74 protein-coding genes, 3 pseudogenes and 1 CRISPR repeat array are annotated in these 90,849 nt (G+C 37.5%); of the genes and pseudogenes, 39 read left to right on the top strand and 38 right to left on the bottom strand.

Going from position 1 to position 90,849, the window contains the following annotated elements:
* The 3 genes from CA730_RS24815 to CA730_RS03370 all read right to left on the bottom strand — a co-directional run.
* Positions 1–1,016: hypothetical protein (locus tag CA730_RS24815; RefSeq protein ID WP_172891153.1), on the bottom strand; the 1,016-nt coding region annotated here is incomplete at its 3' end.
* Positions 1,017–1,471: 455 nt separating this feature from the next.
* Positions 1,472–1,879 carry a type II toxin-antitoxin system VapC family toxin gene (locus tag CA730_RS03375; RefSeq protein WP_096663977.1) on the bottom strand — a complete coding sequence of 136 codons (408 nt, stop codon included), beginning with the start codon at positions 1,877–1,879 and terminating at the stop codon, positions 1,472–1,474.
* Entirely contained in the window at positions 1,869–2,084 is a 216-nt protein-coding gene (locus CA730_RS03370) for a hypothetical protein (protein ID WP_096663974.1), read from the bottom strand. The genes CA730_RS03375 and CA730_RS03370 overlap by 11 nt, the downstream gene beginning before the upstream one ends.
* Before the next feature lie 150 nt (positions 2,085–2,234).
* Here CA730_RS03370 and acnB point away from each other — a divergent pair, with 150 nt between their 5' ends.
* The 8 genes from acnB to CA730_RS03330 all read left to right on the top strand — a co-directional run bounded on the left by acnB (position 2,235) and on the right by CA730_RS03330 (position 8,552).
* Entirely contained in the window at positions 2,235–4,865 is a 2,631-nt protein-coding gene (acnB, locus tag CA730_RS03365; protein WP_096663971.1) for a bifunctional aconitate hydratase 2/2-methylisocitrate dehydratase, read from the top strand.
* A gap of 175 nt (positions 4,866–5,040) precedes the next feature.
* Positions 5,041–5,472, top strand: coding sequence for a XisH family protein (locus CA730_RS03360; RefSeq protein ID WP_096663968.1), 432 nt, complete (start codon positions 5,041–5,043; stop codon positions 5,470–5,472).
* Entirely contained in the window at positions 5,442–5,783 is a 342-nt protein-coding gene (locus CA730_RS03355) for a XisI protein (RefSeq protein ID WP_096663965.1), read from the top strand. Before CA730_RS03360 ends, CA730_RS03355 begins: the two co-directional genes overlap by 31 nt.
* An 87-nt stretch (positions 5,784–5,870) precedes the next feature.
* The gene (locus tag CA730_RS03350) at positions 5,871–6,089 is read left to right on the top strand and encodes a hypothetical protein (RefSeq protein WP_231939962.1); all 219 of its coding nucleotides are present in this window, start codon (positions 5,871–5,873) and stop codon (positions 6,087–6,089) included.
* A gap of 438 nt (positions 6,090–6,527) precedes the next feature.
* Positions 6,528–6,884, top strand: coding sequence for a type II toxin-antitoxin system prevent-host-death family antitoxin (locus tag CA730_RS03345; protein WP_096663959.1), 357 nt, complete (start codon positions 6,528–6,530; stop codon positions 6,882–6,884).
* Positions 6,885–6,993: 109 nt separating this feature from the next.
* Positions 6,994–7,233 carry a hypothetical protein gene (locus CA730_RS03340; RefSeq protein ID WP_096663956.1) on the top strand — a complete coding sequence of 80 codons (240 nt, stop codon included), beginning with the start codon at positions 6,994–6,996 and terminating at the stop codon, positions 7,231–7,233.
* Positions 7,234–7,235: 2 nt separating this feature from the next.
* Positions 7,236–7,490, top strand: coding sequence for a hypothetical protein (locus CA730_RS25080; RefSeq protein WP_197705496.1), 255 nt, complete (start codon positions 7,236–7,238; stop codon positions 7,488–7,490).
* A 768-nt stretch (positions 7,491–8,258) separates the two neighbouring features.
* Positions 8,259–8,552, top strand: a complete 294-nt coding sequence (locus tag CA730_RS03330) for a hypothetical protein (RefSeq protein ID WP_096663953.1) — start codon at positions 8,259–8,261, stop codon at positions 8,550–8,552.
* 49 nt (positions 8,553–8,601) lie between these two features.
* Here the strand turns inward: CA730_RS03330 and acs are convergent, their stop codons facing one another.
* On the bottom strand, positions 8,602–10,572 hold the full coding sequence (acs, locus tag CA730_RS03325; protein WP_096663950.1) for an acetate--CoA ligase: 1,971 nt from the start codon (positions 10,570–10,572) through the stop codon (positions 8,602–8,604).
* A gap of 270 nt (positions 10,573–10,842) precedes the next feature.
* Here acs and CA730_RS03320 point away from each other — a divergent pair.
* Positions 10,843–11,535, top strand: a pseudogene (locus CA730_RS03320) (hypothetical protein).
* A 66-nt stretch (positions 11,536–11,601) separates the two neighbouring features.
* The gene (locus CA730_RS03315) at positions 11,602–12,054 is read left to right on the top strand and encodes a hypothetical protein (RefSeq protein WP_096663947.1); all 453 of its coding nucleotides are present in this window, start codon (positions 11,602–11,604) and stop codon (positions 12,052–12,054) included.
* Positions 12,055–12,107: 53 nt separating this feature from the next.
* On the opposite strand, the gene CA730_RS03310 is transcribed toward CA730_RS03315, so the two are convergent.
* Complete coding sequence (locus CA730_RS03310) at positions 12,108–16,970, bottom strand: DEAD/DEAH box helicase (RefSeq protein ID WP_096663944.1); 4,863 nt, start codon at positions 16,968–16,970, stop codon at positions 12,108–12,110.
* A 465-nt stretch (positions 16,971–17,435) separates the two neighbouring features.
* Positions 17,436–18,086, bottom strand: a complete 651-nt coding sequence (gene hisIE, locus CA730_RS03305) for a bifunctional phosphoribosyl-AMP cyclohydrolase/phosphoribosyl-ATP diphosphatase HisIE (RefSeq protein WP_096663941.1) — start codon at positions 18,084–18,086, stop codon at positions 17,436–17,438.
* Positions 18,087–18,223: 137 nt separating this feature from the next.
* On the opposite strand from hisIE, the gene hemL reads away from it, so the two are divergent.
* Entirely contained in the window at positions 18,224–19,522 is a 1,299-nt protein-coding gene (gene hemL / locus CA730_RS03300; protein WP_096663939.1) for a glutamate-1-semialdehyde 2,1-aminomutase, read from the top strand.
* 472 nt (positions 19,523–19,994) lie between these two features.
* Here the strand turns inward: hemL and CA730_RS03295 are convergent, their stop codons facing one another.
* Entirely contained in the window at positions 19,995–20,969 is a 975-nt protein-coding gene (locus CA730_RS03295) for a cysteine synthase A (protein WP_096663936.1), read from the bottom strand.
* Between the two features lie 49 nt (positions 20,970–21,018).
* On the opposite strand from CA730_RS03295, the gene CA730_RS03290 reads away from it, so the two are divergent.
* Positions 21,019–21,294, top strand: coding sequence for a hypothetical protein (locus tag CA730_RS03290; protein ID WP_197705495.1), 276 nt, complete (start codon positions 21,019–21,021; stop codon positions 21,292–21,294).
* A 232-nt stretch (positions 21,295–21,526) separates the two neighbouring features.
* Here CA730_RS03290 and CA730_RS03285 read toward each other — a convergent pair whose 3' ends face one another.
* The 4 genes from CA730_RS03285 to psb34 all read right to left on the bottom strand — a co-directional run bounded on the left by CA730_RS03285 (position 21,527) and on the right by psb34 (position 26,640).
* A complete protein-coding gene (locus CA730_RS03285; RefSeq protein WP_096663933.1) occupies positions 21,527–22,114 on the bottom strand; it encodes a Crp/Fnr family transcriptional regulator in 588 nt (195 codons plus the stop codon).
* Positions 22,115–22,207: 93 nt separating this feature from the next.
* Positions 22,208–24,064 (bottom strand): ABC transporter ATP-binding protein, encoded by a 1,857-nt coding sequence (locus CA730_RS03280; RefSeq protein ID WP_096671253.1) that lies wholly within the window; start codon positions 24,062–24,064, stop codon positions 22,208–22,210.
* Between the two features lie 16 nt (positions 24,065–24,080).
* Complete coding sequence (locus CA730_RS03275; RefSeq protein ID WP_096663931.1) at positions 24,081–26,243, bottom strand: tetratricopeptide repeat protein; 2,163 nt, start codon at positions 26,241–26,243, stop codon at positions 24,081–24,083.
* Positions 26,244–26,460: 217 nt separating this feature from the next.
* Positions 26,461–26,640: a photosystem II assembly protein Psb34 gene (psb34, locus tag CA730_RS03270; RefSeq protein WP_096663929.1), complete on the bottom strand. Its 180-nt coding sequence runs from the start codon at positions 26,638–26,640 to the stop codon at positions 26,461–26,463.
* 301 nt (positions 26,641–26,941) lie between these two features.
* Between psb34 and CA730_RS03265 the strand changes: the two genes are divergently transcribed.
* Positions 26,942–27,682 (top strand): AAA family ATPase, encoded by a 741-nt coding sequence (locus CA730_RS03265; RefSeq protein WP_231939961.1) that lies wholly within the window; start codon positions 26,942–26,944, stop codon positions 27,680–27,682.
* 168 nt (positions 27,683–27,850) lie between these two features.
* Positions 27,851–28,213: a hypothetical protein gene (locus CA730_RS03260; RefSeq protein ID WP_197705494.1), complete on the top strand. Its 363-nt coding sequence runs from the start codon at positions 27,851–27,853 to the stop codon at positions 28,211–28,213.
* On the opposite strand, the pseudogene CA730_RS03255 reads toward CA730_RS03260, so the two are convergent.
* From CA730_RS03255 to CA730_RS03245, 3 genes and pseudogenes are all read right to left on the bottom strand, one after another.
* Positions 28,197–28,475, bottom strand: a pseudogene (locus tag CA730_RS03255) (Coq4 family protein); the annotation flags it as partial. The gene CA730_RS03260 and the pseudogene CA730_RS03255 sit on opposite strands and share 17 nt — an antisense overlap.
* A gap of 284 nt (positions 28,476–28,759) precedes the next feature.
* Positions 28,760–30,718, bottom strand: a complete 1,959-nt coding sequence (gene thiO / locus CA730_RS03250) for a glycine oxidase ThiO (protein ID WP_096663927.1) — start codon at positions 30,716–30,718, stop codon at positions 28,760–28,762.
* Positions 30,719–31,046: 328 nt separating this feature from the next.
* The gene (locus CA730_RS03245) at positions 31,047–31,478 is read right to left on the bottom strand and encodes a hypothetical protein (RefSeq protein ID WP_096663925.1); all 432 of its coding nucleotides are present in this window, start codon (positions 31,476–31,478) and stop codon (positions 31,047–31,049) included.
* Between the two features lie 753 nt (positions 31,479–32,231).
* Here CA730_RS03245 and cimA point away from each other — a divergent pair.
* Positions 32,232–33,917 (top strand): citramalate synthase, encoded by a 1,686-nt coding sequence (gene cimA, locus CA730_RS03240; RefSeq protein ID WP_096663922.1) that lies wholly within the window; start codon positions 32,232–32,234, stop codon positions 33,915–33,917.
* 267 nt (positions 33,918–34,184) lie between these two features.
* Positions 34,185–34,424 carry a hypothetical protein gene (locus tag CA730_RS03235; protein ID WP_197705493.1) on the top strand — a complete coding sequence of 80 codons (240 nt, stop codon included), beginning with the start codon at positions 34,185–34,187 and terminating at the stop codon, positions 34,422–34,424.
* Positions 34,425–34,457: 33 nt separating this feature from the next.
* Here the strand turns inward: CA730_RS03235 and CA730_RS03230 are convergent, their stop codons facing one another.
* The 3 genes from CA730_RS03230 to CA730_RS03220 form a co-directional block, all read right to left on the bottom strand.
* On the bottom strand, positions 34,458–35,414 hold the full coding sequence (locus tag CA730_RS03230; protein ID WP_096663919.1) for an MDR/zinc-dependent alcohol dehydrogenase-like family protein: 957 nt from the start codon (positions 35,412–35,414) through the stop codon (positions 34,458–34,460).
* Between the two features lie 42 nt (positions 35,415–35,456).
* Positions 35,457–36,263, bottom strand: a complete 807-nt coding sequence (locus tag CA730_RS03225; protein WP_096663917.1) for an inositol monophosphatase family protein — start codon at positions 36,261–36,263, stop codon at positions 35,457–35,459.
* A 92-nt stretch (positions 36,264–36,355) separates the two neighbouring features.
* The gene (locus tag CA730_RS03220; protein WP_096663914.1) at positions 36,356–37,303 is read right to left on the bottom strand and encodes a WYL domain-containing transcriptional regulator; all 948 of its coding nucleotides are present in this window, start codon (positions 37,301–37,303) and stop codon (positions 36,356–36,358) included.
* Positions 37,304–37,873: 570 nt separating this feature from the next.
* Here CA730_RS03220 and cas3 point away from each other — a divergent pair.
* The 8 genes from cas3 to cas2 all read left to right on the top strand — a co-directional run bounded on the left by cas3 (position 37,874) and on the right by cas2 (position 47,661).
* A complete protein-coding gene (gene cas3 / locus CA730_RS03215; RefSeq protein ID WP_096663910.1) occupies positions 37,874–39,997 on the top strand; it encodes a type I-D CRISPR-associated helicase Cas3' in 2,124 nt (707 codons plus the stop codon).
* 86 nt (positions 39,998–40,083) lie between these two features.
* Positions 40,084–43,029 (top strand): type I-D CRISPR-associated protein Cas10d/Csc3, encoded by a 2,946-nt coding sequence (gene cas10d / locus CA730_RS03210; RefSeq protein WP_096663907.1) that lies wholly within the window; start codon positions 40,084–40,086, stop codon positions 43,027–43,029.
* Between the two features lie 12 nt (positions 43,030–43,041).
* Entirely contained in the window at positions 43,042–44,031 is a 990-nt protein-coding gene (gene cas7d, locus CA730_RS03205; RefSeq protein WP_096663904.1) for a type I-D CRISPR-associated protein Cas7/Csc2, read from the top strand.
* Positions 44,032–44,165: 134 nt separating this feature from the next.
* The gene (gene cas5d / locus CA730_RS03200; RefSeq protein WP_096663901.1) at positions 44,166–44,882 is read left to right on the top strand and encodes a type I-D CRISPR-associated protein Cas5/Csc1; all 717 of its coding nucleotides are present in this window, start codon (positions 44,166–44,168) and stop codon (positions 44,880–44,882) included.
* 14 nt (positions 44,883–44,896) lie between these two features.
* Positions 44,897–45,667, top strand: a complete 771-nt coding sequence (cas6, locus tag CA730_RS03195) for a CRISPR-associated endoribonuclease Cas6 (RefSeq protein ID WP_096663898.1) — start codon at positions 44,897–44,899, stop codon at positions 45,665–45,667.
* A gap of 138 nt (positions 45,668–45,805) precedes the next feature.
* Complete coding sequence (cas4, locus tag CA730_RS03190) at positions 45,806–46,390, top strand: CRISPR-associated protein Cas4 (protein ID WP_096663895.1); 585 nt, start codon at positions 45,806–45,808, stop codon at positions 46,388–46,390.
* A 3-nt stretch (positions 46,391–46,393) separates the two neighbouring features.
* On the top strand, positions 46,394–47,371 hold the full coding sequence (gene cas1d / locus CA730_RS03185) for a type I-D CRISPR-associated endonuclease Cas1d (protein WP_096663892.1): 978 nt from the start codon (positions 46,394–46,396) through the stop codon (positions 47,369–47,371).
* Positions 47,368–47,661, top strand: coding sequence for a CRISPR-associated endonuclease Cas2 (gene cas2, locus CA730_RS03180; RefSeq protein WP_096663889.1), 294 nt, complete (start codon positions 47,368–47,370; stop codon positions 47,659–47,661). The genes cas1d and cas2 overlap by 4 nt, the downstream gene beginning before the upstream one ends.
* Before the next feature lie 209 nt (positions 47,662–47,870).
* A CRISPR array of direct repeats spans positions 47,871–50,449; the repeat unit is 37 nt; unit sequence GTTTCAATTTGCATAATCCCCGCAAGGGGACTGAAAC.
* A 199-nt stretch (positions 50,450–50,648) separates the two neighbouring features.
* On the opposite strand, the gene CA730_RS03175 is transcribed toward cas2, so the two are convergent.
* The 5 genes from CA730_RS03175 to CA730_RS03155 all read right to left on the bottom strand — a co-directional run bounded on the left by CA730_RS03175 (position 50,649) and on the right by CA730_RS03155 (position 57,001).
* Entirely contained in the window at positions 50,649–51,278 is a 630-nt protein-coding gene (locus CA730_RS03175) for a ribonuclease D (RefSeq protein WP_096663884.1), read from the bottom strand.
* Positions 51,279–51,369: 91 nt separating this feature from the next.
* Entirely contained in the window at positions 51,370–51,921 is a 552-nt protein-coding gene (locus CA730_RS03170; RefSeq protein ID WP_096663881.1) for a CAP domain-containing protein, read from the bottom strand.
* 570 nt (positions 51,922–52,491) lie between these two features.
* On the bottom strand, positions 52,492–53,730 hold the full coding sequence (trpB, locus tag CA730_RS03165; RefSeq protein WP_096671249.1) for a tryptophan synthase subunit beta: 1,239 nt from the start codon (positions 53,728–53,730) through the stop codon (positions 52,492–52,494).
* Between the two features lie 604 nt (positions 53,731–54,334).
* Positions 54,335–56,041, bottom strand: coding sequence for a serine/threonine-protein kinase (locus CA730_RS03160; protein WP_096671247.1), 1,707 nt, complete (start codon positions 56,039–56,041; stop codon positions 54,335–54,337).
* 123 nt (positions 56,042–56,164) lie between these two features.
* Entirely contained in the window at positions 56,165–57,001 is an 837-nt protein-coding gene (locus CA730_RS03155; RefSeq protein ID WP_096663878.1) for an alpha/beta fold hydrolase, read from the bottom strand.
* 279 nt (positions 57,002–57,280) lie between these two features.
* Between CA730_RS03155 and CA730_RS03150 the strand changes: the two genes are divergently transcribed.
* Positions 57,281–58,813 carry a SagB/ThcOx family dehydrogenase gene (locus tag CA730_RS03150; RefSeq protein WP_096663875.1) on the top strand — a complete coding sequence of 511 codons (1,533 nt, stop codon included), beginning with the start codon at positions 57,281–57,283 and terminating at the stop codon, positions 58,811–58,813.
* A gap of 76 nt (positions 58,814–58,889) precedes the next feature.
* Here CA730_RS03150 and CA730_RS03145 read toward each other — a convergent pair whose 3' ends face one another.
* The 8 genes from CA730_RS03145 to CA730_RS24100 all read right to left on the bottom strand — a co-directional run bounded on the left by CA730_RS03145 (position 58,890) and on the right by CA730_RS24100 (position 67,577).
* Positions 58,890–59,630, bottom strand: a complete 741-nt coding sequence (locus CA730_RS03145) for a Uma2 family endonuclease (RefSeq protein ID WP_407919797.1) — start codon at positions 59,628–59,630, stop codon at positions 58,890–58,892.
* A gap of 291 nt (positions 59,631–59,921) precedes the next feature.
* On the bottom strand, positions 59,922–62,276 hold the full coding sequence (locus CA730_RS03140) for a DUF3769 domain-containing protein (protein WP_096663872.1): 2,355 nt from the start codon (positions 62,274–62,276) through the stop codon (positions 59,922–59,924).
* 106 nt (positions 62,277–62,382) lie between these two features.
* Positions 62,383–62,499, bottom strand: a complete 117-nt coding sequence (locus CA730_RS03135) for a photosystem II reaction center protein I (protein WP_071604835.1) — start codon at positions 62,497–62,499, stop codon at positions 62,383–62,385.
* A 761-nt stretch (positions 62,500–63,260) separates the two neighbouring features.
* The gene (locus tag CA730_RS03130; RefSeq protein ID WP_157749910.1) at positions 63,261–63,887 is read right to left on the bottom strand and encodes a PEP-CTERM sorting domain-containing protein; all 627 of its coding nucleotides are present in this window, start codon (positions 63,885–63,887) and stop codon (positions 63,261–63,263) included.
* Positions 63,888–64,312: 425 nt separating this feature from the next.
* Positions 64,313–65,236, bottom strand: coding sequence for a DUF4351 domain-containing protein (locus tag CA730_RS03125; protein ID WP_096663866.1), 924 nt, complete (start codon positions 65,234–65,236; stop codon positions 64,313–64,315).
* Positions 65,237–65,489: 253 nt separating this feature from the next.
* Positions 65,490–66,179, bottom strand: a complete 690-nt coding sequence (locus CA730_RS26220) for an acyltransferase (RefSeq protein ID WP_096663863.1) — start codon at positions 66,177–66,179, stop codon at positions 65,490–65,492.
* A 708-nt stretch (positions 66,180–66,887) separates the two neighbouring features.
* Positions 66,888–67,016, bottom strand: a complete 129-nt coding sequence (locus tag CA730_RS25935; RefSeq protein ID WP_255540000.1) for a hypothetical protein — start codon at positions 67,014–67,016, stop codon at positions 66,888–66,890.
* 312 nt (positions 67,017–67,328) lie between these two features.
* Positions 67,329–67,577 carry a hypothetical protein gene (locus CA730_RS24100; RefSeq protein WP_157749909.1) on the bottom strand — a complete coding sequence of 83 codons (249 nt, stop codon included), beginning with the start codon at positions 67,575–67,577 and terminating at the stop codon, positions 67,329–67,331.
* 414 nt (positions 67,578–67,991) lie between these two features.
* Here CA730_RS24100 and glgP point away from each other — a divergent pair, with 414 nt between their 5' ends.
* Complete coding sequence (gene glgP / locus CA730_RS03110) at positions 67,992–70,556, top strand: alpha-glucan family phosphorylase (RefSeq protein WP_096663857.1); 2,565 nt, start codon at positions 67,992–67,994, stop codon at positions 70,554–70,556.
* Positions 70,557–70,792: 236 nt separating this feature from the next.
* Here the strand turns inward: glgP and CA730_RS26215 are convergent, their stop codons facing one another.
* From CA730_RS26215 to CA730_RS03095, 4 genes are all read right to left on the bottom strand, one after another.
* Entirely contained in the window at positions 70,793–71,020 is a 228-nt protein-coding gene (locus CA730_RS26215) for a hypothetical protein (RefSeq protein WP_330221281.1), read from the bottom strand.
* A 19-nt stretch (positions 71,021–71,039) separates the two neighbouring features.
* The gene (locus CA730_RS26210) at positions 71,040–71,444 is read right to left on the bottom strand and encodes a hypothetical protein (RefSeq protein WP_330221280.1); all 405 of its coding nucleotides are present in this window, start codon (positions 71,442–71,444) and stop codon (positions 71,040–71,042) included.
* A gap of 82 nt (positions 71,445–71,526) precedes the next feature.
* Positions 71,527–71,688: a YqaE/Pmp3 family membrane protein gene (locus tag CA730_RS03100; RefSeq protein WP_035082904.1), complete on the bottom strand. Its 162-nt coding sequence runs from the start codon at positions 71,686–71,688 to the stop codon at positions 71,527–71,529.
* 94 nt (positions 71,689–71,782) lie between these two features.
* Entirely contained in the window at positions 71,783–72,133 is a 351-nt protein-coding gene (locus CA730_RS03095; RefSeq protein ID WP_096663854.1) for a translation initiation factor, read from the bottom strand.
* A 108-nt stretch (positions 72,134–72,241) separates the two neighbouring features.
* Between CA730_RS03095 and CA730_RS03090 the strand changes: the two are divergent.
* The 3 genes and pseudogenes from CA730_RS03090 to CA730_RS03080 all read left to right on the top strand — a co-directional run bounded on the left by CA730_RS03090 (position 72,242) and on the right by CA730_RS03080 (position 73,822).
* Positions 72,242–72,684 (top strand): annotated as a pseudogene (locus CA730_RS03090) (GxxExxY protein).
* Between the two features lie 151 nt (positions 72,685–72,835).
* A complete protein-coding gene (locus CA730_RS03085; protein WP_231939960.1) occupies positions 72,836–73,006 on the top strand; it encodes a hypothetical protein in 171 nt (56 codons plus the stop codon).
* A gap of 51 nt (positions 73,007–73,057) precedes the next feature.
* A complete protein-coding gene (locus CA730_RS03080) occupies positions 73,058–73,822 on the top strand; it encodes an RNA methyltransferase (RefSeq protein WP_096663848.1) in 765 nt (254 codons plus the stop codon).
* Positions 73,823–73,917: 95 nt separating this feature from the next.
* On the opposite strand, the gene obgE is transcribed toward CA730_RS03080, so the two are convergent.
* Together obgE and CA730_RS03070 are read right to left on the bottom strand one after the other, a co-directional pair.
* Positions 73,918–74,958, bottom strand: coding sequence for a GTPase ObgE (gene obgE, locus CA730_RS03075; RefSeq protein WP_096663845.1), 1,041 nt, complete (start codon positions 74,956–74,958; stop codon positions 73,918–73,920).
* 77 nt (positions 74,959–75,035) lie between these two features.
* The gene (locus CA730_RS03070) at positions 75,036–75,710 is read right to left on the bottom strand and encodes a Mo-dependent nitrogenase C-terminal domain-containing protein (RefSeq protein ID WP_096663842.1); all 675 of its coding nucleotides are present in this window, start codon (positions 75,708–75,710) and stop codon (positions 75,036–75,038) included.
* A gap of 270 nt (positions 75,711–75,980) precedes the next feature.
* Between CA730_RS03070 and CA730_RS03065 the strand changes: the two genes are divergently transcribed.
* Complete coding sequence (locus CA730_RS03065) at positions 75,981–77,090, top strand: glutamate--cysteine ligase (RefSeq protein WP_096663839.1); 1,110 nt, start codon at positions 75,981–75,983, stop codon at positions 77,088–77,090.
* A 36-nt stretch (positions 77,091–77,126) separates the two neighbouring features.
* Here the strand turns inward: CA730_RS03065 and CA730_RS03060 are convergent, their stop codons facing one another.
* Complete coding sequence (locus CA730_RS03060) at positions 77,127–78,959, bottom strand: peptidoglycan D,D-transpeptidase FtsI family protein (protein WP_096663836.1); 1,833 nt, start codon at positions 78,957–78,959, stop codon at positions 77,127–77,129.
* Between the two features lie 53 nt (positions 78,960–79,012).
* The gene (locus CA730_RS03055) at positions 79,013–79,678 is read right to left on the bottom strand and encodes a hypothetical protein (protein WP_096663833.1); all 666 of its coding nucleotides are present in this window, start codon (positions 79,676–79,678) and stop codon (positions 79,013–79,015) included.
* 227 nt (positions 79,679–79,905) lie between these two features.
* Between CA730_RS03055 and CA730_RS03050 the strand changes: the two genes are divergently transcribed.
* From CA730_RS03050 to CA730_RS03010, 9 genes are all read left to right on the top strand, one after another.
* Positions 79,906–80,226 carry a hypothetical protein gene (locus CA730_RS03050; protein ID WP_157749908.1) on the top strand — a complete coding sequence of 107 codons (321 nt, stop codon included), beginning with the start codon at positions 79,906–79,908 and terminating at the stop codon, positions 80,224–80,226.
* 243 nt (positions 80,227–80,469) lie between these two features.
* Positions 80,470–81,177, top strand: a complete 708-nt coding sequence (locus tag CA730_RS03045; protein ID WP_096663830.1) for a glutathione S-transferase — start codon at positions 80,470–80,472, stop codon at positions 81,175–81,177.
* Position 81,178: 1 nt separating this feature from the next.
* Complete coding sequence (locus tag CA730_RS03040) at positions 81,179–81,493, top strand: hypothetical protein (protein WP_096663827.1); 315 nt, start codon at positions 81,179–81,181, stop codon at positions 81,491–81,493.
* 210 nt (positions 81,494–81,703) lie between these two features.
* A complete protein-coding gene (gene glgB, locus CA730_RS03035) occupies positions 81,704–83,995 on the top strand; it encodes a 1,4-alpha-glucan branching enzyme (RefSeq protein WP_096663824.1) in 2,292 nt (763 codons plus the stop codon).
* 162 nt (positions 83,996–84,157) lie between these two features.
* A complete protein-coding gene (locus CA730_RS03030) occupies positions 84,158–85,222 on the top strand; it encodes an NAD-dependent epimerase/dehydratase family protein (protein ID WP_096663821.1) in 1,065 nt (354 codons plus the stop codon).
* A 48-nt stretch (positions 85,223–85,270) separates the two neighbouring features.
* On the top strand, positions 85,271–85,948 hold the full coding sequence (locus tag CA730_RS03025) for a class I SAM-dependent methyltransferase (protein ID WP_096663818.1): 678 nt from the start codon (positions 85,271–85,273) through the stop codon (positions 85,946–85,948).
* Positions 85,949–85,990: 42 nt separating this feature from the next.
* A complete protein-coding gene (locus CA730_RS03020) occupies positions 85,991–87,298 on the top strand; it encodes a glycosyltransferase (RefSeq protein ID WP_096663815.1) in 1,308 nt (435 codons plus the stop codon).
* A 14-nt stretch (positions 87,299–87,312) separates the two neighbouring features.
* Entirely contained in the window at positions 87,313–89,472 is a 2,160-nt protein-coding gene (locus CA730_RS03015) for a hypothetical protein (RefSeq protein WP_096663812.1), read from the top strand.
* A gap of 19 nt (positions 89,473–89,491) precedes the next feature.
* Complete coding sequence (locus CA730_RS03010; RefSeq protein ID WP_096663809.1) at positions 89,492–90,559, top strand: NAD-dependent epimerase/dehydratase family protein; 1,068 nt, start codon at positions 89,492–89,494, stop codon at positions 90,557–90,559.
* Positions 90,560–90,849: the final 290 nt, after the last annotated feature.

The following is a 90,849-nucleotide window of genomic DNA, read 5'->3' as shown; positions in this document are numbered from 1 at the left end:
AGTTGCGTAAGTCCTGCTGTTAATGAAACAAAACCAAAATAACCATAAGAATCTGTAATACGCTCTTTTTCTTCTGGTGTAATCATATCCCAACAAACTATAAAGTTAGTAACAATAAAAGGATGATTATATTCATCTGTTGGTGAAAAAGTATATTTATATTCTAATCCTCTATGGACTTTATCTTTTAAACTATTTTCCTCCAAAGGTACTGCGATACTATCAAGACCAACTCCAGAAAATGTACGTGGACGCATCCATAAATTAGAATGAGGTAAATCCAAAGTTACTAAATGAGCAAACATTGTATATAAAGCACCTACCCAATGCTCTTCACCTATTTCTGGTTGGATTATCCACTTATCTTTTAATTGTTCTATATTAGTTACTCTAAATCTGCACCTTTTCTGAACACTACTTTTTAATTTATCTAGTTTCTTTTGATATGCTTCTAATTTCTCTTCCTGATTTTCTTGAGTTAATCTTTCGATAAATTCTTTAAATATAGGAATTTTCGTTTTTGCTTGATCTAGGAAGTCTTTTACTTTTGCGATAAATAATTCATCTTTTAATATTTGTCTTGAGCTATCAGTGAGTGAGTTTCTATTAGTTACAACATCAAAGCTCCCATTTATAATTAATAAGTAATGTGATTGAGCTTTACTATCAGCTAATAAATTATAATCTTGCAAATAACTACTTTCAAAAATCTCATTATAAACACAGATTCTCACGCCTTCTGAGGAAATAAATACTCCTCGTTGATCTGATAGTTTAATACCTGATCTTGTACTGCCTTTTCTATCTAATTCCTGATATTTCTTTAAAGCTCTTCTATTACCATCTATTGCTAAAACTATACAGTATGTTGTTTCTTCATAGGAAAAAGTCGAACAATAACGAGCATAAAAATTCCCATCATTAAGTCTTGATATTTGGGATAGAGTTTTAATTTTACTTTCTTCAGAACTATCTGGTTTTTCAAGATAAGGATATCCAGTGTCTACTTCTTGCAAACTATATTTTATTCTTTTTTTCGACCAAAGATATAATTTGCAGTCATCATTATATCCTATTGTTTTACTAAATGAATTAGCTTTGCTATGATGAAAACCTGTAACATCTGGATATGATCGGATATTTTGGCTGTTTTTTGTTATCTGGCATAATTTCGCTCTCTACTAATGAATTTATTCAATGTGCAAACTATATTAGGATTTTATGCATAAGCATATTCATTGTCAATGATACTTAATAAAAATTAAATACGTACACCTAAACGAAATCTCATGAATCTTCAGTTTTATCATTATAAATATCCTCTTCTGGATTATTCTACTCGGTAAATCCTGTTTTTGCTAGTTTCATAAACTCTTTCATTTCCAGATATTTTCTAAGTTTCTTCAATTAATTCATTAATTTCTTCTTGTTTGACATTCATTCATTAATTACATTCCGGAATCAAGAATTTCTATTGTTTCATTAATGCTTGAAAACCTGCTTGAATAAAATGCCTATCAAAAGTTAATGCTTGGGTAATTTCATGTCTTTTCATCACCACAAAAGAAATACAATCGACTAAACCCCAAGATTTATCTTGATGTTTTTTGTATAAACTCAATGCTTCATCAAATAAATCAGTATTTAAACGAATAACTTCAACATCATCAGATTCTAGAAAACTTTCAATTAATTCAACTGCTTCATTTTTATAATTATTTGATAAAGCATTACCAACTTCTAAAAAAACTGCATCAGTTGTAATCAAAGGATAACTTTCGTATTCTTCAGATAATTCTAAGGCTTTTTGATGATATTGATCTCGTTTATTAATTAAAGCAACAAAAAACCAAGTATCTACGAAAATTTTAGTCCTCACTTACATCTCTCCCAAAACTAATTGCAAGTTTAACCGAAAAATCTTCAGGAGCATCAATAGATATTTGTCTTAATTTAGACATTATACTAGGCTTTTTAACAGTATTTTCTGCACTACCTAATTGTTCAATTAATCCATAAACTTGATTAAGTTCTTCTTGAGTTAAATTTTCTAATTTTTCTTGAATTATTTGTTTTGTAACCATAGTAAATTACCTAGAATAAAGATTCTATTCAAAATTATAATCTATAAATTGTTTGTTTTTGACAAATTCGTTTACCAGTAACTCCTGTAACAATTCCCTTACAATAAAATAATAATGAAAGCAAGACATTACAGGATCACAATCTAAACCATGCTACAAGAATATCGTCAACAGGTTGCCGAGCGCGCCCAACTGGGTATTCCTCCCTTATCGTTAGATGCAGTACAAACATCAGCATTGTGTGAATTACTGAAAAATCCACCCACAGGCGAAGAAGAATTATTGTTAAATTTATTACGCGATCGCATTCCCCCTGGAGTAGATCAAGCTGCTTATGTAAAAGCTGGATTTCTGACTGCGATCGCTAAAGAAGAAATTACCAGTCCCTTAGTTTCACCAGTTGACGCAGTAGAATTACTGGGAACAATGATTGGTGGTTACAATGTCCAATCCTTAATTGATTTACTCCAAGTTTCCAGCACCTCTGTATCAACAGCTTCAGAAACACCCTTGGTAATGGGAGGAGAAGGAAGAGAACAAATCGCCGCTTATGCAGCCAACGCCCTCAGCAAAATTATGCTGGTGTATGATGCGTACCATGATGTTTTGGAATTGTCGAAAACCAACCCCTACGCCAAACAAGTGGTAAACTCTTGGGCGGAAGCTGAATGGTTTACTTCCCGTCCTACATTGCCAGAATTTATCACCGTTACCGTTTTCAAAGTTCCCGGAGAAACCAACACCGACGACCTATCACCGGCAACCCACGCTACAACCAGACCAGACATTCCATTACACGCATTGGCGATGTTAGAAACTCGTCAACCGGGAAGTTTAGAAACCATTGCAGAGTTAAAGAAAAAAGGACATCCTGTTGCTTACGTCGGTGATGTTGTTGGTACAGGTTCTTCGCGCAAGTCTGCAATCAATTCTGTATTATGGCATTTGGGCAATGATATTCCCTTTGTACCAAACAAACGGGCTGGGGGTTATATTTTAGGAAGTGCGATCGCACCTATCTTTTTTAACACAGCCGAAGATGCTGGTGCATTACCCATTCAATGCGATGTCAGCAAAATGGAAACCGGTGACGTAATTACCATTTATCCCTACAAAGGAACTGTTCTCAATGCCGCAGGAGAAGTAATTTCCACCTTCAGCCTCAAACCTGACACCATTTTAGACGAAGTTCGCGCCGGTGGACGTATCCCCCTGCTAATTGGACGGACTCTCACCGACAAAACCCGTCAAGCATTAGGTTTAAAACCCAGCGATTTATTTATCCGTCCCCAATCCCCCACCGACACCGGCAAAGGCTTCACATTGGCTCAGAAAATGGTCGGTAAAGCCGCTGGTTTGCCAGGAGTACGTCCGGGGACATCTTGCGAACCAATCATGACTACAGTGGGTTCTCAGGACACTACAGGACCAATGACCAGAGATGAATTAAAAGAACTGGCTTGTTTAGGTTTCAGTGCAGACTTAGTAATGCAAAGTTTCTGTCACACCGCAGCCTATCCCAAACCTGTGGATATTAAAACCCATCAGGAATTACCTGACTTCATGTCCTCTCGTGGTGGCGTGGCTTTGCGTCCCGGTGATGGTATCATTCACTCCTGGTTAAACCGGATGTTATTACCCGACACAGTGGGTACAGGTGGAGACTCCCATACCCGCTTCCCATTAGGAATATCCTTCCCTGCGGGTTCTGGTTTAGTGGCCTTTGCTGGTGCATTAGGTGTAATGCCTTTAGATATGCCAGAATCAGTTTTAGTCAGATTTACAGGAGAATTGCAACCAGGAATTACATTGAGAGATATTGTGAATGCAATTCCTTATGTGGCTATGCAAAAAGGTTTGTTAACTGTCGAAAAGCAGAACAAGAAAAATGTTTTTTCTGGCAAGATTTTGGAAATTGAAGGTTTACCAAATTTGAAAGTTGAACAAGCTTTTGAATTAACCGACGCTTCCGCAGAACGTTCTTGTGCTGGTTGCACAATTAAGTTAAGTGAAGAAACAATTGCGGAATATTTACGTTCCAATATTGCTCTGTTAAAAAATATGGTAGCACGGGGTTATAGTGATGCCAGAACTATCATGCGTCGCGTGGCAAAAATGGAGGCATGGTTAGCCAATCCTGTATTATTATCAGCAGATGCAGATGCTGAATATGCAGAAGTAATTGAGATTGATTTAAGCCAAATCACAGAACCAATTGTAGCTGCTCCTAATGACCCAGATAATGTTAAGTTATTATCGGCAGTTGCCAATGATCCTGTACAAGAAGTTTTTGTGGGTTCTTGTATGACAAATATCGGACATTATCGAGCAACTGCGAAGGTTTTAGAAGGTGCTGGTGAGGTGAAAGCGCGGTTATGGATTGCACCACCTACAAGAATGGATGAACATCAATTAAAAGTAGAAGGTGTGTATGATGTTTTTGTAGGTGCGAATGCGAGAACTGAGATTCCCGGATGCAGTTTATGTATGGGAAATCAGGCGCGAGTTGATGATAATACAACTGTGTTTTCTACTTCGACTCGTAATTTCAATAATCGCATGGGTAAAGGCGCTCAAGTGTATTTAGGTTCGGCGGAATTAGCAGCGGTTTGTGCGTTGTTGGGAAGGCTTCCTAATGTGCAGGAATATTTGGAGATTGTGGCGGAGAGAATTCATCCTTTTGCTGATGATTTGTATCGCTATTTGAACTTTGATCAAATTGCTGGTTTTCAAGATGAGGGTAGGGTGATTAGTAAGGAGGAACAGGCGGCTTTGGTATAATTTAGGTTAGGGTGAGTCTGGATGGACTCACCTGAATATGTTATAATTTACATTTTATGGGGAAGAGTCATTTTAAGAAAGCAATATCATCTTTAGAAAGATCGTGTTTCTGTATATTTAGCCGATGTCAAAAAAATGTTACTATAATATCAATGAACTTAAACTAAGGAGGAAAATGGCAAAGGATATCTACCATAATGCGGTTAAAAATGCTTTAATTAAAGATGGCTGGAGGATTTTAGCTGATTCTTATTTTTTACAATACGAAGATGCCCAACTTTACGCTGATCTACTTGCTGAAAAAACGTTATTAGCTCAACAAAATAATCGTACCATTGTTGTGGAGATAAAAAGTTTTATTAATCCTTCTCCGATGAGGGATTTTGAATTGGCATTAGGACAATATATTGTATATCGTGATATTTTAGATTTATCTGAAAAACATTATGCCATTTATTTAGCTGTTAAAGACACTGTATTTGAGAGCTTTTTTCAAAGAAAATCAGTTAAATCTATTGTTAAACGTCATCAGGTAGAGTTTATTGTTTTTAATAACGAACAGGAGGAAATTGTATCATGGATAAGCTCACAAGATATGGAGAAATAATCAAAAAAATCTTAACAGAATATTATCAAATTGTTGAAAAAGCTCCTGATTTTCACCCGGAAAATTGTTTAATTTTTGATGACAATAATCATCATTATTTTTGGCGTAGTATTGATTGGGTTAACAAAAAAAGAGTTAATAATACTCATATTTACGTTCGTATTAAAAATCAGAAAATTTACATTGAGGAAGATTGGACTGAGGAAGGTATTGCAACGGAGTTATTAAGGGAAGGTGTACCAAAAGAGGATATTGTTTTGGCTTTTCATGATCCTGAAACTCGTAAGTTTACAGAGTTTGCTATTGCTTAATACTTTCTCTTGATCCTAAATTTAATCTATAGGGAAACAAAAATAAACTTTTACACAGTTGTTCTCAGACAAAGTTCTGGTTATTGGGTGGGGTTGTGCTTAGAAAATGGTATTGTTGGACAGGGAGATACTCAAGAAGATGCAGTTAATAAATTAAAGGACGCAATTGAATCTTTTGCAGATGTTTATGAATCAGAAGAGAATATTTATAAATCTGCTATTTCTATAGATGAATTACATGAATTTTTGTTAGTTGAAGAAAAGGAACACTTGGTTTTACCAATGAAGAGATTGAAAGTTTGTTAAAGTAAATAATAATGTTGGGTTTTGTACCTCAACACAACCTATAAATAAATATAAATCTTTTATTAAATGAGGGTTTTATATTTTATAATATTTTAGTTTACAACATCATTTTAAATTAATATGTCTACCGAATCAGAATCAAAATCACCATTTCAGCAAATTGCATAACGTTGTCAAGAAGCAAATATTCACATAGCGCAATACAATCAAGAAAATATTGATCACGGATTTTTGATCGAGTTGAAATCTGGAGAAGATACTGTTTTCATTCCAGTTCATGATGAATCGAGGGCAAAATTACTTCTAGAAGACGATATTCATTTTGAAAAAGTTAATTGTATTAGTGGTTATTATGCCTATTATGTTTAGGGAGCGATCACCTTTTTAATTTTATGCTAACATTAAATTAAATCTAAATTTAGTGCAGAGTCACCAACCATGATTAATCTCAGTCAAGATATTCAATCCCTCTCAACCTTCAAACGCAACACCAATGAACTCATTAACCAGATGAAAGAAACCGGAAATCCTCTGATTTTAACAGTTAATGGTAAAGCAGAATTAGTAGTACAAGATGCCGCATCTTATCAAAAAATCCTCGATCATATCAAACAATTAGAAACAATAATTGAGACTAAAAAACAATTAGAACCGACAAAAAGCAATAACCAAAAAGCACTGGAATTATTAAAAATTTGGGAACAAGAAGGAGATGAACAAGAACAAACAGAAACTTTAGAGTATTTATCTATCGCTTTTTGGTTGTGGTTTTGTGAGTGCGATCGCTTATTTTAAGATAATGGAAGTGCAATCACTGTTTGATGTGGGTAGTATGAAGTGCGATCGCCTTACCATTTGATATAATTATAAAAATAGACTTAATCCATTAAACAGTATCAAATAAATGAATCACCAAACTACCTTTCAAGAAATCGCATCTCAAGTACAATTATTCCAGAGTATAGAACAAAAAGAGACATTTATATTTGTACTCGGTGCTTTAACATCCAGGTTAATTAGTTTACATAAAGCAGCCGAAATCATGGAAATGGATACAGAAATATTTTTGAAAGTTTTAGAATTAATGGGAATAGATTTTTCATATCTTACTTTTGAAGATATCGCTATAGAAAAAAATTGGTAAGCATGATGAAAATAGTATTTAACTCTTCCCCTTTAATTTTCCTATCTCGGTTAAATTTCCTAGATTTATTCCTGACAAACGAGGCTCAATTTTTATTACCAGAAAGTGTTAAAGAAGAAATCAGTGCTAAACAGGATCAATCATCTGGACATATTAATACACTAATCGCTGAGAATAAATTATTAGTCCAAAAAGTACAATTAGTTTCTTTAGCTAATAGCTGGGAGATACTCAAGAAGATGCAGTTAATAAATTAAAGGAAGCAATAGAATCTTTTGAAGATGTTTATGAATCAGAAGATAATATTTATAAATTTCCTATTTCTATAGATGAATTATATGAATTTTTGTTAGTTGAAGAAAAAGAAAAACAATCATAAATCTATGAATTGAGGAAGGTTTATGCCTAAAAATATAGTTACAAGAATTAAAATTAATCACTTTACAGGTTTGATTTTCACACTTTCACAGGCTGGAAGCCTGTGCCACTTAAACTTGCGATGCAAGAAGAGCAAATTTTACTGATTCTAATTAATATTGTTCAATAGTAAATTTTCCAGTGGATAAATTATCAATTAGTTTGCATAAAGCAACGGCAATTATGGAAGTTGATACAATGTTCTCGAAAGTTTTAGAATTGATGGGATAAATATTTCATGTTCAGGATATTCCTATAGAGAAATCAACTATCAATTAACTATGAAAATACATAAGAAAAACTAATTTCGCCGGGGGGGTAGAGTTATTATTACTTATATATCATAACTTTGAAGATATTTTAGGGAACAATTAAAATATAACTTTTATTAGCTTTGGATGTTATTTTTTGTGTGCTTAACGCGCGATCGCTCTTTGATTATAGACATTATTTAAAAATCTAATAAATAAGATACGTTCAATGAACGAAGAAGACAACTTGAAGTTGATTATCATCATATTCCCCCCTCATGCTACTGAAGAACTGTACTTTTATGACCCCAATGGGTTTATGATTAAAATTCGTTGTGATCCTAATTAACTCCAAATATGGAAAAAGTTTTAAAAGTCATTGCAGACGTAATTACTAACCCCCCAATTCCCCATGAACCCCATAAACAATCCTTAAAAAATTGGGCGATGTATTGCTTACGGGATAGAGGTTTTATAGTTGTTTTTGCCCAAAATGCTGACTTTGCAGTGCAGTTTAAAAACGGTGACAAATTCTATTTTAAAGTTACCAATCAAGCTGATGATTTAGCTAATGATATCAACTGGATAGTTTGGGATGGTGTGAATAAAACCACCAGTTTGATTCCTCAAGTATCCAGTTATCATCAATAACCGTAGGGTAGGCAATTTTGCCCACCCCATGCAGATTTTACACAGTTATTTAATTTCCTTCCCGTAACTTATCCAAAACACCGCGATCCTCTAAGGTCGAAGTATCACCAGTCACCTCCTGACCCGCAGCCAGATTCCGCAACAACCGCCGCATAATCTTCCCAGAACGGGTTTTTGGCAAAGCATCAGTAAACCTGATTTCACCCGGACGAGCGATCGCCCCAATCTCATTGGCAACGTGCTTCTTCAGTTCCTTACTCAACTCCTCACTGGCTTGATAAGTTCCCTCCAAAGTTACAAAAGCCACAACTTCCTCACCTTTCAAATCATCCGGTTTACCCACCACAGCCGCCTCAGCTACCGCCGGATGAGACACCAAAGCCGATTCCACTTCCATCGTCCCTAAGCGGTGTCCAGAGACATTCAGGACATCATCCACGCGCCCCATGACCCAGAAATAGCCGTCCTCATCTTTTCTTGCACCATCGCCGGCAAAATACGTATAATTACCATCTTGGGGGGGAATATGTTCCCAATAGGTACGACGGAAACGATCAGGATCACCGTACACAGTCCGCATCATTCCCGGCCAAGGATGACGAATGGCTAAATAACCACCTTCGTTATCAGGGACAGAATTTCCATCTAAATCTACCACATCCGCAATAATACCAGGGAAGGGGAGAGTAGCTGAACCAGGCTTAGTCGCAATTGCCCCAGGTAGAGGTGTAATCATAATCCCACCAGTTTCCGTTTGCCACCAAGTATCCACAATGGGACAACGTTCACCACCAATGATTTTGTGATACCACATCCAAGCTTCGGGGTTAATGGGTTCACCCACACTTCCCAGTAATCGCAGAGAAGAAAGATTACGTTTATTAGGATGGTGTTCACCCATTTTGATAAAGGCGCGAATTGCTGTTGGTGCAGTATAAAAAATATTAACGCCGTATTTCTCAATGACATCCCAAAAACATCCAGGATTAGAAGCACGGGGCGCACCTTCATACATGAGAGTGGTTGCACCGTTGGAAAGTGGTCCATAAACAATGTAGCTATGTCCCGTAATCCAACCTACATCGGCAGTACACCAATATACATCAGTATCCTTGAGATCAAAAATCCATTTGGTGGTAATATGGCTGTATAAGTTATACCCACCTGTGGTATGGACTACGCCCTTCGGTTTGCCCGTACTACCGGAAGTGTAGAGAACAAACAGCATATCTTCACTGTCCATAGGTTCAGCGGGACAATCGGCAGACACGCCTTTTTGTAAATCGTGCCACCAATGGTCACGTCCTGCTGCCATCTGTGTTTTTTGATTTGTGCGCTTGACAACTAGCACATTTGTAATGCTGGGAACTCCATTATTTTCTAAAGCTTTGTCTACCTGTTCTTTCAGGGGGACAATCGCATCCTTGCGCCAACCCCCATCGGCTGTGATTACTAACTTGGCTTCGGCATCATTCAAGCGATCGCGCAAAGCTTCAGCACTAAAACCACCAAAAACAACGCTATGAGGTGCGCCAATTCTCGCACAGGCTAACATAGCAATGGCAGCTTCGGGAATCATCGGCATATAAATACCAATGCGATCGCCTTTTTTTGCCCCCAACTGCTTTAATACATTCGCAAACTGGCATACTTCCCGATGCAATTGGGCATAAGTCAGAGTCCGTGAATCTCCCGGTTCACCTTCCCAAATCAACGCCGCCTTATTTTTCCGCCAAGTAGTGAGATGTCTGTCAAGACAGTTATAAGAAATATTTATCTTCCCATTCACAAACCACTTAGCAAACGGCGGCTGCCAATCTAGCACCGTGTCCCATTTTTGAAACCAATGCAACTCAGTTTCTGCCAAGTCCGCCCAGAATTGCTGAGGATCGGCTTTGGCTTGATCGTAAAGACGCTGATAATCTGCTAAACTTTTAATCTGGGCATTTTCTGAAAAATCACTGGTAGGGGGAAATAGCCGCTTTTCCTGTAAAATGGATTCTATAGTTGGTTGAGACATAATGATGGATGCAAACAATATTGTGACTGAAAACTATTTTTAACGAAGTTGTGCCAAAAAACTTGAGATTTTCGTAAAGTTGCGTTAAGTGTAAAGATTATTTACTGATATGCTAATCTAGTCCTCCTCCAATACGACAATTAATTAACGCTAAATTGTTCAGTCCGCCGTAAGATAAAATAATGATAATGTTTTTAACAACCTTATTTACCGATTTAGTAGGATATAAATCCTTAGATGTCATGTTAGTATTTTACAATAGGGTATAGTTTGGAAGCCAAGGAAATTAAAGATAAACTCAATTTATTAATCGAGCAAGCCGCTGAAATAGATCCAAATCTCACGACAAAATTAAGAGATATTAACCGTTGGATTAAACACATCAAGCTTGGTTCGCTGATATCCAAACCCATCGTTGTTGCTTTTTTATTAGAAGTAATTACGGATTCTAAGGTTTGGTTAGCAATTAAGTCTTTACCTTCAGAAGAAGATAAAAGATTACAGTTTTAACAAATGACCGCTAATGAAAGGTATTGGTACGGTTATCTGTTCCCTAAATGGATTAATGCCACAGACACCAAATTTTATATTTGGAAGAAAAAAATGATGGCGGGGGAGTTTAATCAGGCTGATAGTGATATCATTAAATATATAGCTCAGGATGTTGTTCACCGGGAAGGTGATTTTTGGCGGCGTTATATAGCTGACCTTTCCATGGCGACAGACCTGATTGTTAGCAATCACCAAAATAAACCACTCTGTATTCAAGTTACCAGTGTCAGTGAAGAATTTCATAACACCAAGTATCAAAAGTGGCAAAATTCACTGGAATTGTGGGAAATAGAAAGAGGCTTATTCTTAAGTTATAACCCCCAAGACAATGATTTTATCCATCAGTTAGTCAATGTTGCCCTGTATAACAGTGATCATCTTGCGGAAGGGAAGTATGTGAATTTTTCCTGATTCCCGAATATTGAAATCGAAATCTGTGTCCTAGCTAACATCATTAATCCGCTGAAAACACCATTTATGGTTAACCAACAACAGACTAATAATAGCGCTCAACTCGAAAACCTGACAGAAGCGTTAGCAGCAGCCCGGAATATGCAGCAAGATTGGTTAAATTATGGACTAAATTTTGTTCATATTTATGTAGAAGATGTGGAAGGTGATTGGCTAGAAACTTGGGGTGATGATGAAATATCCAATCCTTTATTTGATGCAATTAAAGACTTTTTAGTTAGTGATGATGATGTCGCCATCAAAATTAGAAAATATGTGGGAGACACATCCTTGTTCGATTTAGCCGTAGATTTAGAAGAATGTTTAAGAATTTCTAGGGAAAATGATAAAAAATCTGCTGTCAAAGATGTATTAGCAAGTGATATTGATATTGATGATCTAGAATTATTGGATTTAGCTAATAATTTTGTAGATAAGTGTTGTCAAAAGAATTTAGAAACGAGAATTGTGGAAGTATAGTTTTGGAGAGTTTCATATCCCCGACTTCTTAAAGAAGTCGGGGATCTTGTTTTTTACCATTCATTCAATGCTGGTAAGCTATTAACAATCTTCACAGTTTCTAAACTGACTCTCACTATCCTTTTGACTAAATCCACTATATAACGGGGATTTTCTGACCAATGGTTAGGGTCATTAATTATGCCACTATCCTTATCTTTGATGACTTTGTACCTTTCCATAATCCATTCTAGGGCTGATTTGCCATTTACTATATATTCGTAGGCTTCTAGGGGAATTTGCGATAGGGTAAGTTTACTATTATAGATGATGATGGTTTTATCTATGCCGTTTTTATTCTTACCAAATACCATTTTTTCCACTCGATAATCTTGGTTATCTAAATATAATTCTTTTTTAAATTCTTCTAATTCATAAGGTTCTATGGTTTCATAGTTGAGATGATAATACGCTAATTCTCTTCCCGCTTTACTGAATGTCCAAAAATCGGCTGTAAAGGGGATTCGTGGTAACATTTTCTTCAGGTCTGACGCAAAGCGTTGTTTATATTCGGGAGAATGTAATACTCCATAAATGTAATAGAATATGTCTTCTTTGCTGATGGTTTTGTCTTGATATTTTTGCTGATATTCTTTGAAGATGCTATCGGGAATGTTTTCTTTTTTGGTGTATTGTTCTGTGGTTGCTGTTGCAAATAGTTCTCCTAGTTCGCTTTGTTTTTCGTAGGTATATAAAGGGAAGGATTGACCAGTATCATGTAAATGTAAATTAGGAATTACATCTGTTATTAAAGCTGAAAAATCTTTACTTGCACCAATTCCAGTGACATAAATTGCTAAGTTTTCTAAATCTTGATTAGGGAAAAAATTGGGTTGATAAAAACGAGAATGAATAAGATCATGATTAAAATATAAATGTTGTTTGCAGAAAGGACGATAAATAGCTGTCCGTAAATCATTAGCATCAAACTTAATGACTTTATTTTTTTCAAGCCCACCTTTTAATCTTCTGGTATCCCAAGTAATAAAAGTTGCATCGTATCTAATAAATTTTTCGACTTGTAAGTTAGAATTTTTTGACTTTGCTTCAAAAAAACGTTCTCTTTCCTGATTATAAAAGCAAATTGTTTTTTGTATATTTTCAGATAAACTATTTTTAGAAAAATTATAAACCCAAGAATCACGGTTAGTTACTACGCCATTGCAACAAACATTAAAAATAGTTTTACTTGATTTATCATTCTTATCACCTAATGAAATAAAACTCTCAAAATCATCATTACGTTGATTAATCCAATCATAATTTTCATTAGGAGTTATTTTTTGCCATGTTATACTAGAAATATCACCCAAAGTTTTAATAATGCTTAGTTTTTCTTCTCGACTTAAATAGTCACCAATATCATGATAAAATAATCTATTTTCTGGTTTTTTATCAGCATTTTTGATTAAGAAAATAATCGCAATGGTAGCACGACTTCCTGAACCAAAAATTTTACCACCTTCTTTTCTTGATAGTTCTCCAGAAGTTCTTTGATTACCTCGCAGATTAAAACAATAAATGCTAGTGAATTCATCTACTAAACATTTTCTCAAGCCATCCATTGCATTACTGTCAATAAATGAACCATTACTAACGAAACAAACTACTCCTTTATCTCTTATTCTATCACTTGCCCAGCGAAAAGCTTTTATATAAGAATCGTATAGCGCCCTTTTTCCCGTACCTTGTGAAGCATAAGTTTCTTCTAATTTTTTTTCTAATAATTCGTATTTAAGATTTTGTGCATTATCATTAACAGATTTTTGTCCAGCAGAATAAGGAGGATTACCAATAATCACAGTAATATCCCTTTGCTTTTGATTAATAACCCGTTGATTATTTTCAGGAAAGATACTTTCTAACAAATAACCTGCATTTTCAAACATTTGAAAAGTATCAGTTAAAACAATCCCATTAAAAGGTTGATACCCCCCCTGACCCCCCCTTAATAAGGGGGGGAAATCTAAGCCCCCCTTTACAAGGGGGGTTGGGGGGTATTGAGTTAAATAATGATAACTTTCCTCAATATTAATTGCAGCAATATAATAAGCTAACAAAACAATCTCATTAGCGTGCAATTCAGAGGTAAACTTACGTTGTAAATCTTCAGGTTTAATTAACCCACTTTGCAACAACCGCACCATAAAAGTACCCGTCCCTGTAAAGGGGTCTAAAATATGCACACCCTCATCAGTTAAACCCACACCAAACTCTTGTTTTAAAGCAAAATCAGCACTTTTAATAATAAAATCTACCACTTCCACAGGAGTATAAACAATACCCAATCTTTCAACCAACCTGGGAAAAGCTGCACGGAAAAATTTATCATATAATTCAATAATTATCCTCTGTTTTCCTTCCGCATTATCAATCCCACTAGCGCGTTCTCGCACACTTTGATAAAACTTTTCTAAAGTCTTGACTTCCTTCTGCAAAGATTGACTTTCTAACACATCTAACATTCTTTGCATCGTCTGAGAAACTGGATTATATTTAGTAAATTCGTAACCTTCAAACAAAGCATCAAAAACAGGTTTAGTAATTAAATGTTGAGATAACATTTCAATAGCTTCATCTGGAGTGACATTAGGATTAATATTTTGATGTAATCCTGTGATAAACTCATCAAATGCTTTTTTCGCTTCCGATTCTGAATTTTCTAATAATGCTTTAATTCGGGAAGTATGAGTATCAGCAATTCTCGCTACATCCTTAGCCCAATCTTCCCAATAACGACGATTACCACATTTAGTAACTATTTTCGCATAAATTGCATCTCGCCATTCTTCAATGGGAAAATTCAATTCTAATTGTTTATAGGTAGATTCTATTTTTAAACTTTGAGAAGAATCACTTTTTTCTTTACCACCTATACCAATAATACTAATTTTATCAGGACGACGTTTATTTAATTCTATCTTATTGATAGTATCATTAAATCTCTCATCATGAGAACGTAAAGCCTGTAAAACTTGCCAAACTACTTTATATTCATTATCCTTTAAAGCAATTTCAGGAGGAATATCTGCCGCAATACTAACTGGTAAAATGATATAACCGTATTTTTTCCCCTCCGCTTTTCTCATCACTCTACCAACGGACTGTACCACATCCACCACTGAGTTACGAGGTGTGAAGAATATCACCGCATCTAACGCGGGTACATCTACCCCTTCCGATAAACACCGCGCATTGGATAAAATGCGGCAAATATTACCCCCCCTAACCCCCCGCTTGTGAAGGGGGGAATGAAGGGGTTCAGCTTTTAACCATTCTAACCTTTCATTTCTTTGTAAAGCGTTCTGTTTACCGTCAACGTGCTGTAATTCACATTGTAAAACTGTTTCATCTTCGGGGTTTAATTTTTGATAATCATTGATATTCTTAGCAAATAATTTTACAATTTTTTCTGAATCTTCAATAGTGCGACAAAACGCAACTGCCCGTTTCATTGGGGTTTTATCTTCTGTATCGTCTCCTTCTTCATCATTAAGAATACGTTTTGCTAAACCATTCCAACAACCAATAATTTTAGCTTTATCATCTAAATTTAATACATACTTTCCATCAGAAATTTGTTGTTGAAAAGTTGCATTAACAAAATTTTTATCTACTGCTAATACCATTACTTTGTAATCACTTAATAAGTCAGCACTAACAGCTTCACCAAAATTTAACCTATGAAACTCTTGACCATAAATATCTTCATCATCCATTGAACATAATAAAACATCATTTTCTTGTGCTTGATTTTTAGCCTCAGGATGATAAATTTTTGGAGTTGCTGTCATGTAAAGACGTTTTTTAGCTTTGATAAAATCTTGATTATGTACTCTGATAAAATAAGATTCATCTTCACCAGAAATAGTTACTCCTGTGGTTCTATGGGCTTCATCACAGATAATTAAATCGAATTGTGGTAAACTTTTTTTCTGTGCATCGGATATAGCTTGAATTGATTGATAAGTGGAGAAAATAACAGTTAATTCTGATTGATTTTTAGATTGAATACTTTGATAGGATTTAATAATATCATCGGCGTTAGTTGTGGGAGGAAAAGCTAAATCATTAACTGTGATATCTGCAACATCATCATTTTTAGATTTTTTCTTATTTTTACCCACATTCACATCAGAACAAACTGCGATACTATGAAAATTAATATCACTTTCCGCTGTCCATTCTCGCAAGGTTTGGGAAAGTAAAGAAATCGAAGGAACTAAAAACAGAATTAAATTATTTTCTCTAGGGAAATTTTCCGCAATTTTCAACGCAGTAAAGGTTTTACCAGTACCGCAAGCCATAATTAATTTACCCCTATCTCCTGTTTCAAACCCAGCGAGAACTTTTTCTAAAGCGGTTTGTTGGTGGGGACGAATTTGTTTTTTAGGTTTAAGTTCTAAATGATCAGGATTTTTTAAACTGAATTTATCCCAATCAATGGGACTATTTTGTAACTCATGAATAGTAGCACGAACAACGGGAATTGTTTGACCATCTAAAGCTGCTTGGGCGTTTTTACTCCATTTTGCAGTAGTAGAAATAATCATGCGTTTTTGAAATAAATTAGTTCCTGAAGCAGTGAAAAATGAATCTATATCTGATTTTTGTAAAGTGTAATCTAAATCATAACATTTACATTGAATAGCACAATAATCTCCAGTATTGCGCTCCACTCCTACTAAGTCAATTCCTGTATCTGGCATATTTCCCCGTTTAGGAAAATCCATCCATAACCAAACTTGGCTAAAATGGTCTTTATAAAAGGGATCAGTTTTGAGATAATTTAACATTAATCGTTCAAATTTATCACCTAAATCACGGGGAGAAGTGGAAGTTTGTCTAAATTCATCTAATACTCTGGTAATAGTCATATTGATATTTATCCTATTTTTTGATTTTATTTGTCTGAATCAGGATTTCCAGGATTTGAGGATTTTCAGGATTGTTATTGATTAATTTGTGCATCAGAATTTAACGATGTTATATCATTATTTAATCTAAATTAATCATCTTTTAGTAAACAAAAAATAACATCCTGTACATCCTATAATCCTGGTTATCCTGATTCAGACAATGAAAATATTAATTCCCGTCCTGTACATCCTATAATCCTAGTTATCCTGATTCAGACAATGAAAATATTAATTCCCGTCCTGTACATCCTTTAATCCTAGTTATCCTGATTCAGATAATATAATAACTACACTTACGTATATATGTAAAGACTTTACTAAGTTAATTTGTATTAACTTTGTATCGAAAGTTATAGAATTGTATCAATTAGATAATATCCCCAACTTCTTAAAGAAATCGGGGATATTTTTAGATTATTTCGCCTATTTCCTTCTTTCCTGTAACTTGCGATAAACTGCCTTTAAATCAACCTGATGATGTGCTAAAGCTACAAGAGTATGATAAAATAAGTCTGCCACTTCACCAGCGATCGCATCGGCATCATCATCCTTACAAGCCATAACTACCTCGGCGCTTTCCTCACCAATCTTTTTCAATATCTTATTATCACCACCAGCCAATAACTTACAGGTATAGGAATCTTCATTAGGATGATCACGGCGATCGCAGATTACCGCAAACAACTGTGATAAACTATCCCCCGGTGGTGCTGTCACCGTGCCATCAACCTGGTGAAAACAACTACGTTCTCCAGTATGACAAGCTACATCACCCAATTGCTCCACCCCAATCAAAAGAGCATCACTATCACAGTCATAACGAATAGTTTGCACCTTCTGAATATGCCCAGAAGTAGCGCCCTTATGCCAAAACTCCTGCCGAGAACGACTCCAAAACCAAGTTTCCCCGGTATCCAAAGTCTTTTGTAACGATTCCTGATTCATCCAAGCCATCATCAGCACCGTACCATCTAAATAATCTTGGACAATAGCAGGCACTAAACCCTTGTCATCGTAGCGAATTTTTTCTACAGGGATAGCAGATTGGAGAGATAGCTGTTCAAAAGAAGACATACCAGTTAATTTACAATAATTCTTTGACTCAAGATACCATTTTCAGCTAATTCTATACCAGAGAAATTCACAAGTAACTTTTCACCCTATTCTAAGATAGAAGCTCAATTTTAATCGCCACTTTATAGGAGATACCCTTGGTAAACACCTCAATTAAAACCACAAAATCACAAGAAATCTTTGCTGCTGCTCAAAACCTCATGCCCGGAGGAGTCAGTTCTCCCGTTCGCGCTTTTAAATCCGTCGGGGGACAACCCATCGTATTTGATCATGTTAATGGCGCATATATTTGGGACGTAGACGGTAACAAATACATTGACTATGTTGGGACTTGGGGACCAGCTATTTGTGGTCATGCTCATCCAGAAGTAATATCCGCACTACACACAGCCTTAGATAAAGGCACAAGTTTTGGCGCTCCCTGCGCTCTCGAAAACGTTTTAGCCGAAATGGTCATTGATGCTGTTCCTAGCGTCGAAATGGTCCGATTTGTCAACTCTGGAACAGAAGCTTGTATGGCCGTATTACGGTTAATGCGAGCCTTTACAAATCGAGAAAAAGTCATTAAATTTGAAGGCTGCTATCACGGACACGCTGATATGTTCCTGGTCAAAGCCGGTTCTGGTGTTGCTACCCTGGGCTTACCCGACTCACCAGGAGTACCCAAAGCCGTCACAGCCAGCACCTTAACCGCGCCTTTCAATGATTTGGAAGCAGTCAAAGCCCTATTTGAACAAAACCCCCAGGAAATCGCCGGTGTGATTCTTGAACCTGTAGTTGGTAACGCTGGTTTTATTACCCCTGATGCTGGTTTCCTCGAAGGACTACGGGAACTTACCCAAGAACATGGGGCATTATTAGTATTTGATGAAGTGATGACGGGCTTCCGCATTGCCTACGGTGGCGCACAAGCCAAATTTGGTGTTACCCCCGACTTAACCACAATGGGTAAAGTCATTGGTGGTGGTTTACCAGTCGGTGCTTATGGTGGTCGTCGTGAGATTATGTCAATGGTTGCCCCCGCAGGTCCTGTTTATCAAGCTGGGACTCTTTCTGGTAATCCTTTAGCCATGACAGCGGGAATTAAAACCCTGGAACTCCTCAGCAAACCCGGTACTTATGAGTATTTAGAAAGAATTACTAAACAGTTAGCTGATGGATTGCTAAAAATCTGTGCAGATACAGGTCATGCTGCCTGTGGTGGTAATATTAGTGCTATGTTTGGGCTATTCTTCACCCCAGGGCCTGTGCATAACTATGAAGATGCAAAAAAGGCGGATACAGGCAAATTTGGTCGTTTCCATCGCGGAATGTTAGAGCATGGTATTTATCTAGCACCATCTCAATTTGAAGCTGGTTTTACTTCTTTAGCACATACTTCCGAAGATATTGAACAAACATTAGCTGCTGCCAAAGAGGTGCTGTCTGGTCTGTAAATAGGTAATGGGTAATGGGTAATGGGTAATGGGTAATAAATTCCTTGTTTCCTGCTGCCTATTACCTACCTACGCCAATTAATTCATAAATCAAATCTGATTGCTATAGAATTGTCCACAGAGCTTTAGGGAATCAAAAAATAAATTCCCCCGTCAACAACCTGGCATAAACTTGAATTTGCTGAGGCACCCTACAAAGGATAAAATTTACGTCACATATTTGGGGAATCTTGTCAATGCGTAAATCCTATATATGTTGTATATGTGGCGATCGCTAAAAAATCCGGCGTTGCTGATTAAGGGTATGAATTTTAGTCTCACGCAAAGGCGAGGCAGCGCGGTCTTGGGGGTTTCCCCCATGAGCGACTGCCGTAGCAAAGACGCACTGAGGTTTGAGTTTTAAAGATTCAATTTGGGAATTTCATACCTCAATATGGCTACGCCACGCAGGCTATCAGCAACGCCAAAAATCCTAACTCATCACTAATCCTTTACTGGCTAACCATTCACTATTAAATATTCGTGATTGATAGCGAGAACCACTGTCACATAAGATAGTCACAATAGTATGTCCTGGTCCCAATTGTTTAGCTAAAGCCACAGCCGCACCGACATTAATCCCCGTTGAACCACCCATTAATAAGCCATCTTTTCTTAATAGTTGATAAACAACACGCAAGGCTTCTGAATCATCAATTTGGATCGCATCATCAATAGGTGCGCCTTCCATATTCGCAGTAATGCGACTATTACCAATTCCTTCAGTAATCGAATTACCTTCTATTTTGATTTCTCCAGTTTTGATATAGCTATATAGTCCACTACCTAAAGGGTCAGCAACAACACATTTAACCGCCGGATTTTGTTCTTTTAGATACATAGCTACACCAGCATAAGTACCACCCGTACCAGTGGATGCCACCCAGCCATCAACTTTACCATCGGTCTGTTGCCAAATTTCTCTGCCTGTGGTCTCATAATGGGCGACACGATTGGCTAAATTATCAAATTGATTAGCCCAAATGGCGTTTTCCATTTCTGCCGCAATTCTACCGGATAGTTTGACGTAATTATTCGGATCTTTGTAAGGTACAGCAGGAACAGGACGAACTTCCGCACCCAAGGTAGTCAAAGCATCTATTTTTTCTTGAGATTGGGTATTGGGAATAAAAATCAAACATTTGTAACCTTTGACGTTGCAAATATGCGCTAGTCCAATCCCCGTATTACCCGCAGTTCCTTCGACTACTGTACCACCGGGTTTGAGGAGTCCTTTTTTTTCTGCATCTTCGATAATATACAGCGCAGCGCGATCTTTGACAGAACCACCGGGGTTCAGAAATTCAGCTTTAGCCAAGATATCACAACCTGTTTCTTCGCTAAAACTGTTTAAACGAATTAACGGGGTGTTACCAATTGTATTAACAAATCCATTTTTGATATCCATTTTGTATCTACCTGAGTTTTTCGCTATCAAATTTTGACATTTCTAGCCATTGTTATGTAGTTTATCTATATTAGCTGCATATCAACAAAAAGCAGGAAAAGTAATTTATTTTGTAGAGACTCAAGAACCATTAGTGGTTACTCAGCAACGAGAGGATTTACAAAGATTACAAAATCAATTTAATCAGTTATTAGCAGAGTTAACAAAAGCAAATATTAGCAGTAAATATCAACCTTATCAATATCAACCTAAACCGGAAAATCCTCAAATACCCAAACAACAAGTTTATACATATACACCTCCAAAACAAAATCCTCCATGTTAATGTTGGGTTGCGTTCGTTAAGCTAAATCATAAGATTTATCAAAGCACAGGAAATATTTTAATGTCATCTTCTGTTTTATTGGAAATAGAATAAGTTTTATTTAGACCTAAATTTTAACTTAAGTAGGTGAACAGAAAAATTTAAAGGTATATGAAGAAAAGTAAAATCACTCAAAACTCTCTTCCTGCTCCCTGTTCCCTTGCCCCAACGACAATTTTTAACGCCCACCTACTTAAATTTCATAATACCAAATATCATCTTGTTTCACCATAATCCGGTGCAGAGAAAGTCTATCAATTAATCCTTCCTGTTCTAATTGTCCCAAGACACGAGTGATAGTTACACGAGTAGAATTGATTAATGTTGCTAAATCTTCATGAGTTAGACGCATATCAATTAAACGTCCTTTCTCTACTTCTGAACCAAATTTTTTGGATAACCATGCTAATAATTGCATTAGCATAGTTTCTACTTTTCTATGACTGCGAATTAGCATTAATTCTTCTGCTTGTTGAATGTGATCAAGCAAAGTATTTGTTAGTTGATTCCAGTCATCTACAGGTACAATAGTCGCTTCTACATTGGTTAAACACTCAATCTGATAGGGTTTCATTGTGGATAGCAGTTCCCCAACTGTATCTCCAGCACCCCATAACCCTAAAGCTACGGTTGTCCCATCTTCTAGGTAGGTATAATTCATCACGAAACCAGATTCTATTCGCCACAAAGCACCTTTTTTACTTGGCAATAGCGATCGCCTGGTAAAATGCTGTTGAGTGTTATTTGCAGATGTTGACAGCTTACCTGTGTATAATGACATCAGTATATATTGTATATTACTATTTTCCGATGTACTAACCGTAGTATACATATATCTGGTGACAAAAAGCTACTGTTTTGGGTTAGGAATTTGTTAATTGTGCCGATTTCTGATCCTTTCTGAACTACCTGTAGGAATTGCAGCGATTAATTTTTGGGTGTATTCTTCTTTGGGGTGGAGATAAATACTTTCAGATGTACCAGATTCCACTATTTTCCCCTGATTCATCACCAAAATGCGATCGCTCAAAAATTTGACTACACTTAAATCATGGGAAATAAAAATGTAAGTTAGTTGAAAATCCGCTTGTAATTCTTTCAATAAATTCAAAACTTGCGCTTGCACAGACACATCCAAAGCTGAAACAGATTCATCACAAATAATAAACTTAGGATTTAAAGCCAAAGCGCGAGCAATACAAACCCGTTGACGCTGACCACCAGAAAATTGATGAGGATATTTTTTCATATCACCTGCACTTAAACCCACCCGTTCCAACAATTCCACCACCCTAGCTTGTCGCTGTTGTTTCGAATTCCCTACCCCATGAATCAACAGAGGTTCTACAATCGCTTCCCCAATTTTCATCCGGGGATTGAGGGAACTAAAAGGATTTTGGAAAATAATCTGCATTTCTCGTCGTAAATGCTGCAAAGTTTTCCCAGTCAAGTGCGTAATATCCTGTCCATTAAATAATATTTTACCGCTCATCGGTTCGACTAATCGCAGCAAGGTTCTTCCTAAAGTAGTTTTACCGCAACCAGATTCTCCCACCAATCCCAAAGTTTCTCCCGGAAAAACATCAAAGGAAACCCCATTTACAGCCTTATGGTAACGTTTTGTACTGCCGAATACTCCCCGGACTGGAAAACCGACTTCCAAGTTACTAACGGTCAACAGCGGTAGTTGTGAACGAATATTTGCTAATCTGGCGTTCATCTCTTCCCCAGTAATTTCCGCTGGTTGTGCAGGTTCTTTAGTCTGAATTGTCACTTTTCCAAATTCATCTTCTGTCACATTCATGTAGTCAGAAACAGTCAGTAGTTTGTGGGGACGACGATTCAGACTAGGACGACAAGCTACAAGTCCTTTAGTATAAGGATGTTGGGGGTTATTAAAAATTTGTGTTGCTGCACCATATTCAACAATTTTACCTTTATACATTACCGCTACTTGGTCAGTAATTTCCGAAATTAAACCCAAGTCATGGCTAATAAAAATCATTGCCATATTGCGACTTTGTTGCAGTTCATATAACAATGCTAGAATCGTTGCTTGCACAGTCACATCTAAAGCTGTAGTTGGTTCATCAGCAATTAACACAGATGGATTACAGGAGATAGCCATTGCAATCATCACCCGTTGCAATTGTCCGCCAGATAGCTGATGAGGATATCTTTCCAACATAGCTTCTTTGTGTTCTTTCACCAACTGTGCCAATTTAAAACTACCGGGTGCAGACAAATCATGATCAAGATACTGTTCCTCAATTTGCTGATCACTAGGTAAAAGTTTAACTTCTTGCAACCCGGCGATCGCAATTCTTTTTGCTTCAATTGCGTTCACATTTTGATGGCGCATAATAGCTTCTTGCAACTGAAACCCGATACTATAAACCGGATTTAAAGAACTCATTGGTTCTTGAAAAATCATCGCAATATCACCACCTCGATAAAGCTGCATTTCTTCCGGTGATAATGCTAATAAATCCAACGGTTGTCCACTTGTCCGAGAAAATAAAATTTCCCCTCCACTCACTTTTCCCGGATATTGCAACAAACCCATAATTGCTAAAGCCGTAACTGACTTTCCACTTCCCGACTCTCCCACTATTCCTAAAGTCTCACCCTGATGTAGCTGAAAGCTAATATCATCAATAGCTTTTACTTTACTGCTATCACTGATAAATTCAACTTGTAGATTGCGAACCCCTAAAACTATTTCTTTCATAACACCAATTACCAATTTACAACTTCCGCAAAACATCTGGTAGCAATTGTCCTGGAAGTTTAGACAAAGCTAAATTTTGTCCTTGAATTCCTAACTCATTGTGAAAAGTCCGAATTGTGTTAACAATATAACCGATTGTTGTTTGATAGTTTTCTGTTTTTGTATCAAATCCACTGAGCGCGTGTAAATGATTTTCTAAAGCAGCTTCTAAATGTTGAGACAGTGTTTTTTTGTCACCATTAAAAGATAAATTTGTCACTAAATCATGATGAGCTAATCCTAAATTATTGTGTGTCACATATAAATCAAAATTTAAAGGCAGATTACTAAATGAGTGAGCTATATTCACAGTTTCTTCATAGGCATTAATACATAATTTTATGAGTTTTTGTTGATCTTCCTTTGTTGTTTGCGGCTGATTTGCTAGATGCCAGTAAGCAATACCCAGATTATTTTGAGTAGCAGCATAGGCTTGGGGAACATCAGCAGATGTCCGATATTTTAGTGCTTCATTATAAACCTGAATTGCTAACTGGAGATTTTCTACTGGTTGTTCATACTGGGAAAGATTCCAATAAGCCGTACCAATATTATTTTGAATCATGCCATATTTTAGGGGTTCATCTGTCGGTTGATAGTGAACAACTGCTAATTTATAAGCAGCGATCGCCCTTGTCAAATGTTCCACAGGCTGATTATACTGTCCTAGATGCCAGTAAGCCGTACCTAAATTATTCTGACAAGCAGCATATTTTAAAGGTTCTATATCCTCCTGTCGGTAACGCAACGCCTCATCATAAGCCGCAACCGCCAAATTCCAGTTTTCCACCGCGTCAGCAAACTTAGCCAAATCACCATAGGCAGTTCCCAGGTTATTTTGAATACGAGCATAACTTTCCGGCTGCGTATCACCAGCAATTAACTTGACCGCTAACTTATAAAAATCTATCCCTTGCTGAATATAAATCTTTGCTTCTTCAGAATTATCAGGGATACGGTGCAACATCCAGTAAAGAGTCCCCAAATCATTCAAAACATCTGGAAGTTGTGGAGAACTTTCATCATAACTAACAGCCTCCTGATAGGCTAGAATTGCTATCATTAAATTTTCCGCCGTTGCTTGTCCTTGCTCAATCTGCAATCGGTAGAAATTCCCAAGATTCTGATAAGCTATCCCTAACTCTTCTCCCTTAGCCTTTTGAATATGTAGCTGTCCAATTTCCCCAAGTATTTGTTGAATTTGATCACTATCATCAGCATTTATTGTTGCCTTAATTAATCCTTGCAACTCCTGATTAATATGAGATAAGGCAAATTCGCCCTGATTCTTGGTAATTTGAGGACAGGGAACAGGAGATTGTTCTGGTATTTCTGTGATTAAATCTGTAGTTGTCGTTAAAGGTAAATCAGGATTATTTGTGGCTTTGATATCTGGAGAAATTTTTTCCTCATTCACAATTAAATAATCTAAATTTTCTCGTTCTAAACTACGGGAGTCAGCCACAGCCTCCGAATAACCCCTATTATCTATAGTTGGTGTCGGTTCTCCCTCAAATACAAATACACCCGTGCGACAGTGCCAAAATTTGGGCGCTGATTGCTGAATTGCCGACAACCAAGGACGAGAAACCCAAAATAACAAACTAGATTCTAAAAAACGACTAGATTCATCACCAGATAAATGTTTTTCACTTAAACGGAGATAATTCAAAAACAAACGTTGGACTGCGACTGGTTCTTTAGTCAGCATTTCCACCCCCACAATCTGAAATCCTGGAATTGGTAAAGGACGACCAGGATTCTCTGTTGAACCTCCAACCAGTGGAGGTGGATAATTAGCTAACCATTGGTTAATTTGGGCGATGGGATTAGGATCACTTAAATTTAAGCGTATTGTCACCAATCTGGGATAGGCTGGTGTACTAAAGTCTCCCACATTGGCTCGTTGATATAAAACCTTGCCCACTGGATAAGCAAGGGTTGAGTGCAGGCGTGCTGCTATCCGGTTTCTTAAATGTAAATCATCACATATAGCAAATAAAATTTGTCTACGTAAACCCAGACTCAGAGCAAGTTTTAGGCGTTGATATACTTGCCGATTCAAACCAATGTTTTCTGTGTGTACGGTTTCATTCACGCTTGTATTTAGTTGGGTTTTAGCCCTTGTTTCTGTATACATCCCGACTGAATAAATTAAATATTAATGTCACATCTCATAATTTGGATTTTCACGGAGATGCTTTCTTTTTCAGGATGAATCAAGTTTTACGGGCTAGAATATCAAAAAAAGACTATCATTATACTTCTGTTTACCTATTCTAGCAAAAAATCAGGCTCTTGATCAAAATAAGAACCTGAAATCAGGAAAGGCTAATATTTAAAGGGCAGTTTTCCAATTAGCTAACATTAGAGACAGTGAAAGCGACAAAAATTACCCCTCCAATTAAAAGCAGTGCTGCAATTCCTAAGATAATATAATTACGCTTTTGAGAGTTTGTTGGTGGTTCAGCTTGATAAAGCTTGGGTTCTTTAGCAAAGTTATTGAGAAGACCACCCTCTTCGTTTGTGTAAGGCATGAAGTGATTCCTTATTATCTTTCTTTACTTAATGTTAAATAAATTTTACAGCACTCTCATAAAAATAAAAAAATAATTACATGAATCTACATTTCTGGTATTTTGATTTATCTCTTGACAAAATAGACAACTCATGCTTAATTTTGTGCTATTCTATTTTACCTAACTGCTAATTCAGGAATAGAATTCATTCCTAATTGAGTGCAAAGTTCAGTTACATGATTATTTAGCATAAAATTTTTGTTACACTGTCAATAGTTATCTTATATTTCTGAATCTCAATCAACAGTAAACCAAAATTATGCAAAGAATTTCTATAGAAAATTTTGGATCAGTGAAAAAATTTGAGGCTGATGTTACGGATATAATGCTGTTAATTGGACCCCAAGCAAGTGGTAAAAGTACAATTAGTAAATCTATTGTCCTATTTAAGTCTCTGAAAGATGAAATTCTTAATTATATATATATTAATGCTTTTGAGAATCTATTATCATTAAATTACATAATCAGAAAAATTCTCACATATTTTGAAATTCAACTGGATCATGAAGGATCTAGTGTAAAATATCAATATTCAAATAAAAAATATATAACAGTTTCTAGTTCGGAAACATATAATCTGGAAATCAAAATTAGTTCAACACTTGAACAAGAATTAAATCTGCTAATTACAGAAATTTTAAATTACAAAATAATTTTTCAAGAACAACAAAATAAATTTAAATCATTAGAAGAATTACGAGAAATAGAATCAGATAAAAGATTACAGTTTAAAAATTTTAAATCACGTATTGATCAAATATTTGAGGAAAAGCACTCATCTGTATTTATTCCTGCTGGGAGAAGTTTGATGTCTACATTAACAGATCAACTTCAAGAAATTAAAAATCCAGATACATTAGACTATTTTACCAAATCTTTTGTAGAGAGAATTAATCTATTAAAAACTTACTTTACTGATGACTTAAATACTCTCATTCAAAATAAAGATATCGCTTTAAATCTAGGTGATGATTTATCAAGACTATTAAAAAAAATATAGTAAAAGTTGGATTGATCCTGATCGCATTTCAGCTTACTTTATCTCAGAAAATGGCTATGAATCAATTATTGATGAAGAACTAAAATTAATTCAAGCGGAAAAAATAGATAGTGCATCCAGTATAATTAATGACAAATTTAATGACTTGTTCAATCTGGATGAATAACTATGTGTAACGATTTTTTTCGAGAAAGTGAATGTCAGGAATTTTGTGATTCAAGAAAAACCATAGTTGTCAAAGATTATGGGAATAAACAAGAGTATAGAGTCACCAATAATAACGGTAAAGAAATTTGTAAGATTAAGGTTGATGGGTGCTTAATTAAAGAATCTGAAAGATGTGATTACCTAATCTTGTCCTGTGAAGATAAATCAGCGTTTTTTGTAGAGTTAAAAGGACATGATTTAAAAAAAGCAATAGGACAAATAGATTCATCTCTAACTAACCTAATGACTGAAATAAAAGAATTCAAAATTTATGCACGCATTGTCTTAAATAGAAATCCAACTCCTGATAAATATCATGGGTAGTTCTCCACAGCATTTTCATATAAGAAATATCATCAACAACAGGCACTTTTTTATAGAAATGAGGATCGAAGCCTCTAGCTTTCATTTCTTTAGCATAAATATAACCTAAATTTCCTTCGGGAAGTTTGCTTAATTCATCTAAATTTATGGGTTTAGGTAGCCATCTTTCTGTAAATAAAGAGTTGATTTCAGGATCTTTTTTCAGTTCGTCTACAGTTAAATGTGCTATTTCTGTTTGGTCAAGTGCATCTTCAAAATCAAAGAAGTCTGTTTCTGGTTTATTTGGAAATTTAATAGATTAATAGCATCTTGCCAAAGTGAAGAATTTATAAAATAACCAAGTTGGGTTTTACTATTATCAGCCATAGATTATAAAGTTTCGATATTGCCTTGTACAACAAATACAAATAAGCAAGGAAATATCCTATGTTATATTTATTAGTCGTAGTATAACAAATAATTACTTCGCTACTATGGCTGGCAGAGAATTATTTAAAAAATTCTTGCAATAACAGTAAATTTCAGAGACTAACTCCCAAATATTAACTACCCAGTAATTGTTCCCGTCAAAGGTGAACTAGCACTAGCGTAATTTTTCATGGGCATTCTGCCGGCTAAGTAAGCCATGCGACCGGCTACAGTTGCCAAATTCATCGCATAAGCCATTGCTGGGGCATTTTCAGCTAGGGCGATCGCACTATTAATTAATAACGCATCCGCCCCCAATTCCATCGCCTCAGCAGCCTCAGAGGGCGCACCAATGCCGGCATCTACCACTACCGGAATATGGGCATTTTCAATAATAATCTGAATATTGGCGGTAGTTTTTAGCCCTTGTCCCGAACCAATCGGGGCAGCTAAAGGCATGACTGTGGCACAACCCACTTCCTCTAACCGCTTGGCTAACATAGGATCAGCATTAATATAAGGCAATACAGCAAAACCTTCTCTTACCAACTGTTCCGCAGCTTGCAAAGTGCCAATGGGATCAGGTAGTAAATACTTAGCATCAGGTATCACTTCCAATTTGACAAAATTATTATCTTCCTGTCCTAACAACTTAGCCATTTCTCGTCCCAACCGGGCCACCCGAATGGCTTCCTCCGCAGTTTGACAGCCGGCAGTATTGGGTAACATCCAGATTTTACTCCAATCCAAGGCTTCGGCTAAACCTTCATGTCCTGGGGCGTTGGTTTGTACCCGTCGCACAGCCACCGTGACAATTTGACAACCGCTTGCAGTGACACTTTGCTGCATTTCTTGGATATTACGATATTTACCTGTTCCCGTCATTAACCGAGATTTAAAGCTTTTTCCCGCAATAATTAATGGTGAATCGGGAACAATTAAATCTGATATTTCTGGGTGACGGTTTCCGTTAGTGGCAGGAGTCGCGTGAATTAACATTGGTGTAGTAGTAGATGACACAGCAGAAAAGCGAGAATAATGAAAATTAGCTAACAGAGGATCTGCTTTTTGTTTGCAAATCAAATCAGCAATTAATGTGGCTGTAATTGGTGCAAGTAAAATCCCATTGCGATAATGACCAGTAGCAAAAGTTAAATTATCACAATGACTATGACCCAAAATAGGTAATTCATCGGGGGTAGCGGGACGAAATCCCCACCACAGTTCTTGAATAGGATAATTCTCTAATTGCGGATATAGGCGAATGGCTGATTGTAATAAACTTTGAATTCCCCCTGGAGTATTATCAGCCGCAAAACCAACATCTTCGCTAGTTGCACCAATAATGATAGAGCGATCGCGTCGAGGAACAATGTAAATATTTTCACCAAATAACACCCTAGTTAAAGGTAATTCAGTCAGAAAATCTGGGACTCGCAAACTCAGCATTTGTCCTTTCCGGGGACGCACTGGTAAAGGTAAAAATTGATTTGCCCAAGCACCAGCAGCGACAAGATAATGGTCAGCGCGGAATAAACCAGTATTAGTTTGTACACCAATAACTTTTCCCTGTTGTTGAGGAATCGCTTCTACTGTAATTCCATCTTGGAAGACAACACCCAAAGAGTCAGCCGCAGTCCGCAGAACTTTAATTAACGCCCGGTTATCAACTTGCCCGTCTTCAGGATACCACCAGCCACCAACCACATCTGTTCCCAAACCTGGTTGATATTGGTTAATAGCATCTTTATCTAACCAGTAAGCGGTTTTGTCTCCTGTGTCTTCTGCTTGTTGATAAACTGGTGCGAGGATACCGCAAGACCAATAACCTGTATTATTTAAATCTTTTTCGGTAGTTAATTGTACTAATTTTTGTGTCCAGTCTAAATATAAATTACGCGATCGCCTACATAAAGCCAACATCGCCTCATTAGGAATATTTTCCGCATCAGGAGCTAACATTCCCGCTGCGGCATGGCTGGCTGCGGCAGTAAAGTCACGGCAAAGTACAGTTACATTTGCACCGCGTAATCGCAGTTCAACACCGCAAGCCAACCCGATAATACCACCACCAATAATTAAAACATCATTAGTCATTAGTCCGTAGGGGCGCAGGGACTGCGCCAATCATTAGTCATCAGTAAATAACTAATAACTCATAAATGGCTCACAAGGAGGGCGAAAATTGGTCAACAGATTTTGGATTGACTCCAACAAACAAGTGTGGAGCTTGAGGATTTTAGATTGGCGAAAGCGTTGCGTACGCAGCGCAGCGAGTATTTTTGATTAATTCCGCCCTGAAGGGGCGGGGCTTGTACCGAAAATTCCCAATCCAAAATCTAAAATCCAAAATCTAAAATTTTTCGGTCATTGGTCATTAGTTCTTTAATTTTGACCTTTGACCTTTGACTTAATTTTTCCCTAATTACCACAAAGCCCGAATTGGTTCTTTCTTCTGACCTTCATTACCACTAGCACTTGAGTTACTCTCTGTAGTGGAAGTTTCATTGGTAGAACTGGAACTGTCATTACTACCACTCGTTTCTTGAGTAGTATTAGAAGAATTGTTAGTAGTCTCCGTAGAAAAATTACCTTGAGCTACACTAGTACGGCGGCTTTCACTGGCAGAATTACTTCTGCTAGAAGTTTCTGACTCATTACCACTAATATTTTCTGAATCCTTCCCATTGGCAGCACTATTAACATTAATATTAGCCGGGAGAACACTAGATGCTTTCCGTCCTTGAGGAACATTAGCAGTTTGTTGTCCGCCCATAGGAAAATTAATTCCCAGTAACGTACCTAGCAAAATTGCTACGCCGCCAGCCATTAAAATCAAGGGTGTCCATCTACCCATCTTGTTTCTCTCCTTGTAAACCTTCTGGTGTCCAAACTAATTGATAACCTTGATCCCAAAACCCATAAAAGGAATTTTAGATTTTAGATTTTAGATTTTAGATTACAAAAATTTGGTATAATATCCGTCCTTGAGGGTGGAGTCAATCCCAAATCCAAAATCGTCAATCCCAAATCAAGTGACAAGCTAAACCCAAGCAACTTGCAGGAAAATTGGCAAGCAGGGAACGCTGTGTTCACTTACGCCAATTTACTGCGGCTACTCACCTTCTACCTTAACTGCATAAGTACCACAAGTGCCAATCCCCCCTACTCAGATTTAACAGGATTTTAGGTAGTATTCCCCTGGGTTGTCTTTTGCATTAAAACAGCCTAGTACCGCAAAGCGGAAGTCAAAAGTCAAAAGTCAAAAGTCAAAGGTAATATTGAGCAAGCTTTTTGGCGATTGAGAATGGTTGGTTTATTTACGCAGTGCTGTACTAGAATTGAGTTATTAACAATGGTCATTAAATCCTTACCCTATAGAAGTTTTCGCAGCTTCTACGATACATATAGTGGTCAGGTAGACCGTGTTAGCTTATGAATTGTTACTGCCAACACTTTCAGAGAGAAACAGGAAAAAATGTTAGCCATTATTAGCATTTTTTTATCGGCATATTCAAATTACCGAAATAGCGTGTTGTAGTATGTTGGCACATCGCCGCAAAGTTGTCTCTTAGGTGTAAGTGTTGAACGAAAGGTTCACCAAATTTTTATGACCAAAACTCCCTCAAATCAACTTTGGCTCTATGACACTACTCTCCGCGACGGGACTCAACGTGAAGGACTGTCAGTGTCCATAGAAGATAAGTTACGCATTGCTCACAAACTTGATGAATTAGGTATTCCTTTCATTGAAGGTGGTTGGCCGGGAGCAAATCCCAAAGATGTCCAATTTTTCTGGCAACTTCAAGAAAATCCCCTCAAACAAGCAGAAGTTGTCCCCTTTTGTTCCACCCGTCGTCCTCATACCAAAGCCGGAGATGAACCCATGCTGCAAGCGATTTTGGCAGCAGGAACGCGCTGGGTGACAATTTTCGGTAAATCCTGGGATTTGCACGTTACAGCCGGACTCAAGACCAGCCTAGAGGAAAATCTAGCCATGATTGGTGACACCATCCAGTATCTGCGTTCTCAAGGACGACGGGTAATTTACGATGCTGAACACTGGTTTGATGGTTATAAGCACAATCCTGATTATGCTCTCCAGACGCTCACAGCAGCAGTCACAGCAGGTGCAGAATGGTTAGTTTTATGTGATACCAATGGGGGGACTTTACCTCATGAAGTTTCGCAAATTGTGTCAGTGGTCAGTTGTCAGTTGTCAGTTGTGAGTCAGCGCGGTCTTGGGGGTTTCCCCTATGAGCGACTGACGAACCCCGAAGGGGTCAGTTGTCAGGATATTATTCCTCAAATTGGCATTCACACTCATAATGATTCAGAAATGGCGGTTGCTAATGCCTTAGCAGCAGTTATGGCTGGAGCTAAGATGGTACAAGGAACAATTAACGGTTATGGGGAACGTTGCGGTAATGCCAATCTGTGTTCTGTGATTCCCAATTTACAACTAAAATTGGGTTATAGTTGTATCGGTGAACACCAGCTAAATCAACTTACAGAAGCTAGTCGGTTTGTGAGCGAGGTTGTTAATCTCGCACCTGACGAACACGCACCTTTTGTTGGACTTTCAGCTTTTGCTCATAAAGGTGGGATTCATGTCTCTGCGGTGGAACGTAATCCTTTAACCTATGAACATATTCAACCAGAATTGGTAGGAAATCAACGCCGTATTGTCATTTCTGAACAGTCTGGTTTAAGTAATGTCTTAGCGAAAGCTAAAACCTGTGGGATTGAATTAGATAAGGATCATCCCCAAGCTAGACAAATTCTCCAACGCATGAAGGAATTGGAGAGTGAAGGCTATCAATTTGAAGCTGCAGAGGCTAGTTTTATTCTTTTGATGTATGAGGCTTTATCCTGTCGTCAACAGTTTTTTGAAGTTCAAGGTTTTCAGGTCCATTGTGATTTGGTGGAGGTGAAGGAAACTACTAATTCTTTAGCGACTGTGAAAGTGGCTGTTAATGGTAAAAATATTCTGGAAGCCGCAGAAGGTAATGGACCAGTAGCGGCTTTAGATGCGGCTTTGCGGAAAGCTTTGGTGAATTTTTATCCCCAAATTGCTGATTTTGAATTGACTGATTATAAGGTGAGAATTCTCAACGGAAATACGGGAACATCTGCGAAAACTCGGGCTTTAGTAGAATCGGGTAATGGTCAACAACGATGGACTACTGTGGGAGTTTCTAGTAATATTTTGGAGGCTTCTTATCAAGCTGTGGTTGAAGGTTTGGAATATGGATTATTGCTGCATTTCCAAGCTGAAAAGGCGTTGAAGGTTTAGGGGTTGATATAGCAATACAATCGAGGGCGGGGAAACCCCGCCTGTGTGATTTTCTGAATATATCTCACAAAGAGTGCATACCGCTATAAATTTTGGTAGAGATCTTTAATTAAAAGATAACTATTTGCTGCTAACAATAATATAATATAGATATAATTTGCAATAACAGCCTATGCAAGCCCTAAATATTACATTACCAGATACATTAGCAAATGCACTACAATCTTAGTGCCATTTCCTGTTTATCTGGAAACATATAACCTCCTTTTGTACCGTCTCGGAACTGAACAGGTAATTAGATTTGCTCAAGATTGTATAGGTTCAGTTTATTTTATTAATCCTTCCCAGGAACAATATATAGCAGTAGCAGCAAAAGCAGATTGTTTTCCAGATCAGACAATTACTCTCTGTGATGCTGTAACTGCTATTTTATCTGAGGAAATGAAGTTAGCAGTGTGGACTTATGATTATAATTTTGATATTATGCAGATACAGGTATGGCGTTAAAATTTGTTGATATCTTAATCCTATCAATCATGATTACGAACTCATTTCCAATAACACTTTTAAAACGCCCTTAGTTTTGGCTTTTTCAAAAGCTTCTAAACCTTGAACAAGGGAATAATGACTATCAATTAAATATTGAACATCTATCTTTCCTGTGGCTAATAACTCCAAGGCTGGGACGAAGGGACCGCAACGAGAACCAATTAAGGTAATTTCATCTACTACTAAGGAAGAAGCATCTAAACTGAGATTTCCCGCATAGGTGCTTTTTAAGATTAATGTCCCACGAGGACGTAAAGCTCGACGAGCAATATTAAAACCTTCGGGATTTCCGGTACAATCAACTGAGATATCAAAATATCTATCGGTGACGCTATCAGCTAAACCTGTTTTAATTCCTTTGGCTGCTAAATTTATTAATTTGTCTTTGTGTCTTCCGACTACTAATAATTCACAACCAGTTAAGGCTAAGGTTTGGGCTATTAGTTGTCCTAGTTTACCATCGCCAACTACTAATACTCGGTCATCTTTACATATTTGGATTTGTTGTTGAATTTCCAAGGCTGCGGCTATGGGTTCGGTAAAAGTTGCGGCTGCTGTAGATACATTTTCGGGAACAAGATGTAAATTTTCAATAGGTAGAGATAAATATTCTGCAAATGCACCATTACGGTTAACAATTCCTAAAACGGTGCGATTTTCGCAATGTGTTGGTTGTCCACGACGACAAAAACGACACTCACCACAAGCGGCGTTAATTTCACCAACAACTCTTTGATTAATTAACTGTTGGGGACCTTGTTCGACAATACCAACAAATTCATGACCGATAATGCCAGTATAGGGATAATAACCTTTAATTAATTCTAGGTCAGTATTACAAATTCCTGCCCGCAAAACCCTTACCAAAGCCTCTCCTGGTGGTGGTTCAGGAATGGGAATATTGGTGCGTAATTGTAGTTGATTGTTTTCTAACCAAAGTCCTTTCATAATTTTGTCAGTTGTCAGTTGTTCAGTTTTAATTATTAGTTGTTAAAATTTTACATTTTCTAGAAATGGTGTAAATGTCGGGACTATATCGGAATTACTCACAACCATAGTGGGAAAAGAGCGATCGCTATAATCCATTCCCGGTGATAATGGAAAAGACTCAGAATTGAGCGATACCCATGTGCCACCAGCAGCTTGCACAATTACCCAAGCACCTGCAATATCCCATACCTTTGGTGTGGCTTCAATTCCTCCCAAAACCGCACCAGTGGCGACTGAAAGAAAGTTATAACTAGCAACTCCTAACATCCGAATTTTACAGGGAAAACCTGGTTGAATAATGTCGGTACTGCGAGAACAAAGGTTAAAAAAGTGGTTTTTGCTGGGAGCATCTTTACTGGTATGAATGGGATGATTATTTAAAAATGCTCCCGTTGGCGTTGTTAAGCCCGATGAACCTGCCCAAAATCCGTGAAAGGCTTGATTTAATGGTGGTGCGTAAACATAACCAAAAATGGGTGTGCCACGATAAAGTAACCCCAAAGAAATAGACCAAATCGGAATTCCTCTGGTAAAATTGGTCGTACCATCCAAAGGATCAATTACCCAACACCATTCTGTATTCGGGAAAGTTTGGTCACTTTCTTCGCTCAAAATTCCGTAACCGGAAAAGGTAGAAACAATCGCATCTCTAATTTCTTGATCTGCCCATTTATCGGATTTTGTGACTAAGCTACCATCAGATTTTTGTGAAGCTTGGACTTTGCCAAAATCCTGCATTAATTGTTTTCCTACTCTAGTAGTAGTAGTTTCCGCAAAGTCTAAAATCGTATTCCAAAAATCATTCATTTGATTAGTTTTCAGTTGTTAGTTGTCAATTATTAAGTGATTTTATCACAGATGGATTCATCAAAAATTCAGTACAAAGCAAAAATCTGTATTTATTCAACACAGTAATTATCATGAGCTTTTTTCAAAGTATCTTGAATATCTGCCGCCACCCAATCAGGTTTTAAAACTATAGCATTATTGCCATATTGTAGCATTCTTTGACGAAACCAAAATATATAATCTTCTTGAGTTAAAATATCAACATAATCTGTAATTTCTTCTGAGGAAATAATTTCTTCATGAGGTCTGCGGGGTTGGTAGTTGGCTAAAGTTCCTGTGAGACGATAGGTAATATCAAGAGTGGGAAATTTACTATAAGTCCAAGGTGTTTGGGAAGCTACACCAACTTTAGTAATACGGTCTATTCTTAAAAGTAAATTTTGTTCTACATTGGGTATAGTTTGAATATGAAAGCTACGAAAGTTGGGAATTAAGGCGAATAAATAGAGAACTCCATTATGTAATCTCAGTTCAGATTTATCCAAATCCCAGCGATTTTCTTGTCCATTTCTGTTACGATAATGAATTAAAAACCGTCGTTTTTGTTTGCATCTTTCTTGTAATTGTTTGATGATCTGATTGATGTTTTCGTCACCATAATCAATTGGGGGATGAAAGTCTGTAGTGAGTGCAGATTTCTTTTGTTGATGAAATTTACCTATTTGATAAATATGTCCTGCTTCCGCTGAAAAACCTAGATTTGCTAATAATTCAGCCGCCATTGCTAATGCTTTTTGTTGTTCTTTGGATAGGATAACAGGAAATGCTGATGTAACTAATTCATAAGGACGATTGGGTGCAGATGTGATTTCAAACCCACAGTCTCGCAGTTTACTGATAGTGCGGGTAATTTTTTGTGATAAGTCACCATCTGCAAAATTGCGATCGCCTAATAATATCATTAATTCAGACTTTTTTAAGGGTTTTTCCGCCAGTAACTTCAGTATCTCCAGCGCGAACCCTAGTTGATGAGAGTGCGTATCATTTTTTGATGACATCTTTACATAGAGAAGCAATACACTATCTCTAGTATTACTAACTAAGTCAGATTTTGCTTAGACTTAGTTAAACCTATATAATGCAAGTTGTATTTTTATATGATTAGAAAATTTCTGAGGGGGGGATAGCAATTCATATTGCCTAAATCAAGTTTCAGTCCCGTTGACATTCGGGATTCGTTACCCAGGTTAACACATGGGATTTTACCCCCCCATATCACACAGAAAAAGATAAAAGCTGACTACTTCCGTAAAAAAGCAAGGAATGGAAAGCTTGAGATTTCATACTCCCAAGGTGTATTGATGGCTGAAATTGTAGATATAAGTCCATCTAATAGGCGTTATTGGCGTATAAGCTTGATTCCCATAGGCTTCTTACCAATTGCTGCATAGAAGTTATTTATATCAGCATTAAAACCATCATTTCCTGTAGGGGTGCGGTTTCCGCGCCCTGATGGTTTAATTTACCCACTTTCACTAGATTTTTAATGAAATATAGTCATTTTTTGATAACATTTCTTTTTCGAGAAGTATTACATTAATCTCATCCAAATAAATACTTACTTCACCGTGAAAATTTCTTTACTGCCATTATACTCCAAACTGAATGGAGGGGTAGGTGCTTGTGCTTTGGGATGTATGCAAACCTGCAAAGTCAAACAACAAGCGCCTAATTTCGGAGAAGGTAATCATTGTCCTCTATCTTCTCATCAAGCGGAAACTTATAACGCTATTACCAATAGTGATGTAGAAATTATATTTAATAGATCTGCTACAGGTGATGGTAAATCCTTAGCTGCTTATTTGGTAAGTTTGCTAAATCCTGATTTTCAAGTAATAGGACTTTATCCAACTATTGAATTAGTTACAGATCAAGAAAGACAGATTATTGATTATTATCAAAAGTTTAATTTGCCGGATATTAATGATGTAGAAAGTCTCTATGGTGCAAAGTTAGCAGAATTAGTGGCACAGGCAGAAAAAAGTAACAAATTTAAAGAATTACTATTTATTCTCAAGCATAAATATATAATTCTGACAAATCCTGATATTTTTCATTTAGTTACTCATTTTCGTTATCAAAATCCTGCTTATAATCACGGTGAATTATTACCATTAACTCTTGCAAGTCATCCCGATTTATACATAGCTGATGAATTTCATATTTTTGGATTACATCAAGAATCAGCAATTCTCAACAGTTTATTATTAATTCGCCATAATCGTCCTAAAAAGCGTCCCATGCGAGTTTTATTTACTTCTGCAACTCCTAAACCACAATTCATTAAATTATTACAAACTGCTGGCTTTAAGTTAAAAACAATTAGTGGAGAATATCAAAATCAACCAACCCCTGGATATCGGCAAATTTGTCAACCCATCAACTTAGAATTTATTCAATTAGATAAAGATGGTGATTCTCTGACTTGGTTAATTCAAGAATATGAAACAATCCGTAATCTTCTTAAAAAAGAAGGTAGAGGTAGAGGCGTAATTATTCTTAATTCTGTGGCTTTAGTTAGTAGAACAGTCCGAGAATTACAGAAGTTAATGCCTGATATTATAGTCCGTGAAGTTAGTGGACGCATTGATAAACAAGAGAGGGCTAAAACTCGGAATGAATCAGAAAATTCTGACCAACCAGTATTAGTTGTGGGAACTTCTGCCGTTGATGTGGGTGTAGATTTTCGCATTCATTTATTAATTTTTGAAGCTAGTGATTCTGCTACATTTATTCAGCGGTTGGGGCGTTTAGGTCGTCATCCAGGATTTCATGAATATCAGGCTTTTATCCTTTTATCGGGTCGTACTCCTTGGATTAAATCTAGATTAGAGAAAGAATTAACTAATCCAGAATATGATCGTCATCAATTCCGAGAAATTATTGAAGAAGTGTTTAATGCACCTAAAGATTTTGATGCATATCATAAATATTGGGGTGCATTACAAGCCCAAGGAATGTTACTGAATATGAGTCGGAAAAAAGAAGGAGTAATAGAACAATTACAAAATAAAATATCTGAGGATTTGCGGCTGATTTACGGTGAACAACTGGATAAAAAACGTGGACATTGGTTTGCTTTAGGTCATGATAAATGTGGTTCAGGTAAAGCTGTACAACAGGAGTTATTAAGGTTTAGAGGTGGTTCTGATGTCCAAGCCGCAGTTTGGGATCAAGGACGTTTTTACACCTATGATTTATTGAAGTTATTAACCTATGCAGAAGTAGAAATAATTGACAGAGAGGAGTTTTTAAAAGCTGCCGAAAATGCCAATCATCCCTATACAGAATTTCCAGAAAAATATATTCATATTTATTTGAAAATTCAACAATGGTCGGACACTAGATTTCATATTCAATTAGAATGCGATCGCTCAAGTGATGAATTAAAACAATGTACACTTTCTCTAATTGATAAATTGAGTATTTCTGGACATCCCCAAACAGAAGTTAGTCGTTGTTTGAAAAAGCAAAAATTACTGGCTTTTTTAGTCCAAGTGAATCGGAGTCAATCTAATAGTCATTGGGAAATTAGTCGAACTCTTTATTTAAGTTCCACTTTTGGAATGTACAGATTAAAAGATGCAGATGGACAATTTTATGCTTGTGCTTTTAACCAAGATGCTTTGTTACTAGAAGCAATAAAATGGCGAATTAAACCTTGTGAACGCAGTAAACCTTACATTTTTTAAATGGCGGCTACATAAGCGAATTATACCTGCGTGGACTAATAAAAATTACTACACTTTTGTATCTTAAACCTGGAATTATTGAATTTATGCCTACACTATTACAAGCATTACTGATTGAAACTTTACCAGAAGATACTGACTCAATTTTAAAATCTTTTATTGACACGGTATTACCAGAAATAGAAAGGGAATTTGCACTTATTTCTGCTATGGGTGGTTTGGAAGTAATCCATTACCAAAATTTGCTTAAACAGGGTGATAAATATGCTCAAAAAAATGCTAAAAGTTTTGCCAGTAAAGCTGATCAAAGTTTATTGGTTCACGTTTTAAATGGATTATTAACAGCATGGAATTTGAGTTTGCATTTATCAGCGAGGAAACAATTACAACCTGTAGAAAAAAAATTGTTATGTTTAGGAATCACACTACATGATTATAACAAATATGTGAAAGGTAAAGGAGAAGAACAAGCACCACCAAAAGCTCATCAAATTGAGGAAATTATCAATTTATGTCAAGATTTAGGCAATAAATTAAACTTTGATAAATTTTGGGGTGAATGGTCAGAATACTTATTAGAAATAGCATTTTTAGCCCAAAATACTCAATTTGGTGTTGACACTAATATTATTCTTTCTAATTGGGAAAATGATCAACGACAATTTACTATATCTGATCTTCGGTTGACAGATATTTTACGCCATTTACTGGCTTTTGGAGACATTGCAGTACATATATCTGATCCCGCAGAAATTGTTACTAGTACAAAAGGCGATCGCTTGCGAGATCATTTATATTGGTTAAATATTCCTAAAAAGTTAGTTTATCATCGTTTACGTGATTGTCGAGGCTTAATTACTAATCAAATACATAATGCAGTTGTTAATTTTGCCCGTCAATTAGGTTGGGAAGAAATTCTTTGTTTTGCCCAAGGTGTTATTTATTTAGCACCTGCTGATTTAGTTTCCCCTGATATAAAAGAGATCCAAAAAACAGTTTGGCAAAATTTAATTCATGGAGATGAAGAAAATAATCAAAAAGGATTAGCTGCATATTTTCAAAGTGGTGATGTGGGCTTTGTTCGTGATGGTAAAGGTCTAAAAATTGCCCCACAAACTTTAGAATTATTTACCCCTAATGATTTAATTAGAATACTTCCTGAAGTTGTCAAAGCTAAAGTTGCTAATGCTAAATCACCTGCTACACCTAAACGGTTAGAAAAATTAAATTTAACTGAAACGGAACATAATTTTTTACTAACTGGGGCTGATCTTCGTGCAGATAGATTAGCAGAATTTATTATTCTATCTCAAAGAGAATTTTTTGCTAATTCCCAAGATTATATAGTGTGGATTTTAACAACTTTAGAATTGCAAAATCATATATCTCCAGAACAAGCACAAATTCAATCAGGAGGGGTAAATTATGGATGGTATCAAGTGGCGGCTCATTATATTGCTAATCATGCCAGTTTAGATGATCAACAAATTATAGAACACATACAAACTTTAAGTAATAATTTAGCGATTTGGGCGGAGGATAATCAATTACTAAAAGAAAATAGTAGTCCTACTTATCAGGCATTTATTAACTATTTGACCCAATATTTAGAGATTTTTACCACAACTCAAGAACCTTCAGAATTTGCCAAAGAGTTAACTGCCTATTCCCAAGCAAAAACTACTAATCAACCGATTTGTTCTTTGAGTAATGGTGAATCACAAGCAGAGGAACAATTAGATACTGTAGTTTTGTTTAAACCTCAACAATATAGCAATAAAAATGCTTTAGGAGGAGGCAGAATTAAACGAGGAATATCAAAAATTTGGTCTTTAGAAATGCTATTACGTCAAGCATTTTGGAATGCACCACCAGGAAAACTAGAAGAACAACAACCAGTATTTTTATATATCTTTCCAGCATATCTTTATTCTCCCCAAGTAGCTAAAGCCATTAAAGTATTAGTTCAAGAATTTAAAAGAATGAATCTTTGGGAAGTTCGTAAACATTGGTTAGATGCAGGAATGCACCACGACGGACTGCAAAATTTACCTTGGAGGGATGAAGCAGAAGCAGGAAGATTTGCACGCAATTACTCAAATAAAGATTTACCATTTATGGCTATGACTTACACCACTACAAGAGGAAAAACAATTACTGATGCTTGGGTAGAACCGATTTTTTTAACTTTAGCTTTACCTCTTTTATTAGGTGTAAAAGTCGTAGCTACTGCTAGTCCTGACCCACTTTATGCCAGTGATCAAGAGTTTGTTGAATCAGCAATTTTAGATGGTGCAGCAGGATTTTGGCAATTATTAGGTAATCCGCAAAATCTCAGAATCCAGGATTTATCAACTGCCTTAAACCGACTTTTAATCACCTATAGTTTGCATTTAGATAATCGGAGTAAAAAACCTGATGCTAGATGGCAAGCATTAAATGGCACAGTTAGAGAATTAGTCACAGATGTTTTAAATATCTTTGCTATTTCTAACGAAGGATTTCGTAACAATAAAAAAGAACCAGGAACAGAAGATGTTAAACGAATTTGGAATTATGCCCAAACCTGGGTAAAAGGAGACAAAAAAATGGCAGATAAACTCAAATTAATTCAGCGCATTGTCACAGAATACCGCCAATTTTATCAAGTGAATATTGGTGAATCTAGTCATTCAATTCTCTTGCCAATTTCTAAAGCATTAGAAGTAATTCTCACAGTTCCCGAACATCTTGATCGGCAAGATATCATCTTCCAAGGTGCAGGACAATTACATGATGCTTTAGAAAGACAGGAAGTTTATAAACGTCCTTTATTAATGGATAAATCTGTAGATATTTCTACGCGAAAAAATCAAGAATTGACGGCAATTCATCAATTTATGACCACCTGTGTTGATGATTTATTTTGTGGATTGTATAAAGGCGATCGCGCACTTCTTCAAGAAAACCGCAACCGCATTAAATCTGGCGCAGAATTTGCCTATCGTTGGTTAGCTTTACAACAAAAACAAACAGAAAACCCTGAATCATAAGGAATCAAAATCATGAGCTTTTTAAACACCATCAAAACTGAATTTCATACCTCTTTCCCACGTTTAGCATCGGGGAAATACGTTCACTTTTTAATGTTACGTCATAGTCAATCTTTCCCCGTTTTTCAAACTGATGGAGTTCTTAATACAGCACGAACTCAAGCGGGTTTAACAGCAAAAGAACCTATTAGTCGGTTAGTAATGTTCAAACGTAAACAAATCACACCTGAACGATTAGGAGGAAGAGAATTATTACGTTCGCTGGGTTTAACGAGTAGTAACGTCACAGAAAAAGATAAATTCTGTGAATACAATGGCGAAAACTCCTGTAAAAAATGCCCTGATTGTATTATCTACGGTTTTGCAATTGGTGATAGTGGTTCAGAACGTTCTAAAGTTTATTCAGATTCCGCTTTTTCTCTTAGTTCCTACGAACAATCTCACCGCAGTTTTACCTTTAATGCTCCCTTTGAAGGGGGAACAATGAGCGAAAAAGGAGAAATGAGAAGTGCAATTAATGAATTAGATCATGTACTCCCAGAAGTCACATTTCCCACCGTAGAAACCCTCCGTGATCCTACATTTGAAGGCTTTTTATATGTTTTGGGTAATCTCCTCCGCACCCGTCGTTATGGCGCACAGGAATCACGTACAGGTACAATGTCAAATCATATTATTGGGATTGTTATTTGTGACGGTGAAATTTTTAGTAATTTGCACTTAACTCAAGCATTATATGATGCCCTTAAACCAGATATTCATGCCCCAATTTCCGATATTATCACCCAAGCAACAGCCGTGACAACTAACTTACTTAATCAAGAACCCATTCGGAAAAGCCAAGTAATTATAGGTTCACAATTAACCGATTTATTAGGTGAAGTTTCAGCTATTTATCAAAATGAGACCGCATTACAGAATACCCTCACAACCCTATATCAACAAACCAAAACCTATGCAGAAACCTATGGCGCTGTAGCTAAAAAAGGCAAAGGTAAATAACATCCATATCCCCAACTTCTGTGATTAATTTATTATTTATAGACACAATAAATAAAAGAAGTCGGGGATCTTATTTACTTAACCAAGCTGACAATTCATCATTAATATTTCCCCTTCTCCAACTTATAAATAATATGATTCTCTACCAATGTTACCTAACCTTACATGATAACGTTTTCTTTGCTAGTCGGGAAATGGGTATACTTTACGAAACCGAAAAATATCTACACAATTGGGCATTAAGTTTTGCCTTTTTTGAAACCGTATATATTCCTAAAGTCTATCGTCTTAAAGGTGCAAATGCCCAAAAACCCAGTTATTTAGATTCTACCCAAGAACAAAACCTTTTACATCTCAATCAAGCAGAAATTTATGTTTTTCCAGCTTTACCTATTACTTGGTCATATCAAGTTAATACTTTTAAAGCTGCACAAGTTGCCTATTATGGAAAATCCGCACAATTTGGTGGTGAAGGGGCAAGAAAAAATTATCCTGTTAACTATGGTCGTGCTAAAGAATTAGCAATTGGTAGCCACTTCAAAACCTATATTATCGCTGCTGAAACTATCAAAATTCCTAATTGGATTCGGTTGGGTAAATGGTCATCTAAAATACGAGTTGAAACAAGTATAATCACAGATATTAAACAGAAATCAGGAGAATATATGACCAAACATCCTTTAAATCCATTAGATTTATCCACATCAACTAAATTATTACTTTATAACCGGATTGTGATGCCTCCTGCAAGTTTAGTTAGTCAAGCCCAACTCACCGGTGATTATTATCAATTACCTGATCAAACTTGTTTACCTATAGGAGTAGCTTATGGGGCAAGTATTACAGAATAATCTGCCTAAAAAATATGACTTTACAAAGTTTAGTAATCCAATTAGGTGCTGCTAGTGAAAATACAATTCCTACTACATTAGGTAGGGCTATTCATGCTCAATTTTTGCAATGGTTGACTTTAGGAAATCCCCAAATAGCAACCGCAGTTCATGATAGCCAAGAATCACCTTTTAGTTTGTCAGGATTAATTGGTTATCGGCGTAAACAAGGCACACAACTAGGTGATGATTTTCTGATTCGGATTTCTCTTTTAGATGGTAATTTAATTGCACCACTATTAAAAGGTGTAGAATCTTGCCAAGACAAATCTATTTATTTAGGAAAATGCCCGTTTGTAATTCGCAGTATTTATTCATTACCTGGAACTCATCCTTTAGTAATTTTTTCGGACTACAACATCTTAGTAAATACATCTCTAGTAGGGAATTATATCACTTTAGAATTTATTTCTCCCACCAGTTTTAAGCAGCATCAAAATATTCAACCTTTTCCCTTACCTGAATTAGTTTTTGGTAATCTTTTACGACGTTGGAACAGATTTGCACCCCCAGAATTACAATTTGCTCAAATTGAATGGCAAGGTTTAGTTTCTGCTTTTGAACTGAAAACTCATGCTTTAAAAATGGCAGCAGGAGCAGAAATTGGTGCGGTTGGTTGGGTAAAATATCACTTTCTTGATCATGAACAAGCCAGAATTGCCAATATTTTAGCTAACTTTGCCGTCTTTTCTGGAGTAGGACGCAAAACATCTATGGGTATGGGACAGGTCAAATCAAAAGTCTAATTGATTACAGGCGACTGGAAGTCGCGGCTACACAGACAAAACCCTGATTTTGTGTTAGTCCGCGCAGGCGGACTTTGCTTGTGTAGTAGCGAATTATATTCGCCGAAAACTTTTCAAACACTAAAATACCAATTACCAATGAATGAAGATTATTTACCTTTAGCTTATTTGAATGCTTGGGAATATTGTTCACGCAGATTTTACCTAGAATATGTATTAGGTGAAATGGCAGATAATGAACATATTATCTTAGGTCGTCATGTCCACCGCAATATTAATGAAGATGGCACATTTCAAGAAGGAGAAACCCTAATTCATCAACAACAATGGGTATGGTCAGACAGATTAAAAGTTTCTGGAATTATTGATGCTGTGGAAGAATCCAATGGTCAACTTGTACCTGTGGAATATAAGAAAGGCAAAATGGCACAACATCTGAATGACCATTTTCAAGTTTGTGCAGCGGCTTTATGTTTGGAAGAACGCACTGGTCGCACGATTACCTATGGTGAAATATTTTATCATGCCAATCGGAGACGACAAACTGTGGCATTTACACCGCAATTAAGGCAGATGACAGAACAAGCTATAGCATTAGCTCATGTTGCTAGTCAAAACAAAATGCCAGCACCTATTGATTATTCTAAAAAATGTCAATCATGCAGTCTCAAAGGCATTTGTTTACCTCTGGAAATTAAACAATTACAACGTCAGGAATACTAAATTATGACTACTCTTTATATCCTTCAACCCGATGCTGTTTTAAGTAAAGATTATGAAGCTTTTCAAGTGGCTTTAAAACAGGAAGATGGTACTTGGAAAAAACAGAAAGTTGCTGCTCAAACTGTAAATGAAGTTATTTTGATGGGTAATCCCCAAGTTACCGGTGATGCTTTTGCTTATGCTTTAGAATTAGGAATGCCTGTGCATTATCTTTCTAGTTTTGGTAAATATTTGGGTTCGGCTTTACCTAAATCTTCTCGCAATGGTCAATTGAGATTAGCACAGTATGAAGTTTATCGTGATCCTGTACGAAGATTGGAATTAGTGAAAGCAATTGTCACGGCTAAAATTCACAATCAATATAATGTTTTGTACCGACATAATGAAAAGAATAATCCTCTCAAAGAACGCAAAAGTTTAGTCAAAGATAAACACACTATTTATGAAGTAATGGGAGTTGAAGGTTTAGCTGCTAGGGAATATTTTGCTTGTTGGCAACGTATGGTAGGTAAACAATGGACTTTTAATGGCAGAAATCGCCGTCCTCCTACTGACCCGGTAAATTCTTTACTGAGTTTTGCCTATGCTTTATTACAAGGTCAAGTTATGGCTGCTGTACATATTGCAGGTTTAGATCCCTATATCGGTTATTTACATGAAGTTAATCGTGGTCAACCGGCAATGGTGTTGGATTTGATGGAGGAATTTCGAGCTTTGATTGCTGATAATTTGGTACTTTCGTTATTACATAAACAGGCAATTAAACCGGATGATTTTCATGAAAGTTTGGGTGCTTATCGCTTGAAAGATCATGCTAAAAAAACATTTCTACAAGCATTTGATACAAAAATGAATGATGAATTTAAACATCCTGTTTTTGATTATCGTTGCAACTACAGACGGGCGATAGAATTACAAGCACGTTTACTCGGTCGGCATATACAAGAAGGTGTTGTTTACAAACCTTTGTCTTTACGATGACTACACTTTTTTATCTAATTATTTACGATTTACCTGACAATAAAGCTGCAAATAAACGCCGCACCCGTTTACATAAGATGCTGAGTGGTTATGGTAAGTGGACTCAATACAGTGTGTTTGAGTGTTTTTTGAATGCGGTGCAATTTGCCCAATTACAAACTAAAATGGAAAAGCTGATTAAGTCTGATCAGGATTCTATTAGGATTTATGTACTAGATTCTGGTAGTGTGAAAAGAACTATTACCTATGGTTCGGAAGTACCTAGACAAGAACAAGCTATCATCATATAATGAACACATGAGCTTGATTTTTTGGCAATCCAAAGCGGGGTCAAAAACCCTGTGGATCCGCCAAATCGCCAGAACCTTGAAAATTCAATACTTTCAGCGTTTCATTAGTTTCGGTTGGCATCTGACCCAAAGCCTGAAATGAGGTTTTTTAAGAGGTCCGCCAAAATCCCCCCTACAGTCTGCTTTTAGACTGGGTTTCAGAGGTCGGGGTTTCAATTTGCATAATCCCCGCAAGGGGACTGAAACACTACGGGAGCGGTGGGAGTGGTTCTACTAATCCTTAGTTTCAATTTGCATAATCCCCGCAAGGGGACTGAAACCAATTGTCCGGCTGCTTGGTAAATCGTGTCTCTGGTCGTTTCAATTTGCATAATCCCCGCAAGGGGACTGAAACAATAGCATCGTGGCATTCCGAATACAAAGGATTGTTTCAATTTGCATAATCCCCGCAAGGGGACTGAAACTTAGAAACGGCAGATTGGCTTACCAATACTCTAGGGTTTCAATTTGCATAATCCCCGCAAGGGGACTGAAACCGGAAGATGATATTAGCTTGGCTGATCTAGTCCTGGGTGTTTCAATTTGCATAATCCCCGCAAGGGGACTGAAACTTTCCTGTGAGAACTACTTCCCGTAGGTAAGCTTGAGTTTCAATTTGCATAATCCCCGCAAGGGGACTGAAACATTTTATGAATCTCTGAGATAGAAAGTCCTTTTTTTAAGTTTCAATTTGCATAATCCCCGCAAGGGGACTGAAACTTTTTCACTACCCACAAAATCACCACAAAATCAAGTTTCAATTTGCATAATCCCCGCAAGGGGACTGAAACTAACAAAATCCTCCCCACTTACCGGGGAGGATAATCGTTTCAATTTGCATAATCCCCGCAAGGGGACTGAAACAATATTCAAATAGCATTTTCCCTGATACGCTATCTTTGTTTCAATTTGCATAATCCCCGCAAGGGGACTGAAACATGCAGCTAAGGCAGGTCAAGCAGGGAACATTAGGTTTCAATTTGCATAATCCCCGCAAGGGGACTGAAACTTCGGCATTGCATTTGTAATGGTCAAATAGCAAAAGGTTTCAATTTGCATAATCCCCGCAAGGGGACTGAAACTAGATTTTTTTAGGAATCTCTATTTTTTCACTAAGTTTCAATTTGCATAATCCCCGCAAGGGGACTGAAACATAACAATGAACCCTGGTTTGTGCTTTTGAATGTATAGTTTCAATTTGCATAATCCCCGCAAGGGGACTGAAACACACTTCTGAGGGATTGGAACTTTTTCACTAAGTTTCAATTTGCATAATCCCCGCAAGGGGACTGAAACATTAATTACAGAATTCCCTACTCTGGCGGACTCTGTTTCAATTTGCATAATCCCCGCAAGGGGACTGAAACAGCCCCGATTAGCCGCAGTGTCTCACGCTTTTGTTTCAATTTGCATAATCCCCGCAAGGGGACTGAAACTTCGGCATTGTCTTGTGAATGGACAAATAGCGAAAGGTTTCAATTTGCATAATCCCCGCAAGGGGACTGAAACATAATTTATTAATAAACTCATTGATTCTTTCTTGTGTTTCAATTTGCATAATCCCCGCAAGGGGACTGAAACTTGCCACTTCGGGGATTTACAAGAATGCTTTGCAGGTTTCAATTTGCATAATCCCCGCAAGGGGACTGAAACTCGAAAACGTAGGATACCTCTAAAAATAGGAGTTTCCTATGTTTCAATTTGCATAATCCCCGCAAGGGGACTGAAACATATCCATCATCCCCTCTATCGAAATAGATAATCTCGTTTCAATTTGCATAATCCCCGCAAGGGGACTGAAACTCCATATTCATGTCTATTACTATTAATGCTTTGGTTTCAATTTGCATAATCCCCGCAAGGGGACTGAAACATTAATTACACGCTATCACTTTTTATTACCGCATTAGTTTCAATTTGCATAATCCCCGCAAGGGGACTGAAACATAAATCGCCACGCGCTGAAATGCAGCGTAGAATGAGTTTCAATTTGCATAATCCCCGCAAGGGGACTGAAACATTCAATATCAATATTACCATTACCACTATTCAATAGATCCCAAGTTTCAATTTGCATAATCCCCGCAAGGGGACTGAAACACGACAGCGTAAATTCTCCAGAATTTAAGCAAAAGTTTCAATTTGCATAATCCCCGCAAGGGGACTGAAACAGACTCACACTCTTTTAAAAGGATTTTGAAGTTGTGTTTCAATTTGCATAATCCCCGCAAGGGGACTGAAACTTGACAACTTATGGTAGAATCAACTATAATATCAAGTTTCAATTTGCATAATCCCCGCAAGGGGACTGAAACCCGCCATCTATTATGTGCATTAATACAGAGACAGAGTTTCAATTTGCATAATCCCCGCAAGGGGACTGAAACTTCACTCCCATACAAATATAATTTTCCATCATGTTTCAATTTGCATAATCCCCGCAAGGGGACTGAAACAAAAACTATTTTTAATCTATCCTCTGGAAAATTTACGTTTCAATTTGCATAATCCCCGCAAGGGGACTGAAACTAGTCTTTGCTTTGATTCTTTGATATCTTCTGCACTATGTTTCAATTTGCATAATCCCCGCAAGGGGACTGAAACCAGAAGACTGGGATATTTTCTCGCCATACGGTGGGGTTTCAATTTGCATAATCCCCGCAAGGGGACTGAAACATATATGGCTTTATTTGGATTGCCATAATGGGAGTGGTTTCAATTTGCATAATCCCCGCAAGGGGACTGAAACACAAACATGATCATTGAAGCCCGACTGGGAATGAATTCCCAGTCTAATAGCCAAAGTCATCTAAAGATGACTAAAATAACCCAAAAATTCATTAGTAAACTTTAGTTTACTTTAGCTATTAGACAGGAACTTAAGTTCTTGGCGGGTGTAGAAACTAGCAAATAATCCATAGCTTAAATTGAAACCATGAGCAATATTATCAATGTTCAAATAAATCTTTGAATTGTAATAAATCTAAAGTAACTATTGTGGGTAAAACTTGAAAACATTCTTGGGCAACTTGCCAACGTTCTTCCCGTTCTAACATAGTTGTAAGCTTTTCTCGTACACTTAACAAATAACGGACATCATTAGCCGCATAACTTAATTGTGCATCAGATAAATTACTAGCATTACCCCAATCAGAACATTGGGAACTTTTGTCTAATTCCACCTTTTCCAACTCTAAAACCACATCTTTTAAACCATGACGATTTGTATAAGTTCTAGCTAACTTACTAGCAATTTTAGTACAAAAAATGGGCTGTACAATAATATCTAAATTCTGCCGTAAAGTAGCAATATCAAACCTAGCAAAGTGGAAAACTTTGACAATATCAGTTGCTTCCATTAAGACTTTCAAATTTGGTGCTACCGTTTGTCCTCTAGCGATCCGAATAGCAGTAACTTGTCCTTCCGGGTTGCAGAGTTGAACCAGACACAAGCGATCGCGCCCAGGTAAAAGTCCCATCGTTTCCGTATCAACAGCGATCGCCGGAGATTTTAAATACTCAGCCAGAATTTCATCACTTAAATCGCGATCGCTAACCTGAAAATCTTGTAATGTCATGAACTTATCAAATATAAATTATCTTTATTTTGCCAGACAACATGACCCAAAATTTCTTTCTTCCCCCTGACTCCTACCCCATCAGCAAGCCCTACTTATTAGCATTCAAAAATATTTGCGTTAAATACACTTCCCCCTTGTGATTAGTAGCCACACCAACCCCAGTTAAATTATATTTACCCTGAAGATTCTTCAGATGACCGGGACTTTTTAACCAACCAGAAACCGCCTCATTGGCAGGATTGCTATATCCAGTATTATAAGCCACATTTTCTGCCGCACTAGTGTATTTAAGAGGAATCGCCATCACCCGCTGTTCAAATCCTTGATGGCTAAAAGGAACTTCACCCGCCGCCATATTTTGACTGTGAATCCTGGCTTGCTGACTGATTTTTTCGCTTAAATTTAGTTGTTTTAGCCCGCGTTTTGCCCGATATTGATTAATTTGAGTAAAAACCGATTTCTCTAAATTAGTAGTTTCAAACCCAAGATTAGATATTTTGGCTTGACTTGTCACCAGTGATGAAGGCTGATATCCGCCAGTTTGTTTAGCAGAACTATTATCTGGATTCGCAGCAGTCATATAGCCACTAGCGATGACAAGCGTACTTAAAGCGATGCCAAAAGCAGTTTGTCGTAACATAGATTTTTAAGCTAAGTAATGTATGGATTTACTGGATATATACTCTATCTTCTGATTATCAGAATACTTACCAGGATACTATTTGCCGAATATAAACTAAAGAATCATCAAATTTTCACAATTCAAAGCAGTCATATCTCACTCATGACTATAAAACTAATAGATGTTATTTACACTACATTATTAATCAAAATCATTAGTAATAAATAGTATCCAATGATAGATGTCATAGATACTATCTTTATTAATCAATTATTTTTGACAAAAACTTGTAGCAGGAGTCAGGAGTCACCGAGGAAGAATTAGATCAAAGAAGGAATAGCAGTAGGGGTAAAACAAGAGCTTAATGGTGTCAACTTAAGCTACAGATGCCTTATTTGTTTGGCTTCCACACCCGCCCAGAAATAAATTTCCGGGCTAATAGCGAAAGTAAACTAAAGTTTACTCAAAAATTTCTGGATTATTTAGTCATCTTCAGATGACTTTTGCTATCAGACTGGGAATTTATTCCCAGGCAGGCTGCTAAACCCCTACCTTGTGAATCAAATAATTAAGCCCTGTTGGGTATAATTAGTGAATTAAGAACTTAGCCGCCGTTTGCACATCCTTATCGCCGCGCCCAGAACAGTTGATAATGAGCTTAGGACTACCAGCAAGTTGAGGACAGAGAGTTTCCAGGTAAGCGATCGCATGAGAAGTTTCCAAAGCTGGTATAATACCCTCTAACTTGGACAATCGTTGGAACGCTTCCAAAGCCTCAGCATCCGTAACACTGTAATATTCAGCCCTGCCAATATCCTTCATATAACTGTGTTCAGGCCCCACACCAGGATAATCCAACCCAGCGCTAATAGAATGGGGTTCAATCACCTGTCCATCATCATCTTGCAAAAGATAACTCATCGAACCATGTAACACACCAACCTGTCCCTTTGTCAAAGTAGCTGCGTGTTTGCCAGTATTAACACCCTCACCAGCAGCCTCCACCCCAATTAACCGCACAGATGATTCTTTCACAAACTCGTGAAATAGTCCCATAGCATTAGAACCACCACCCACACAAGCCACCAGAATATCAGGCAAACCGCCCCATTTTTCCATAGCTTGAGCGCGAGTTTCCTCACCAATCACCGCATGAAAATCCCGAACCATCATCGGATAAGGATGGGGACCAGCCACAGAACCCAGAATGTAATGAGTCGTTTCCACATTCGTTACCCAGTCCCGGATGGCTTCAGAAGTTGCATCTTTGAGCGTTCCCGTCCCCGCAGACACCGGACGAACTTCCGCCCCCATCAGGCGCATTCTGAACACATTTAAAGATTGGCGTTCCATATCGTGAACACCCATATAAATCACACATTCCAAACCAAACCGAGCGCAAACAGTCGCCGTTGCTACACCATGTTGTCCTGCACCAGTTTCCGCAATAATCCGCCGTTTACCCATGCGCTTGGCTAATAACACCTGACCGAGAGCATTATTAATCTTATGTGCGCCAGTATGATTTAAATCTTCCCGTTTTAAATAAATTTGCGCTCCCGTACCATCAGGACGAGCATAATTAGCAGTCAGCCGTTCAGCAAAGTACAAAGGAGTAGCCCGTCCGACATAATCCTTCAATAAACCTTGTAATTCAGCTTGAAAAGCAGATTCATGGCGATACTGCTGATATGCTGCTTCTAATTCAGCCAACGCCGGCATCAAAGTTTCAGGAACATACTTACCACCAAAGCGGCCAAAACGTCCTAGAGTATCAGGTACTGAAGCAGTTTGTGAGAAATTTGCAGAGAGAGGAGTAGTAGTCACGGATTGGGTAAAATAAGAGAACAAAGTTAATTGTAATTCTAGAACAATATTGTAGTCAGGGCTTCTAGCTAGTCCCCCCCTTCCCAATCTCCACAATTCTCGTTTCTCGTTCCCAGTCTCTGACTGGGAATGCCATTTTAGAGGTTCTACCTCCAATTATAATTGAGGCAGAGCCTCTTAACTGTATTCCCACGCGGAGCATGGGAAGTAGTACCGCAGGGCGTTCGTCAAAAGTCAAAAGTCAAAAGTCAAAACCCACATTCCGCAGATCAAATCCACTTCTGAATAATTATCACGAAGGATTCAGGGTTGTACAAACTTTTCTCCAAAAATTTTGTCAATAAATGACATAAATTCCTAATAGGTATTTTGTGGTTCATCCGAACTAATATCATGGAAAGCCTTACCAATAATAGTTTTTGGGGATAATTATTTTTTAGTTTACGCTTCTGCGGAATGTGGGTCAAAACGAATATACAATGAGCTTTCCAGTAGTTTGGAATGGTCTGTTTATTTCCGCCGACCTGTACTAGAGAGTTCTCTACTTAAATAAGAGTTAAATAAGAGAATTTTATCTTATTCCCTCGTGAGCAATAGATAATTACTATAAATTACTAGGTACTGTTTTAAATTTATCTATTGAACCGAGAGAATAATCCTCTAATTTAAAATCAGCAAAAGGCTTTTTCTCTAATCTATCTCTTAAGGCTTCATCTAATATTACCCCTTCAGCTTGTTTTTTGACACCAATGATAATAATACTGCGTTGATAAGCTGTTGAATCAAGGCTTGCTTGACAATCTTTTCGCTGAAATTGTCCCAAATTTAATAAGCGATAACCTTTGACACTGGGTGTGCTACTAAATATCTTTTTTACTAATAGTTGGATTTGCTTAGAACGTTCTAAGGCGCGACTTTGTTCGGCGGTAATATCACCTTCGCAAGAAGCTGTTCCTACGGAAATAATTTCGCTGGGATTTTCCATAATTTTCTGAATTCCTTCTTGTTCTAAATTAGATTTTAAGGAATCAAGGGTAATAGTTTGATCATTATATTTAATTTGATATGTGCTACCTAATTGCCATTTATATTCTACTGATAAGACGGCAATATTGAATTCGGCAACTCTCCCTTGACTATCTTTTCCTTCTTCATAGGGAAAATAATCAACTTTGCCTTGTTTAACTGGTGCTTGTCCATAGTCAGGAGGTAAAGCCACAAATTTAGTATTTCTGAATGCTAATGATACCCACCAAAGTAGTAATAAAGAAACTATTAAAGCTGTAAACCAGGATAATAATGGTAATTTTTTAGGTTGTTTTTGCGTGGTAATAACGGTATTATTGGTAGTTGGGTTATTAATTATTTCTGTTTTTCCTAACCCGCCAATATTCACGGTTGCGGAGGTATTTCTTGTGAGGTTATTTTCAATTTCTGCTAATCTTCTGGAAATTTCTTCAGCATTGCTAGGACGTTGATTGACTTCTGTGGACATTAACCAATCAATGAAATCTAATAATAATGGAGAAATATGATTGGCATGATGTCGCCATTGTAAAACATCTAAATGAGGATCATATAATTGTTTGGGTGGAAATCCCGTTAATAAAAATACAAATGTCCGTCCTAAAGCGAAGAAATCTGATGAAGGTATGGCTTGTCCTCGCATTTGTTCTGGAGGGCTATAACCTGATGATGAAATTGCTGTCATTCCTCCACCATTTGTTAGATAGGTTCTGGTAATTTCTCTAGCTGTACCAAAGTCAATTAATACTAATTGTCCATCTGGACGAATCATGATATTTGATGGTTTAATATCTCTATGCAGGTATTGTTGGTTATGAACTAAATCCAATATTTCTAATAGTTGTTTTAACCAGACTATGGCTTGGGCTTCAGAAATGGGACGGTTTTGTTGTTGTTTTAACCATTGTTCTAAATTTGGGCCTTCAATTTTTTCCATCACCATACAATGCAACATGAGATTATTTCTGGTTTGATAGGGAAAATAACCTTCTGTTTGCGGAATACCTGGATGATTTAGTTGTTGTAAAACGTTGGCTTCTTGTTGAAATAGTGATAAGGCTTTACTATCATTTGTTAATTCTTCTTTGAGGACTTTGAGGATTTTTGGGGTGTCTTGTTGGTAGGCTTCGTAAATTTTACCAAATCCAGTTTTATCACTCAATAAACGTAATACTCGATAACGTCCTATCAATTCCAATTGAGAACCACAACTTTGACAAAAACGGTTTTCGTCATTATCTGGATGGTTGGGTTGAGGACAAACTGGATTAATGCAAAGGGTCATAATAGGGAACAGGGAATAGGGAATAGGGAATAGGGAACAGGGAATAGGGGTAAGAGGTAAATATGTATCTTTAATTTTGCTTTCTACCAATTACCAATTACCAATTACCAATTTGAAATTATCTCATGTTTGTGATGCTAAAAAAGTGGCGACTGTTTGATTAAATTCTGTGGGGTTGGTTAAAAATGGCCAATGATTTCCGGGAACTTGACACAGATTTAAGTTTTTGAGGTTGGTTTTGTAAGGTTGAATTTGCCAATTTTGGCGGTTGACACCTTTTTCAGGTTGTATAAAGAGGGCAGGTGTGTCAATTGGGTGAATAAAACCTGGTACTTCCATAACTGCGTCAAAAATGCCATCACGGGCAGCTATGGTGAATTTGCTACCCCAGGTCCCGTTGGGTTTTTGTTCAATTGCGGCTTGAAAAACTTGCTGTTGCAAAGAACTCCAATTTTGATATTGACTGAGTTGTTTAATTTTTTGTTCAGCTTCTTGGTAACTGGCAAATGGTCCCATGCTTTTGAGGAAAGGTAAGACGCGATACAAGAGAGGAAATGTGATTTTTAGGAAACTGGGCATTTTCCAGATAAAAATGGGATCTACTAAGGTGATACTTTTTAATCTGGTTGGGTTCTCTCTAGCCCAAATAGCGGCTAATTTCCCTGTCCAGGAGTGGCTGACGATATGAGCCGCAGACCATCCTAGTTTATCCATTAATGCTTCCAAATCAGCGATCGCACTGGCAAAGCTATAATCTTGTTCTGGCTTACTACTCTCACCATGACCACGCATATCTGGTGCAGCTATATGGTAATTTGCTGCTAAATAATCTCCCAAACTGGACCAAACTAGGGCGTTATCGGCCATACCATGTAATAACAGTAATGGTTTTTGACCTTGATTCCATTCTAAATAAGAAAGTTGAATATCAGATGTTGATAGAGTTTGACGTACAGGCATCATTTTGTCAATCTTTTCCAGGACAGGGGAACAGGAAATTATACCAGAAAAATAACTTTTTTGGGGTTAATTTTTAATTTTGATGATTGTACTGATTAGCACGAATTAATGGAACTAATAAATGTCAAAATCAAGAATAGGAATACACTATGGTGATATGCACTTGAATAAGATACAAAAATTACCTACAAAGCCATAGAGCAAAAGACTTTCAACCTTTCTGTTCCCTGTTCCCTGTTCCCTGTTCCCTGTTCCCTGCTATGGGATATTAAAATTACTATGCCAGAAATAGAACAATCCATTGCCCAACACTATCATGACCGGACTAAGTACCACCCAGAAACCTTGGCTGGTAAAAGTCGTAATTTAGACTGGAATAAACAACCAGTACCGTTCAAAGAGTACAAAATTGGCTCTGATATTGACCTCAAACCTTATCTGCAAGAAACAGCGGCAACTGTTGCCAATCAACAAGATACCAAATGGTGGTGGCGGCTTTCTCAACTATTATTTCACAGTTATGGACTCACGGCTAAAATGCCCTCTTTGGGTAATACAGTATACTTACGCTCTGCGCCTAGTGCGGGGGGTTTATATCCGGCTGAGGTATATTTAGTTTCTCGCGGGACACCATTATTACCGCCGGGACTTTATAACTATCAATGTCGAACTCATTCTTTAATGCACTTTTGGGAAAGTGATGTTTGGCAAAGTTTACAATCTGCTTGTTTTTGGCATCCTTCCCTAGAAAGTACCCAATTAGCTATAATTACAACTGCGGTCTTTTATCGTTCGGCTTGGCGTTATGAAGACAGGGCTTATCGGCGGATTTTTCTGGATACGGGGCATCTTTTAAGTAATATTCAGTTGGCTTGTAATATTGCTGATTATCGCTCTCATTTAATTGGCGGTTTTGCTGATGAAGCTGTTAATGAATTACTTTATATTGATCATGAACAAGAAGGAACAACTGCTGTTTTAGCTTTGGCAGATTTGTTAGATGTGCATCAAAATTTACCACTAGGACGGACTGCTTTACCTTCGACAACTGCCACTAATTATCCATCTATTCCTGATGGTGAATTGCTGAAATATTTTCATCTCAATACTCAAATTCCAGTGAATAACAGTAGTAAGTTAAATTTACCAAATTTAGAACTAGAAACGTCTTTAGAAGATAAGTATAACTTACCTTTTTGTCAAAAATTTTCGACTCGAACTACACCAATCTATTGGGGAGAAGATTTAGCAGATTTATCGAATACTATCTATAAACGCCGTTCTACTCGTGCTTATACTGGTGAAGATTTAAGTTTTGATGAACTGAAAGCTTTACTTGATTTTACTTATCAGCCACAAAATTATATTGACCAAAATTTAGATCCTCACCCTGATTATTTTGATTTGAATTTAATAGAAACATTTGTAGCTGTTTCTGGAGTGCAAGGATTAGATCCAGGCTGTTATTATTACGCACCTAAAGCCCAAGAATTACGGCAAATTCGGTTTAAAAATTTCCGTCGAGAATTACATTTCTTATGTTTAGGACAGGAATTAGGCAGAGATGCAGGTGCAGTATTATTTCATACCGCTGATTTAAAAAATGCGATCGCTCAATATGGAGATCGTGTTTATCGTTATTTACACTTAGATGCAGGTATTTTAGGACAAAGGCTTAATTTAGCAGCCATTTGGCTTAACTTAGGTGTCAGTGGTATCGCCGGGTTTTTTGATGACCAAGTAAATGATGTCTTAGGTATTCCTGTGGATGAAGCAGTAATCTATATTACGACACTAGGAAAACCCAGGTAGAAGTACAGGAGTCAGGAGAAAGAAGAAAGAAATTATTCCCCTGCTTACAACGTCAACGATAATCACAACATCATCATTAAACTTCTGGTTCAATACCAAGAGACTTTAATTGGGCAATTAGACGGTCATTTTTCTGGCGTTCTAATTCGGCCCTTTCCTCACCACTTAACAACAAATTACCCTGTGAATCCCAGAACCGTAGCCAAGGTAATTCCAAATTTTGATATTTACCCTGCCAAATTCCTAACTCAATTCCCAAAACGGCAATCGGATAATGTCCACGTTCATTGGCTGCTAATAATTGATATTGTCCTTCAATGAAATGATAAACTTCTATACTGGCTTTGTTCACTTCATAAATACAATAAAAAGCCGGATGAATCACCTGTTCATAAATCCAAAATTTACCTTTCCAGCGAGTTTTATCTCGTTCTTTATCACCATTTCCAGAAACAAATTCCAAGACAATTAATGGAGCAATAAATTCCTGCCAAAGTACATAAGAATGTCGTATTTCACCATTGACAATAGGTGGCACGTTCGGCACATAAAACCATTTTGGAAATTCTGCACCGCATTCTGGAGTGTACGTCATTTTCCAATAGATACCTAAATCCTGTCCAATACAATATTGACCATCTGGGTGGTATTTTTGTAGTGTGGGTTTGATAGATTCTGTTAGTAAAGTACCTTGAAAATGTTCTTGCCAATTTTGACCTACGGTACGCTTCGCTAACACAGGCGTACTGTCAGATTCCAATACTTGTCGGTTAAGGAAATGTAGGTTGGGTTGAGCGATAGCGAAACCCAACAAAATCCTTGATAATGTTGGGTTATGGCTGATGCCTCCGGCGATAGCGAAGCGCTGCTGCAAGCAGTTCGCAGGGATACGCCACACTTCGTGAACGTGATTGCTTCTCTTCCCTCGCAATGACTGTAAATATTTTTGTCCGATAAAAGTTACTAAAATCCGTGAAATCAGCGCAATCCGTCTAATCCGTGATTCAGACCTTTTTCCCCGCGTAATGCTTATAATCTGCAATTCTAACCTTATTTTTTTCAAAATGAGAATTGCTGGGCAAATACGGGGGGTTGCCCCTACGGATTTTTAATTATCTTGACGGATTACACCACCAACAACGGGTTTAACTTCTTCACTAGAAAATGGATCTGTGCCACCTGTCCAATTAAAGTCACTAATGCGAATACTAAAGCCGCCTAATTCTAGCACCGGATTATACCGTAGGGTAATCCCATAGGTGCGACGGCTGTATTCGACTATGTAATCAGTGCTAGTTTCTTTACCTGTATCTAGATTAATGGATGTTTGCAAACCTAACTTAAGTGGTCCATAGATTTGCTGAGAAATGCCTGCATTCAGGACTTTGTTATCTACTGAACGATCAAAAAGAAAGGGTGATAAACCGCTATTAGTTCCTTGGGAGTAGGTGAGATTAAAGGCGGTATAATCCAAGTAAGGGCGAGAAAAGTTGCCAATCTGTCCTACTAAGCCGATAGTCCCAGTTAAGGTGCTTTGGTTATCACTGCTACTATAATAGCTAGTAGTTGCTGTGACACCTGCGATCGCCTGCAAATACGGTACGATAGGATTAGGTGTATATTTTAATCCCTCACTAGCTGTAGCGGCCAATGGTTGCCCTTGCCACAAATTGATACCACCACTCAAGGCCACAGTTCCTTGTAAACGACCCAGAGAAATGCGATCGTTTTTTCGTCCTGGTGAGAGTAAATCTTGACGGTCAGTATTTGCATCTATATATTGAGCGCCGCCTTGATAACTAAGATTGATACCGGTTTTGCCTAAAGGAATAATGGGAGAACTGATGATACCACCGAGACTACTTTGGACAGTTTGATAACCAAGACTACCATTATACAAGCGATCGCGGTAAATAGATTCTAAACTCAATATATAAGGATTAACATTACCCAAATTTTGGCGTAACCGCAAACTTCCGCGCAAATTATTTTCTAACTGATTGAAATCAAAACTAGTTAACTCCCCCGCACCTTCCAAAATAGTTTTCGGACTAAAAACAGCATTTAACCTAGTCTTCACCCCAAATAAACTAGGCACATTCTCGCTATCCTTAAAAGCCCTTTGCAGATAAAACTGGGGCGTAATCGTCCAGCGTTTTTGATTAGCATTAATTGCTTCAAAATCCCGTTCTAGATACAAACCATCTCGTTTACCCTTATCAAAACCAGCAGCAACAATAGTAGGATTTACTTTACGTGGACGACGATCTATTGTCCGACTATTAACAGGCAGAGGGATAACAGCGTTTTGATCAAAAACCAACCTTTGACGCTGGGTAGTAATTTTATCTATCAAAGGCGCTTCCCGTGTCACATTTACCTGCTCCGCTCTTAATTCTAATTCCGGTGGTGAAAAAGGATCATTAGTAATTCTCACATCTTGCGCTTGAAAACCTCGCGGATAAAATTCAATCCGTTGAGCTTCAAACCTGAATCGTTTCACCGTACCCCCAAACTCAGGTGCAGGGACATTTCGCGCATCTGATTGACCACTAGCACCAAATTGTATACCCCCTGAACTATTCACACTCGTCAGCGGCTGATTAGCGCGAATGCGATTACTTAACGGCTGGCTAGATACACCCCCTGCCGTAATATCTGTAGGTAGAGTTGGTGAAAAAGCAAAATCTGTACCTGCTGTGGGGATATAAAGTTCACCTTTACCGTTTTCTAAATCCCCATTATCTTGAATAAAATTATAGGTAAACCGTTGTCCCTGGAGTACCTGATTACCTCTAGTTAAAACCACATTACCTTCCCCCACCGTAATCAAATTATCCAAATTAATTTGTAGGGTATCGGCATCAATCACTGCCCCATCAAACCTGACAACAACATTACCATCAGCAGTTACAACTCGCCTTTGCTCATCATACTCCTGGCGATCGGCAATTACTTCCACAATTCTTGTTTTTTGCGGTGATATCTTCTTTGCTTCTGAAATTTGCGGTAACGGGGGAACTGCTAAATTACCAGGTTTTGACTGATCTTGAGGATTACGCAGCTTAAATTCAATCAGATTTTGTACTGGTAAAGATGGTGTCTTTTCACCAACCAATAGATCAACCTTTCCCCCTGATTCCTGTAAATTTACGTGATTTTTTTCTACCGGGGGTGTTGATGTTCCTGTTAAAACCTGCTGTCCGGCTATAATATAAATAATTTTGCGTTTTTGACCTTGAATAATGGAAAATTCCCCACCTGAGTTTTCTAGTCGGGATAAGGGAGAATCATTGACTGGCTTGGTAGTTGATTGATACCGATCTTGTTGATTTTTACCATCAATGATCAGTTTTTGTTGATCATTTTTTACTTGAATAACAGCAGTAGCAGCGAGATCAGAAACAGGTTTTGACGCTTCAAGACTTGGCGGTGGCTGAGGTGAAAGGACTGGATGAAACATATTTTGAGGCAATTAAGCTGATCAAAAAGCAAAAAGTAGCCGGAAGGTTGAATTACATATTAGCCTGTTTCTACCTTCCGGCCACTAAAGGTGATTTGTTGTATATTTATTCTGAGTCTTGACGACCGGGGTTACGGGCTGGGTCATTGGACAAAAACCCGAAGATGAAGATACTCACAAACAAGCCGACAACGATATAAACAGCAATTTTTAAACTCAACATAGAACTAACTCCCGGAGGTTTGGTAAATAGCAACTAATTTATCTTACCTATATCTTGTACCTTTGGCGAGGGAATAGGGAACAGCAGTCCCGCAGGTTGGGTAGAAGGAAGTGAAACCCCAATATTAAATGTCATATACTTATGGACTGTGTTAGGTTTCGTACCTTAACATTAAATGTCATATACTTATGGACTGTGTTAGGTTTCGTACCTCAACATTACAGCAGTTCCCGATCTTATGAAGTACAAATATTAATAATAAAACTCTTGTGGTGCGGGCATCTTGCCCGCACAAGGTGTACCTCACTCAAAGCTACTTGCTGTAAATGTCATATACTTATAGACTGTGTTGGGTTTCGTACCTCAACATTACAGCAGTTCCCGATCTTATGAAGTACAAATATTAATAATAAAACTCTTGTGGTGCGGGCATCTTGCCCGCACAAGGTGTACCTCACTCAAAGCTACTTGCTGTAAATGTCATATACTTATAGACTGTGTTGGGTTTCGTACCTCAACCCAACCTACAAATTAAAATGGTTGATAACAAAAAATTGTCGTTATAGCACTCTTGCAAGGGTGAAGAATTTTTCAATCATGTTACTTTTCGGCGTTGCTGATTTGAGATATGAAAATGATTTTTGATCATTTCAAAACCCTTGTAGAGACGTTCCTCATGTAGGGATTCTCGTCTCTACACCTAAATTCATACCTGGTTTCAGCAACGCCTACTTTTCTTGACAGAGTTTGGTTTTATTGTGTTAACCTACTTGTCTATATGTCGAAACTGTTACATCAGGATTACTAATGGTTTTTAACGCCATTCTATTCCTCGATTGTTTCCATAGGTACATTAAAGCTAAGATGGGAATGGTGGGTAATATAGCACCTGGACTGATGTCAAAGGGTACGGGGGTAGCGGGGGAGTATGTAAGAGTTGTAGAGTTGATGTCTGCTACTCCTGAAAACAGGTCATATTGACCAACCTTAGTTAAAGTTGAACCATAAGTACCTGGCACGAAATTGAGAGACAACCCTTCTGAAGAAGAATTAGTTTGCGCTGCAAAGGAGCTTGCCGTAATCGTGCCATTAGATACTGTAAAGGAATTGTTTACTACATCCTGAAAATACGATAACACATTTACAGGTTGAGTATATCCTAGTGCAGCAGGGGCTGAATTTATTTTCATAGACGTAGCCGCAAATGTTCCATTACCATTTGGCAATTCTAACGTACCTGATACAGTCCCATTAACTAGACCCTGAACATTGTTAAAACTGAAATTGAATAGTTGGATTGCTTGTGCTGGCTTTTCCCATGCGACAAGGCTAGTGGCTAAAGCACCACCGACAACAACTAATGGCAGAATCTGAGATAGTTTCATCATGATATATCTTTGTATTCATGTTTGAATTTGACCTATATCTCAGTATAGTAGCAATGGTCTTATTGTCTCTTTTTTTACAAACTTTTACAAGATTTTATCGAAAACTCTCATATCTCGTCTGTTTATGCCGAAAAACAACCGCCTCCATGATGGTAAGCGGTTCTGCACAATTCAATAGACATCTCCAAAAAAGTAGAGACGTTCCATGGAACGTCTCTACTACAAGGGTTTTATGTCAAGCATCTTTAAACTCGGCCTATATCTATTAAATAGAATTTTAAGATAGTTCTTCCTTATCAACTCCATGATAACAAATTCAAAATCAATTGTCAAGCCCCTAATCCCAATTTTCGGCGGGAAAAATCAAAAAGTTTTCAATTCTTCATAAAGTCATGAAAACATCATAAACGGTCTTTTGAAAAAGATTAGCTAACAGATTGTAACCAAGTTTGTAAATCTGTAACTGAGGTAAAATCTAACAAGGCTTCTCCTAATTCCTCTAGTTGTGCAACAGGTAATTTTTGGACTTGTTGAATCAATGATGAGTCCATTGTACCAATGCGGCGATTTAACTGACGGATAATCAGAAGTTGTTCTCCTTGTTGTAGGCCTCGTTGTTCTCCTTCTTGTAGTCCTTCTTGTCTAGCGAGTTCTCGCTCTTGTTGGTAAAGTGGTGCTAATCTCATAATCAACTCCCTATCTTCTGCTTCTATTTCTGGACTTTGATTTATTCTCAAGTTTTGTTGTAGGTTGTAAAGTAATTCTAATGTGATTTTCACATAAGGCTGATTTGATGGTAACGCAGCTAATTCATCAATTGCTCGTTTTTGTACCGTTCCTCTTCCCAAAAGTCTTAACCACAATGTTTCTGGAATAGGTGGTAATTGATGAATGACAATAATTGCTGCGCGGAAAGACTCTGGTAAATAGTATATTCCTGGTAAAGAACCTGATTCCAATGTACCATGAAATCCTGATAGCAGTTTTTTAGACGCTGTGGGTGTGAGAATCCATAATTTAGGAAAATTACTTTCTGCTATTTTGGTTGCATTACGTTTTGCTTCTCGTTTTAATGCACCTCTAACTTCTAATAATTTTAATAGACAATCACATATTTCTTCTGTTGAGGCTGGGTTGCGAAATGGTTCAAATATGGCTAGTGTGGTGGCTAGTTTACCTAATAAACCTAATGATGCTATATCCGCTTTTTGTTCAAGAAATGGTGTAAATAATACGTCTATTTCACGTACTTCTCCAGATACATGACTGGGTGCTTCTACTTTTCCATAAGGTTTTAGCAGTTCTTCTAAATAATCTTTGGCGAATTGGTCATGTATAAATCTTGTCATTTATTCGACCTTTGCTAATACATATATTAATTTAACATTTTTGGGGTCATGGCGATCGCATCCCACATCTGTGTTATTAGTTAACCATGAAAGAGAGATTCCATACCAGGTAAAGGGGAGTAGGGGGAGTAGGGGGAGTAGGGGGAGTAGGGGAAATATCTATTACCCATTACCCATTACCCATTACCCATTACCCATTACCTATTACCTATTACCTATTACCTATTACCTATTACCTATTACCTATTACCTATTACCTATTACCTATTACATTGGCAACACGATGTTTGATAACTTTTGCTGGTACACCTACCGCAATGGAATAAGGGGGAATATCTTTATTGACTACTGCACCTGCACCAATAATGCTACCTTCACCAATGGTAACTCCATCTAATACAGTCACACCATGTCCTAGCCAACAGTCATCTTCAATAGTAATTCCTTCACGAGTCACACCCTGCTGTTTCATGGGTAGTAACAAGTCTGTAAAAACATGATTATTGGCATAGATGCCACAATGAGAAGCTATCATACAGTTTTTACCAATGCGGATATCTCCCTGACCAGCAATACATACGCCAGGAGCTATATAAGTATTTTCATCAATATATATAGAAGTATTATCCATGCATCCAATGTCCACATTCCGCTCAATTGTGACTTGATTACTAATATACATTCTATTGTTTTGATGTCCTTTGGCATCTAAACGCACACCCTTGAAGATATTCACTCCGTTGCCAATTTCAATAAATGAACTTCCAGTTATTTCCACTCCATGTTGAATAAAAACTTTATTACCCATGCTGCCAAAAATATTTTGATATACCAATCTTCTTAGCTGTGGTCCCATTGCAATTGTTGGTAAATCTCCCAATAAAGTAGTGATTAATAGTTCTTGAAATCTTTGAATTTTTGCAGGATATTTTTGTTCAATCATGATACATATCTCATCAATAAATTATTTCTAAGACAGAAGGAATTCAGGAAGATCAAAAATAATTTTCCTCGATACTAGAAGCAAGCAAATTCATCCATAGGACTCCCAAAATATCTACAAAATTCCCAATTATGGCAATACATAAGTTTGCCTACAGTTGTCAATTGTGTACTCAATTACTGAAAAAATTTCGATTTAAACAGTTTCGCAATGATATCTAAATAAGTTATTTGATCTAAGTTTAGACTCATTTTTATATGCACCTCTATTGAATTAATCAGCAACGTTAATCACCTTTTTCTGGGTTGCATAAATTCACTAGCTAATATCAGTGCATAGCAGTAGTTAGTCTCAGTTAATCTCTCGGCAAGTAATTGGACAGAATTAATGACACACGCTGTTTTTTGTTCTCTGATAACCTGATTGAAGTTAATTTTGTCAAACTACTGATGAGATTAATTTGGTAAACATATCAACTTTTACTGTATCGGGAAAGTTGAGACAGTTGGTAATGCAACTACGAATACAGAAATATTCATGCAGATCAATTACCAGCGGATTTTTGCCATATTTTTTCACAAATGGCTTTAAATATTTGTGTTTTCACAACAATGAATTTCCGTAGGTATTAATAGTGCTAGAATCACTTCTTTTGTGTCACAATTTGATTTTTATTCAATTGGGATGATTATTTTTAAATAAAAACTACTATGGTGGAGTGTCTCCCACATCTGCCATGATGTTAAAATTCACCATTGGTGCAAACAAGAAGGCACTACCGCGACTGCTGTGGCGGCTTTCTTGTAAATAACTTGTAGAGTATACGGCTCTAATCATGTTGCACACAAATGATTTATAGGCTAACTAAATTACAATTTTGATGACGGAATTGTTGGTTAAGAACAATTGCTATTAAGCATAACATATTTTTGGTTTAGTGAACAAGTTTCATCAAAAAAAATTAGAGTAAATAAATACATAATTTTCATAATTTTGTGATTTTATGTAACCTCAATTACTCGTTTTGAGTATAAATCTTTTATTAACTTCTCACTCTACAATCATTTATCAATCCCCCAATTAAACTTTTCTCTGCCGTTTTCGTGAACTGTTAGGTATGGAAAACAGCAGAGAAGGAGGTTAAAAAGTTTATGAGACTGTTACAGCAGGCTTTTCAGTGGTTTTTAATGCTATTCTACTTCTGGATTGTTTCCATCGGTACATTAAAGCTAGGATAGGGATGGTAAGTAACATAGCGCCCGGTGTCGTGTCCCAAGGTACAGGGGTGGCAACGGTGGCGGTGGCGTATACAAGACTCGCTGAAGAGATACCACGGTCAGTTAGTGGATTTGCTGTGGTAGCATAAACACCGCCCCGTGATGGTAAGCGGTTCTGCACAATTCAAAAGACATCTCCAAAAAAGCAGAGACGTTCCATGGAACATCTCTACTACAAGGGTTGTATGTCAAGCATCTTTAAACTCTGATTATGACTATGTTTATTAAATAGAATTTGAAGATATTTCTTTTTTATGAGATTCATCATAACAAATTTAAAATCAATTGTCAACCCCCCGATACCTATTATCGCCGATAAAACATCAAAAAGTTTTCAATTCTTAACAAAGTCATGAAAACATCATAAATAGAGTATAAAGAGTTGGCAAGATTAGGTAAAAATAGTCAACAATAACTGTAGTTAGGGCAGTTACCGGGTAGCAGAATAATTTATTCTTTATCAAAATTCAATCTTCCTTTTTCCCGTTCCCTGCTATGACTAAACTTAAAGTTTTGGTAAATTATTTAGTATACTATGCAGCCAATTCGCACCTTTAACGTATCTCCTTCACTACCGTCCAGACTAGAACCTTTACGAAAACTGGCGTATAATCTCCATTTTGATTGGAATGTGGAGAGTAAAGACCTATTTCGGCGTTTAGATCCTGATTTATGGGAAGCCAGTCACCATAATCCAGTATTGATGCTGGGAACTATCAGTCAAAGCCGACTATTAGAAGTTGTTGAAGATGAAGGCTTTTTAGCGCAAGTAGACCGAGCAGCACGGCAGTTAGAAGATTATTTGCAGGAATACACTTGGTATAAAAAACAAAGAAATCAGCACCAGAAGGAATGTTACGCCTATTTTTCCGCTGAATTTGGGTTAGTAGATTGCTTACCTATCTATTCAGGTGGTTTGGGTGTACTCGCAGGAGATCACCTGAAATCTGCGAGTGATTTGGGATTACCTTTGGTGGGTGTGGGTTTATTGTATCAACAAGGCTACTTTGCCCAGTATCTTAATGCTGATGGTTGGCAGCAGGAACGCTACCTCATCAATGATTTCTATAATATGCCCTTGCATTTGGAACGCAACCCCGATGGTACAGAATTACGGATTGCGGTAGATTATCCTGGACGCAAGGTATATGCACGGGTGTGGCGTGTTCAGGTGGGAACTGTACCCCTGTATATGCTTGATACTAATATTGAGCCGAATAAGGCTTACGACCACGATATCACCGATCAGTTGTATGGTGGTGATATAGATATGCGTATCCACCAGGAGATTATGCTGGGGATAGGTGGGGTGCAAATGCTCAAAGCCTTGGGCTATGAAGTTACTGCTTACCACATGAATGAAGGTCATGCGGCTTTCTCTGCGTTAGAACGGATTCGCATTCTGATTCAGGAAAAAGGACTGAATTACAGAGAAGCTAAACAGGTGGTGTCTTCTAGTAATATTTTCACTACCCACACTCCAGTTCCCGCGGGAATTGACTTGTTTGCTCCTGATAAGATGTTGCATTATTTGGGTTACTATGCAGATATCTTTAGTTTACCGAAAGAGCAGTTTTTAGGTTTGGGACGAGAAAATACTGGTGATTTGTCTGCACCTTTCAGTATGGCAGTTTTAGCACTGAAGATGGCGACATTCTCCAATGGTGTGGCACAATTGCATGGTGTTGTTTCCCGGCAGATGTTCCAAGGTTTGTGGCAGAAAGTTCCTGTGGAAGAAGTACCAATTGCTGCTATTACTAACGGTGTCCATGCCCGCAGTTGTGTAAGTAAATCTACGCAAGAGCTATACGATCGCTATCTTGGTCCAAACTGGTCATCAGCGCCACCTGATAGCCAACTGTGGGAACGCATGGATGCAATTCCCGATGAGGAGTTATGGCGGAATCACGAGCGCTGCCGTTTGGATATGGTGTTGTATGTTCGAGAACATTTAGTCAAACATTTGCGCGATCGCGGTGCTTCTGCTTCTGATATTGTTCAGGCACAAGAGGTGCTTGATCCTAACGTTTTTACCATTGGCTTTGCCCGTCGTTTTGCTACCTACAAACGCGCTACTCTATGGATGCGTGATTTGGAAAGAATTAAAAGGATTTTACTCGCTAACAAACACCGCAAGGTGCAGTTTGTGATTGCTGGGAAAGCACATCCTAAAGACATCCCTGGTAAAGAATTAATTCGGGATATTAACCACTTTATCCGCGAACACCATTTAGAAAAACAGGTGGTATTTGTCCCTAACTACGATATTTACATCGCCCGCTTAATGGTAGCAGGTTGTGATATCTGGTTAAATACTCCCCGTCGTCCCCGTGAAGCTTCGGGGACAAGTGGCATGAAAGCTGCTATGAATGGTTTACCAAATCTCAGTGTTCTTGATGGTTGGTGGGATGAAGCGGACTATGTTCGCACAGGTTGGGCAATAGGACATGGTGAAAACTATGATGATTCTAATTACCAAGATGAAATAGAAGCTAACGCCCTCTATGAGTTGTTAGAAAAGGAAGTTATTCCCCTATTCTATGATCATCGTGATGGTGATGGTTTGCCTCGTCCTTGGGTAGCAAAAATGAAGGATGCGATTCGGTTGAATTGTCCTTTCTTTAATACAGCCCGGATGGTGCGAGAATATGCAATGAGAGCTTATTTCCCGGCGAGCGATCGCTATCATACCCTCACCGTTGATAATTATGCTCCAGCCAAGGAATTAGCCGCCTGGAAAGCAAAATTAGGTGAACACTGGTTTAACATCAAAATCAAAGATGTTGACGTATCCGCAGCATCAGATATTGAAGTTAATCAAACTGTAGCGGTGAAAGCCAAAGTAAACTTAGCAACATTAAGTAACGATGATGTGCAAGTAGAACTATATCAAGGTTCTATTGATGCCAACGGTGATATTGTCAATGCTGTACCTGTAATCATGGATTATCAAGGACAAGATCCAGAAAATTCCAGTCTTTATACTGCAAATATCACCTACACAACCTCTGGTTTGCAAGGATTATCTTTGCGTGTCCTACCTCGAAATCAATACCTCTCTAGTCCTTATGAACCCAGATTAATCGCTTGGGCTGAATAATCTGTCCTATTACCAACACCTTATCAGCCCCCTCCTTGCTTGCGGGGAGGGGGTTGGGGTTCTTGTATTTCACTTAGCCAAAAACCGCCATAACAATTTTAGGGTATAGCTTGGAGTAGACGATTTAAAACGACTTTACCTCTATCAATTACCTGAACACGAATGTAATTAGGATCATTTGGTTTCCAGGTAACTTGATATTTTGTCCCATTATTATTCCAAGTGTAAATTTGACGTTATGCTGTAGGTTCTCTTTTTTGAGAAATTCTGGAATTAAATAACTTAGGAAAAAACAAACCAGAATTTTCTTTGTATTCCGCAAACTCAGGATATCGAGATAAAGATTGATCTTTTCTCCGCATATTGGGAACAAATATCATGGCTATAAATAACCCCAGAATCAAGAAAGATAGCCAATGTTGACTTAACATAGCAAAAGCCAGATAAATCAAAACTTCTCCCAAATAATTAGGATTACGACATTTAGCAAAAAAAACCTTCTGTAATTAATCCAGTTTTGTACTTGAGTGTATAGTATTTTTGAGCATCACTAGCAAAATGTAAAAACACCCCTGCAATATTCAAAGAAATAGCAGCTGCTGCTAAAGGTAAAGGGGGAACAGTACCACTACTAATAAGAATGAATGGTGCTACCCAGTACAAACAAAGGAGAACAAAGATAATAATTCCTTGGGAAGTAGGAATTTCTTGCTCCCATTGCTTATCTGGAAATATCCTATCTTTTAATAGCCAAAGAAAACCATAAGTACCATGAAGGGAAAGATAAACCCAAGCTCCAATAGTAAAATTATGGTATAAAACCATTAGTCCTAAAACAATAACGAATGTTAAACCTTTGTGAAAATTAATGGGATACTTTATTTTCATATCCTGCTTCTTCTTTTAAAGGGCTGAAAATTAGGGAAAGAAATAGAGAGATAGTCCAGTTTCCTCTACCTCTCTGAGATCATTACTTCTTCGCAATTATCCACACTGCGTGAACAATACCCAGAATATAAAAACCAAAGATAGTCAAAAGTAAATTAATCCAAAAATCCTTACCAAACCCGACCTGCAAAAACACTCCTAAAGGTGGAAGAAAAATCGCGGCTATAATTCTGACTACATCCATATCCATGTTATTCTCCTGTTGAGGTTCTATATTTCTAGAGTTAACATCACCTAATGTGGTGACGATTCCTGAAAAATTTGGTAAACCGCACCTTTTAACCACCGCTGATTTTAGCTTTATAACCCAACTTCACCAAAATATCTAAAATCTTCTGTTTGTGGTCTCCCTGAACCTCAATTTCATTATCTTTCACCGTTCCACCTGTACCACATTGGGCTTTTAACTGTTTTAATAAAGTAGCTAAAGTTTCCGGTGTAGTTTGAAAACCAGTAATCACCGTCACAGTTTTCCCCTTCCGTCCCGCGCGAGTAGCTTGGATTCGCACATTTTGCTGATTGGGGGGTAAGTCTTGGATTCCCCGTTCTACAGCGCGTTCCAGTGCGGGTGAACTACCGTTACCAAATTCTTGGTAGACAAAGCCTTTGTCAGATTTGGGATTAGCCATAATATTTAATGCAGGAAAAATAGACTTTTATTGTAAACAATTTTAGCCTAAGCGGGGGTAATTGGATATATAATTGCTACATGATAGAGTGTAAGAAGGTAAGAGGAAATGAACCACGAAGGCACGAAGAACACGAAGGAAGAGGAAGAAGGAAGAATGAGGAGGTTGGGTGATGAGGTGGAGAGGTTGGCTTATGCTGTGATTGGGGCGGGTATTGAGGTGCATAGGATGTTGGGTGCGGGGTTTTTGGAGAGGGTATATCAAGAGGCTTTAGGTTTGGAGTTTCGTTTACGGGGAAGGGAATACCTCATAAACCTAAACATTTAGTAGCAGTAAAATACAAAGGTTATCCGATTGGTGAAGGTGAATTAGATTTTCTGGTTGGTGATTCCCTAGTTGTTGAATTGAAGGCTGTGGAAAAGTTAGCCCCTATTCATGAAGCGCAAGTTATTTCTTATTTAAAAATGACTAATTGTCCTCTTGGTCTTCTCATCAATTTTAACGTTCCCGTCCTCAAAGAAGGCATTAAACGCATCATTCTCTCCTCTTAACTCTTCTTCTTCTTTCTCTTCCTTCGTGTTCTTCGTGCCTTCGTGGTTCATTAATTCTTTGAATTGTTATAATGTGATTGCGGTCAAGAGGTCTGACCTTTTCAGATCGTGGTAGCAAGTTATTGAACAATTAAAAATTCTGCCTCAATACTTGCAATATCAAGTCTTAGAATTTGCCCGTAATTTAACAAGTTCAAAAATCAAAGGTGTTCCCGGTAAACAATTACTGCATTTTGCAGGTTCAATACATAAAGAAGATTTACAGCTAATGAGTGAAGCAATAAAACAAGATTGTGAAAAGGTTGACTTTGATGAATGGTAGATACTTGCTGGATACTAATATCATTATTACTTTCTTTGCTAGACTCTTTCAATGACAGAAAATATTCATATAAAAACCAGTTACAACAACGTAATTATCGTCTTAGTAGAACCAGCCGGTCCATTGAATGTCGGTTCAGTGGCCAGAGTTATGAAAAATTTTGGCTTATCTAAACTAATATTAGTCAATCCTCAATGCGATCGCACATCAGACGATGCCTTAAAAATGGCAGTTCATGGTAAAGATATTCTAGAATCTGCGGTCATAGTAGACACATTACCACAAGCCTTACAGGGCTGTGTCCGTGCCGTTGCTACTATGGGACGGGAATACAGTGGAGAACTACCCCTAGATACCCCTCACACCGCTTTACCCTGGTTATTAGCAGAAGCAGAAAAGCCTGTAGCTTTAATTTTTGGTAGAGAAGATAGAGGATTAACTAATGAAGAATTAAATTATGCCCACAAATTAGTTTTTATTCCTACCAATCCCGAATATCCATCTTTGAATTTAGCTACAGCGGTTTCTATTTGTTGTTATGAATTATCACAATCTACTAACTTATTTACAGATCAGAATATACCCGATTCAGAAATTGCCCCATTAGATGCTATGGAAGGATTCTATCAGCAATTAGAATCTTTGTTGCTTTCTATTGGTTATCTTTATCCCCACACCGCAGCTAGTCGGATGGAAAAATTTCGCCATTTATATAATCGTGCTTATCTACAAACTACAGAAGTGGGAATGTTACGAGGAATTTTACGACAGGTAGAATGGGCAATTAATAGAAAAAACCCTAAAAAGCTGGATTAATTGACAATCCAGTCCCCCTCCTCGCTTGCGGGGAGGGGCTAGGGGTGGGGTTCTTATACCTCACTGAATTAAAAAACGCTATATACTCAACAAAATCAACTTATCAATTCAACTGCAACTTCCTGGTTTTCCAACGAATTAATTTCATCTAAAATCCGCCAAATTTCCTGCATCATGGGATCTAAACCCGTGCGAGTTACGGCAGAAATTATGAACACTGGTGCTAAAGCTAGATGATTTAATTGAGTAGCTAAAGCTTCCAAATCAACAGTTTCTCTATCAACAGCATCTATTTTATTTAATGCTAAAATTTGCGGACGTTTAGCTAAACCTCGTCCATAGGCTTTAAGTTCTTCTTGAATAGTATGGAAATCAGCGATGACATCTTCACTTGTGGCATCAATTAAGTGTAATAAAACCCTTGTCCGTTCAATGTGACGCAAGAAATCATGACCTAAACCTGCACCATGAGAAGCACCTTCAATTAATCCCGGAATATCGGCGAAAACTGTACCATCACCTGTGGGTTTTTTGACTACACCCAAATTAGGAATTAAGGTAGTAAAGGGATAATCAGCGATTTTTGGACGTGCGGCGGACAAAGAAGAAATTAAAGTTGATTTTCCCGCATTTGGTAAACCAATAATTCCGACTTCTGCTAACAATTTTAACTCTAAACGTAATACCTTTTTTTCCCCTTCTAAACCAGGGAGGGCATATTCGGGAACGCGGTTGCGGTTACTCAAAAAATGTTGATTTCCCAGTCCACCTTTGCCACCTTCTGCGACTCGAAAACTTTGTCCGGGTTCAACTATATCGCATAGTAAAACACTCGTTACGGCATCATATACAGAAGTACCACAAGGAACTTCAACAATTAGATCTTTCCCACCTGCACCAGTGCAATTATTTGGACCGCCACGTTCTCCATTTTGGGCCTTAAATAAATGCTTGTATCGAAAATCTAACAAGGTTTGTAGGTTAGTATTACCTACAAAAATTACTGAACCGCCTTTTCCGCCATTCCCACCAGATGGACCACCTGCTGGGACATATTTTTCTCTCCGAAAAGCGACAATACCATCGCCTCCGTTACCTGCTTCTACTTCAATTACTGATTGGTCTATAAATTGCATAATTTAGTCAGTTGTCAGTTGTCAGTTGTTAGTTGTCAGTTGTCAATCACGCTAACAATTGACTACTAACAACTAATTTAAATATAAGGTGTAACATCTTCCCCACAGTCATCTGCTAGGTAGGAAAGGGCGCGGAAGCGTAAACCTACCATTTGTTCATAAAGGGGGTTAATTTTACACAGGGGCGGAATATGAACTATTTTCCGGCCAAATAAGGTGACATCTCTTTCAAAGGGACATTGGGAAGGAATCATCTTACACAAAAATTTCGCCACTCTGGGGTCTTGAATATCTAATCCGTCTAACCATTGACGCAAGGGAGTTAAAGCGTCGGGGTGTGGGGCTTGAAGTCCAGTAGAGGGGAAATCGGTGGTTTGTGTGGTATCTTCTAGGGTATTACGTAAGGCTGTGAGTAAACTTTCTTGCAGTTCTAATTTTTGACACAATTGCTGTAGGAGGTCATCTTCACTAGGTGAGTATATACCATCGGCGATCGCTACCATTACCGCTGTCCGCAAGAAATTTTCCGCTACAGGTGTACCTTTACCTAATATAGCCGCTAATTCATCTGGTTCAATTATCTCTAAAGAATCCCAGTCAATGGCAGGGGCTAATTCATCTTTGGTAAGATTAGTAATTAATTCCTGTTCTTGAGTATCAAAATTACCATCAGCCCAAGCAATGGTCAGTAATCCACGTAACCACGCAATAATTTGTTCGCTACTGTAAGGAGTTTGAGCAGTAGTTGTCATAAAAACTCACGCCTTGTAATTTTTATTAGTTCACCTTAAACTACCTTGAAAAGAACTAAATTTCTGTACATTTAATTGGCAAAAATAAAGGAAATTTAGCTTGATTTGAACGACTTTTAACCCAACATGAGTAGGAATTTTTTGGGATTTCCTGGCGTTAACTCAACCTACGATATAACTACTTTTTAACCTGAACTCAGCAGCGTTGATTCCCAACGGCATCAAATATAGATATAATTGATTATATTTGTCATTAATTAGGTATAGAGTATGTTCTGCTTTGGTATTGAACATGAAGTTGCTTTTCTCAATGATCAAGAAAAGTTTGCAGATTTCCATAATACAAAATTTGCAGATTTTCAGCAAATGGTTGACAAATTACCCATCTATTCCACTGACTACCCACAATTAAGAGTTGGTGATGCTGGGATTAAAAAAAAGCGTTGGTATATTGAAGGATTTGAAAGATTTAGCGACTCTGAAGAGGTAATTGACTGTGTAGCTAAAGGCATCGAAATTAGAACAACTATCCACTCTACTATTCAAGGGGCAATTGATGAATTAACCGCAAGTTTTATTTTACTGAGTGATGTTGCTGCAAATTTTGGATTTTCACCAGTTTTAGCCAGTTTTAACCCTTATACTTGCGTATTTAAACCACAACCTCCATTAAATGATTTTGAAATTAGGCAATTACAATCTTATCCAGATGAACAAACTGCTCATATTTATATGGTTTCTTATGGACCAGATTTGAATATTTCTCTAGCAAATTTGTCTACGGAAAAGTTAATTGATATTGGTAAAAAGTTAACTTATTACAGCCCTTACATCATTCCTTTTAGTTATAGTTCTCCTTTTTACAATGGTGGTTTATGGACAGGTTTATCAGTGAGAACATTTATCAGAACCGGAAAAAGATCCGCCACATTAGTTTTTGTGGAAAAGGCAGAAGAATTAATTAAAAGTGTCCCCTCATTAACAAAAATTGCCCGTATTCCCGCAGAAGTGGGACGAATAGAATTTAAAGCTTGTGATAGTTGTGAGAATTTCGCTATTTATGCAGGTTTATTAGCTTTATTAAAAGGTTTAATATTAGATGAAACTTTACTAGGTAGAGCAATTATACCTGATGCTAATTTACACCAAATTTCGGCAAAATTAGGCTTTGAAAATGAAGACGTTTTTGCTAATTCTCAGAAACTTTTACAAGTTGCAGAAATTGCCCTTAAAGATGATCCTGATCTGGAGTTTTTAACCCCACTGAAAGTTATTTTATCTGAGAAAACAACAAAATCTCATGAATTAATTAAGTTATTCCAAAATTCAGGTTCAATTGAATCCACTCTCAAACAAACTTATGGCAATTTTAGATTTTAGATTTTGGATTACTAATGACCAATGACTAATGACCAATCACTTTTTCTCTTCCACCTTTTCCTGACTAGGTGGAATTTGTTCAATGGGAATTAGTGATTCCATTACAGTTTTCACAATTGGTGCGGCTACAGTAGAACCATAGGCATTTTCTCCCTTTGGTTCATCCACAACTGCAAACACCACATAACGGGGAGCTTCCACCGGCAAAATAGCGACAAAACTGGTAATTCTTGCACCCTTAATATATCCACCATTAGGACTAGCTTTTTGCGCTGTTCCTGTTTTGCCACCAATTCGATATCCTGAAATTCTCGCTGCTTTACCAGTACCTGAACTGACTACTGTTTCCATCATTTCCACAACCCTTTGAGTGGTTGTAGCTGAGAAAATTTGTCTTGGTTCTGGAAGAGTAATTGAATAGTGCATTCCGCCCTTGGTATCAATTAGTCCTCGGACTACATGAGGTTTGACTAATTTACCCCCATTAGCTAATGCACCACTAAGTTGTACCAGTTGTAATGGAGTCAGAGAAAAACCTTGTCCAAAAGATGTAGTAGCTGGTTCAATGGCTGAAGAAATAAATTGTTCTTGACTTTTTAATTGACCAATAACTTCAAAGGGTAAATCTGTATCAACTTTTTGTCCTAACCCTAAACGTTCTAGCCAGTTGTAGTATATGGATGGTTTTATTCGTTGAATCATTCTCACCATGCCGATATTACTAGAAGTTTGTAAAATTTCCGGAATAGTTAATCGGCGATAACCAGTTTTTTCGGCATTTTTGATTGTATGTGTGCCGATTTTAATAGAACCAGGATCTTCAAAAGTGTCGTCGGGTTTGATTGCGCCATTTTCGAGAGCGATCGCCACATTCACTGGCTTAAAAGTTGATCCCGGTTCATAAAGATCAGCCACAGTCCAATTTTTGAACAGAGAAATATCAGACTTAGCATATTGATTCGGATTATAGGTAGGCTGAGAAACCAAAGCCAATAAAGAACCATCCACTGCATCCATGACAATCACCGCGCCCCGTTTGGCACTAAATTTAGTCATCTGCTCTTTTAACGCCGCCCGGGCTACCCGTTGCACACGACTATCAATAGTCAATTGCATTTTTAAATCATCAGAATTCAGAAATCCCTCGGTAACATAATTCGGCATCAACGACCCATTTCCCGACTTACTCATCCGCACGGTTTGTCCAGAACGTTCTAGCAACTTCTCCTGACTATATTCCACACCAGCTTGACCACGACGGTCAAGATTAACATAGCCCACCACATCCGCCACCAAATCATCTTGGGGATAAAATCGGGAGTATTTTTGAATAAACTCAAACCCATTCAAACGCAGTGAGATTAACTTATCAGTAATGTCTTCAGAGACCCCAGAAGCTAGTAAAATTCCACTCCGTTTACTTTGGAATGTTTTGACCAGATCAGCCTTTTCTTTGCCGATAATTGGCGCGATTTTCTCCGCGATTTCTTCCTGGGATAGATCGAATAACTTAGGATGACTATATACAGTATAAACGGGACGATCAATAGCCAACACATTATTACCTCGATCTACTACCGGACGACGAGGCATATAAGGGCGCACATTCACCATTTGCTGATTTCGCGCCTTCTTAGTCAGCTTTTTTCCCTGAACAATTTGTAATTGATATAAGTTAAATACCAAACCTACCATAGCCATCATTAACACACCCCAGACAGTAAACAGTCGTAATTGAATGTTAGGTGTAGTTTCCGGTGTTTTTGGCTCAATATTTTCTGATTGAGTCTGTCTAGAAAACTTTCGTTTGCGTCTGAATTCTAAATTACGTAGATTTCTAAGTTGTGTTTTAAGTGATGACTTTAGCATGAGTTCGGAGGAAGAAAGGAGGAAGAAGAAAATTACCAATCACCAATCACCAATTAATATCCTAATGGAGAAGGGGGTTCTGGTTGCGGTTCTGGTTGAGAAGTTGAGGATGACGACTGAGGATAATTATTGGATGTTGGTGGTAAGAAAATTGTCCCCTTAGAAGTTGGTGATACTAGTTCCGTACCAGGCTGTTCCGCCTCCTGTGCCATTTTGCTAGTTAGTGTTGCATTAGCAGTATTTAACTGTCGCTCATGACGTTGTAAGCTTTGTAGCTTACGGTAAGAATCACTCCAAAGCTCTTGTGAATATACAGTCCAACCATAAACTACTAATGTTGCTACCACTAATAAAAATGCTAAAATTGACGAATAGCGATTGACTATGTATATACGTAGTAACCATTCAGGCATGATTGGAGTATTACTCATCCTATAAACAGCAGTATTTGATTGTCTATTAATACCAGTAGTTTGTTGTTTACCCGCGTCTAAATTTGCGGTGCCAACTGCTGTTTTATTTCTGCGAGAACCTAAGAAATTCAGCCAAGCATTTCGGGGACTAGACGATTTAACGGCGATCGCTTCACTATGTAATCGGGAGGAAGTCTGGTTTTTCTGATTAAAACTTCGAGAACGTCGTTTATTCAATGACCCAGGAGAGTTACCCCAAAACCAGGTATTTTTTGCGGAAACTGCTGATTTACGTTCAAAAGCCATGATTTTTTTGATAATAAATACTTTATTTTTGACTTAATTTAGATTTTGCCCAAAGTTACAAAAAAAAGAACCGTCTAAGTTTTCAATCTCACTCTTTTTAGGGCAAGAATCGAGACCATTGTAACCTTTAATTACGCCCTCTTTGTATTACATATAATCTACAAGAATGTTACAAAAAAGAATGAGTTGAAATATGTAATCAGAAAGCCCTTAAAAAAAATCAATAAATGAGGTATCTTATTCAACAGGCTGCATATTTTATTGCCACAATTGGTGAAAGAGGAGTTATGAAGACAAGAATTTTTGGTTTGGCTCTAATGTTAAGTCTGGCTACCATGCTTGGAGCTTGTGAGGGTGGTGGTGAACCAGCAGGTAATACCAGTTCTCCAGCAGCAACAACAGGTGGCGAACCAGCAGATACTGGTGCTACCCCCGCAGCGACCACATCTCCCGCGGCGACCACATCTCCTGATGCGACCACATCTCCTGCGGCGACCACATCTCCTGCGGCGACCACATCTCCCGCAGCTACTCCCAAAAACCCTTAGTATAGGGTAAAATATTAACCTCTCCTGGGTAGTTGACATCTTAAAAAACTATTTTCTACAAAACTCTACTGAGAAAGTTAAGATAGTTTGTAGATTAAAAAATAAAGATTCAACTGCCTAACAGTGTTAAGTTGGGTAAAAAAAAGAAACATTCATCAGGTTTTGCTTCTGGGCTAGATTCAGTTCTCGCCCAGTTTGACTTTTTCTATATTTGTTTGTCAGTAACCAAATTAATCTCAATGTATGCTGTTACTGCAATTTAGTACATCTCATTATTGTCGCAAAGCCAGATTGGCATTGGGTTATAAAGGAATTAGTTATCAAACCGAAAATCTCACTCCAGGTATGCACATCTTGAGGGTAAAGCCCTTAACTGGATTGACAACATTACCTGTGCTGTTACCCCAAATTGTCGGACAACCCCAAGCTATTGGCGACTCTACGGAAATTTTTAAATTTTTAGAAACCTATCAACCCGAACCTAGTTTGTTTCTACCCAATTCAGAACAGCAAACTCAAGCTGCGATGTTAGAAGATTGGTTAGATGAAAGTATAGGCACAGCTACTAGATTTGTATATTATCAATTTCGCGCTGGTGAAGGTAAGGTAATTGACCCATCACTATTTAGTCAAATGGTGATTAAAGTAGTCAGACAACAATATGGTATTAATGATACTACCGTTGAATTAGCTAAAAAAAGACTCGCTAATGCTTTGTTAGTATTGTCTATGTATTGGCAAAAAGATGATTATTTAGTGGGTAGCCGTTTGAGTATAGCTGATATTGCAGCAGCTGCTTTATTGAGTCCTTTAGCACTAATCCCCGATTATCGTCAGGCATATCCACAGATTTTTGAACGAATTATCAATATCCACCAATTATGTGGTGAACCATTGCCACCAGGACTTGAGGATGTAGGGGCGCAGGGTCTGCGCCCAATCAGGAGTTAAAATGAAACGGATACTGCTAGTTATTTTGAGTGTTACTACTAGTATTTTAATCGGGTTTAGTGATCATAGTAGTAAAGTCGTGATGGCATTACCACCACAAGCAGATATACCAGAGGAGATATTGCGAACAGAGATTATTCTCGCAGCGCGATCGCCCATTGATGGTAGAATCCTCACGCCCGCAGAATATGCCGAATTGCAAGCACAAATCCAAATAAGTCCACCACCACGTTTAGCCTCCGGTATCCGCGATAAAATATTCTTGCTGCAACTACGCAAAACATTATTACAATTTTTCCCATTTTTAAGTATTTAATCAGGGAACAGGGAGTAAAGGGCAGGGAGCAGGGAACAGGGAGCAGGGAACAGGGAACAGGGAGAGAAATATTCTTTTGCAACCAACAACTGACAACCAACAACTGACAACCAACAACTGACAACTGACAGTGGCGACAAAGATGCGAGAATATGAATAGATGTTAAAAAGTAGATTTAGTTAATCCCCATATATCACATAGGTAGCTTCATGTCCACAACCACAGTCGCCCCCGAACAGGTTAATCGCATTGTTGGGAATCAACATCACGATCCCTTTGAAATTCTGGGTTCTCATCTCATAGAGCAAAATGGTAAAACTGTATGGGCTGTGCGAGCCTACCTCCCAAATGCCAGTGCTGCTTATGTAGTAGTTCCAGAGGAACGGAAAGAATACCCAATGGAAACAGTGCATAATCCGCACTTTTTTGAATGCACCATTGAAACCCCAGAACTGAAAAATTATCAGTTACGCATTAAAGAAGGGGAACATGAGCGGGTAGTTAATGATCCCTACGCTTTCCGTTCTGCCCACTTAACAGAATTTGATCTACATTTATTTAGTGAAGGCAACCATCACCGCATTTACGAAAAATTAGGAGCGCACACCACAGAAGTAGATGGTGTCAAAGGGGTTTATTTTGCCGTTTGGGCCCCCAATGCCCGCAACGTTTCCTTGTTAGGAGATTTTAACCTGTGGGATGGACGCAAACACCAGATGCGGAAAGGACACACAGGCGTTTGGGAACTATTTATTCCCGAAATCGGTGTAGGAGAACATTACAAATATGAAATCAAAAATTTTGAAGGACATATTTACGAAAAATCTGATCCCTACGGTTTCCAACAAGAACCCCGGCCAAAAACAGCATCTATTGTCACCGACTTAAATTCCTACACCTGGAATGACGAAGACTGGATGGAAAAGCGGCGACATAGTGACCCCTTGAGTCAACCCATTTCTGTGTATGAAGTACATTTAGGTTCTTGGTTACACGCCGCTAGTGCTGAACCTCCCAAATTACCCAATGGAGAAACCGAACCTGTAGTTGTCGTTTCCGAACTCAAACCCGGTGCGCGGTTTCTGACTTATCGGGAACTAGCTGATAAACTCATTCCCTATGTCAAGAAATTAGGATATACCCATTTAGAACTGTTACCCATTGCCGAACATCCCTTTGATGGTTCTTGGGGTTATCAAGTGACTGGTTACTATGCTCCTACATCCCGGTTTGGTACACCCGAAGACTTCATGTACTTTGTGGACGAATGCCATAAAAATGGTATTGGTGTCATTGTAGATTGGGTTCCCGGTCACTTCCCCAAAGATGGTCATGGTTTAGCCTTCTTTGATGGTAGTCACTTGTATGAACATTCTGATGCTCGCAAAGGTGAACATAAAGAATGGGGGACTTTAGTATTTAACTACAATCGCCATGAAGTCCGTAATTTCTTGGTAGCTAATGCCCTATTCTGGTTCGATAAATACCACATTGACGGAATTCGTGTTGATGCGGTCGCTTCCATGCTCTACCTTGATTATTGCCGCAAAGCCGGAGAATGGTTGACTAACGAATACGGTGGTCGAGAAAATTTAGAAGCGGCAGATTTTCTACGTCAAGTTAATAGCTTGTTGTTTGGTTATTATCCTGGTGTGCTTTCCATTGCGGAGGAGTCCACATCTTGGCCAATGGTATCTTGGCCTACCTATACGGGCGGATTGGGCTTTAACTTAAAGTGGAATATGGGCTGGATGCACGATATGCTGGATTACTTCAGCATGGATCCCTGGTTTCGCCAGTTCCATCAAAACAATATTACTTTTAGTATGTGGTATAACCACAGCGAGAACTTCATGTTAGCTCTGTCCCACGATGAAATCGTCCATGGTAAGAGTAATATGATTGGTAAAATGCCCGGTGATGAATGGCAGAAGTTAGCTAATATCCGCTGTTTGTTTACTTATATGTTCGCTCATCCTGGCAAGAAAACCATGTTTATGAGCATGGAATTTGGCCAGTGGAGTGAGTGGAATGCTTGGGCTGATTTGGAGTGGCATCTATTACAGTATGAACCACACCGACAGTTAAAGGATTTTTTCCAGTCTCTTAACCATTTTTACCGTTCTCAACCAGCTTTATATACTCAAGATTTTGATCAAGCTGGGTTTGAGTGGATTGATTGTACTGATAACCGTCATAGTGTAGTTTCTTTTGTCCGTCGTGATAAAAACTCTGATGAGTTTATTATCGTGGTTTGTAACTTTACACCTCAACCCCATTCTCATTACCGGATTGGTGTGCCTGAAAAAGGCTTTTATACTGAGTTGTTTAATAGTGATGCTCGTCAGTATGGCGGTAGTAATATGGGCAATTTAGGTGGTAAGTGGACTGATGATTGGTCTTTGCATAATCGTCCTTATTCCTTAGATTTGTGTTTACCTCCTTTGGGTGTGTTGATGCTCAAGTTGGATAAACAGAAATCCGCACAGGTGATGGAATAATCCTGTAGGGTGGGCATTGCTCACCCTATGTGCTTGTTAGGGATTTTATTTGTAAACATTAATATACTATGACTTGACTATAAGTATGCTACATGGTACTATCTTTAATATCTTTGTATAGTAAAGACTACTTTTGAGTTACTACCATCCAAATTAGTTTGTATGAGCATTATTTTGGTAACAGGGGCTGCTGGACTAATTGGTTCTGAATCAGTCAGGTTTTTTGCCGATCGCGGTTTTACAGTTGTTGGCATTGACAACAATATGCGACAGGTTTTTTTTGGTGAGGATGCGTCAACAGAATGGAACCGCGATCGCCTGTTACAAGATTATGGTGATAAATATATCCACCATAATGTTGATATTCGTGATCACGAGGCCATCTCTCAAATATTTCAAACCTATAGTCAAGATATAAGTCTGATTATTCATACTGCGGCTCAACCTTCCCACGATTGGGCGGCTAAAGACCCTTACACTGATTTTACAGTTAATGCCAATGGTACATTGGTGTTATTAGAGAATACCCGTCAATATTGTCCAGAAGCCGTATTTATCTTTTGCTCTACGAATAAAGTTTATGGTGATACTCCCAATTTATTGCCACTGGTTGAACAAGAACTGCGCTGGGAAATTGCAGAGACACATCCCTACAACCAGGGTATTGATGAAAGCATGAGTATTGATAACTGCAAACATTCGCTATTTGGAGCTTCTAAAGTAGCGGCAGATATCTTAGTCCAGGAATACGGGCGTTATTTTAGCATAAAAACAGCTTGTTTTCGGGGAGGATGTTTAACTGGTCCTGGTCACTCTGGGACTAAACTCCATGGCTTTTTATCTTACTTGATGAAATGTACCATGACTGGGCAGCCTTACCAAGTATATGGCTATCAGGGTAAACAAGTTCGTGATAACATCCACAGTTATGATTTAGTTAATGCTTTCTACCACTTTTATCAAGCTCCCCGTGTAGCTGAAGTTTATAATATTGGCGGTAGTCGTTTTAGTAATTGCTCAATGTTAGAAGCCATTGGGCATTGTGAACTTATCGCTGATAAAAAGTTAACCTGGAGCTATGAAGAATCCAATCGAATTGGCGATCATATTTGGTGGATTAGTGATGTTCAGAAATTCAAAAATCACTATCCTAACTGGGATTTAACCTATACAGTGACAGATATTTTGAAAGAAATTTTTACCGAAAATATCAGCCGATGGGCGTAAAGTCAGAAGTGAAAATTTCAGAGAACCCATTCTTATCTTTTTCTAAAAATGAAGCAAGATCAAGCGGAATATTTAAAAGTTTTATATGCTAATCGCTTTGATTCTAAACAGCGATGGGCTAAGAATGACTTGTGGAAAGTTTTAATCCAATCATTTCTACAAGCTCATGTTGGTAGAAATGGCAGAGTTTTAGACATTGCGGGGGGCTATTGTGAATTCATCAATCAGGTTCAAGCCCAAGAAAAGTTTTTGATTGATCTGAATCCAGATGCTCAAGACTTTGCTGATCAAAATGTCAAAGTCTTGCAGCTTGATATTCTGAATAAAATTAACCCAGAGATTTTACCTTGTGCTTATTTTGATGCTATTTTCGTCTCTAATTTTTTTGAGCATTTGCCTAGTAAGGAAGAATTAATTCAAGTTTTATCTTTTTGCTTTGAGCGTTTAAAACCGGGTGGTAATCTCTTAGTTATTCAGCCCAATTTTAAATATTCCTATCGGGAATATTACGACTTTATTGATCACTATCTCCCAATCACTGACTTTTCTTTAGAGGAAGTTTTGCGAGCAGTTGGATTTTCTATTGAAATTATGATTCCACGCTTTTTACCATTTTCGACAAAAGGCAGACCTTCTTCCACTTTACTACTGAAAATCTACCTGAAGATTCCTTTGCTATGGAATTTATTGGGAGGACAACTATTTGTCAAAGCATCGCGCCCGTAAAACGTTCATATTTATAGCAAGATTAATAATTTTCTATTATTTATGTTGAAAAAGCTATTTCGGCAAAAAGTTTTTAAGTTTCTCATCGGTGGTGGTGTCGCAGCAGTTGTCAATTTATTGCTGATATTTGGTCTGATTGAGTGGCTAGGATTTAACACCCCTACTTTACGCAATGTGGCTAATGCAGTATCAATTGAATTATCTCTGTTAGCAAGTTTTTTCATCTACCGGATTTGGGTTTGGCCGGGAGGTGTTTGGACAATAAGAGAAGTATTATGGCGACAAATTCCCCTTTATCATCTCTCCGCTGGCGCTGCTGTAATTACTCGGATCTTCATTCTCTTTCCTTTGTTAGATAGGTTAGGAGTTAATTACGCCATTAATACCTTAGTAGGTGTATTATTAAGTGCAATTATCAACTATTTGATTAGCGATCGCTTAGTATTTAAAACCCCAGTTCAATCTGATCAAACACCAACACAATTTACTACAAAAATCTATTATCCTGAAGGATTAGCTCCTGGATTAGAGAATAAATCTTCTCACCCCAAATACCCTCAATCAGACAATTTAACAGGAATTAAAGTTTTCTCTATTGTCATTCCTGCTCATAACGAAGAAGGTTGTATTGTCCCAACTATTCAATCCATTAGCAAAATATTAGAACAAGAAAAGATTGCTTACGAAATTCTAGTTGTTAATGATAACAGTCGTGATCAAACAGAAGAATTATTGCAGCAGCTAAATTCTGAAAATAGTCAAGTCCATTATATCAATAACTATTATCCCAACGGGTTTGGTTTTGCTGTGCGCTGCGGCTTAGAGAATTTTCAAGGTGATGCGGTAGCCATTGTGATGGCAGATAGTTCTGATGCACCAGAAAATATTGTTGATTACTACTATAAGCTGCAAGAAGGCTATGATTGTGTATTCGGTTCTCGGTTTATTAAAGGAGGTAAAGTCATTGATTATCCGACGCACAAATTACTCGTGAATCGTTTGGCTAATTTATTTATTCAAATCTTATTTGGCTTGAAGTTTAATGATACAACCAATGCCTTTAAAGCATATCGTCGGGAAGTAATTGAGGGTATTTCGCCTCTACTATCGCACCACTTTAATTTAACAGTGGAAATACCTCTTAAGGCTATTATCAGAGGATATTCTTACACAATTATGCCTATCACTTGGCAAAACCGCGCCACGGGAGTATCTAAACTGAAGCTGAAGGAGATGGGTAGCCGCTACTTGTTTATTGTTCTTTATGCTTGGTTAGAAAAATATCTTTCTAGAGGAGATTATCGGCGTAATCAGGCTCAGTTGGTAAATAGAAAACACAAGGTAATTTAAAAGGAGTTAATGTTATGAATGATCATTCAATAGCAAGAGAATTTGATAAGTCAATTAGATGGAAACTTTTGTTCCCCAGTTTTATCTTATTTATCTACGTTTTTATTGCCTTTCTCCCTCTACCTAGTCCGATAAAAACTGGATTAGATCCATCCTGGGCTTATGCAATTAGCCAAGCAGCCCAAAAACAATTGATTTTTGGAAAAGACATTATATTTACTTTTGGTCCACTAGGATACTTGATCAGTAGTCCAACATTCGACGAAAATTTCTTCCAGATAACAATTTTTCGTTGGTTTGTTTATTTATTTTTATTTATCGTTTCCATCTTGAGAATAGTAACCATAGAAAACCGGATTCAGCAGCTATTTATAGGTTTAAGTATTTTATTAGCATTATTTATAGGATCGTCAACAGATTATCAAATACTATTTATATTTTTAATCATATTGAGCTTTGACAATTTTATCAATAAATATCCTCGGTTACTATTTCTGTTGCTGGGATCTGTGTCAGGTTTCTGCGCTCTTACTAAATTTACTTTAGGGATTTATACATTTGGTTTAATTAACTTATTTTTATTAGCCAATATTTATCAATCTTTTAAAAACAAATCAAAAACAGATATAGTTAATTATGTTTTTGCAATCATAAATTCTGGATTAGGATTCATTTCTATAGCTTTCATATTTTTATCGCCACATCAATATCTATTATCTTTAAACAAGATAATTATTAATCTTTTGATAGCAGGGGTAATGGGAGTATCAGTTGCGTTAGTTCAAAAGCGAATTAAGAATAAATCTGAGTCGAAAGGAAAAATAGCTAAGTTATTCAATATATTTAGAAATAATCTCTTATTACCTTGGTTGGTATTTTATGTTATCTACTTTTTGTTACTATTACACACAATCTTCTCTAATGAATATTCTTCTCTAATAGATTACCTGAGAAACTCTTTGGAGATATCATCAGGTTATTCTAGCGCAATGAGTACAATTGGTAGCAAAAAGGAAGTAGCACTTGCTATATCAGAATTATGTCTGATAATCTGGCTGATGTTTTTGATAACGAAGGAAGGATATTTAAATTTATCTTTGCCCTTATTGTTTGTTCTTTTTCTATCGTTTAAACACGGTTTTGTTCGTCAAGATGGTCATGTTGTAGTTTTTGCCATAACAGTTCCCCTGATTACTTCATTATTAATTCTGAAAATTTCTAAATTTCGCCATCAAAAAATATCTTACTATTTCTTTACTTATATATTGATCGCCTCCCTAATCATTTCCTTCCCTCATATAAGTCTAAGAAATCCAGCCAAAAAATTAATGCCTAAACAGACTATAAATAATCTTATTCATCTATTTGATATAAACAACTTAAAGTTGACAGTAGATAAAAAAACCAGAAGTAATCTAGCTGAAGTTCAGCTTCCAGATCATGTTAAAAACTTAGTCAATAACAAAACAATAGATATCATCCCTTGGGAAATTTCATTAGTTCCTGCTAACCAACTTAACTGGAAACCTAGACCAATATTCCAATCTTATTCAGCATATACAAAGACTCTCGATAATTTCAACTTTGATAGTATGTCAAAATCACCAAGAGATTATATTTTTTATAATTTCATGTCAATTGATGGTAGACATCCTTTCTTTGATGAACCTAAGACTTTTTCTTATATCTTCTGTAACTACGAACTATCTGCTGATGTACCTGATTTTATCAAAACTCCTGATCTCTCAAATATAGTCCTTTTGGAAAAACGTCAGGTGAGCCGATGTTTGCCAGATTCTTTGGGTGAAATATCATCAATTCCTTGGAATAATGCTTATTCTATAGAAGTTGGTAATGGGAAGATAATTAGGGCAAAAGTTAAGTTTCAATATTCCCTTTTAGGAAAAATTTATAAAACTCTCTTTAGATCACCACCTGTAATGATGAAAATAGATTATGTAGACAATTCTCAAAAGACTTACAGAATTATTCCTGAAAATTCCGAAACCGGCGTTATAGTCAGTCATCTACCTAAAGACGATAATGAAGCTTTATCTTTCTTTCGAGGAAAATTACCAGCAAAAGTTAAGTCATTCAGTTTCCAAACAATCAACTCTCTTTTGTACGCACCAAAAATAGAAATAAGTTTTCTATCAAATAAATTACTTGATTAACTAATAAAAAATAAATCCCATGAGCAAACAGATTCTAATTACAGGTGGAGCAGGATTTGTAGGTAGTGCGTTGGGTTTAGGACTTGCCCAACGCTATCCTGACTGGAAAATCACCGCTTTAGATAACTTAAAGCGACGAGGTTCAGAATTGAATTTACCCAGACTTAAACAAGCAGGGATTCAGTTTGTTCATGGTGATATTAGAAGTCAAGAAGATTTAGATCCCATCGCACTTCAGCCTGATTTAATTTTAGAATGCTCCGCTGAACCCTCAGTTTTAGCTGGGTACACTTCTCCCGGTTATGTGCTGCAAACTAATTTGGTAGGAACAATTAACTGCTTAGAGTTAGCACGACAAACTCAAGCAGATTTTATTTTTCTGTCTACCAGTCGGGTTTATCCCATTGCTTACCTCAATGCTTTGGAATTTACAGAAACAGAAACCCGTTTTCAACTCTTAGAACAACAGCCTTTAGTAGGGGCATCAAATCACGGTATCTCTGAGGAATTTCCCTTAGATAAAGCCCGCTCTCTCTACGGTTCAACTAAACTCGCTTCAGAATTACTGATTGCTGAATATGCTGATGCTTATGGAATCAGAACTCTGATTAATCGTTGTGGAGTCCTAACTGGTCCTTGGCAAATGGGCAAAGTAGATCAAGGTGTGTTTGCTTTGTGGATGGCGTTTCACTACTTCCAAAAACCTTTAAAATACATCGGTTATGGGGGGACAGGTAAACAAGTGAGAGACTTTTTACACATAGCAGATTTATTAGACTTGATTGACACCCAGATTTGTAGTCTAGAGGAATTAAAGGGGCAAACTTTTAACGTTGGAGGTGGGGTCAATAACACCCTTTCACTCTCCGAAACAACTCAGCTTTGTCAAGAAATTACCCAGAATCAAATTCCCATTACCCCTATTCCCGAAAATAGAATTGGTGATGTGCCAATCTTTATTACAGATTCTCGCAAAGTGATGAATGCTACTGGATGGCAACCTCAAAGAGATGCCAAAAAGACCCTAACTGAAATTTATGAGTGGATTTGTCAATTTGAGTCCCAAGTCAGTGATATTTTTAATTAAGAGTTGTTTTTTCACTCAAACTTTGGCAAATAGACAATCTTGTACTTAGTTTCTAAGCGTACACAAGTATTACATGGTTTGAGAATGTCAGCCTATAATTGACCTAAAGTTGCCCCTAATACTGGGGTAGGCACGGGGGCGCTACTTAACATAATGATAATAATAATTGACCTAAAGTTGCCCCTAATACTGGGGTAGGCACGGGGGCGCTACTTAACATAATGATAATAATAATTGACCTAAAGTTGCCCCTAATACTGGGGTAGGCACGGGGGCGCTACTTAACATAA

It is taken from the genome of Dolichospermum compactum NIES-806, from assembly GCF_002368115.1.
Classification (GTDB): domain Bacteria; phylum Cyanobacteriota; class Cyanobacteriia; order Cyanobacteriales; family Nostocaceae; genus Dolichospermum; species Dolichospermum compactum.
This window is presented reverse-complemented; position numbering and strand designations above follow the sequence as displayed.

Excerpts from the sequence above, each read along its gene's own strand:
- CA730_RS26220 (WP_096663863.1), bottom strand. The coding sequence starts at position 66,179 with ATGATTGAACAAAAATATCCTGCAAAAATTCAAAGATTTCAAGAACTA.
- CA730_RS03100 (WP_035082904.1), bottom strand. The coding sequence starts at position 71,688 with ATGGATGTAGTCAGAATTATAGCCGCGATTTTTCTTCCACCTTTAGGA.
- CA730_RS03310 (WP_096663944.1), bottom strand. The coding sequence starts at position 16,970 with ATGACTATTACCAGAGTATTAGATGAATTTAGACAAACTTCCACTTCT.
- CA730_RS03015 (WP_096663812.1), top strand. The coding sequence starts at position 87,313 with ATGAATGATCATTCAATAGCAAGAGAATTTGATAAGTCAATTAGATGG.
- CA730_RS03245 (WP_096663925.1), bottom strand. The coding sequence starts at position 31,478 with ATGGGTAGATGGACACCCTTGATTTTAATGGCTGGCGGCGTAGCAATT.
- CA730_RS03170 (WP_096663881.1), bottom strand. The coding sequence starts at position 51,921 with ATGTTACGACAAACTGCTTTTGGCATCGCTTTAAGTACGCTTGTCATC.
- CA730_RS03360 (WP_096663968.1), top strand. The coding sequence starts at position 5,041 with ATGGCAAAGGATATCTACCATAATGCGGTTAAAAATGCTTTAATTAAA.
- CA730_RS03050 (WP_157749908.1), top strand. The coding sequence starts at position 79,906 with ATGAGGTATCTTATTCAACAGGCTGCATATTTTATTGCCACAATTGGT.
- CA730_RS25080 (WP_197705496.1), top strand. The coding sequence starts at position 7,236 with ATGATGAAAATAGTATTTAACTCTTCCCCTTTAATTTTCCTATCTCGG.
- CA730_RS03315 (WP_096663947.1), top strand. The coding sequence starts at position 11,602 with ATGGTTAACCAACAACAGACTAATAATAGCGCTCAACTCGAAAACCTG.
- CA730_RS03220 (WP_096663914.1), bottom strand. The coding sequence starts at position 37,303 with ATGTCATCAAAAAATGATACGCACTCTCATCAACTAGGGTTCGCGCTG.
- CA730_RS03355 (WP_096663965.1), top strand. The coding sequence starts at position 5,442 with ATGGATAAGCTCACAAGATATGGAGAAATAATCAAAAAAATCTTAACA.
- CA730_RS26210 (WP_330221280.1), bottom strand. The coding sequence starts at position 71,444 with ATGAAAATAAAGTATCCCATTAATTTTCACAAAGGTTTAACATTCGTT.
- CA730_RS03285 (WP_096663933.1), bottom strand. The coding sequence starts at position 22,114 with ATGTCATTATACACAGGTAAGCTGTCAACATCTGCAAATAACACTCAA.
- CA730_RS25935 (WP_255540000.1), bottom strand. The coding sequence starts at position 67,016 with ATGATTAGAGCCGTATACTCTACAAGTTATTTACAAGAAAGCCGCCAC.
- CA730_RS03130 (WP_157749910.1), bottom strand. The coding sequence starts at position 63,887 with ATGATGAAACTATCTCAGATTCTGCCATTAGTTGTTGTCGGTGGTGCT.
- CA730_RS03150 (WP_096663875.1), top strand. The coding sequence starts at position 57,281 with ATGCCAGAAATAGAACAATCCATTGCCCAACACTATCATGACCGGACT.
- hisIE (WP_096663941.1), bottom strand. The coding sequence starts at position 18,086 with ATGTCTTCTTTTGAACAGCTATCTCTCCAATCTGCTATCCCTGTAGAA.
- CA730_RS03265 (WP_231939961.1), top strand. The coding sequence starts at position 26,942 with ATGCAAAGAATTTCTATAGAAAATTTTGGATCAGTGAAAAAATTTGAG.
- CA730_RS03045 (WP_096663830.1), top strand. The coding sequence starts at position 80,470 with ATGCTGTTACTGCAATTTAGTACATCTCATTATTGTCGCAAAGCCAGA.
- CA730_RS03140 (WP_096663872.1), bottom strand. The coding sequence starts at position 62,276 with ATGTTTCATCCAGTCCTTTCACCTCAGCCACCGCCAAGTCTTGAAGCG.
- CA730_RS03345 (WP_096663959.1), top strand. The coding sequence starts at position 6,528 with ATGATTAATCTCAGTCAAGATATTCAATCCCTCTCAACCTTCAAACGC.
- acs (WP_096663950.1), bottom strand. The coding sequence starts at position 10,572 with ATGTCTCAACCAACTATAGAATCCATTTTACAGGAAAAGCGGCTATTT.
- CA730_RS03020 (WP_096663815.1), top strand. The coding sequence starts at position 85,991 with ATGTTGAAAAAGCTATTTCGGCAAAAAGTTTTTAAGTTTCTCATCGGT.
- cas4 (WP_096663895.1), top strand. The coding sequence starts at position 45,806 with ATGAATGAAGATTATTTACCTTTAGCTTATTTGAATGCTTGGGAATAT.
- CA730_RS03095 (WP_096663854.1), bottom strand. The coding sequence starts at position 72,133 with ATGGCTAATCCCAAATCTGACAAAGGCTTTGTCTACCAAGAATTTGGT.
- CA730_RS03055 (WP_096663833.1), bottom strand. The coding sequence starts at position 79,678 with ATGGCTTTTGAACGTAAATCAGCAGTTTCCGCAAAAAATACCTGGTTT.
- cas1d (WP_096663892.1), top strand. The coding sequence starts at position 46,394 with ATGACTACTCTTTATATCCTTCAACCCGATGCTGTTTTAAGTAAAGAT.
- psb34 (WP_096663929.1), bottom strand. The coding sequence starts at position 26,640 with ATGCCTTACACAAACGAAGAGGGTGGTCTTCTCAATAACTTTGCTAAA.
- cimA (WP_096663922.1), top strand. The coding sequence starts at position 32,232 with ATGACCAAAACTCCCTCAAATCAACTTTGGCTCTATGACACTACTCTC.
- CA730_RS03340 (WP_096663956.1), top strand. The coding sequence starts at position 6,994 with ATGAATCACCAAACTACCTTTCAAGAAATCGCATCTCAAGTACAATTA.
- cas10d (WP_096663907.1), top strand. The coding sequence starts at position 40,084 with ATGCCTACACTATTACAAGCATTACTGATTGAAACTTTACCAGAAGAT.
- CA730_RS03175 (WP_096663884.1), bottom strand. The coding sequence starts at position 51,278 with ATGACATTACAAGATTTTCAGGTTAGCGATCGCGATTTAAGTGATGAA.
- acnB (WP_096663971.1), top strand. The coding sequence starts at position 2,235 with ATGCTACAAGAATATCGTCAACAGGTTGCCGAGCGCGCCCAACTGGGT.
- glgB (WP_096663824.1), top strand. The coding sequence starts at position 81,704 with ATGTCCACAACCACAGTCGCCCCCGAACAGGTTAATCGCATTGTTGGG.
- CA730_RS03040 (WP_096663827.1), top strand. The coding sequence starts at position 81,179 with ATGAAACGGATACTGCTAGTTATTTTGAGTGTTACTACTAGTATTTTA.
- CA730_RS03330 (WP_096663953.1), top strand. The coding sequence starts at position 8,259 with ATGGAAAAAGTTTTAAAAGTCATTGCAGACGTAATTACTAACCCCCCA.
- CA730_RS03125 (WP_096663866.1), bottom strand. The coding sequence starts at position 65,236 with ATGACAAGATTTATACATGACCAATTCGCCAAAGATTATTTAGAAGAA.
- obgE (WP_096663845.1), bottom strand. The coding sequence starts at position 74,958 with ATGCAATTTATAGACCAATCAGTAATTGAAGTAGAAGCAGGTAACGGA.
- glgP (WP_096663857.1), top strand. The coding sequence starts at position 67,992 with ATGCAGCCAATTCGCACCTTTAACGTATCTCCTTCACTACCGTCCAGA.
- CA730_RS03030 (WP_096663821.1), top strand. The coding sequence starts at position 84,158 with ATGAGCATTATTTTGGTAACAGGGGCTGCTGGACTAATTGGTTCTGAA.
- CA730_RS03155 (WP_096663878.1), bottom strand. The coding sequence starts at position 57,001 with ATGCCTGTACGTCAAACTCTATCAACATCTGATATTCAACTTTCTTAT.
- CA730_RS03280 (WP_096671253.1), bottom strand. The coding sequence starts at position 24,064 with ATGAAAGAAATAGTTTTAGGGGTTCGCAATCTACAAGTTGAATTTATC.
- CA730_RS03060 (WP_096663836.1), bottom strand. The coding sequence starts at position 78,959 with ATGCTAAAGTCATCACTTAAAACACAACTTAGAAATCTACGTAATTTA.
- CA730_RS03065 (WP_096663839.1), top strand. The coding sequence starts at position 75,981 with ATGTTCTGCTTTGGTATTGAACATGAAGTTGCTTTTCTCAATGATCAA.
- thiO (WP_096663927.1), bottom strand. The coding sequence starts at position 30,718 with ATGACTAATGATGTTTTAATTATTGGTGGTGGTATTATCGGGTTGGCT.
- CA730_RS03275 (WP_096663931.1), bottom strand. The coding sequence starts at position 26,243 with ATGTATACAGAAACAAGGGCTAAAACCCAACTAAATACAAGCGTGAAT.
- CA730_RS03010 (WP_096663809.1), top strand. The coding sequence starts at position 89,492 with ATGAGCAAACAGATTCTAATTACAGGTGGAGCAGGATTTGTAGGTAGT.
- CA730_RS03160 (WP_096671247.1), bottom strand. The coding sequence starts at position 56,041 with ATGACCCTTTGCATTAATCCAGTTTGTCCTCAACCCAACCATCCAGAT.
- cas5d (WP_096663901.1), top strand. The coding sequence starts at position 44,166 with ATGATTCTCTACCAATGTTACCTAACCTTACATGATAACGTTTTCTTT.
- CA730_RS03260 (WP_197705494.1), top strand. The coding sequence starts at position 27,851 with ATGTGTAACGATTTTTTTCGAGAAAGTGAATGTCAGGAATTTTGTGAT.
- CA730_RS03370 (WP_096663974.1), bottom strand. The coding sequence starts at position 2,084 with ATGGTTACAAAACAAATAATTCAAGAAAAATTAGAAAATTTAACTCAA.
- CA730_RS03135 (WP_071604835.1), bottom strand. The coding sequence starts at position 62,499 with ATGTTGAGTTTAAAAATTGCTGTTTATATCGTTGTCGGCTTGTTTGTG.
- cas7d (WP_096663904.1), top strand. The coding sequence starts at position 43,042 with ATGAGCTTTTTAAACACCATCAAAACTGAATTTCATACCTCTTTCCCA.
- CA730_RS03230 (WP_096663919.1), bottom strand. The coding sequence starts at position 35,414 with ATGAAAGGACTTTGGTTAGAAAACAATCAACTACAATTACGCACCAAT.
- CA730_RS03025 (WP_096663818.1), top strand. The coding sequence starts at position 85,271 with ATGAAGCAAGATCAAGCGGAATATTTAAAAGTTTTATATGCTAATCGC.
- CA730_RS03070 (WP_096663842.1), bottom strand. The coding sequence starts at position 75,710 with ATGACAACTACTGCTCAAACTCCTTACAGTAGCGAACAAATTATTGCG.
- CA730_RS03225 (WP_096663917.1), bottom strand. The coding sequence starts at position 36,263 with ATGAATGATTTTTGGAATACGATTTTAGACTTTGCGGAAACTACTACT.
- cas2 (WP_096663889.1), top strand. The coding sequence starts at position 47,368 with ATGACTACACTTTTTTATCTAATTATTTACGATTTACCTGACAATAAA.
- cas6 (WP_096663898.1), top strand. The coding sequence starts at position 44,897 with ATGACTTTACAAAGTTTAGTAATCCAATTAGGTGCTGCTAGTGAAAAT.
- CA730_RS03080 (WP_096663848.1), top strand. The coding sequence starts at position 73,058 with ATGACAGAAAATATTCATATAAAAACCAGTTACAACAACGTAATTATC.
- CA730_RS03295 (WP_096663936.1), bottom strand. The coding sequence starts at position 20,969 with ATGGATATCAAAAATGGATTTGTTAATACAATTGGTAACACCCCGTTA.